General features: G+C 46.2%; 110 protein-coding genes and 28 pseudogenes. 75 read left to right on the plus strand and 63 right to left on the minus strand.

Annotation, left to right across the window (positions count from 1 at the left end; translation table 11 throughout):
• The 3 genes and pseudogenes from JCM16161_RS11210 to JCM16161_RS18440 all read left to right on the plus strand — a co-directional run.
• Nucleotides 1-191: pseudogene (locus JCM16161_RS11210) on the plus strand (hypothetical protein); the annotation flags it as partial.
• Nucleotides 192-261: 70 nt separating this feature from the next.
• A complete protein-coding gene (locus JCM16161_RS11215) occupies nt 262-576 on the plus strand; it encodes a hypothetical protein (protein WP_243671482.1) in 315 nt (104 codons plus the stop codon).
• Between the two features lie 85 nt (nt 577-661).
• Nucleotides 662-789 (plus strand): annotated as a pseudogene (locus tag JCM16161_RS18440) (molybdopterin molybdenumtransferase MoeA); the annotation flags it as partial.
• Nucleotides 790-889: 100 nt separating this feature from the next.
• Here JCM16161_RS18440 and JCM16161_RS18445 read toward each other — a convergent pair.
• From JCM16161_RS18445 to JCM16161_RS18475, 13 genes and pseudogenes are all read right to left on the minus strand, one after another.
• Entirely contained in the window at nt 890-1,114 is a 225-nt protein-coding gene (locus tag JCM16161_RS18445) for a hypothetical protein (RefSeq protein ID WP_243671483.1), read from the minus strand.
• Nucleotides 1,057-1,260, minus strand: coding sequence for a hypothetical protein (locus JCM16161_RS18450; RefSeq protein WP_243671484.1), 204 nt, complete (start codon nt 1,258-1,260; stop codon nt 1,057-1,059). Before JCM16161_RS18450 ends, JCM16161_RS18445 begins: the two co-directional genes overlap by 58 nt.
• A gap of 29 nt (nt 1,261-1,289) precedes the next feature.
• Entirely contained in the window at nt 1,290-1,736 is a 447-nt protein-coding gene (locus tag JCM16161_RS18455) for a hypothetical protein (RefSeq protein WP_243671485.1), read from the minus strand.
• Nucleotides 1,737-1,800: 64 nt separating this feature from the next.
• Nucleotides 1,801-2,517 carry a fibrillarin-like rRNA/tRNA 2'-O-methyltransferase gene (locus JCM16161_RS11225; protein ID WP_054855894.1) on the minus strand — a complete coding sequence of 239 codons (717 nt, stop codon included), beginning with the start codon at nt 2,515-2,517 and terminating at the stop codon, nt 1,801-1,803.
• A 15-nt stretch (nt 2,518-2,532) separates the two neighbouring features.
• Nucleotides 2,533-3,825: a C/D box methylation guide ribonucleoprotein complex aNOP56 subunit gene (locus tag JCM16161_RS11230; RefSeq protein WP_054855895.1), complete on the minus strand. Its 1,293-nt coding sequence runs from the start codon at nt 3,823-3,825 to the stop codon at nt 2,533-2,535.
• A 46-nt stretch (nt 3,826-3,871) separates the two neighbouring features.
• Nucleotides 3,872-4,393 carry a hypothetical protein gene (locus JCM16161_RS11235; protein WP_054855946.1) on the minus strand — a complete coding sequence of 174 codons (522 nt, stop codon included), beginning with the start codon at nt 4,391-4,393 and terminating at the stop codon, nt 3,872-3,874.
• Nucleotides 4,394-4,454: 61 nt separating this feature from the next.
• Nucleotides 4,455-4,724 carry a hypothetical protein gene (locus JCM16161_RS11240; protein ID WP_243671486.1) on the minus strand — a complete coding sequence of 90 codons (270 nt, stop codon included), beginning with the start codon at nt 4,722-4,724 and terminating at the stop codon, nt 4,455-4,457.
• Between the two features lie 92 nt (nt 4,725-4,816).
• A pseudogene (locus tag JCM16161_RS11245) lies at nt 4,817-5,634 on the minus strand (sulfite exporter TauE/SafE family protein).
• Nucleotides 5,635-5,848: 214 nt separating this feature from the next.
• Nucleotides 5,849-8,527: pseudogene (gene ppdK / locus JCM16161_RS11250) on the minus strand (pyruvate, phosphate dikinase).
• 220 nt (nt 8,528-8,747) lie between these two features.
• A complete protein-coding gene (locus JCM16161_RS18460; RefSeq protein WP_243671487.1) occupies nt 8,748-9,137 on the minus strand; it encodes a sodium/proton-translocating pyrophosphatase in 390 nt (129 codons plus the stop codon).
• Nucleotides 9,134-9,912, minus strand: a pseudogene (locus JCM16161_RS18465) (sodium/proton-translocating pyrophosphatase). Before JCM16161_RS18465 ends, JCM16161_RS18460 begins: the two are co-directional and overlap by 4 nt.
• A gap of 2 nt (nt 9,913-9,914) precedes the next feature.
• The gene (locus tag JCM16161_RS18470; protein WP_243671544.1) at nt 9,915-10,304 is read right to left on the minus strand and encodes a sodium/proton-translocating pyrophosphatase; all 390 of its coding nucleotides are present in this window, start codon (nt 10,302-10,304) and stop codon (nt 9,915-9,917) included.
• A gap of 20 nt (nt 10,305-10,324) precedes the next feature.
• Nucleotides 10,325-10,927, minus strand: coding sequence for a sodium/proton-translocating pyrophosphatase (locus JCM16161_RS18475; RefSeq protein ID WP_243671488.1), 603 nt, complete (start codon nt 10,925-10,927; stop codon nt 10,325-10,327).
• A gap of 159 nt (nt 10,928-11,086) precedes the next feature.
• Between JCM16161_RS18475 and JCM16161_RS11260 the strand changes: the two genes are divergently transcribed.
• From JCM16161_RS11260 to JCM16161_RS18485, 5 genes and pseudogenes are all read left to right on the plus strand, one after another.
• Entirely contained in the window at nt 11,087-11,761 is a 675-nt protein-coding gene (locus JCM16161_RS11260) for a hypothetical protein (protein WP_054855897.1), read from the plus strand.
• Nucleotides 11,762-11,908: 147 nt separating this feature from the next.
• Nucleotides 11,909-13,002 (plus strand): annotated as a pseudogene (locus JCM16161_RS11265) (Xaa-Pro peptidase family protein).
• Between the two features lie 37 nt (nt 13,003-13,039).
• Nucleotides 13,040-13,666, plus strand: a complete 627-nt coding sequence (locus JCM16161_RS11270) for a histidine phosphatase family protein (protein ID WP_054855898.1) — start codon at nt 13,040-13,042, stop codon at nt 13,664-13,666.
• Nucleotides 13,667-13,670: 4 nt separating this feature from the next.
• Nucleotides 13,671-13,934 carry a hypothetical protein gene (locus JCM16161_RS18480; protein ID WP_243671489.1) on the plus strand — a complete coding sequence of 88 codons (264 nt, stop codon included), beginning with the start codon at nt 13,671-13,673 and terminating at the stop codon, nt 13,932-13,934.
• Nucleotides 13,935-13,941: 7 nt separating this feature from the next.
• Complete coding sequence (locus JCM16161_RS18485; RefSeq protein WP_243671490.1) at nt 13,942-14,106, plus strand: hypothetical protein; 165 nt, start codon at nt 13,942-13,944, stop codon at nt 14,104-14,106.
• On the opposite strand, the pseudogene JCM16161_RS11280 reads toward JCM16161_RS18485, so the two are convergent.
• Nucleotides 14,093-15,206: pseudogene (locus JCM16161_RS11280) on the minus strand (TIGR04053 family radical SAM/SPASM domain-containing protein). The gene JCM16161_RS18485 and the pseudogene JCM16161_RS11280 overlap by 14 nt on opposite strands.
• A 114-nt stretch (nt 15,207-15,320) precedes the next feature.
• Here JCM16161_RS11280 and JCM16161_RS18490 point away from each other — a divergent pair.
• From JCM16161_RS18490 to JCM16161_RS11320, 9 genes and pseudogenes are all read left to right on the plus strand, one after another.
• A complete protein-coding gene (locus JCM16161_RS18490) occupies nt 15,321-15,953 on the plus strand; it encodes a radical SAM protein (protein WP_243671545.1) in 633 nt (210 codons plus the stop codon).
• Entirely contained in the window at nt 15,953-16,561 is a 609-nt protein-coding gene (locus tag JCM16161_RS18495) for an SPASM domain-containing protein (RefSeq protein WP_243671491.1), read from the plus strand. Before JCM16161_RS18490 ends, JCM16161_RS18495 begins: the two co-directional genes overlap by 1 nt.
• 94 nt (nt 16,562-16,655) lie before the next feature.
• Nucleotides 16,656-17,933: an MBL fold metallo-hydrolase gene (locus JCM16161_RS11290; protein ID WP_243671492.1), complete on the plus strand. Its 1,278-nt coding sequence runs from the start codon at nt 16,656-16,658 to the stop codon at nt 17,931-17,933.
• A gap of 80 nt (nt 17,934-18,013) precedes the next feature.
• A pseudogene (locus JCM16161_RS11295) lies at nt 18,014-19,365 on the plus strand (RuvB-like helicase).
• A gap of 66 nt (nt 19,366-19,431) precedes the next feature.
• Entirely contained in the window at nt 19,432-19,572 is a 141-nt protein-coding gene (locus tag JCM16161_RS18500; RefSeq protein WP_243671493.1) for a hypothetical protein, read from the plus strand.
• 51 nt (nt 19,573-19,623) lie between these two features.
• The gene (locus JCM16161_RS18505; RefSeq protein ID WP_243671494.1) at nt 19,624-19,878 is read left to right on the plus strand and encodes a hypothetical protein; all 255 of its coding nucleotides are present in this window, start codon (nt 19,624-19,626) and stop codon (nt 19,876-19,878) included.
• A 112-nt stretch (nt 19,879-19,990) separates the two neighbouring features.
• Nucleotides 19,991-20,704 carry a DUF47 family protein gene (locus tag JCM16161_RS11305; protein WP_054855899.1) on the plus strand — a complete coding sequence of 238 codons (714 nt, stop codon included), beginning with the start codon at nt 19,991-19,993 and terminating at the stop codon, nt 20,702-20,704.
• The gene (locus JCM16161_RS11310; RefSeq protein ID WP_054855900.1) at nt 20,694-21,422 is read left to right on the plus strand and encodes an HAD-IA family hydrolase; all 729 of its coding nucleotides are present in this window, start codon (nt 20,694-20,696) and stop codon (nt 21,420-21,422) included. Before JCM16161_RS11305 ends, JCM16161_RS11310 begins: the two co-directional genes overlap by 11 nt.
• A 133-nt stretch (nt 21,423-21,555) precedes the next feature.
• A pseudogene (locus tag JCM16161_RS11320) lies at nt 21,556-22,820 on the plus strand (MFS transporter).
• Between the two features lie 91 nt (nt 22,821-22,911).
• On the opposite strand, the gene JCM16161_RS18510 reads toward JCM16161_RS11320, so the two are convergent.
• Nucleotides 22,912-23,061 carry a hypothetical protein gene (locus JCM16161_RS18510; RefSeq protein ID WP_243671495.1) on the minus strand — a complete coding sequence of 50 codons (150 nt, stop codon included), beginning with the start codon at nt 23,059-23,061 and terminating at the stop codon, nt 22,912-22,914.
• Nucleotides 23,062-23,066: 5 nt separating this feature from the next.
• Complete coding sequence (locus tag JCM16161_RS18515) at nt 23,067-23,291, minus strand: roadblock/LC7 domain-containing protein (RefSeq protein WP_243671496.1); 225 nt, start codon at nt 23,289-23,291, stop codon at nt 23,067-23,069.
• Between the two features lie 106 nt (nt 23,292-23,397).
• On the opposite strand from JCM16161_RS18515, the gene JCM16161_RS11330 reads away from it, so the two are divergent.
• The 3 genes from JCM16161_RS11330 to JCM16161_RS11350 all read left to right on the plus strand — a co-directional run bounded on the left by JCM16161_RS11330 (nt 23,398) and on the right by JCM16161_RS11350 (nt 26,553).
• Nucleotides 23,398-23,991, plus strand: a complete 594-nt coding sequence (locus JCM16161_RS11330) for a xanthine dehydrogenase family protein molybdopterin-binding subunit (protein ID WP_054855903.1) — start codon at nt 23,398-23,400, stop codon at nt 23,989-23,991.
• A gap of 482 nt (nt 23,992-24,473) precedes the next feature.
• Nucleotides 24,474-24,797, plus strand: a complete 324-nt coding sequence (locus tag JCM16161_RS11340) for a hypothetical protein (RefSeq protein ID WP_054855905.1) — start codon at nt 24,474-24,476, stop codon at nt 24,795-24,797.
• Nucleotides 24,798-25,605: 808 nt separating this feature from the next.
• Nucleotides 25,606-26,553, plus strand: a complete 948-nt coding sequence (locus JCM16161_RS11350; protein ID WP_243671546.1) for a molybdopterin-dependent oxidoreductase — start codon at nt 25,606-25,608, stop codon at nt 26,551-26,553.
• Between the two features lie 17 nt (nt 26,554-26,570).
• Here JCM16161_RS11350 and JCM16161_RS11355 read toward each other — a convergent pair whose 3' ends face one another.
• The 5 genes from JCM16161_RS11355 to JCM16161_RS11365 all read right to left on the minus strand — a co-directional run bounded on the left by JCM16161_RS11355 (nt 26,571) and on the right by JCM16161_RS11365 (nt 30,608).
• Entirely contained in the window at nt 26,571-27,092 is a 522-nt protein-coding gene (locus tag JCM16161_RS11355) for a hypothetical protein (protein ID WP_054855907.1), read from the minus strand.
• A gap of 124 nt (nt 27,093-27,216) precedes the next feature.
• Nucleotides 27,217-27,564 carry a hypothetical protein gene (locus JCM16161_RS18520; RefSeq protein ID WP_243671497.1) on the minus strand — a complete coding sequence of 116 codons (348 nt, stop codon included), beginning with the start codon at nt 27,562-27,564 and terminating at the stop codon, nt 27,217-27,219.
• The gene (locus JCM16161_RS18525) at nt 27,561-27,785 is read right to left on the minus strand and encodes a hypothetical protein (protein ID WP_243671498.1); all 225 of its coding nucleotides are present in this window, start codon (nt 27,783-27,785) and stop codon (nt 27,561-27,563) included. The genes JCM16161_RS18520 and JCM16161_RS18525 overlap by 4 nt, the downstream gene beginning before the upstream one ends.
• A 4-nt stretch (nt 27,786-27,789) precedes the next feature.
• A complete protein-coding gene (locus tag JCM16161_RS18530; RefSeq protein WP_243671499.1) occupies nt 27,790-28,209 on the minus strand; it encodes an MMPL family transporter in 420 nt (139 codons plus the stop codon).
• The gene (locus tag JCM16161_RS11365; RefSeq protein WP_243671500.1) at nt 28,200-30,608 is read right to left on the minus strand and encodes an MMPL family transporter; all 2,409 of its coding nucleotides are present in this window, start codon (nt 30,606-30,608) and stop codon (nt 28,200-28,202) included. The genes JCM16161_RS18530 and JCM16161_RS11365 overlap by 10 nt, the downstream gene beginning before the upstream one ends.
• A 41-nt stretch (nt 30,609-30,649) precedes the next feature.
• Between JCM16161_RS11365 and JCM16161_RS11370 the strand changes: the two genes are divergently transcribed.
• The 4 genes and pseudogenes from JCM16161_RS11370 to JCM16161_RS11385 all read left to right on the plus strand — a co-directional run bounded on the left by JCM16161_RS11370 (nt 30,650) and on the right by JCM16161_RS11385 (nt 34,474).
• Complete coding sequence (locus JCM16161_RS11370; protein ID WP_054855908.1) at nt 30,650-31,519, plus strand: ABC transporter ATP-binding protein; 870 nt, start codon at nt 30,650-30,652, stop codon at nt 31,517-31,519.
• 39 nt (nt 31,520-31,558) lie between these two features.
• Nucleotides 31,559-33,337 carry a hypothetical protein gene (locus JCM16161_RS11375; RefSeq protein ID WP_054855909.1) on the plus strand — a complete coding sequence of 593 codons (1,779 nt, stop codon included), beginning with the start codon at nt 31,559-31,561 and terminating at the stop codon, nt 33,335-33,337.
• Between the two features lie 155 nt (nt 33,338-33,492).
• Nucleotides 33,493-34,007: pseudogene (locus JCM16161_RS11380) on the plus strand (GTP cyclohydrolase I).
• A gap of 23 nt (nt 34,008-34,030) precedes the next feature.
• Nucleotides 34,031-34,474, plus strand: coding sequence for a hypothetical protein (locus JCM16161_RS11385; protein ID WP_054855910.1), 444 nt, complete (start codon nt 34,031-34,033; stop codon nt 34,472-34,474).
• On the opposite strand, the pseudogene ilvD reads toward JCM16161_RS11385, so the two are convergent.
• Nucleotides 34,452-36,152 (minus strand): annotated as a pseudogene (ilvD, locus tag JCM16161_RS11390) (dihydroxy-acid dehydratase). The gene JCM16161_RS11385 and the pseudogene ilvD sit on opposite strands and share 23 nt — an antisense overlap.
• Nucleotides 36,153-36,259: 107 nt before the next feature.
• Here ilvD and JCM16161_RS11395 point away from each other — a divergent pair.
• Nucleotides 36,260-36,723, plus strand: a pseudogene (locus JCM16161_RS11395) (YbhB/YbcL family Raf kinase inhibitor-like protein).
• A gap of 37 nt (nt 36,724-36,760) precedes the next feature.
• On the opposite strand, the gene JCM16161_RS11400 reads toward JCM16161_RS11395, so the two are convergent.
• From JCM16161_RS11400 to JCM16161_RS11415, 6 genes are all read right to left on the minus strand, one after another.
• On the minus strand, nt 36,761-37,624 hold the full coding sequence (locus JCM16161_RS11400; protein ID WP_243671501.1) for an ABC transporter permease: 864 nt from the start codon (nt 37,622-37,624) through the stop codon (nt 36,761-36,763).
• Nucleotides 37,625-37,629: 5 nt separating this feature from the next.
• A complete protein-coding gene (locus JCM16161_RS18535) occupies nt 37,630-37,857 on the minus strand; it encodes a DUF4162 domain-containing protein (RefSeq protein WP_243671502.1) in 228 nt (75 codons plus the stop codon).
• A complete protein-coding gene (locus JCM16161_RS18540) occupies nt 37,854-38,096 on the minus strand; it encodes a hypothetical protein (RefSeq protein WP_243671503.1) in 243 nt (80 codons plus the stop codon). Before JCM16161_RS18540 ends, JCM16161_RS18535 begins: the two co-directional genes overlap by 4 nt.
• Nucleotides 38,066-38,635: an ATP-binding cassette domain-containing protein gene (locus JCM16161_RS18545; protein ID WP_243671504.1), complete on the minus strand. Its 570-nt coding sequence runs from the start codon at nt 38,633-38,635 to the stop codon at nt 38,066-38,068. Before JCM16161_RS18545 ends, JCM16161_RS18540 begins: the two co-directional genes overlap by 31 nt.
• Before the next feature lie 58 nt (nt 38,636-38,693).
• Entirely contained in the window at nt 38,694-39,362 is a 669-nt protein-coding gene (locus tag JCM16161_RS11410) for a YkgJ family cysteine cluster protein (RefSeq protein ID WP_054855949.1), read from the minus strand.
• 67 nt (nt 39,363-39,429) lie between these two features.
• Nucleotides 39,430-40,200, minus strand: a complete 771-nt coding sequence (locus JCM16161_RS11415; protein WP_054855911.1) for an HAD family hydrolase — start codon at nt 40,198-40,200, stop codon at nt 39,430-39,432.
• A 53-nt stretch (nt 40,201-40,253) separates the two neighbouring features.
• Here JCM16161_RS11415 and JCM16161_RS18550 point away from each other — a divergent pair.
• Nucleotides 40,254-41,003, plus strand: a pseudogene (locus JCM16161_RS18550) (GTP cyclohydrolase IIa).
• Here the strand turns inward: JCM16161_RS18550 and JCM16161_RS11430 are convergent.
• From JCM16161_RS11430 to JCM16161_RS11435, 3 genes are all read right to left on the minus strand, one after another.
• Nucleotides 41,000-41,890, minus strand: a complete 891-nt coding sequence (locus JCM16161_RS11430) for a winged helix-turn-helix transcriptional regulator (RefSeq protein ID WP_054855914.1) — start codon at nt 41,888-41,890, stop codon at nt 41,000-41,002. The pseudogene JCM16161_RS18550 and the gene JCM16161_RS11430 overlap by 4 nt on opposite strands.
• Before the next feature lie 142 nt (nt 41,891-42,032).
• Nucleotides 42,033-42,215 (minus strand): hypothetical protein, encoded by a 183-nt coding sequence (locus JCM16161_RS18555; RefSeq protein WP_243671505.1) that lies wholly within the window; start codon nt 42,213-42,215, stop codon nt 42,033-42,035.
• Between the two features lie 38 nt (nt 42,216-42,253).
• Nucleotides 42,254-43,228: a hypothetical protein gene (locus JCM16161_RS11435; protein WP_243671506.1), complete on the minus strand. Its 975-nt coding sequence runs from the start codon at nt 43,226-43,228 to the stop codon at nt 42,254-42,256.
• 120 nt (nt 43,229-43,348) lie between these two features.
• On the opposite strand from JCM16161_RS11435, the gene JCM16161_RS11440 reads away from it, so the two are divergent.
• A complete protein-coding gene (locus tag JCM16161_RS11440) occupies nt 43,349-44,026 on the plus strand; it encodes an HAD family hydrolase (protein WP_054855915.1) in 678 nt (225 codons plus the stop codon).
• On the opposite strand, the gene JCM16161_RS11445 is transcribed toward JCM16161_RS11440, so the two are convergent.
• Nucleotides 44,020-44,502 (minus strand): vitamin K epoxide reductase family protein, encoded by a 483-nt coding sequence (locus tag JCM16161_RS11445; RefSeq protein ID WP_243671547.1) that lies wholly within the window; start codon nt 44,500-44,502, stop codon nt 44,020-44,022. The two genes, JCM16161_RS11440 and JCM16161_RS11445, sit on opposite strands and share 7 nt — an antisense overlap.
• A 113-nt stretch (nt 44,503-44,615) precedes the next feature.
• On the opposite strand from JCM16161_RS11445, the gene JCM16161_RS18560 reads away from it, so the two are divergent.
• Together JCM16161_RS18560 and JCM16161_RS18565 are read left to right on the plus strand one after the other, a co-directional pair.
• Nucleotides 44,616-45,671 carry a molybdopterin-binding protein gene (locus JCM16161_RS18560; protein ID WP_243671507.1) on the plus strand — a complete coding sequence of 352 codons (1,056 nt, stop codon included), beginning with the start codon at nt 44,616-44,618 and terminating at the stop codon, nt 45,669-45,671.
• A gap of 60 nt (nt 45,672-45,731) precedes the next feature.
• Nucleotides 45,732-46,447 (plus strand): annotated as a pseudogene (locus JCM16161_RS18565) (molybdopterin biosynthesis protein); the annotation flags it as partial.
• Between the two features lie 185 nt (nt 46,448-46,632).
• On the opposite strand, the gene JCM16161_RS11455 reads toward JCM16161_RS18565, so the two are convergent.
• The 4 genes from JCM16161_RS11455 to JCM16161_RS18575 all read right to left on the minus strand — a co-directional run bounded on the left by JCM16161_RS11455 (nt 46,633) and on the right by JCM16161_RS18575 (nt 50,866).
• Nucleotides 46,633-48,126, minus strand: coding sequence for an acyl--CoA ligase (locus tag JCM16161_RS11455; protein WP_243671508.1), 1,494 nt, complete (start codon nt 48,124-48,126; stop codon nt 46,633-46,635).
• Nucleotides 48,127-48,229: 103 nt separating this feature from the next.
• Complete coding sequence (locus JCM16161_RS11460) at nt 48,230-49,978, minus strand: AMP-binding protein (RefSeq protein WP_243671509.1); 1,749 nt, start codon at nt 49,976-49,978, stop codon at nt 48,230-48,232.
• Between the two features lie 133 nt (nt 49,979-50,111).
• Nucleotides 50,112-50,429 carry a hypothetical protein gene (locus tag JCM16161_RS18570; protein WP_243671510.1) on the minus strand — a complete coding sequence of 106 codons (318 nt, stop codon included), beginning with the start codon at nt 50,427-50,429 and terminating at the stop codon, nt 50,112-50,114.
• Between the two features lie 17 nt (nt 50,430-50,446).
• Complete coding sequence (locus tag JCM16161_RS18575) at nt 50,447-50,866, minus strand: DUF169 domain-containing protein (protein WP_243671511.1); 420 nt, start codon at nt 50,864-50,866, stop codon at nt 50,447-50,449.
• Between the two features lie 245 nt (nt 50,867-51,111).
• Between JCM16161_RS18575 and JCM16161_RS11470 the strand changes: the two are divergent.
• Nucleotides 51,112-52,491: pseudogene (locus JCM16161_RS11470) on the plus strand (glutamate synthase-related protein).
• Nucleotides 52,492-52,529: 38 nt separating this feature from the next.
• A complete protein-coding gene (locus tag JCM16161_RS11475; RefSeq protein ID WP_054855916.1) occupies nt 52,530-53,405 on the plus strand; it encodes a geranylgeranylglycerol-phosphate geranylgeranyltransferase in 876 nt (291 codons plus the stop codon).
• Here JCM16161_RS11475 and JCM16161_RS11480 read toward each other — a convergent pair.
• From JCM16161_RS11480 to JCM16161_RS11490, 3 genes and pseudogenes are all read right to left on the minus strand, one after another.
• Complete coding sequence (locus JCM16161_RS11480) at nt 53,402-53,701, minus strand: V-type ATP synthase subunit F (RefSeq protein ID WP_243671512.1); 300 nt, start codon at nt 53,699-53,701, stop codon at nt 53,402-53,404. The genes JCM16161_RS11475 and JCM16161_RS11480 overlap by 4 nt on opposite strands.
• Nucleotides 53,702-53,744: 43 nt before the next feature.
• Nucleotides 53,745-54,283: pseudogene (locus JCM16161_RS11485) on the minus strand (CDP-2,3-bis-(O-geranylgeranyl)-sn-glycerol synthase).
• A 6-nt stretch (nt 54,284-54,289) separates the two neighbouring features.
• Nucleotides 54,290-54,682 carry a hypothetical protein gene (locus JCM16161_RS11490; RefSeq protein ID WP_054855917.1) on the minus strand — a complete coding sequence of 131 codons (393 nt, stop codon included), beginning with the start codon at nt 54,680-54,682 and terminating at the stop codon, nt 54,290-54,292.
• 55 nt (nt 54,683-54,737) lie between these two features.
• Here JCM16161_RS11490 and JCM16161_RS11495 point away from each other — a divergent pair, with 55 nt between their 5' ends.
• The 9 genes and pseudogenes from JCM16161_RS11495 (at nt 54,738) to JCM16161_RS11530 (ending at nt 60,065) form a co-directional block, all read left to right on the plus strand.
• Entirely contained in the window at nt 54,738-55,283 is a 546-nt protein-coding gene (locus JCM16161_RS11495; protein ID WP_054855918.1) for a hypothetical protein, read from the plus strand.
• A gap of 136 nt (nt 55,284-55,419) precedes the next feature.
• Entirely contained in the window at nt 55,420-55,932 is a 513-nt protein-coding gene (locus JCM16161_RS11500) for a Zn-ribbon domain-containing OB-fold protein (protein WP_054855919.1), read from the plus strand.
• Nucleotides 55,932-56,153, plus strand: a complete 222-nt coding sequence (locus tag JCM16161_RS18580) for a zinc ribbon domain-containing protein (RefSeq protein ID WP_243671513.1) — start codon at nt 55,932-55,934, stop codon at nt 56,151-56,153. Before JCM16161_RS11500 ends, JCM16161_RS18580 begins: the two co-directional genes overlap by 1 nt.
• Nucleotides 56,120-56,404 carry an OB-fold domain-containing protein gene (locus JCM16161_RS18585; protein WP_243671514.1) on the plus strand — a complete coding sequence of 95 codons (285 nt, stop codon included), beginning with the start codon at nt 56,120-56,122 and terminating at the stop codon, nt 56,402-56,404. Before JCM16161_RS18580 ends, JCM16161_RS18585 begins: the two co-directional genes overlap by 34 nt.
• 52 nt (nt 56,405-56,456) lie before the next feature.
• Nucleotides 56,457-57,141: pseudogene (locus tag JCM16161_RS11510) on the plus strand (30S ribosomal protein S3).
• 18 nt (nt 57,142-57,159) lie between these two features.
• Complete coding sequence (rpmC, locus tag JCM16161_RS11515) at nt 57,160-57,309, plus strand: 50S ribosomal protein L29 (protein ID WP_243671515.1); 150 nt, start codon at nt 57,160-57,162, stop codon at nt 57,307-57,309.
• Nucleotides 57,310-57,339: 30 nt separating this feature from the next.
• Entirely contained in the window at nt 57,340-57,594 is a 255-nt protein-coding gene (locus tag JCM16161_RS11520; protein ID WP_054855921.1) for a ribonuclease P protein subunit, read from the plus strand.
• A 9-nt stretch (nt 57,595-57,603) separates the two neighbouring features.
• The gene (locus tag JCM16161_RS11525) at nt 57,604-58,200 is read left to right on the plus strand and encodes a V-type ATP synthase subunit E (protein WP_054855922.1); all 597 of its coding nucleotides are present in this window, start codon (nt 57,604-57,606) and stop codon (nt 58,198-58,200) included.
• A gap of 56 nt (nt 58,201-58,256) precedes the next feature.
• Nucleotides 58,257-60,065, plus strand: a pseudogene (locus tag JCM16161_RS11530) (V-type ATP synthase subunit A).
• A 7-nt stretch (nt 60,066-60,072) separates the two neighbouring features.
• On the opposite strand, the gene JCM16161_RS11535 reads toward JCM16161_RS11530, so the two are convergent.
• A complete protein-coding gene (locus JCM16161_RS11535) occupies nt 60,073-60,639 on the minus strand; it encodes a hypothetical protein (protein ID WP_054855923.1) in 567 nt (188 codons plus the stop codon).
• 137 nt (nt 60,640-60,776) lie between these two features.
• Here JCM16161_RS11535 and cysS point away from each other — a divergent pair.
• From cysS to JCM16161_RS18595, 3 genes and pseudogenes are all read left to right on the plus strand, one after another.
• Nucleotides 60,777-62,224 (plus strand): annotated as a pseudogene (cysS, locus tag JCM16161_RS11540) (cysteine--tRNA ligase).
• A 157-nt stretch (nt 62,225-62,381) separates the two neighbouring features.
• Nucleotides 62,382-63,395, plus strand: coding sequence for a hypothetical protein (locus tag JCM16161_RS18590; protein WP_243671516.1), 1,014 nt, complete (start codon nt 62,382-62,384; stop codon nt 63,393-63,395).
• Between the two features lie 36 nt (nt 63,396-63,431).
• Nucleotides 63,432-64,223 carry a glycoside hydrolase family 15 protein gene (locus JCM16161_RS18595; protein ID WP_243671517.1) on the plus strand — a complete coding sequence of 264 codons (792 nt, stop codon included), beginning with the start codon at nt 63,432-63,434 and terminating at the stop codon, nt 64,221-64,223.
• Here JCM16161_RS18595 and JCM16161_RS18600 read toward each other — a convergent pair.
• The 7 genes and pseudogenes from JCM16161_RS18600 to JCM16161_RS11570 form a co-directional block, all read right to left on the minus strand.
• Nucleotides 64,220-64,675 carry a 6-phosphofructokinase gene (locus JCM16161_RS18600; RefSeq protein ID WP_243671518.1) on the minus strand — a complete coding sequence of 152 codons (456 nt, stop codon included), beginning with the start codon at nt 64,673-64,675 and terminating at the stop codon, nt 64,220-64,222. The two genes, JCM16161_RS18595 and JCM16161_RS18600, sit on opposite strands and share 4 nt — an antisense overlap.
• 23 nt (nt 64,676-64,698) lie before the next feature.
• A pseudogene (locus JCM16161_RS18605) lies at nt 64,699-65,147 on the minus strand (6-phosphofructokinase).
• A gap of 70 nt (nt 65,148-65,217) precedes the next feature.
• On the minus strand, nt 65,218-65,691 hold the full coding sequence (locus JCM16161_RS18610; RefSeq protein ID WP_243671519.1) for a hypothetical protein: 474 nt from the start codon (nt 65,689-65,691) through the stop codon (nt 65,218-65,220).
• A 401-nt stretch (nt 65,692-66,092) separates the two neighbouring features.
• Entirely contained in the window at nt 66,093-66,338 is a 246-nt protein-coding gene (locus JCM16161_RS11560) for a hypothetical protein (RefSeq protein WP_054855924.1), read from the minus strand.
• Complete coding sequence (locus JCM16161_RS11565) at nt 66,335-66,514, minus strand: creatininase family protein (RefSeq protein WP_243671520.1); 180 nt, start codon at nt 66,512-66,514, stop codon at nt 66,335-66,337. Before JCM16161_RS11565 ends, JCM16161_RS11560 begins: the two co-directional genes overlap by 4 nt.
• Nucleotides 66,504-66,764 carry a creatininase family protein gene (locus tag JCM16161_RS18615; RefSeq protein WP_243671521.1) on the minus strand — a complete coding sequence of 87 codons (261 nt, stop codon included), beginning with the start codon at nt 66,762-66,764 and terminating at the stop codon, nt 66,504-66,506. The genes JCM16161_RS11565 and JCM16161_RS18615 overlap by 11 nt, the downstream gene beginning before the upstream one ends.
• Before the next feature lie 77 nt (nt 66,765-66,841).
• Nucleotides 66,842-68,035: an adenine nucleotide alpha hydrolase family protein gene (locus JCM16161_RS11570; protein WP_054855926.1), complete on the minus strand. Its 1,194-nt coding sequence runs from the start codon at nt 68,033-68,035 to the stop codon at nt 66,842-66,844.
• 46 nt (nt 68,036-68,081) lie between these two features.
• Between JCM16161_RS11570 and JCM16161_RS11575 the strand changes: the two genes are divergently transcribed.
• Nucleotides 68,082-68,270: a hypothetical protein gene (locus tag JCM16161_RS11575; RefSeq protein ID WP_054855927.1), complete on the plus strand. Its 189-nt coding sequence runs from the start codon at nt 68,082-68,084 to the stop codon at nt 68,268-68,270.
• Between the two features lie 32 nt (nt 68,271-68,302).
• On the opposite strand, the gene JCM16161_RS18620 is transcribed toward JCM16161_RS11575, so the two are convergent.
• From JCM16161_RS18620 to JCM16161_RS18635, 4 genes are all read right to left on the minus strand, one after another.
• The gene (locus JCM16161_RS18620; protein ID WP_243671522.1) at nt 68,303-68,824 is read right to left on the minus strand and encodes an FtsX-like permease family protein; all 522 of its coding nucleotides are present in this window, start codon (nt 68,822-68,824) and stop codon (nt 68,303-68,305) included.
• A gap of 271 nt (nt 68,825-69,095) precedes the next feature.
• On the minus strand, nt 69,096-69,287 hold the full coding sequence (locus JCM16161_RS18625) for a hypothetical protein (protein ID WP_243671523.1): 192 nt from the start codon (nt 69,285-69,287) through the stop codon (nt 69,096-69,098).
• A 235-nt stretch (nt 69,288-69,522) separates the two neighbouring features.
• Nucleotides 69,523-70,149, minus strand: coding sequence for a hypothetical protein (locus JCM16161_RS18630; protein WP_243671524.1), 627 nt, complete (start codon nt 70,147-70,149; stop codon nt 69,523-69,525).
• Nucleotides 70,128-71,144: a hypothetical protein gene (locus JCM16161_RS18635; RefSeq protein WP_243671525.1), complete on the minus strand. Its 1,017-nt coding sequence runs from the start codon at nt 71,142-71,144 to the stop codon at nt 70,128-70,130. Before JCM16161_RS18635 ends, JCM16161_RS18630 begins: the two co-directional genes overlap by 22 nt.
• 123 nt (nt 71,145-71,267) lie before the next feature.
• On the opposite strand from JCM16161_RS18635, the gene JCM16161_RS11590 reads away from it, so the two are divergent.
• Both JCM16161_RS11590 and JCM16161_RS11595 read left to right on the plus strand, forming a co-directional pair.
• Nucleotides 71,268-71,990 carry an ABC transporter ATP-binding protein gene (locus tag JCM16161_RS11590; protein WP_054855928.1) on the plus strand — a complete coding sequence of 241 codons (723 nt, stop codon included), beginning with the start codon at nt 71,268-71,270 and terminating at the stop codon, nt 71,988-71,990.
• Nucleotides 71,991-72,034: 44 nt separating this feature from the next.
• Nucleotides 72,035-72,589, plus strand: coding sequence for a hypothetical protein (locus JCM16161_RS11595; RefSeq protein ID WP_243671526.1), 555 nt, complete (start codon nt 72,035-72,037; stop codon nt 72,587-72,589).
• A 130-nt stretch (nt 72,590-72,719) separates the two neighbouring features.
• Here JCM16161_RS11595 and JCM16161_RS11600 read toward each other — a convergent pair.
• Nucleotides 72,720-73,351 (minus strand): annotated as a pseudogene (locus JCM16161_RS11600) (DUF3782 domain-containing protein).
• Between the two features lie 161 nt (nt 73,352-73,512).
• Here JCM16161_RS11600 and JCM16161_RS11605 point away from each other — a divergent pair.
• Nucleotides 73,513-74,064: a hypothetical protein gene (locus JCM16161_RS11605; protein ID WP_243671527.1), complete on the plus strand. Its 552-nt coding sequence runs from the start codon at nt 73,513-73,515 to the stop codon at nt 74,062-74,064.
• Here JCM16161_RS11605 and JCM16161_RS11610 read toward each other — a convergent pair.
• The 5 genes and pseudogenes from JCM16161_RS11610 to JCM16161_RS11630 all read right to left on the minus strand — a co-directional run bounded on the left by JCM16161_RS11610 (nt 74,045) and on the right by JCM16161_RS11630 (nt 77,183).
• On the minus strand, nt 74,045-74,659 hold the full coding sequence (locus JCM16161_RS11610) for a thymidylate kinase (RefSeq protein WP_243671528.1): 615 nt from the start codon (nt 74,657-74,659) through the stop codon (nt 74,045-74,047). The two genes, JCM16161_RS11605 and JCM16161_RS11610, sit on opposite strands and share 20 nt — an antisense overlap.
• 300 nt (nt 74,660-74,959) lie before the next feature.
• Entirely contained in the window at nt 74,960-75,196 is a 237-nt protein-coding gene (locus JCM16161_RS11615; RefSeq protein WP_054855929.1) for a hypothetical protein, read from the minus strand.
• Nucleotides 75,183-75,707 (minus strand): hypothetical protein, encoded by a 525-nt coding sequence (locus JCM16161_RS11620; RefSeq protein WP_054855930.1) that lies wholly within the window; start codon nt 75,705-75,707, stop codon nt 75,183-75,185. Before JCM16161_RS11620 ends, JCM16161_RS11615 begins: the two co-directional genes overlap by 14 nt.
• A 234-nt stretch (nt 75,708-75,941) precedes the next feature.
• A pseudogene (locus JCM16161_RS11625) lies at nt 75,942-76,231 on the minus strand (transcriptional regulator).
• Nucleotides 76,232-76,448: 217 nt separating this feature from the next.
• Nucleotides 76,449-77,183: a DUF3782 domain-containing protein gene (locus JCM16161_RS11630; RefSeq protein WP_054855931.1), complete on the minus strand. Its 735-nt coding sequence runs from the start codon at nt 77,181-77,183 to the stop codon at nt 76,449-76,451.
• 147 nt (nt 77,184-77,330) lie between these two features.
• On the opposite strand from JCM16161_RS11630, the gene thiM reads away from it, so the two are divergent.
• The 7 genes and pseudogenes from thiM to JCM16161_RS11650 all read left to right on the plus strand — a co-directional run bounded on the left by thiM (nt 77,331) and on the right by JCM16161_RS11650 (nt 82,353).
• Nucleotides 77,331-78,119, plus strand: coding sequence for a hydroxyethylthiazole kinase (thiM, locus tag JCM16161_RS11635; RefSeq protein ID WP_054855932.1), 789 nt, complete (start codon nt 77,331-77,333; stop codon nt 78,117-78,119).
• A gap of 56 nt (nt 78,120-78,175) precedes the next feature.
• Entirely contained in the window at nt 78,176-78,586 is a 411-nt protein-coding gene (locus JCM16161_RS18640; RefSeq protein ID WP_243671529.1) for an alcohol dehydrogenase catalytic domain-containing protein, read from the plus strand.
• Nucleotides 78,559-79,176: a zinc-binding dehydrogenase gene (locus JCM16161_RS18645; protein WP_243671530.1), complete on the plus strand. Its 618-nt coding sequence runs from the start codon at nt 78,559-78,561 to the stop codon at nt 79,174-79,176. The genes JCM16161_RS18640 and JCM16161_RS18645 overlap by 28 nt, the downstream gene beginning before the upstream one ends.
• Before the next feature lie 126 nt (nt 79,177-79,302).
• A complete protein-coding gene (locus JCM16161_RS18650; protein WP_243671531.1) occupies nt 79,303-80,199 on the plus strand; it encodes a 2-oxoacid:acceptor oxidoreductase family protein in 897 nt (298 codons plus the stop codon).
• A 38-nt stretch (nt 80,200-80,237) separates the two neighbouring features.
• A pseudogene (locus JCM16161_RS18655) lies at nt 80,238-80,746 on the plus strand (2-oxoacid:acceptor oxidoreductase subunit alpha); the annotation flags it as partial.
• A gap of 195 nt (nt 80,747-80,941) precedes the next feature.
• Nucleotides 80,942-81,190, plus strand: coding sequence for a hypothetical protein (locus tag JCM16161_RS18660; protein WP_243671548.1), 249 nt, complete (start codon nt 80,942-80,944; stop codon nt 81,188-81,190).
• Between the two features lie 116 nt (nt 81,191-81,306).
• On the plus strand, nt 81,307-82,353 hold the full coding sequence (locus tag JCM16161_RS11650) for a glucose 1-dehydrogenase (RefSeq protein WP_054855933.1): 1,047 nt from the start codon (nt 81,307-81,309) through the stop codon (nt 82,351-82,353).
• 4 nt (nt 82,354-82,357) lie between these two features.
• On the opposite strand, the gene JCM16161_RS18665 is transcribed toward JCM16161_RS11650, so the two are convergent.
• Both JCM16161_RS18665 and JCM16161_RS18670 read right to left on the minus strand, forming a co-directional pair.
• The gene (locus tag JCM16161_RS18665; RefSeq protein ID WP_243671532.1) at nt 82,358-82,531 is read right to left on the minus strand and encodes a hypothetical protein; all 174 of its coding nucleotides are present in this window, start codon (nt 82,529-82,531) and stop codon (nt 82,358-82,360) included.
• Nucleotides 82,513-83,075, minus strand: a pseudogene (locus JCM16161_RS18670) (HEPN domain-containing protein). The gene JCM16161_RS18665 and the pseudogene JCM16161_RS18670 overlap by 19 nt, the downstream one beginning before the upstream one ends.
• Nucleotides 83,076-83,198: 123 nt before the next feature.
• On the opposite strand from JCM16161_RS18670, the gene JCM16161_RS11660 reads away from it, so the two are divergent.
• The 8 genes and pseudogenes from JCM16161_RS11660 to JCM16161_RS18685 all read left to right on the plus strand — a co-directional run bounded on the left by JCM16161_RS11660 (nt 83,199) and on the right by JCM16161_RS18685 (nt 88,628).
• Nucleotides 83,199-84,347 (plus strand): mandelate racemase/muconate lactonizing enzyme family protein, encoded by a 1,149-nt coding sequence (locus JCM16161_RS11660; protein ID WP_054855935.1) that lies wholly within the window; start codon nt 83,199-83,201, stop codon nt 84,345-84,347.
• A gap of 483 nt (nt 84,348-84,830) precedes the next feature.
• Nucleotides 84,831-85,217: a chorismate mutase gene (locus JCM16161_RS11665; protein ID WP_243671533.1), complete on the plus strand. Its 387-nt coding sequence runs from the start codon at nt 84,831-84,833 to the stop codon at nt 85,215-85,217.
• On the plus strand, nt 85,169-85,594 hold the full coding sequence (locus tag JCM16161_RS11670; protein ID WP_243671534.1) for a prephenate dehydrogenase/arogenate dehydrogenase family protein: 426 nt from the start codon (nt 85,169-85,171) through the stop codon (nt 85,592-85,594). The genes JCM16161_RS11665 and JCM16161_RS11670 overlap by 49 nt, the downstream gene beginning before the upstream one ends.
• Nucleotides 85,585-86,730, plus strand: a complete 1,146-nt coding sequence (aroF, locus tag JCM16161_RS11675) for a 3-deoxy-7-phosphoheptulonate synthase (protein ID WP_243671535.1) — start codon at nt 85,585-85,587, stop codon at nt 86,728-86,730. The genes JCM16161_RS11670 and aroF overlap by 10 nt, the downstream gene beginning before the upstream one ends.
• Nucleotides 86,731-86,797: 67 nt before the next feature.
• Nucleotides 86,798-87,816 (plus strand): annotated as a pseudogene (locus JCM16161_RS11680) (3-dehydroquinate synthase).
• Between the two features lie 7 nt (nt 87,817-87,823).
• Nucleotides 87,824-88,023: pseudogene (locus JCM16161_RS18675) on the plus strand (shikimate dehydrogenase); the annotation flags it as partial.
• Between the two features lie 186 nt (nt 88,024-88,209).
• Entirely contained in the window at nt 88,210-88,479 is a 270-nt protein-coding gene (locus tag JCM16161_RS18680) for a hypothetical protein (RefSeq protein WP_243671549.1), read from the plus strand.
• Nucleotides 88,476-88,628, plus strand: coding sequence for a hypothetical protein (locus JCM16161_RS18685; protein ID WP_243671536.1), 153 nt, complete (start codon nt 88,476-88,478; stop codon nt 88,626-88,628). Before JCM16161_RS18680 ends, JCM16161_RS18685 begins: the two co-directional genes overlap by 4 nt.
• A gap of 65 nt (nt 88,629-88,693) precedes the next feature.
• Here JCM16161_RS18685 and JCM16161_RS11690 read toward each other — a convergent pair whose 3' ends face one another.
• Complete coding sequence (locus JCM16161_RS11690; RefSeq protein WP_243671537.1) at nt 88,694-89,320, minus strand: type I 3-dehydroquinate dehydratase; 627 nt, start codon at nt 89,318-89,320, stop codon at nt 88,694-88,696.
• Between the two features lie 78 nt (nt 89,321-89,398).
• Here JCM16161_RS11690 and JCM16161_RS18690 point away from each other — a divergent pair, with 78 nt between their 5' ends.
• The 6 genes and pseudogenes from JCM16161_RS18690 (at nt 89,399) to JCM16161_RS11720 (ending at nt 93,890) form a co-directional block, all read left to right on the plus strand.
• The gene (locus tag JCM16161_RS18690; RefSeq protein ID WP_243671538.1) at nt 89,399-89,725 is read left to right on the plus strand and encodes a hypothetical protein; all 327 of its coding nucleotides are present in this window, start codon (nt 89,399-89,401) and stop codon (nt 89,723-89,725) included.
• Nucleotides 89,726-89,792: 67 nt separating this feature from the next.
• Nucleotides 89,793-90,206, plus strand: a complete 414-nt coding sequence (locus tag JCM16161_RS18695) for a hypothetical protein (RefSeq protein ID WP_243671539.1) — start codon at nt 89,793-89,795, stop codon at nt 90,204-90,206.
• A gap of 104 nt (nt 90,207-90,310) precedes the next feature.
• Nucleotides 90,311-90,550 (plus strand): hypothetical protein, encoded by a 240-nt coding sequence (locus tag JCM16161_RS11700; protein WP_243671540.1) that lies wholly within the window; start codon nt 90,311-90,313, stop codon nt 90,548-90,550.
• Between the two features lie 31 nt (nt 90,551-90,581).
• Complete coding sequence (locus tag JCM16161_RS18700) at nt 90,582-92,015, plus strand: thiamine pyrophosphate-dependent enzyme (protein WP_243671541.1); 1,434 nt, start codon at nt 90,582-90,584, stop codon at nt 92,013-92,015.
• A gap of 42 nt (nt 92,016-92,057) precedes the next feature.
• Nucleotides 92,058-93,345 (plus strand): annotated as a pseudogene (locus tag JCM16161_RS11710) (3-phosphoshikimate 1-carboxyvinyltransferase).
• Nucleotides 93,346-93,455: 110 nt separating this feature from the next.
• Nucleotides 93,456-93,890 carry a 2-oxoacid:acceptor oxidoreductase family protein gene (locus JCM16161_RS11720; RefSeq protein WP_054855941.1) on the plus strand — a complete coding sequence of 145 codons (435 nt, stop codon included), beginning with the start codon at nt 93,456-93,458 and terminating at the stop codon, nt 93,888-93,890.
• Here JCM16161_RS11720 and JCM16161_RS11725 read toward each other — a convergent pair.
• On the minus strand, nt 93,887-94,456 hold the full coding sequence (locus JCM16161_RS11725) for an indole-3-glycerol-phosphate synthase (protein ID WP_243671550.1): 570 nt from the start codon (nt 94,454-94,456) through the stop codon (nt 93,887-93,889). The two genes, JCM16161_RS11720 and JCM16161_RS11725, sit on opposite strands and share 4 nt — an antisense overlap.
• 320 nt (nt 94,457-94,776) lie before the next feature.
• Between JCM16161_RS11725 and trpA the strand changes: the two genes are divergently transcribed.
• From trpA to ppsA, 7 genes and pseudogenes are all read left to right on the plus strand, one after another.
• Nucleotides 94,777-95,499, plus strand: coding sequence for a tryptophan synthase subunit alpha (gene trpA / locus JCM16161_RS11730; RefSeq protein WP_054855942.1), 723 nt, complete (start codon nt 94,777-94,779; stop codon nt 95,497-95,499).
• On the plus strand, nt 95,499-96,734 hold the full coding sequence (locus JCM16161_RS11735; protein WP_243671551.1) for a TrpB-like pyridoxal phosphate-dependent enzyme: 1,236 nt from the start codon (nt 95,499-95,501) through the stop codon (nt 96,732-96,734). Before trpA ends, JCM16161_RS11735 begins: the two co-directional genes overlap by 1 nt.
• 121 nt (nt 96,735-96,855) lie before the next feature.
• Entirely contained in the window at nt 96,856-97,743 is an 888-nt protein-coding gene (trpD, locus tag JCM16161_RS11740; RefSeq protein ID WP_243671542.1) for an anthranilate phosphoribosyltransferase, read from the plus strand.
• Nucleotides 97,740-98,384, plus strand: a complete 645-nt coding sequence (locus JCM16161_RS11745; protein WP_054855944.1) for an N-(5'-phosphoribosyl)anthranilate isomerase — start codon at nt 97,740-97,742, stop codon at nt 98,382-98,384. Before trpD ends, JCM16161_RS11745 begins: the two co-directional genes overlap by 4 nt.
• Nucleotides 98,374-99,636 carry a chorismate-binding protein gene (locus JCM16161_RS11750; protein ID WP_054855954.1) on the plus strand — a complete coding sequence of 421 codons (1,263 nt, stop codon included), beginning with the start codon at nt 98,374-98,376 and terminating at the stop codon, nt 99,634-99,636. Before JCM16161_RS11745 ends, JCM16161_RS11750 begins: the two co-directional genes overlap by 11 nt.
• On the plus strand, nt 99,636-100,217 hold the full coding sequence (locus tag JCM16161_RS11755) for an aminodeoxychorismate/anthranilate synthase component II (protein ID WP_054855955.1): 582 nt from the start codon (nt 99,636-99,638) through the stop codon (nt 100,215-100,217). The genes JCM16161_RS11750 and JCM16161_RS11755 overlap by 1 nt, the downstream gene beginning before the upstream one ends.
• A gap of 109 nt (nt 100,218-100,326) precedes the next feature.
• A pseudogene (ppsA, locus tag JCM16161_RS11760) lies at nt 100,327-102,757 on the plus strand (phosphoenolpyruvate synthase).
• A 339-nt stretch (nt 102,758-103,096) separates the two neighbouring features.
• Here ppsA and JCM16161_RS18705 read toward each other — a convergent pair.
• Nucleotides 103,097-103,240, minus strand: coding sequence for a hypothetical protein (locus JCM16161_RS18705; protein WP_243671543.1), 144 nt, complete (start codon nt 103,238-103,240; stop codon nt 103,097-103,099).
• Nucleotides 103,241-103,303: 63 nt separating this feature from the next.
• Nucleotides 103,304-103,930 (minus strand): LysE family transporter, encoded by a 627-nt coding sequence (locus tag JCM16161_RS11765; protein WP_054855945.1) that lies wholly within the window; start codon nt 103,928-103,930, stop codon nt 103,304-103,306.
• Nucleotides 103,931-104,051 lie beyond the last annotated feature (121 nt).

The following is a 104,051-nucleotide window of genomic DNA, read 5'->3' on the forward strand; positions in this document are numbered from 1 at the left end:
TAGAGCTATGGAGCGACATAATCGATAGGCTGGAGGGCATGGGGTTTAGGTTGAGCAGTGATTATGAGCATGCCATAACCTACGCGGTTAAATCCTCAAAGGCCGTTGAGTTGGCTAGGAGGATGCTCGGCGACCCAATGATCAAGGCTTTAATTGAGGACTTGAGCCCATTGCCGGATGCGAGAAGTTAAGGCGATTAATTGAGTTGGCGAGCATGGAGGTCAAGCCCCTGGCAGGTCTTTAGTTGAGGTCATTGATGGCGTGAAGATGAGCGTATTCGTGAATAATAACGGCATTGTCGAGCTTAGGACGCAGCGTAGGGACTATAACGACGCCTTGAGGGTTTTGGAGAGACTTAAGGATAACGCCAAGTTGAGGAACCACGGAAAGAGCTTCGAGGTCTACATGGGCATGAGTGAGGTTAAGAAAGACCAAGAACTCACGAAGAAGGTCTGCGAGGTCCTAAAGAGAATGCATGAAGAGGCAGTTAGCGAAGGCAAGGAAGGGAGGGCAAGGTCAATAGCCAAGGCAATGACAAAACTAAACTGCCCCACCCAAAGCCCACGGACCCAATAAAAACAAAACAAAGCACAATCATTAACCCACGTGGTGTGTCGGGTTATAGGGTCACTTTAGAGTGATACTGAGGTCTAGGATTACGCGGACTGTGTCGAGATTAAACCCTGAGTATTTAAATCATGGTCTTTCAATCAGGCCTGGAAGGCTAATAGCATTGCTGTGGTTAGCGGTAAGCCGGTATTCATGCTTAGCGGCTTTCCCGTGGCCGCGGCCAGGGTAATGACATGTACTCAGCCTATATTCACGTGAATGGCATTAAAAAAACTTCCTCAAAATAATTGGGTACTCGCCCATATTACTACCTCACTCATTAATTTCTGGACTCCAGAAACTCAACATCACGCTTATCAGACTCTATTAAGGCTAGCCCAACGCCAAGGACCTTAGCGACACTAATTACCTCATTACTCACCCTCCTCTTATCCTCAACAAGGTATGACTCATCTGGTGAATGCGCAGCAACCTTGGTATGAGCCTTTAGTAATGAGTACAGCTTAAATGATGACAATAACTCCTTGATATCCTCATCAACCATCTCCTCCCTCTCCCTAACCTCATCAATGACCTCATCATCCTAGGCCTTAAATCAACATCACTTAGTACATCCTCATTAAATACATTAATGAGTATCCTGGCGGTTCTCTCCGAAGCCTCCATGGACCCCCTCTCGTACTCATACACCGTCCTCCTAGTGACGCCTAGAATCTTCGCTAAATCGCCAAGCTCATGCCCCTATCCTCCCTCAACCTCCTGAGTAGTTGACCCCTCACACCAGCCCTCACAATGCCCTTATCCTTCACAAACTTAACCCCCTCGTTGTCCAAAATCCTCTTAAACGTCCTAATACCCACCGCGTAGATTCCGTGTACCTTGTACGCCACTCCGTCGGCCATCTCCTCATCACCATAGTTAACACCCACGATTATTGGTGTTGAGTTCGAAACCCTCGACAGCACGATAAGGTCCACTATAGCCTCCCTGCTCACTCTATCCGCGTCCTCCTTAACCTTAACAATGAACTTACCCTCCTCATCATCCCTATAATTCGGTATCCTAATTATTGCGTCATATGATAGTGACGAATCCCCAACAAGCAGCACCTTAGCTCTCCTACTTGCTGCTAGGCTCAGCACATGTGCTATGAGTTCATTGCTCATTACCTATTATAACCATACATACTATTTTATTTAAATCTCTTTTGCAGAGCTATTGAGTAAATAATTATGATGATTTTCTGCCAATAACCATGGCATGGGCCGTGTCGTAGGGCTCCAGGTGAACCATATCAAGTATTTCATATCCCCTATCCTTAAGCACGTCGATCTCCCTCTTAAAGGTCTCGCTTGGTTCCTTGGTAACGTCAATACTCATCGCCTTTATAACAAGCATTACATAGCCGTGGCTCTTCACATAGACATCCGCATTATCGGCAAGTATCTTTGCCTGAAATGGCTGTGCAATGTCTATGTAGGCAACGTCAACGGCCTTAACAATGTGCACGTACTGCTCAGGATACCTCGCATCCGCCAGTATCGGTATTACGTTCTTCCTACCCTGATCCACGAGCTTCTCCATAAACTCCCTAAAAACCCTCGGTGAGAACTCCACAGAGTAGATAATGCCCTTATTGCCAACTATATCGCTTACATGACTCACAGTAGTGCCACTGGCAGCGCCCAGGTAGAGAACCCGCGTCCCCTCCGCTATTGGCATTACCTTGAGTCCATTCATAATAGCAGCCGCCAGCTTCGACCTATATGGATTCCAAATCCTATACTCCCTACCCTCCCACTGCACCAATTGCTCACCATAAACCCTCTTACCAGGCGTCAGGTTAATAGTGGCGAGTCTCTCGGTCCCATCCTCAAAGGACACCCAGTAAACACCCTTGAATTTCTCATGCTCCTTAACACCAACAACCTGTATTAATGAGGACATTGAGAATGCGTATTTTTAAGGGATTATAAATCTTAATATTCCCTTATCTACGGCCACCCCTCTTCTCACGAGCCCTCTTCTCCTCAGCCTTCTTCTCAGCGCCCTTCCTCTCCGCGGCTTTCCTGGCGGCCTTAGCTCGGGCTTCCTTGGTGGTGGCTTGGCGTATAACGTCTTAACCTCCTGTATCCTCTTCATCAGGTCCTCCTTAAGCCTTGGGGCAATGAAGTTTCCCGTGAATGCATCTGCCTTAGCTGCTATCGCCAGCTTCGCAGCCAATGCCCTGGCTATCTTACCGCGCTGCCACCTCGGGGCCCTAAATATCTCCGGGAACTGGAATATGATGCCGTGCTTCGGCGGTTTACCGCCAGTCCTCAGCGCCCTAAACAATGCCTTCTCCGCGCCAAGTACCTGTATCGTTGATGCCGGTAATAATGCCAACCTCATTAGACCTCCCGCAAGCATTATTAGCCTAGCGCCAAGCAGTGGGCCGACCAACTCCCTAATGTTTGGTGCAACCTCCACCATGGCCTCATCAATATACTGAGACAACTTACTCCTTAGGTCTGATAGCTGTATGTATAGCTTTGCGTAGGTCTTTATGGGCTCTAGGTCCCAATCAGCCATTTCAGCACCAACGCTCTTACTCGCCGCCTCCGCAATTCTCCTGGCCCTATCCTGTGAAAGACCGAGCTTCATTAAATTATCAGGGGTGAAATTACTCCTGTGCCCCAACTCTGTGACTAACGTCATGTACTCCCTATGGTCCTTAACCAGGTCCTCAAGCTCTGGGAAGTGGAGCCCATACCACTCCCTAACCCTTGAACTTATTAAGTTGAGTATCTTATCAATATCGTCGACCGAACTTATCGCCTGCGCTATGAATAGGTCCCTCTTCTCTGCGACCTGCCTTAACTTATGCCTCGTCTGTATCGTGGTTATTTCATAAACCTTAGCCAGGTACTCATCCTCAGTGAGTCCAAAGACCTCCTTAACATACTTGCTAATGTTGTTCCTATATATCATACCCGCCTTGCTCGGTAATTCAGACCTAATCTCAACCCCTGTGATTATGTTGGTGAGGTTCCTAGCCAGTTCCCTGTTTTCAACGATTATCTTCGTGAACCCCCTACTCTTAAGCTCGTTTATTATACTCACAACTTCATCAATTGGCTCCCCCGTCTCAAGTCTGTTCATCTTATTGGCAATCTCGTCTGTACTACCTCCGTAGAGGACCTTGGCTATTACATCACCATTCTCATTCAGAGCCACTACACCGAGGACATCCAATACGAGGTATGCCACGCTCATCAGTGCTCACACTAATCACGTGATGATTCACTATCTTTTAAGCTTTTTACCTCGTCTTAAGTAGTCTATACCTAGCGATAAATAATACATTAATTACAACGAGTAATGCCCCAATGATGAATATTATGACTCCCAAGTCCATTATTGTACTTATCATCAGTGCACTACCCACCATGTATTGGGAAACCACGGTTATTAAGACCGAAACATTAAGCGGTTTCGGATTATCATTAAATAGTACCAGTGAGTAATTACCGTTATTAAGTAATTGAAAAGTTATTAAATACGCATTATGCACCTGCTTATAGCTTAGTGGAGCCAGCGCATGGCCGAACTGATCAAATATATACACGGACAGTGGGTATGAATTATTAAGCAGGACCACTATGTATGCAGGATTGTTTATGTAAATTGGTATTAAGTACTTTGAGTAAACGTCAATGCTTATCGTCATATTACTTAACGTGTGAGTCATTACGTTGTATACCTTAGGCAGGAATGAATTGGTTACCAGCAGTATTACGGCTCCAATAATCATCAACACAATGCCAATCCTTAATAAATTCACAATCATAAAAAGGAATTGAGCCACTTAAAAACCTAATTTTAAACCCTAAAGGAGGTAAATTTCAGGAGTACATATCAACAAACTCAAGCCATGTATCAAGCTCATCAATACTCATCCTATGCATTGCACCACCCCTCTCGACCCACGCCTCCCTTGGTATTAATTCATCACCAACCCTGGTAAACACAATCCTCATCACAGGCCTAGGCTCATCACCAGTAATAAGCTCCGCCCCAGCCGCCTCCTCCTCACTCGGCGCATGGAACAATAACTCGACAGTGTTGGAGCTCTCCCTAACCTCATAGAGCGGATTGCCTCTGACGAAATTCATAAGTTTATTATAATTAATCGTCCTCATTAATTTAAGGAGAATAATATGGATTATTAATGCTTTGCGTTTTTAAATAGGCGGCAATTTGAGGGTTACGGTAATACATGGTATATCCTCATTAGCATGTATATGCCTACGAGCACTATTATTATTCCATAGGCAATCCTGAGCGTCCTCTTTGGGGCCTTAACGGCGATGCTCGTGCCAGCATAACCACCCGCGACTCCTCCGGCCACGTATAGTAGGGCTATGAGTATGAGGACGTCGCCATAGAACCAATACTCAGCACCGCTTGCCACGCCGAACGTGCCAACGCTTATTAGGCTGGTTCCAATGGCCCTCGTTATGCATAGCCCAGCTGAGAACATTAGGCTAGGCACTATTAGGAATCCGCCTCCAATACCGAAGTAACCACTGACTAGGCCAACTATGAAGCCGAAGGCCGCGACCTTGAGTATTGTCGATGTTGTTAGGTTTGGGCACTTCTTGAAGGCGTTAAGTACGTGATTAACCTCATCGGCAGTGCCGGCCTGTGCAGACTCCTCCTAATGGCCATGTATATGCCGAGCACTATCATGGCGATTGCGAAGTAGGTAAGTAGGTCTGTACCCGGCGTTATGTGGCCTAGGTAAGCCCCTATTAATGAACCCACCAGGCCAACTCCGGCGAATATACCCCCGACCCTTGGAGCCACGTTCTTCTTCCTAAGGTGCATGTAGGAGTTTATGTACGCATTTAAGCCAACGGCCAATGCCGTAGTCCCAATGGCTATGTGCGCGGCATCGGGTATTGTGTCAAGACCAACGAAGTATAGGAACAATGGAACAGCCAAAATGCTACCACCACCTCCAATAAGGCCAAGTGAGAAGCCAACTAGTATCCCTGATATCACCGATAGTGCGTATTGCATTGGTGTTATGACCGCTGTCATACATCCTCGTTAAGAGATTATTCCTTTTTTTAAGCTTTTTAATTCAAAAAATTTGACTTATTAATTAAATTTAGTGACAATTAGTGAGAATTAATAAATGAATATAGCATTAATGTCCTTATTTATCTCTCGTTAGAATTATGTAAAATGAAGATCCTTTTTAAGTGCCTTGATAAGATAATTTATTATGGCATTAGTATATATGTATCTTTGGAGCCCTGCCCAAGATCTTTAGAGACTCCTGGGCAGCAACCAGTCTGGCCACGGGTACCCTGTAGGGCGACGCACTGAAGTAGTTGAGTCCTCTACCAACTACCTTGGCCAGTATCTTTATTGAGTCTGGGTCGCCACCATGCTCACCGCATATGCCAATCTCTATGTCAGGCTTCACAGACCTAGCCGCGTCTATGGCTATTTTCATGAGTTTGGCGACGCCATCCTCATCAATTGTCACGAATGGGTCATAGGGCAGTATGCCGAGCTCTAGGTACTTACTCATGAACTTGTTCTCCACGTCATCCCTACTAAAGCTGAAGACTGCCTGTGTTAGGTCGTTTGTTCCAAAGCTCATGAAGTCCACCACCTTGGCGATCTTATCGGCTGTTAGGCATGATCTGACGGTCTCCATCATGGTGCCAATCTTAAAGTCAATCCTATCGCCATAAGCCTTAAACACCTCCTCCGCCGTGGGCTTAACGACGTTGTTTATTATTATCTCGAGTTCCCTAACCTCCGCGACCTGCGGTATCATTATCTGGAGCTCGATGTGCTTGCCCTTCCTCTTAAGCTCGAGGGCTGCTGATAATATCGCCTTGACCTGTGCCGCGTAGATCTCTGGGTATGTAATGCCGACCCTAACGCCCCTGTGCCCCATCATTGGGTTAGCCTCCATCAATGCCTTAACCCTGGCGAGCAGCTTCTCCTTCTCGGGGTCTGGCTTGCCCAGGGTCCTGGCCCTGGTCACCTCGGTGACTAATTCCTCGAAGTTTGGTAGGAACTCATGCAGTGGTGGGTCGAACAACCTAACAGTTATTGGGTAGCCCTCCATGATCTCGAATATTTCGATGAAGTCCTTCTTCATCATCTCAGCCAATTGATCAAGTAATTCCTTCCTCTCGCTTGGGTTGTCCGAGAGTATTACCTTCCTAAATAGTTCCAACCTACCTGGTGCCCTAAACATCCTCTCCGTCCTCAATAGGCCGATGCCCTTGGCGCCGAACCTCCTGGCTATCGTGGCGTCATCCGGGGTATCGGCGTTAGCCCTAACCTCAAAGACGGACACCGAGTCAGCCATGTCTAGGAACTCGAAGAACTCAGGCGGTAGCTTGGGCTCTATTGTTGGTACCTTACCAACATAGACATTGCCCGTGAACCCATCAATTGTTATCCAATCACCCTCCTTAATAACGACATCGCCAACCCTCGCAGTCCTAGTGCCATAATCAATCTGTAAAGCCTCTGCACCAACGACGGCGGGCCTACCAATTGCCCTAGCCACAACGGCTGCGTGGCTAGTCGCACCACCCTGCTGGTTAGCACACCCACCGATGCGTAGAAGCCATGCACATCATCTGGCTTGGTCTCCTCCCTAACCAGTATAACCTGCTTACCAGCCTTAGACCACTCCACAGCCCTGTCAGGGTCAAAGACTGCCTGCCCACTAACCGCGCCAGGCGATGCGGGTATACCCTTGGTCAATGGCTTACCCGCCTTGGACTCGTCAATCCTTGGGTAGAGCATCTGCAGTATGTACTCGGCTTAACGCCCATTATCGCCTCCTCCTTCGTTATGAGGCCCTCCTTGTACATGTCAACTCTCGTCTTCAAAACGGCCAGTGGATTCATCTTGGCATTCCTCGTCTGTAGGAACCAGAGCTTACCCTTCTCGATCGTGAACTCCACGTCCTGAACCTCCTTCTTAGTCCTCTCAATGAGCTTAACACCATTGTACAACTGCTCATAGACCTCGGGCATCTCCTCCTTAAGCTTCTCAACAGGCTTTGGAGTCCTTATGCCGCTACTACGTCCTCGCCCTGGGCATAGGGTAGGTACTCGCCATAAAGCTTATTCTCACCGGTGGCTGGGTCCCTAGAGAAAACAACGCCTGTGGCTGACCTCCAATCGGCATTCCCGAAGACCATAGTCACTATCGCCGCGGCCGTACAGTCGGCGATGTCCGGTGTTATCTTATTGGCCTCCCTATAGAACCTAGCCCTTGGTGAGTTCCAGGACTTAAACACGGCCTCTATCGAGAGCCTTAACTGCTCCCATGGATCATCAAACACCTTACCAAACCTCTTAATGTATATTTGCTTATAAATCTCAACGAGCTCCTTAAGCCCCTCAAGCGGTATCTCGGGATCCTCCTTAACACCGTACTTCCGCTTAATCTCCTCAAGTGGCTTGTTGAACTCCTCCTCAGGTATTCCAAGGACTATCCTACCAAACATTGCCAGAAACCTCCTGTATGCGTCGTATGCCCCATGCTCATTGTTAATCCTCTTGGCTAGTCCATGTACAGTCCTATCATTAAGGCCTACATTAAGGACTGTATCCATCATGCCGGGCATCGACACGGCTGCCCCGGACCTTACACTAACGAGTAATGGGTTATCAGGGTCACCAAGCTTATACCCAGTCTTCTCCTCAAGGTACTTAATACCCCTGGCAACCTCATCCATTAATCCCTCAGGAAGCTTCTCACCCTTATCATAGTACTCCCTACAGGCCTTAGTCGTTATTATAATGCCCGGAGGAACAGGTAGGCCAAGCCTAGTCATTAGAACGAGGCTTGATGCCTTACCACCTATTAGCTTAACATCATCAGGATCCGCCTCCTCAAAGGTCAGCACGTACTTACCGAGAGAACCCATTGTAATTTTATGGGTCTCTAGTTTTTATAAATTTTATTATATCGATCATTATTAATACTTTTTCTATTGATTAATCATTGACAATAATTATAAATACTGAACAAACAAAACCGGGTAATTCCATAAACAATCCTAGCTATGAAAATAATTTATATGTAAAAATTAATGATTAGATAGGATTGTGATTTTAATAATGAAGTTAAAAGCTTAACAATGCTTGCTATGCCATTAATATTGAAATTAGGTGCATTATTAATGGACCAGCCGCTGGGTTGATTAGGCTTACTAGCGCTATGACGGGTGCGAAGACTATTGAGACCGTATTAACGACCTTAATGAGCGGGTTTAGTGATGGCCCTGTGGTGTCCTTAAATGGGTCGCCAACCACGTCGCCAACCACGGCATTCTTATGAGGCTCGCTCTTCTTGCCGAATCTCTGTCCATTGACCTCGATGCCCTCGATCTCGATGTATTTCTTGGCATTGTCCCAGGCACCGCCGGCATTGGCCATTAGTAATGCCCTTGGGAACCCGGCGAGTATTACGCCGAATATCGTGCCAACGAGGCCTATCCAGCCCAGCGCAAGCCCAACGACTATTGGGACTATCACGCTGATAAACCGGGCACCAGGAAATTCCTGAGCGCGTGCCTCGTCACTATGTCAATGGCCCTATTGTAGTCAGGCTTCTCCTGAGGCCAAAGCTCAAGTATCCTCTTAGTCCTGAACTGCCTCCTGATCTCCTCAACAAGCTCACCAGCCGCCCTACCCACGGATGCCAGGGTCTGGCTTGAGAAGAAGTATACGAGGGCCACGCCGATTAAGGCACCAATTATTATCCTTGGGTCAATAACCATCAACTCACTAAAGGCCTGTACCAGCGGTATTCCCATCCTCTCCACAACCTCGTAGATAAAGCCTATGAATAGTATAAGGGCTGCTAAACCAGCACTCGCTATTGCATAGCCCTTCGTCGTCGCCTTGAAGGTGTTGCCGATTGCGTCAAGTGGGTCTGTTACGTCCCTCACCTCGTCCATGCCTGTCATCTCGACAAGCCCATTGGCATTGTCACTGACAGGCCCGTAGGAGTCGAGGGATATTACTATGCCTGCAAGGCTTAGTAGGCCTACGGAGCCACCGCGGTCCCGAATATCCCACCCTCAACCCCATATGGTGGTATGAACATTGAGCCTAATACGTAGGACACACCCAGCGCCGCCACTACCATGAATATCGTGGGTATTGCACTCAGTAATCCGTACGAGTAACCAGCCACAATGACGTTCGACGCCGACAACACGGCTTGACGAGCTATATTTCTCACAGGCGGGAACGTGTAATGCGTGAAGTACTCAGTGGCGAATAGGACTACTATAGCTGTTACCATGCCTAGTAGATCTGCCACGAAGATTGCCGTGGCTCCATGAGCGGGAATGTTAGGAATGAATATACCGCAACCAGTATCGCGGCGACGATTATCGTGGTGTAGAGCGCCAGGTTTAGCTTACCCATAGCGGCGGCGGCTAGGTCCTTACCCTTAACCTCACCCCTGACAACCTGGATACCAACCAGTGTACCAACTAGGGTTAGTGTGGCAAGCACTATTGACAGCCTTATTAGGCTCGTTGCCAAGTTGAACACGGCCGCTAGCAATAATGTACCCGCAAGTACTACGACGAAGCTCTCATAGACGTCACTCGCCATGCCCGCGCAATCACCCACATTATCGCCCACATTATCGGCAATAACCCCTGGATTCCTCGGGTCATCCTCCGGTATCCCAGCCTCGACCTTACCAACTATGTCGGCACCCCAATCAGCAGCTTCGTATATATCCCACCCGCAACCCTTATGAATAATGAAATCAAACTGGCACCAAACGCAACCGGCGCTAGCGCCTCAGCCCATAGCGGTGAGGGTAGTACTGATGAGTAGGCCATGTATAATATCGTGACTATTAGTAGGGCTATGCTTGCGAGTGAAAGCCCCATGACAGTTCCTGCCTTGAATGACGTGCTAAGGGCCGGTCCCATGCCGTACTTGCCCATCCAAGCCGTCTTCGCCGCGCTCCTGGTCGTTACGTACATTCCGAGATAACCAGCCACCGCACTGCCTATGGCGCCTAGGGCGAAGGATAGGGCGGCTAGCCCCGCCATTAGCCCGCTGTGGAATATTACGTAATACGCGGCCCATATCAGGATTGTTAGCACCACGCCTGTTGGTAGTATTGTTTTATACTCCCTCATTAGGAATGTCTTGCCTCCCTCCGCAATGAGCATGTTTATTTCCGTCAATTCCTTCTTACCTGGCTGTATTCTCAGTACCGATGATGCGTTATACCCAGCAAGGGCTAGGCCTATAATTGGAACTACTATTGCCAGTAGTAGTTCCAGGGCCAGCATCGTAGAGAGACATGCTTATGGATTAATAAACATTATTACTCATTTACTCAGGCCTACCCATTTTAGTAATTAAACCCTACTCACCATTATGTACCAATTTCGGACATATAATGCATTTTTAAGTAAAAAAATATTAATTCTTTTTCAGAGCTAGTAATTGTGTCCCGGAGCTTAAGTATTCAGCAGGCCGTTAGGATAATTGTTGAGGAGAATCCCCTCTACGTGACCCTACTGTCGAGTGGTCTCGTTAATTTATCAGCACTTGCAAGGAGTATTAAGCCGCTGGTTGATTCAATGGTCGGTAAGGATACTAAGGTATTCACGATAGTCAAGGCATTGGAGAGGATTTCCATGAATTATAAGTTGGTTAATGAGTATCCCGACATTGTTAAGGCGTTAAGCATGGCTGAGATAATTACGTATAGTGGTATGGGTGAGGTTGAAATAATGTTGACGGAGGAGAACGTGGAGAAGGTTGCGAAACTTAGGGACTTATTAACTGCGGCTAAGGTTCAATTCATAATACTTAATGACGGCAATAAAATGCATGTGATTGCGCCATTAATGTACATAGCCAGTGTTTGCACGCAGGCAAAGATTGAGGAGTATGGCATGGTGAGAATCATGTTCGCTGAAAAGGCGCCAGTCGGTATTGTGACATTCCTAGTGCAGGTCATGAAATCTAATCAAATAACAGCCAAGCATGTACTTAGGTATGACAATGACATTTACGTAGTTGTTGAGAGGGAGAAGACCCCACTCTTACTGAATATAATAGAGAGATTGAGGACAATGGCTATGCTCCAATCAACGCAACAGGTGGGTAAGGGTTAGGTTGGTTTTTAAGCTCGTGTTAATTAAATCTATTAAATTTATTGTGATGATTCTACGGGACCTGATTAATGATGTGAGCGGCCTCTACTGACATTATTTTTAACAAACAGGGAATAATTTAATTATGTCTTTATGGTTTAATGAGCCATGCCTAACACCAATAGGATTAGTGGCTTAATCAATGAGTTGCGCAGGAAATCAATAGAATTGGCGATTATTGTCCCTGGACCTAACTTTAGGTACCTAGTTGGTTCCTATATTGAAACCTTCGAGAGGTTTGGCGCGTTAATGGTCTGCCCAGGTAATGGTGCGCATGCCATGATATTACCGAAACTTGATGAGGGTAAGGCTAAGGCCGTTGGTTTGCCGTACATTGTTTATGGTGATGAGGAGGGCCCGTTAAATGCCGTTAGAGTATTTATTAATAATAACTGCGGTACTGTGAGGAAGATTGGCCTTGAAGGTAGGGCAACGCTTAATTATTTATGGATTTTACGTAGGGCAATTGGTGAATTTAGCGATTACTCAATTGATGATTTATTGGCATCAATGAGGATGAGTAAGGATGAGGATGAACTGAGGAATATCGAACGTGCGGTTAGGGCTATTGAGGGTGGTATTAAGGCAGCCCGTGAAGCCATTAGGCCGGGAATGACTGAGCTTGATGTTGCTAGTGTGGTTAGTGATGCCATTAGCAGTGCAGGTGCTGAGCCTAGGGATGTGCTTGTTCAGTCGGGTCCTAACTCAGCGATACCTCATTGGATGCCCTCCAGGAGGAGGATTGAGGTTGGCGATGTTGTCGTAATTGACGTCACCGCAACTTATAATGATTACTATGGTGATTTAACGAGAACTCTCGTGATTGGCGAGCCGCCTGGCGATTTTTGGCGTGTTTATGAATTGGTTAGGAGGCTCATGACGAGGCAATAGCCGGGGTTAGGGAGGGCGTTACTGGTGCTTATGTTGATTCAATAGCCAGGAGGGTCATAACCGAGGGTGGTTATGGTGAGTATTTCATTCACAGAACTGGTCATGGGATTGGGCTTGAGGTTCATGAGGAGCCATTCATTAGCCAATCTTACGAGAAGGCATTGCCAAGGGGTAGCGCATTCACCATCGAGCCTGGCATATACCTGCCCGGCAGGTTTGGTGTTAGGCTTGAGAGCAATGTCGTGATTCGACTCGACGGTAGGGTTGAGGTCCTCGATAGGTATTGGCCCGAGGTTATTGTCAGTGTTTAGTAATGCTTTATTACCTATTACCTCCGTAATCACTAACGTGATACTATACCTTATTAGGCATGGTGAGGCGCAGTTGAATGCGCTTGGAATTCTTCACTCAAGGAATTATAACGATAATCCATTAACGGATAAGGGAAGACTTGAGGCTGCCGCCACCGCAATGCTCCTACGTAAACTGGGCGTGCATGGCCCAGTATTCACATCGCCATTATTACGTGCACGCCAAACCGCCAGCTGCATCGACCTAATTATAGTTGATGAGAGGTTAAGAGAAATTGATATGGGTGAATGGGAACTTAAAAAGATAAGTGAGATTCCCTTTAATGACTACGTCAGAGACCCCATTAAGTATCATCCACCCGGTGGTGAGACCATGGAGTCCGTGGTTAATAGGGTAATGGATTTTCTAAATTTTATTAAAGGTATTAATGAGAAGCACGTGATTGCAGTGAGCCATTGGCACCCAATTGCTACGATAGTTGCCCTAATTACGGGGTTACCGTTAAATAACATCTATAGGTTACACCTTGATACTGGGTCTGTAACTGCTATAAACCTTGATCATAATTATGTAGTATTCATCAATCTAAGCCCCTTAAGGATATTAAGAAGCCTTGGTTTTAGTGACAGCGAAGTAATAAAGGAGTGCGATGGTTGGGGCTAAATTTATGAGTATCGCATGCGATGAGGTTCATTGGAGACTTGTTGAATTGAATATAGACCACGCATGTGGATTGGCGAGCCTATTAAAGGTTATTGGTGAAAGACTTGGAATTTTCGATGTTCCGGATGTTATTGATGTAATGGTTTATGGTGATCATGAGTCCGTTAGGCAGGCCTTAGGTAGTTCCGTGATTGTTGAGAGGTCCCTGGTTCCAGGGCTTTTTTTCACGTGCAGTGCTCATAAGGAGTATACCCTATGCATCCATTGAGGACCTCGTGGTATCCGTTGTAATTAACGGTGATATTCCGTGGTATGCAGCCCTTATTAAGGAATTGATTAGAAATGCTAATGTGAGGAATAGCTTAAGGTGGGAGTGGATTAATGAGGTACTTAATAGATTCAATGCCGTGGAAATCTTTAACAGGATCATTTCGCAGTAGGTTCATAAACACAGGCTGGGTCCGACCCTAAAGGATCACCCAACTCAGTATAAGCTTGCCCTTGACCCACCACATATATTCCTAAACTCACACATGCCGCATTTGCCATTAAACCGGGCCTCCCTTATCGTCCTTAGTATTGGGTGCTCCCTATACACCTTCACTATGTTATCCTTCCTAACATTTCCGAGTATGAGTGGTAGGAAGCCACTTGGGTATATCGATCCATCACTGGCTATGAATATTATTCCATAACCATCCCTAGTCGGTGTAAAACTCGGTGGTTTTGCATTACCTGGAGGCTCGCCCATTAATTCCCTGAGCTGCCTCGTTAATTCCTGATACAACTTACCACCCTCATACTTAACACCGGCGTTCCTTTGCATAATAACCCTCCTAAAGAAGGGTGCTTCAACAGTCCTTATTGGTAGTCCGTATAGTGATGCTTCATATAGGAATTGAACAACATCCTCACTCTCCCAGGGGTCCAACGGCTCGAGCTCCATGCCTCTACCCACGCGTATTAAGAAGAATACCTCCCATGCATTGGCCCCGCTATCCCTAACGATCTTAAATACCTGGGGAAGCTCGTGGACATTAAGCTTCATGACGGCGGTATTTACCTGGAACTCAATCCCATAGCTCCTAAGCTTATTAAATACCTCCAGTGTCGTTTTAAAAACATCAATATTCTCCAGGGCTGTCCTCCTAATATAATTATGAGTCTCGGGCCTAGCCCCGTCTAAACTTATTGACACAGAGCTTACGCGCCCCCTCAATTCCCTGAGTAATTCGTCATTAAGTAGCTTTGTTGATACGGCGGGAGACAAAGCCACAGGAATTCCCAATGACCTTGCATGGTCTATTAATTCCAGTATATCCTCCCTCATCAATGGGTCACCGCCCGTGAGAATCAGCACTGGGTATGGCTTGCCAAACCCAGTTAGGTCTTCAATGAATTTCTTAGCCTCCTCAGTGCTTAACTCAGTGGGTAATGGCTTGAGCAACGCATTAGCCCTGCAGTGCCTGCATGCCAGTGGGCATGCCTTTGTGGTTTCGTAAAAAAACCAGTAAGGGCTTCTCCTCAAGTGGCCATCTATGCATTACGTGAAGCCAAGGCATGCCTATTTAATAACTTACTTCCAAATGTTATTTTGGCAGTACCTGTGTAGGTAAGGTTTTATACCGGTTAGGTACATGCTTAGTTGAATTGGATGATTAACATAACGAACTTAGTGGTGGGAAGCGGCACGGTAAGCCTTTCCATTAAGGGTCATGACTACGTGAGGAGTGACAGGGAATTCACGGACATTAGTAGGCCATTAATATTCTGGAACATAACGTATAGGTGCAACCTAAAGTGCATACACTGCTACATAAACGCTATTCAGGGTCTCTCTAGGGATGAGTTAACGACTGAGGAGGCCCTTAGGGTTGTTGATGATGCACATGAGTTGAGAACGCCGTTACTCATTATTAGTGGTGGCGAACCCCTGATTAGGGAGGATATTACGGAGATTATGAGGAGAGCAGGTGATTATGGTATAAGGATATCCCTTAGTACCAATGGCACGTTAATAACTAGGGATTGGGCTCTCAGGCTTAAGGAGTTGAATGTTCAATACGTTGGGATAAGCATTGATTCACCAATACCTGAGGTTCATGACAAAATAAGGGGTGTCCTTGGCGCCTGGGATTTGGCGATTAAAGGTATTAAGAATGTGATGGAGGTTGGGATACCAGTTGGTATTAGGACGACCGTTACTAAGTTAAACATTGATCATGCACCTGAGGTTGTAGAACTAGCCATAAACTGGGTATTTCAAGGGTTGCATTTTACCATCTAGTGCCTAGTGGTAGGGGTAAGGGTATCATCAACTTACTACCGAGCCCTGACCAAATGCTTAGGTTCTTAATGAGGTTGATCGATATCGCCAGGAAGTACCCAGATATTGAGATATTGACGGTGGATAACCCGGCCGATGGGGTCGTTGCATCGTTATTAGCGAGTAATGATGAGGGCGAGTTCATGAGTAAGTTGAGACTTGTGAGTAGGATGGGCGCATGCAGTGCTGGTAGGAAGGTGATGTCGATATACCCAAATGGTGATGTTTATCCATGCCAATTCTTCAATGATAAACCAATGGGTAATGTCAGGAGGGAGAGGCTAACGGAGATTTGGTTAAGGCCCAGGTTAAATACAGAGCTTGTAATTAGGCTTAGGGAGAGGGGTTACGGCAATTCACCATGCATGAGGTGTCCATACCTAAGGTACTGCGGTGGTTGTAGGGTTAGGGCTGAGGTAATTAATGGTGATGTCTGGTCCATGGATCCACTGTGCACCATGAATTCGTTACTGCGTTTATGGAGACTCGGCGAGGTTGATCTAAAGCCCTGGCAGGTGAGGGTCATGAGGGAGTTTGAGGAATCCCTGGGTATTAATGGCGGTAATTGATTATTCTTCAATCTAATTTAACGAAGTGACAAAGTACATAAACCAGTTATTTTAACGATTACATTGAGTAAATGACTGATTTAATGATCAAGGTTTGGGTGGTGGAGGCGAGGTTGGTAGGATGGCTATTTTTGTTAAGGATGCCAATTCCGACAAGGGATTCCTCTTTGATTATGGCGTTAACTTTGATGAGAGTGATAGACCTGTAATGCCCGGCCATGTTAGGCCCAGGGACATAACCGCCGTATTCCTAAGCCATGCCCACCTAGATCACTGCGGCGCGTTGCCGAGCCTATACGTTAGTTCGCCACCACCTGTATACGCCACGCCATTGACGCTTGAGCTTGCGGATATAATGTTTAAGGATGCCATTAAATTAAGCGGTTATTACCTGCCCTATGAGGATGAGGAGATTAAGGCTGTGCTTGATCACGCAATACCTGTGACCTACGGCGAGGATGTTGACATATCCAGGGATGTTAGGGCCACCATAATAAATGCAGGCCATGTACCCGGCAGTATGCTGACATTGCTCGAAATAAATGGTGCCAGGGTATTGTTCACTGGCGACTTTAATTTATCGTCATCAAACCTACTCCGCGGCGCCGACATAAATAATGTTCCTAAGGATGTCGATGTAGTCATCATGGAGGGTACGTACGTAACCAACACACACCCACCTAGGGAGGAGGTTGAGAGGGAGTTCATTAGGGTTATTAAGGAGACCATTGAGAATGGCGGTTCAGTGTTAATACCGGTATTGACGATCGGTAGGGCTCAGGAGATACTAATAACGCTTTATAAGAATGGCATTGACTACCCAGTAATAATTGATGGGTTAGCCAGGGTCGCCAATCAAATAGTGGCTAAGTACCCACATTACCTGGCTAATCCCGAGCTTTACCTTAAGGCCGTGGAGAATAGCCTTGAGGTCACTACAGATTACCAGAGGAGGTCGTTAACTAAGGAACCCGTGATAATAGTCTCACCAGCGGGTATGCTGAAGGGTGGCGCCGCCGTTTATTACTTAAAGAAGCTGGGTAGGGATAGGAAGAATGCCGTGATACTTCCAAGCTATCAGGCACCTGATACCCCGGGCTTTGAACTACTAACGAGGGGAAGGACATTCATTGATAAGACCGAGATAGTGCTTGAGGCTAAACTATACTGGTTCGACTTTAGTTCGCATAGTGGCAGGGCTGAGTTGGAGGCATTCATTAATCACTTCAGTCCAGACACTAAGGTTCTCCTTGTTCATACGGAGGCGATAAAGGCGCTGCAATTCCTTGAAAGGTTGAAGGCTAAGTATGGAATCGATAACGTTCATGTCCCAACCAACGATGAAGCATTACTAATACGTATAAATAGGTAAACCTGGTTTATTAAGACATCATTGTAGGTATCGCATCGAAAAGGTTTAAAGGCTGTATTAGCTTAGCTTCGTTAACTACTATGTCTCAGATAAAGATTGAGGAGGTAAAACCAACCTTCGAGAGAATTGGATTACATAGTCACATTAAGGGTTTAGGCGTTAGGGATGGAAAGGTGCAGTTCTCGGCAGACGGTTTCGTCGGGCAGGTCGAGGCTAGGGAGGCCGCTACTACGTTGTTAAGATGATTAGAGCTGGTAAGTTCGGCGGCAAGGGCGTGTTAATCGTTGGTCCACCCGGCACTGGCAAAACGGCACTTGCCATAGGCATAGCCAGGGAGCTCGGTCCCGACACGCCATTTGTACAGATAAGCGCGGCTGAGGTTTATAGTATGGAGGTTAAGAAGACGGAGTTCCTGACAAGGGCCCTTAGGAGCGCGATTGGCGTTAGGATTAGGGAGTGGCGTAGGGTCTATGAGGGTGTTGTTAAGAGCCTAGATATTCAGTACGGTAGGCATCCATACAACCCATATGCCAGATCCCCAGGAGTGCAACCATAACATTGGCCACTAAGGATGAGGAGAAGAGACTCAGGGTTCCCGCGGAGATTGCTGAGCAGTTAATAGAGCTTGGCGTTGAGGAGGGCGACGTCATATGGATTGATGAGGAGACCGGTAGGGTGTTTGTCCAGGGTAAGGGTGAGGGTGGTGAGACGTACGATATATATGTAAAGAAGAAGATAGAGGTTCCAAAGGGGCCCGTATATAAGGAGAAGGAGATCACGAGGTTCTTCACACTTAACGATCTCGACATATACCAGGCTAGGCAGCAGGGATTGCTGAGTGCCATGATATTTGGCTTTGCGGCTGAGGAGCGTGAAATCCCGAATGAGGTTAGGAAGGCCGTTGATGAGTTCGTGATGAAGTTAATAAATGATGGGAAGGGCGAGCTTGTGCCGGGTGTGTTATTTATTGATGATGTTCACATGCTCGATATTGAGACCTGGGCCTACTTAAGCAGGGCTATGGAGAGTGAGTTAAGTCCAATACTCATCCTAGCCACTAACAGGGGTATAACAAAGATTAGGGGTACGGATGTTGAGTCGCCCCATGGCGTCCCGCTGGATATGCTTGATAGGCTCATTATCATTAGGACAAAGCTACACCGCTGATGAGGTTAGGGAGATAATAAAAATTAGGGCTAAGGAGGAGAGGGTTTCGTTGGCTAATGACGCACTTGAGGAATTAACTAAGATAGGTACTGAGGAGAGCCTTAGGTACGCAATACAGTTACTGGCGCCTGCCCAGTTGAGGGCCCAGGAAGTTGGTCATAAAGAGATTACTAAGGATGACGTTGAGTATGTTAAGAAGCTATTCCTAAGTGTTAAGGAGAGTGTTCAATACGTTAAGGAGTACGAGAACTACTTCCTGCGTTAAGCTTCTACACCTAAAGAAAAGTTAAGGTTAAAAAGGCAATAGGCAAAGCCGATTATGGGGTTACCCATGCTTAGCCTTAACGATGTTGTTCAGGCAATATACACGGTTACCAGAGTCGTCACAGTACCCGTCAATATACACGCAATAATGTACCTGGCCGGTAGGGATTGGGCAATGTTTGAGAGATGGTGCATACGTCATTTATAAAACAACGGATACTCAGGGAAATCCCGTAACGATTAGGTTAAGGTCAGGGAGATGGGTTCGTCCGTAAGTCATTACTATGAGGTTTACGGTATGGAGATGCAGTTTAAGTACATGGGCCATGACTTCCTCGCCGTGTATCCGGTGAGTGGTGGTTTTAGTAAGGCTAAGGTTGATGACAAGTACTTACTTGACATAAGCACTAAGATTGGCGGTGGTGAACCATGCATTGTTGCGCTTCGAATTGGTCAAGTACCGGCGATATGCAGGCAGGTTGGTAAATTCTACCTCGTGATTGCTAGGGCTTGATCAGTAGCGGCGTACCGGCATCACCAATCTGCTGGGTTCATCCTCATCATACCTAGTCTGTTGAGGAATTGGTTTATATATAACTCTTTAGTCATATTTTAGCCCTTGGGAAATGTCCCGATTCATAAGGGACTTTTGGGGAAGGATATTGTCGCCACTGTATGTAGGGGAGAGGGAGTTTCTAAGTAGGTTGGTGACGCATATTGAGCTCAGTCAAAAAGCAATGTCAATACTTGAGGAGATGGTGTTAAGTGCCGTTGAGGACAATAGTATTAGTAAGACCAAGGTTTCTGAGGGCATGAGGGAGATAGCCGCACTCGAGCGTGAGGGTGATGAAATTGTTAGGCAGGTGAATGATTCGGTACTTAAGGGTGCGGTACCAATAACCACGGCATTAATCATGGACACAATACTCAATAAATCAGATGACATACTTGATGGGATTCACGTATTGTCCAGGGAGTTAAGGCGTACATACTACCTATGCAATACCGAACCTGTCAGGAGGTTCCTTAGTGAGGAGTTCCTGGAGATGCTCAGGATTGGTAAGGAGGCCCTTAAAATGCTCCTTGAAGTAATGAATAACCTAGATAAGAAGAGCTTTAGTGATATTAGGGTCATGGTCATGGGCATACAGAAGCTTGAGGAGGAGGTTGATGACATAAAGGATTCAGCTCTAGATAAACTATACGCCAGTGCTAAGGAGTTGACCTACGTAGAGTTCATGAGTAATATGAGCCTAATATTCGGCATCGATGACGTACTCGACTCAATAAAGGATATAGCCTATATGCTATTAACACTAATTAGCACGTATGGCGCTTAATGAAAAGGTTAACGTAAAGGCATTGCTATTTGACTATGATGATACAATAATGGACGTTAGTGAGGCAAGAAGTTATGCGAGGCAGGTCATTGCCCATGAATTATCACTAATTACTAACTTTAGCGTGGAGCACATACTCGGGATAATCAGGAATATCGAGATTAGGATGGAATCCATTGGCCAATTTGATAGAAGGATTTGGTTTAGGGAGGTGGTCAAGACATTGGGCGTTGAATTTGGTAGTGATGAAATTAATAGGCTTGTTAAGATTTATTGGGATTCATGGCGTTCAAAAAGTAGGTTGTTCCCTGATGTCATGCCTACCCTAGGCGAATTAAGGAGGTGCGGCCTTAGGCTTGGTATCGTGACGAATACGGATGGGGAACCGGGGCTTAAGAGGGATAGAATACGTAAGGACGGTGTTTATGAATTATTTGATGTAATAGTGGTTGCGGGGGATGATACGAGCCATGTCAAACCCCATCCTGAGCCATTCATTAGGGCTTTGCAAATTCTTAATATGCGGGGTAATGAGGCTATTTACGTTGGTGATAGAATCAGTACTGATGTGCCTGGGGCGAAGGCGGTAGGTATGTATACGGGGATTATTGATAGGTATAATAACATAGTTCCTGGGTTTAATGAATATGGTAATTCGGGTCCTGATTTCGTGATTCATTCATTGCTTGAGTTATTGCAGATGCTTAAGTGTACATAGGTAATGCATATTAATAGGTATTAATAGTAAAGTGGTAATGAGTGGTGGAATTGAAGGAAATAGTATTAACTTCGATGACATGCCATTAAGGAGGCTTGGGAGGTATTTCTGGCTCGCGTGGTTCACAGCCTCCATGGGGCAGTTCGTGGATGCCTACGACACGTTAATCATAGGCGCAGCCCTAATTTACTTAATGCCACTATGGAAATTAACGCCTGTTGAGACGGGGTTATTGGCGGCGTCAGCATTCATAGGTGTTGCTCTGGGTGCCATAATTTTTGGACCAATCGCGGATAGAATGGGTAGACGACTGCTCTACATATATGACCTGGTATTCTTCGTGATTTTCGGCGCCTATCAGCCTTTGTAACGAACTTCTGGGAGCTATTCATTGTAAGACTACTGCTCGGTATAGGCATTGGCGGTGATTACTCCCTATCCCCAACAATGGTTGCTGAGTACGCGCCAGCTAAACGCAGGGGCTTCGCACTTGCATCAATGAATAGTTTCTGGGGCATTGGCTCTGTCGTTGGTTTCCTGTCCGCATACGGCATGGCGGTTGCATGGGGAAGTATAAACCCAGACCTTACCTGGAGGTTCATGCTCGGTAGTGAGGCCATTTGGGGCCTAGTCATTATCCTACTTAGGATGGGTATTCTCGAATCACCAAGATGGGCCGCACTGCAGGAACAACTAGGTAGGAAGGTTAAGGAGAGGTCAACCGATGTCATTAAGAAGATGACAGGTGGTAAGGAAGCAAGTTTTGACTCCGGTATTGCTAAGAAGCCATCAATTAAGGATTTATTTGCAGGTAAGATGTGGATAACAACGATATTCCTATGGGTTTGGTGGCCCGTGGCTGACATAGCCTTTTACGGCTCGAACATGTACACACCATACATAACCAAGGGGCTTGGGGTAACAACGCCTCAAATGTCATTCTTAGCCTCAGCGCTTTATTGGGCGATTGCATTACTTGGTTATTACACTACGGCGGTTACCTATGATATGCTTGGTAGGAGGTTCGTGACAATACTTGGATCGACGATAATGGGTATTGATATGTTCGTTGGACTAGCCCTGTATAAGCTGGGCCTATTTTCCACATCCCTAGCCTTCCCACTAGTCATGACACTGTTCACAATTTACTACTACTTTATGAACTTCGGCCCAGGTCCCTGGACTGTCGCCATGGCCGAGATCTGGCCGACTAGGGTTAGAGCCACTGGGCAGGGTCTTGCTGCAATGTTTTCAAGGTTTGGCGCTGCCTTTGCCTCTTTCTACATGCCCATATTAATACATCAGATTGGTTATGACGGCGCATTTATACTACTTGGTGGTGCAATATTATTTGTGGCTCTTTGGTCATATTTATTCATGCCTGAAACGAAGGCTTAACGCCATCGCAGATAGAGCAGATGGTCCTTGAGGGTAGGGTGGGTATATTCTCACGGTAATAAGCACGATTTAAAGGATTTTATTGCATTCTCTATTCAACAAGTATCTTCATTAATTTGTCCCTTAGCTTTTCTATCTCAAGTAGTATTAACCCAAGGTTTGGCTCGGGCTTTGCTATTGCGGTTAAGATTAAGTCCTTACTTAATGGTGCAATTAATAATGTATCCTTTGTATACTGCACAATACTTATTGATGGTTCACCAAGCTTAACTCAGCACCAAGTCTATCTATTGTGCTTCTTGCAATCGCAACCATGGCACTCACAACCTTGGCATTAAATTCACTACTAACCTTAAAGGCTACGGGTAATCCATCACGCCTAACCACAAGGGCACCAATAACATCAGGGAAAACCCTACTCATGAATTCCTCCAGGGTGTTCACGACCTCCTTACCCACGCTAGACTCCATCGCCAAATTTACAGTGTTTTTGATTAAAAATCTTTCTATTCTTTATGAATTAAAGAAAAGAAAAGCACATGGCAAATCTTAAAAGTGATCGTTATAATGCAACGCCGTGCCAATTAGGGAGCACTTGGATATCGTGCTCGGCAATTCCACATATCTAGATGATATAAAACTAAACAATATGGCTTACCTCCACGTAATTAGATCGCCATACGCGAGGGCCAGAATATTAAAAATAGAGGAACCAGGTACCAAGGCCCTGCTATTTCTCACGGCAAAGACCACAGGCAATTTACTAATGCCGGCGATGACCGTGCCTAACGCAAGGATTGTTAGGATGCCCGTGTTGCCTGCCAATGCCGTAAACTTCGTAGGCCAACCAGTGGCTGCCGTAGTAACTGAATCTAGATATTCACTTGAGGATATTGCTGATGAGGTATCAATTGAGTATGAACCATTAAAGCCCGTAATTACCATAGATGAGGCATTGAAAAACGAGGAAATAATACACCCTGAAATAGGCACGAACATATCCCTAGACACCACATTGGAGGGTGGCGATCTTAATGCATTTAAGGAAGCAGACGTAGTCATTGAAAGGAAGATCGAACAGACTAGGTTAATCGCCAACCCAATGGAACCCAAGGGCTGCATTGCTTATTACAATGGCGACAAACTCTTTATAATGTTTAAGGTAAATTAGTATGATGTTCGTGACTATTAACGATATGCTTTAGTGTGTTATAAATTTTTATGGGAAATATTTTTGATGACTAAGAAAATATGGTATGAAGGCTTATCAGAAGAAGACGTAATTAAGTATGCCATTAATACGTTAATAAAGCGAATTGATGCAGTACTTAATAACTCGCAATATATTAATTTACCGAATGTAAATCCGTACGAACAATTAATGATGCTTGCGCCAAATAAAGTGCTTACAATTAATGGTCTTCTTGATTATTATGATTTTCTTGTTAAAATTAAGAACATAATTATAGGATATACATATAATACATGGTTACCGGAAATTAAGAAGGCGTTAATAAATAACAACTATGAGACAGATCCGCAAAATTTTATTAGATTAGGAAGAAAATCGTTCTATATAAGGTTCGTGGAAAACAAAAAAAATTAAAGGATCTGAAAGTATTAATAAGGTTAGAGAAAACAAAGAATGCATCAGTGTCTATAGCACTTGAATTATCGAGAATATCAATTAATGTAGAAATCAAGGATCAAATACGCCTTGATTATAACATTGCTAAGGATACATTACTTGGTTTACTTTCAAGTGATGGGGGTAGATATGATAGTAACTTTGTGATCACGAACAATGAGATCGAGATACATGTATTAACTGCTGCATTAATTAAAGCTATTGTGCAGAGCAAGAACATCAGTAGAGTTTTATTACGTCTTTCATTAAATAGATTATCTGTTACTAATGATGGCGAGTTAGGTATTTCTATTGAGACTTACTTTAACAATTCATTAATTAGGTTTTAATTTTAAAAATAAACTTGATGCGCTCAAGACCTGGCTTAACGGTAAATTAGATGCAAACTTAATGGCAATCTTGACCGGATTTTACCTCGGAGATGGATTCATAGATAGTAATAAACGTTGCGCTGGTTTTACAATAAGTATTATTATTGATGGACAACCCGGTACTAAATTACTTGCGGATATACTTAAACGTATAGGATATACATTAATGGATTCTAATTTTAAAAGTAATGCTAATGCTATATGGTTTACTAAAGATAGTACTTATAAGTTTGCATGGAATTTACTTAACCTTGTTTCTCAACTTGAGGATCCAAGAGTAAGATTTACCATACTTAACCATTATAGGATACGTAAAATAATACACATAGCATTTAATAACTATAATTCACATGAAATATGGATAATATATAATAAGTATAACTTTAAATTAGTGCACCTAAATCAGGATATTACTGTTTAGAAGCGACTACGCATGATAAAGCTCACATGCTTAACTTATTTCTAAAGGAAATGATCGAAATAAGCAATAAATTTAAAATTTATTTAAAAACGCATATTATTGGCGAGAAGTTACAGGAACTTATAATAAGCAGAGAGTCATTGCCTACTTTTATAGCTTTGGCTAATTTACTTTGCCAAATAAAAGTCAAATAAAAATTAAGAATTGATTTTAGGTAGTCTTAGCAGTTAAGGCTGCATTAATTCATGAGACGTTAATGGATGACTTAGCTGATGAGCTTGGTATGGACCCGTTGAGGTTAGGAGGAGGAATATAATTAAGGATGGAGAAACCTATAGGACACCGCTGGGCCTTGTTATTGACTCAGCTAATTATCAATCGGTGCTTGAGGATGCGGCAAAGCATTACTACGAGTTCAGGAGTAGGTACCCGGATAAGGGCGTATCCATTGCTGTTTTTGCGCTATACGTGAGCGCACTCGGTGGTGAGGGTGTTAGGGCCGTGATAGGTAACGGCAAGATGAGGTTAATTATTGGTTCTAGACCGCAGGGCCATGCCCACGTATCAGCCTTCACAAAATATGCGTCGGAGGTTTTCGGAATACCTGAGGAGCTCATTGAGGTTGTGCCTGGTGACACGGAGACCCTTAGCTATGGTGTTGGTACATTCGGTAGTAGGAGCGCCACCGTGGTTGCGGCAGCTATTACGGAACTTGCCGAGAGAGTTACCTCAAGACTTTCATCAATGGGTTTATCATTAATTGATGCAATAAGATGTAAGGATGTGGTTATTGAGGAGGAGGTCGATTATAAGCCTAGCATGGCAATATTTGCGCCGGGCGCTCATGTTGCGGTTGTTGACCTTGACCCAGAGACCTTGGTTGCAAAGGTAGTTGATTACTTCACTGTACATGATGTGGGTAAGCCACTTCTTGAAGAAGAGGTTGAGGCTCAAATTCACGGTGGCGTACTTCAAGGCCTTGCCCAAGTCCTTTGGGAGGGAGCATTTTATGGCGAGGATGGTACACTGTTATATGCCTCACTTGCAGATTATGGTTTACCAAATGCGGAAGATGTTGCTTATAAGGTCACGACAAACGAAATAAATATGCCATCGACATTACCTGGTGGCATCAGGGGCATTGGGGAGTCAGGAACTACCGGCGCCTTGGCATCGGTATTCCTCGCATTAGAGAAGGCCATAAGAAGTAAAACTGGTGTTAAGGTGAAGCTTGGTAGGACGCCTGCAACTCCATCCTATCTATATCAATTAATAGGTGGTTTTAAGTCATGAATATGAACTCCAATACATCATATCGTTTCGAGCAGGGCCTTTAATAGGTTTATTGGGAATTTATGATCCATACTTAGGTAATCGAGTAATACCCTGTATAAATTGAATGGTAATGAACCAGCCAATAATGTCCTTACCAGGAAGAACTTTGCGTCATTCTCGCCACAAGTTTTTGCAGCCTCCATCGCCTGTAAGGCGGCAAATACTGCATAAATCCCCGGATCGACATTGTACGTTGTAAAAATAGTCAATACATTATCGGCATACTCACTAACATCCTTAACCCCAACAAGTCTCTTGCTTGCCTCCTGTATTTCCGTGAACTTACTTGCAAGTGCATTTAATTCCTTCGTCAATTCTGGGAATAATTTAATCACGGTGTTCACGGCATTCATCGTAATATTACTGTAATTATTCAGCAGACACTCGCTTGGCTTCACGTCAAGTGCCGATGTTATTATGTGGGAGATGTATCTAATGATGTCCTTAACGTCGGCATTACCCGCCACACCAACTATCGTGTTACCCTCTGTCCCCACTTAATTTAACTCATAAGCAGGTGATATAAATGTTGAGGAATAGAAATAATGATAATCAGGCTCTTTCAATCAATAAATACATACATAAAAACATATGAAGCTCACAACAAACTGGTAAATTAATTCACTGTAATAAGTGAAATACAGAGGACTTACTTACCTTACCTATTACCGGTGTTAACGCCATTAATGACACCACGGCAATTAGCGGCTTCCAAGGCATCAACGCCCTAGGCGCCCTTAACTCAATCCCAATATTCTCAATAACATCATTAATACAGCGGCCCAACGGCTTAATGCATATCCTCCTATAATCAGTTATATCCTTTAACAAATCATAGATCTCATAAACCACGTTAAACCTCGGTCCAACGAGGTGCTGTAAATAATCCCTACTAATCTCAACCTCAGACTCAACAATACCATCAGGGAAGACCCTAGTATGTATTTCCCAGGGCGACTCAACCTTCATGGCCAGGCTATACCTCTCGCTTTATTCACGGCAAGTATCGTTGGTTTAAACCCCCTCCTAATGAGCTCTTCGGCTACGTAATCAACCTCGTCCTGCGGTACCCTAATCACAAATACATTATTCCTCAGACCTCTCATTATCACGTTAAGTGGTATCCTATACCTACTCCCATCATTGAGCTTTACGTACCAGGGAAGGTAAACCCTGTAAATTCCATCCATGCAATTAAGTAGTAATTGGGTGCTTAATTACCTTATTGCTAAATGGCCACCAATTCCACTTTCCAAGGAGCACAATTATGGCGGGCACAAGCAGTGGTCTCACAATAAATGAGTCTATAATGACCGAGGAGGCCACGGCAAGCGCCACCTGCTTTAGTATGTATATACTTGATAGCGCCAGTGATGCGAAGGCCATGGCGAGCACTAACGCTGCACCAGTGACTACAGGTCCTGTGAACTCCACAGCCCTGACAATAGCCTCCCTATCACTAAACCCATTAATGACCTCCTCCCTAAACCTACTGATTATGAACAAGTCATAGTCAGTACCAACACTTAGCAGGAGTGATATCAATATCACCGGCAATAACCAATAGGTCTTTATCCCCATTAAGCCCTGAAACACGAATATTGTCAATGCCAATGACAGGTGATGCTCATTAGTACCGTTGCGACGAGTCTCAATGGTATCATTACGGACCTCATGTATATCGTGAGGATCACAATGTTAATGGTAATCATTAGGTATATTATAAAGCCGTAATACTCACGCTCAAAACCAAGCACGAAGTAGTACTTATATGATGGTGAACCACCAATAAGTACGTTAACGCCGTACTCCCTAGACACCTCATTAGCAACCTCCTTAAGGCTTAGGTATATTGGTATTAATTTATCTGATAATGATTGTTGATTCACAGTGGCCGTTATTATGTATAAGTTTGAACCATTATATGTGAGGACAGCATTGATTACGTAATTCTGCTTCTTAACGGCATTAAGCAATGCGATTGCTGCGGTCTTATTACCGTAAACCACCAGGTATGCCGTTGAGTAATCATAATTCCTGAAGTAATTTATCAACAATGTCAGCCCAACCTTGGCTGGCGTATTTGGCATTACTTGCACGGGATCCGTGGTTATTTTTATGCTCAGTACTAAATACGTAAGTGCTAAGGCCGTTATTGCTAAGAATATTGCGACTATCGTTTTTGGCCTATTAACTGCGAACTTAGCCATCCTTGAGAGGAATGCCGTCCTCAACTCAACGGACTTAGCCCTTAATCCCATGGGCCATAACACACCATCACCAAGTACCCTCATTATTTCGGGCAGTATTATTGCCGTTGCCACGATTGTGAGGGACACGGCGATTATAAAGCCAATACCGATGTCCTGTATATAGCCATACCTCGAAATGGCGAAGCTACCCAACCCAAGCCCAACAACAGACGCGCTTGTTAGTATTGTTGGCCTAACGCGTGTTAATACGACCTTTAATGCCTCGTCCTTACTAAGTCCCCTGATCCTCTCCTCAAGGTACCTACTGAGCATGAGCATGCTGTAATCAACGCCTATTCCGAAGATTATTGGGGCAATCATGTACACGGTGAGGTAATAAAGCTTGAAGTGTATTGCCCAGTCGTAAAGGAGCCCAAGTGATGATGCATATGTTAAGCCAAGTATTGCCAATGAGATGACTGGGCCTATCAATGTACCCAACATTGCTATCATTGTCACGAATACAAGAATCGCCGTGGTCTTATCAATTATGTTCACATCGCTTGTAACCATCTTCTCGAGTTCGTATAGAATAACACCCGTGCTCACTGGGTATACCCAATCCTTACGTATTAACAGGTCGTACACCTCATCCTCATAATTACCTGGTAATGTAATGAAGGCTACCGTATACGTGCCATTCAGGAACCTCTGGGTTAGGTTGTCAGGTAAATCAAGGATACTTGGCGGTGGATATTCCTGCGTTAGAGCCTTTGTGACGCTACTCCTTAGGTCATTCAATACCGCGTATACGATGGATTCATTATCATTACATGCCAATTGATAGATGTATGGTGCTAATACCTGCGGTGTATTGTTTATGTACTCCCGCATTAATAGGAGTCTCAGCAAATTTATATTCGCGTTTGGTCCGGGCAAGATGGCGATTTCCAAGTTGGTCTGGTTAACTTTGTCATTGATTAATTGATCGTATACATAACCAGTTATGTTATATAGATCTATCCCCGGATATTCCCGCTGAATTATGTTCTCAAAATTCGTAAATAAAATCCCCGATATGTTTTCCGAAATTAATGTGTATGGTGATGGATTATCACCAATCCTATTAATTAATTGTATGAGTGATTCATTGGCTAATTCATTAATGTATGAATCATATTGACCATACCTAAGCTCGTAATTCCTAGTTGTTAGTTTAAATAATGTACTTAATGATGCATTTGGGTAGTTTCTTAGGTAGTAATTCTCAATTTCATAATAAAGTAACTGTGCATAATTTATGGTTGCATTAAATTCACCACTAACCTCTCCACTTATGTTATAGACCATGGAGTAATACTCCCTATTTAATCGCATTATTAATGAGCACTCATTATTCAACGACCAATAGAGGCTCCATACGGTACTGGATTCATTATTAATTATGCCTTCCGCGACGTTGTTTATCGTCTCATTGTAGATTTTATAGACGCTGTTATATGCCGTTAATAGATCGGTAATTGTTATACCAGGCTCATCCACGTAATTAACAACGTTATTTACGTAGTTCAATCTATCCTCAATGTTAGACGTCTCATTATTACTTAGTTTAATTACAACCACGAGTGTCGTCTCGTTGGAAGTGCCTATGTACTTATTAACCAGGTTGTTGACGATGACTGGCTCTATATTGCTTGGCATTAATTGCGTCTCGTCATACGTTAATACGTTAAATACACTTAGTGAATACCGGGCTAGGTAGATCATGATTATTAGCCAAATCACGATTACCGCAATGGACACCGCCTTCCTCAATGTCATTCGCAATAAGGGATTTTAACCCATATTAAATACCATTTCCCGTGGAGGATAATGAGGAGGTTGTTAGGCTCGTAAATGTTAGTAAGAGGTATTACCTGAGTAGTAGTGTTTATGTTGATGCATTAATTGATATAAACCTAACAATCAGGAGAGGGGAAATCACAATCGTCATGGGACCCAGCGGTTCCGGTAAGACCACGTTAATGAATATAATGGGTACGTTGGATAAGCCAACAAGCGGTCACGTAGTCATTGATGGGGTTGACGTAACGAATGCCGATGAGAAGTACCTATCAAAGTTCAGGCTTGAGAGGCTTGGTTTTGTTTTTCAACAGTATAACCTAGTTTCGCAATTAACTGCTCTTGAGAATGTAATGCTACCAATGCTATTAACCGGGAGGTACACTAAGGATGAGGCTAGGGAGAAGGCCAGGCTACTTCTAGACCTTGTTGGTGTTGGTGAGTTTGCAAGTAATAGACCAAACCAACTGAGCGGTGGTCAGCAGCAGAGGGTGGCGATCGCCAGGGCATTGGCTAATGACCCATCCTTCATAATAATGGATGAACCCACCGGCTCCATAGACCTGGCCAGTTCATACTTAATACTCGACCTAATTAAGCTGTTGAATAGGGCCATAGGCGTCACCTTTGTTATAGCCACGCACAACATGGAGGTTGCGGCAATAGGTAATAGAATAATTTACCTTAGGGGCGGTAGGATAATGAGCGAGAGCGACCTTGCAAGGATTAAGGAGGAATTCAGCAGGTTGAGGGTTGATCAATTAACCGTTATTAAATCATACCTCAGGATACTCGACCTTGAGGAGAGGAGGTTGAGGAGGTTGGGCCAGGATTTAAGCGAGATAGAGAGGAGGAGGGATTTGATAAATGGTTTTATTGGTTCTACGTAGGAAATTAGGTTTAATTAGTAAGGGTTGTCTGCGCTATTGATGAGTATTAGGTATGCGTTATTAATGGTTACTGCGATTATGGCAATATTACTTATGGGAACCACGGCATACGCAGGTGAGGCGTTGAATGCGTATTTCACGGTTAATTACGTCACGTACCTGAACCCTAACAACCAGGCTACGAATTACTACATTGAGTATTCACTAATACTTTATAATAATGAGCCCTACCCAATCTCCCTAAATGTTTCTATGACAGTATTGCCATACTCAAGCATATTGTATGTATCGCCATCAACGGCCTCAATAAGTGGTAATAGGGTGACCTGGGTCGTCACACTACAGCCATACTCACAGGAGACCCTTAATGTTAGGTTTCAACCGGTTTACACATTACTACCGATTGCGTCATTGAATTATCAAGTCCTTGTTAATAAATCCAGCATTAACTCAACAATTGTTAATGGCGGTGTTGGCACTAATGTGGATTTTTCAGTGAATGTAACTAATTTATTGCCATTCCCAATAATGACCACCATAACCTTGACCAGGCAGTCCGGTTTATTTTATGAATACAACGTCACACCAACGTTAACGCAGAACATACTTGGTTATGAGATTGATTATTGGATATTCGATACGGAGAATGCATCCTCATTATCGCTCGGCATGGTGGTTGAGAATATGGGTCCATGGCATAGCGTTAGGATAAACCCAATAACTGTTGAGGCAAGCATTGACTTAAATGAATCAATAAATTCCCTAAATGAGGCAATTAATAGCTTAAACAATACCCTTAACCAATTAAGGAACCTTTCAACCTCCTTAACAAGCGCCTCTGGGTCCGCGAGTAATTATATGACGCAATTCCTGCAATTGATAAACCTACTTAATGAGACGGCCCAGGTGCTCGGCGCATCAGCGTACATAATAAACTCAACATTAATGGTTGAAAGCCTACTCCAGGCCCAGTTAATTGAACTCAAGATTGCACTCACCGCTGGTGGTCAGGTACTCGGCACTGAGGCTAATGTAATATCTCAATTAAGAACCTCACTTAGTCCTATCGTGAGTAATGAGCAGGAGTACATGAACTCCCTAAATACGTTGAAGCAGGACTTGCTTCAAATAGAAAGTTCAACGAGTAATAGCACCTTAATAAATGAAATAAATAACGCAATAACAATAATAAATCAAATCGAGAATGCATTAACAACCCTCTCCCAGGTATATGATAGCCTTGGCACGATACAGGGCGAGCTCTCATCAACACAAAGTCAAGTTAATCAAGCCACCGAGGGACTTAACTACGCAATAACTGCGGCAAATGAGAGTGAGTTATTGATAATAAATATATCAAGGAGTCTCTACATACTTCATAACGAATTACTCAACTTAACGAACCAATTATTGATTACCTACATAAACATCTCATCATATCAAGCAAGGGCGTTATCATTCACGAACCAGGTAAGTGTGTATGAGAGTAGGATTGAGGGCGAGATCATGAGCGATGAGGTTAAGAAAGCCGTATTGACCGCCTTAGCCAAGCAATACCTTACGTACTTAAGTATTAATAATACGAATGTCAGCATAGACGTTACTGTGGAGGAGACATTCGTGATAAACATGCCATCTATAGTAAATACTCAGTACTTAATACAGCTCATAAATGAAACCGCAACCTCTAATAATGAGACAGTAACCCCAAAGGCTATTGGCGCCATAATCACCAATTATGATGTTTATTACCTGCTAATTATTGGCATTGGAATATCAGTAATAATAGTGTTAATGTTGGTGAGGAAAATTCATTAGGGATTTATTTTTAGTAGGCATAGGTGCTTTCCTTAAATAGAGGTATTAATCGCCTTGCTTCTGTGCAGAGTAATCGTAATGATGAGGAGGTAGAGGTTGAGGACTACATAGGTAGAATAATAGAATTTCTGGGTGACGACCCTAATAGACCTGGATTGAGAGAGACGCCTAGGAGGTATTTGAATGCGTTACTTGAATTGACACGTGGCCTGAGGGAACCTCCACCTAGGGTTAAGTTTTTTTTCCCATGGAGGGTAATGAATATGTTGGTCGTATTTCAATTAATGACATTAAATTCGTATCATTATGCGAGCATCACCTATTACCAGTTATTGGTACGGTTACCGTGGTTTACGAACCACTTAATAGCGAGGTACCTGGCCTGAGTAAGGTGGCTAGGTATGTTAAGTGGCTTGCCGCTAGACCCATGCTTCAGGAGAGGTTTACTGTAAGGCTGGCCAATGAGCTTAAGGAGATACTACATGCTAGGTATGTCTACGTCAAGGTCTGCGCACTGCACATGTGCGCTATGATTAGGGGTGTTAAGGATGAGGATATGTACATGGTCACGGAAGCCTGGTCGGACGGTATAAGTACTGAGGAGTTGAGGGAATTAAGGAATTCGACGCGCTGCAGTGTGCCTAAAATAGTCCTGACTAAGGAATATTAAGGGGATTATCTTCAGTAATCATTGTGATAAACCCAATAGAACATATTGAGATTAGTACTCACGTACATGCAACGGAGAGTGAGCTTAAGGTTGTGAGGGCATTACTTAATTTATTGCCTCCGCAGTATAGGGATGGCATTAACATAGCGAGGAGCAGTGGTCAGGGGCACTTCGGTAATGATATAAATACTATAAAGGTACAGTTCAGGGGGCAGGACGCACTAGAGATTGCCCGATACATACTTAGAATAATTGATCAATTGGATAGGGAGATAATCCTTGTTACAATTAACAGTAGATTTGATGATGGTAAGTTATACCTTAGGTTCAATAAGCAGTTGGCGTATAATGGCGTGGTGAGGCTTGATGATGGTGATGACGTTATTAAGGTAATAATGAGGTTTAACCATTGGGTAATTAAGAATGAGGGCATTGAAAATGTGATTAGGCAATTAATGGCTCATTAAGGCTTGGTAATGTCACGGCACCCATCGATGCTGACGTAACTAACGATGCGTACTTAGCCAGCAACCCCCTCGTGTATCTAGGCGGTGGTGGTTGCCAATTCTTCAACCTTCTCCTAATCTCCTCCTCAGCACTAGCAAATCTAGGCGTCCATTCTCCACATCAATGAGGACCCTATCACCATCCTCAACAACCGCTATTGGCCCTCCAACGGCGGCCTCAGGGGCCACATGACCAACCATGAAACCGCGGGTAGCACCGCTAAACCTACCATCAGTAACCAATGCCACATCCCTACCTAAGCCAGCCCCTACGATTGCTGCCGTGACCCTAAGCATCTCGGGCATTCCAGGACCACCCTTTGGCCCCTCATACCTAATGACAACCACGTCACCTGGCTTAATCTCGCCCCTCCTAATTGCCTGGAATGCCTCCTCCTCGCTATTGAATGGTCTTGCCTTACCCTCAAACCTCATTAATTCCGTGGCTGCGACCTTAATCACGGCACCCTCGGGCGCAGTGAGCCCTTGAGTATTCTAATGCCGCCCCAAGGCTTTATCGGGTTACTTACATCCTTAACTATGTGGTCATGAGGTACGTTAGGGAATTTGTAATTCCTCAGATTTTCCTCCAATGTCTTACCTGTTATTGTGAGCACCTTACCGTTGAGCAAACCAGCCTTTAATAACTTCAGCATAACCAGTGGAACGCCACCAACGGCGTCAAGGTCAGCCATTACATAATCACCACCAGGCCTTAAACTCGCTATGTACGGCGTCCTCCTAGATATTCTGTCAAAGTCATCGAGTGTTAACTTAACCCCAGCCTCATAGGCAATGGCGAGTAGGTGTAATATAGCGTTTGTTGAGCTCCCATCGCCATTAGCACGGTTATTGCATTCTCAAACGCTTCGTATGTCATGACATCCCTAGGCTTAATACCGAGTTCCAGGGCATTCATCAGCGCAACACCACTCTCAACTGCATACATAATCCTCCTTGCGGATGTTGCCGGTGGTGATGCACTACCAGGTAATGCCATACCCAGCGCCTCGGCTATCGCAGCCATTGTGTTTGCTGTGAACATGCCAGCGCAGGTTCCATAGGTTGGGTGCGCCCTCTTTTCTATTTCATAAAGCTCATCCTCCGTAATCTTACCCGCTAGGTAAGCACCAATTGCCTCATGTACATCCTCAATCGTGAGTTTAAGATTACCGTAGAAGCCGGGTTCCGCTGTTCCGCCATATAGGTAGACGGCGGGTATGTTCAACCTAGCCATCGCCATTAAAATGCCGGGAGTTGTTTTATCACAACCACCAATACCGACAAACCCATCAAACGCATGTGCATTGACCTGGGCCTCTATGGTGTCGGCAATAACCTCCCTACTCACTAGGCTATACCTCATGCCCTCCGTGCCCATGCCAATATTGTCATTAACAACTATCGTAGGTACCGTAAGTGGTGAGCCCCCGCCTCTACGCACACCCTCCTTAACGTGAACCGCCAATTGAAGTGTGTGGATATTGCATGGGCCAGCCTCACTCCATGCAGCAACGACAGCGATTAATGGCTTACCAATGTCCTCATCTGAAAAACCTATTGACCTCAGGAAGGCCCTATGTGGAGCATTTAGGACCCCACCATACCTCTCCTGACTGCGTAGGTTTACCCTCACCATCAATAATCTATATACCAAACCCTATTAAATTAATTCACTACTTAACACATTAGAATTAGGATCAACATAATACTTATAATTCACTTATAGATTGATAATGATTTTGTATGTCATTTACACTAACAAGCCCCGCCTTTAAATATGGCGAGAGAATTCCCAGAAAATACACATGCGATGATGTTGATGTGAGTCCACCATTACAATGGACAAACACCCCAAGTGGTACTAAATCTCTCGTCCTAATAATGGAGGACCAGATGCACCAATAGGCGTGTTCACCCACTGGGTTCTTTACAACATACCGCCCGATAGGGTCGAGCTCCCTGAGAACGTACCAAAGACCCCAGTCGTTGAGGGCATTGGCATTCAGGGCATTAATGATTTCGGTAGAATTGGTTATGGCGGTCCATGCCCACCAAGAGGTCATAAACCCCATAGGTACTTCTTCAGGTTGTACGCGTTAAATACCGTGCCCAACATTAAGCAGAGAGCCTCTAAGGATGAGGTGCTGAGGATAATAAAGAACAACATAATTGGCACGGCCGAGTACATGGGGACCTACTCAAGGTAAAGGCGGTAAGTCATTACTTTCCTCACTTCGTTTAAAATCATGCCTCGGAGAGGTATCTCCAGGAAAGCACTACTCCCATTATTGAGAATATTGCCGCGAAGGCTATTAGGTACATGTAATCAAGCAGTAGGCTCTGCCCTGCTATGCCAAGTAGTAGTTGCCTGTTGATATCGTTTACATACGTTAATGGGTTCACGAGGGCAACGGGCTTCAGCCACCAGGGCATCGACTTAACGGGATAGAAGGAGTTGCTTGCGAACATTAACGGCATATTTAGTAGGTTCATTATTGCCATTTGCGATTCCCAGGAGGTTGACCTGAGGGCTAGCGTCACGAAGAGGGATGCAAATCCCATGGACATTAGGGCGAGGGCCGCGTAGGCACCCAGTATGTCTAGTGGGTTTAGGCTCGGGTTTAATTTCATGCCAAGTAGTATCGCTATTATAAGTACTATTGTTGATTGAACCAGTGACCTAATCATGGAATTTAGGACCTTAGCCATTATGATGTTGCCCCTGGGCACTGGCGTGGTCAATAACTTACTTAAAACACCGAGTCTCCTATCCCACACGATGCTCATACCGCTCTGTAATGACGTGAATAGTGTTATGAATGACAACATACCCACCGCCAGGAAGGAGAAGTAGTCGGTAGTTCCGAAGTTAGCCTTTAGGACCTCAGACGCGATTTCGTCAATTACCTGCTTAGGTATGTTCAGCCCAGGTATGTTTAGTCCACTCGTGAACATGACCGCGAAGTTCATTGACTTACCGAAGAATGCTAACCAAACAATTGGTTGTATTAGCGATATTATTAGTATGACAGGTACCTTATACCACTTGGCCAACTCCCTATTGGTCAATGCCCAGAGCCCATGAAGTACGTGTAACCTCATTGCCATAGCCATCACCTCCTTGCCCTAGCCACAGTCCTCCTAAACCTCATAAACTCCTCGGAACTACCCTCCTCATCCCTAAGCCTCCTACCCGTGAATTCAAGGAACACCTCATCCATGGTTGGCTCCTTAATCGTTATACTCGTAGCCCTAATACTAAGCTTGTTGAGGGCCTCGAGTATTATTGGGGCCGCCGTATTACCATTCTTAACCTTAAAGGTTATCGCGTTGCCATTCACGATAACCCCACTAACGCCATCAATACTCTCAATAACCTTCCTGCAATGTTGATATCGCCATTAACCTCGATAGTTATTATATCACCACCAACCTTCTCCTTAAGCTCCTTAGGAGTACCAATGGCGAGTATCTTGCCGTGGTCAATAATCGCAATCCTCTCAGCATACCTATCAGCCTCTTCCAAGTAATGCGTCGTCATGAATATAGTTATGCCATACTGCTTCCTAAGCCTATACACGTAATCCCAAATCGCGGCCCTGGTCTGAGCATCAAGGCCAAGGGTCGGCTCGTCAAGAAACAATATGGCAGGCCTATTAATAAGCCCCATGCAATCTCCAACCTCCTCCTCATACCCCCTGAGTAAGTCTCCACCTTCCTATCAGCGGCATACGAAAGTTCCACCAAGTCAAGCAACTCGGCAGCCCTCTCCCTAGCCTCCTTCTTAGGTATACCGTATAACGCGGCAACAAGCATTAAGTTCTCCCAGCCCGTCAAATCCTCGTCAGCGGTATATTCCTGTAAAACAGTACCTATGCTTTCCCTGACCTTGGCTGGTTGTTTAACAATATCATAACCATTGACTATAGCGGTTCCCTCGGTTGGTCTTGTTACCGTGGTTAGCATCTTTATTGTTGTTGTTTTACCTGCGCCGTTCGGGCCAAGAAATCCGAAGATCTCTCCATAATATACCTCAAAGTTTATATGATCAACGGCCGTGAAGTTTCCATAACGCTTTGTTAAGTTTATTGCTTTAATTGCTGCTTCCATGATGGTCATGTAAGCCGCTCTATACCTTAAATATAAATCTTTCTCTAAATCGATATCGGATAATCGATTACGTATCAATCCTCCTCATTACCTGGGATATATTTGGTACAAACTTGTCTAGGGTCATGTGAGGTATGAATTGCCTAATGTATTCGAAGGCGTTGAGTATGGGCCAATTGGTGTTGTTTCCCTCGCTTCCCCTTAACTCGATGTATCCCGCCCTCCATAATGCCGTTAATGCATCTGCATAGAGCTTCCTAACCCTTATGGCCTCCTCCGCCGCGGCTACCTCCTTGGGCATTACCTTAACGGCTATCTTAACATTACTTATCATCGCCTCTAAGTCGTCCTGCGTGTAATTATTCCTAATGACTGGGCATAGTGTGGATACTACGAATTCCACGGTGAAGTCTACGAGTTTTAGCTCTGGGTCTATCACGTATCTAATTACCCTGGGTAGGTATGGGAAGGACCTGCAGGTGAGTGGTTTATACAGTGAGTGGACCTTGCAGGTCTTATCGTCAGTGTTTAAGAATGGGCATACACCATCGCTATTCAGTTGCATCAGGTATGAAAGTGCCACCCTAACGCCATTCTTAATATCCGTTACCACATAGCCCGGCTTAAATGATAGGTCCTTCACGTCTAGCTCCTCGGCTAACCTACTCAGTATTATTACTTCGTGTGGGAATACCGTCACCGGGGATATTGTACAACAATAGCCGCAATTCGGCATACACCTAAATGGCACTACCACGTCTTCCACCCGACTTTTACTAATTAAATTATTTTCTTCGTGATCCTCATGAGCAGGTAGAGACGATATGAGGCACTAGTAAGACCTCCTTCAACTTCCTAACGGCATAGGCCCTACACCTAATTAACTCGGCAGGGCTACCACTACTAATTAGCGTCCCGGCCCTATCGACGTAAACACCAATTATATCATCGAGCATCGCACCCAGCAAATCCTCCTTGAACCCATCACCAACGTGTATCGCAACGTCAGGTTCAACACCATGCGTTAACAATGAGTATGCGCGCTCGAAAATCGCTGGATGAGGCTTAGCCCTACCAACCTCGTCAGCGTATACCTGCACGTCAATGAATTTACTAAGGCCGAATTTGTCAAGGAGTCTCCTGGACACTGCACTGCTCCAAAATATTACATTAGATATAACGCCAATCATGAAACCATCACTCTTCATCTCCATAAGCACGTATTGCGCGTCCTCACTGGGCTTTACATTAACTGACTCGAGTAGTGTGTTTGCTATTATGTTGGCCACGTCCATAACCATCCTCTCATTGAGTTCAATCCCGTATTTACGGGTCAACCTCTCAAGGAATGTCCTAACATTATCCATTGGCGGTACATACGCCATCTCAACAACTCTCCTAAGCCTGATCTCCCTATCGAGGCCCATGTAGATCTCATAGACATGGTCAAAGTGCACCTCAATATCCAGTGACTTGAGGTACTTTGTTATGTTCATGGCTATCTCCTCAATTAATTCCTTACCGTAATTTATCAGCGTATTATACACATCAAATGTTATGACTCTTAAGCTCATTAATTCACTATTCAATCACATTATTTTAAGTATTCCCACCCATTTGAGGGGTTATGTTTTTAAACCAAAGGTTTAAGCTCGGTCTCGGTGTTAAACCTTTGGTTCAGGTAACAATAATTAGGTTAATTGGGTATAGAGAATGGACGGAGACCCTCGGTCCCGATAGAGAGCACATAATTCAACGCATCCAGGCCCAATTACATGGAGAATTGGTTAATGCCTTCTCCAGATTCAATGCCTGGGCCCACCCACTCAGGTATGATTACTTACTCGCAATAACAAATGGATTAGGCAATGATGAATTAATGAAGGTAATTAAGGAACTTGGTGAATACAGCCCGGTGCCTCTGTCGAGTGGCACGTACGCGGATATGAATCCCAGGGTTGCCGAGAGGGAGGCCTTCAGACTTGCAATGAGGCTGCTCCAGGTGAGTCATTGATGGGAGGGAGGATGATGGTTATGTGGCTATTGCCACATAGACCTTATTGACTCGACAACCAGTACTGAATGGACATCAAGCTACCAATTATATGAGCATGTTTGGGGTGTGGTTAATCAGGTAAGGCTTTACCTGGCGCCCTATGGCGGCATAACACTTTACCTAGGTGGCGATAACATAGTATCAATAGTACAACCAACCATTAATGATGATAGCCTTAAACCGCTGGCTAACCTAATAAATGCGAGGATAGGCGTTGGTATTGCACATAGCGGTAGGATAGCCATGAAACTCGCGACAGAGGCGTTGGACATTCTTAGATCTAGAAATAGCCATGGGGTGATGATGCTCAGAGAGGATTAATCGAGTTTAGGCCTCTTAATGAGCCTAATCCTGTTGACCCTACCCTCCTTAATGACCTGGATATAACCCGCGCTCTCCAATCTCCTGATCGCCCTCCAAAGTGTTGCCTTGGGCATGTTCAACTTCCTCTGAAGATCAGCCTGATAAGCCTCACCACCCATGTCCATTAATGCCTTAAGAACCTCCCTATCGGTTGGGTTCAACCCCTCAACAATTACCGGGTTCACCTCAGGACCCCTACGCCTAATTACAAATAGGTAAGTTAATAGCGCTGCCACAGCAACAATTATAACAATCATGACGTAGTAAAGCATTGATCCAAAAATAGAAGATGACCCTACGACCTTTGCAGTGACCGGTACTGATGAATTTGTAATCGTAGTCACGGCATTCGTATTACCTACACTAGTTGTGGTGGTCTTTGTTGTGATGCTTGTCTTATTAGCTATTGGTAATTCAGGTACGAAGCCTATTGAGTAGTTACCCGACGCGAGTTGGAGCATTATTCCATTACTCACCCTGGTGAAGTTGGTTATCAAGTCTATTGGTAATTGGGTTATTAGTACGTTATTACTTACAAATAGGTTTATTGAGTATTGTGATGAAACATTAATGATTAAGTAACTGCTGGGTGATTGGGTCACGTAGGGCGCGTATTGAATTGTAAACGAACCATTCCCAAACACGGGTATTATTAAGTGATTACCTATTAATATCGCCGGTATTATTGAACCACTTGAATTCTGAACAATTATTGGCCCCAGGGGCTTTACAGGTAATGTAACGTTTAGCAAAGCCGTACTCTGCACAGTGGTTACGTTTATGCTCACCAATGAACCGTTACTCAATAGATAGATGAACACGGAAATCAATGCTACCAGCATCATTGATTCGATTATGGCTTATTGACTTAAAAACTTTATTAATTCACTTAGTAATAAAAAGAGAAATAGAATGAAAAATAGGAGGATATACATGAAGATTAAATTAAATAATTTTTAATAAAATATGACCTAATAATAAACCTTATTAACCACCACCCTTACCCTGTCCTCCCCGTCCATGACTCTGCTGTCCTCCTTGTTTGCCCATGCCCTGACCGTGCTGCCCCTTACCATGTCCCTGTCCATGTAATTGCCAGCCCTTGGCCTCTTGGCCGAACTGCTGTGTAATGTTGAGCCAATCGCTGAATCCCTTACCGTGCCTGAGCATTTGCAGTAATTGCGCCTGCGCTGTTTCATTACCCTGTATTAATGGTATATCATCTTAAGCTCCTTAAATAGTTCATGCAATTCCTTAACACTTGTTATATTGAGTCCAGTGATGTTGGTTAGCATGCCTAACTCATGATCCAGCATTGCTAACTGAGTTAGTGTTTCATTTAGGGTTATTGACCCCCTTATTATCTGCATTACGTAGTGTTCAAGCTCATGGTCAACCCTATTTGCAAACCCTATTTTCTGCTCCTCATAGTACTGACTAGTTATATTACTCAGTAATGACTTATACTCACTTAGCAATGCCATGGCCTCTGAGTAATTACCGCTGACCAGGGCCTTATTCAACTGGCTTAGTAGGCTGTATATTTCGCTCGCCTCGGTGCTGTTCAGTAGTCCCTGTTGCTCGAGCCTCATTAGCGTCTCATTGAGTAGCATTAGTCTGTAGGTTAGTGTTCTATTCCAAATCTCGGCATGCTTCTCAAGCGCATAGACATGAACCAGGTAGTGCCTAAGGTGTACAAGGAATTGAAGTGCTAATAGGCACTCACCCTTACTGACATAATAATTAGTAATGTTCTGTAGCACCGCGGGTGTTAAGGTGAGACTGGTTATGTTGTATGCCGTCATGTTGAACTTCGTTATGTTGAATCCCGTGAATGTGCCGTTTATGGCAGTCTCATTAAAGCCCGTGGCGTTGACGGTGATTAATGACGTGGCATTAAAACCACTCATGTTTGCGCCTACCCTCATTAACCACATATCATCGATGTATAGGTTAGCTTGAATCGCGGTGAGTAGGCCGGGTGGGCATGTGGTTACGTTAGTCATGGTTACGTTGCTTATGGACGTCGCGTTAACGCTAATTGTTGAGTTGGTGGTATTAGTTGTTTGGGAGGCTAGTAGTGGGTTTGCGGTCATGGCCACGGTTAGTACTAGCGTTAGTGCCAGTGCGGTGACCAGCGCTATTACTCCTATATCTATTACTTTTCTGTTTCCCATGCTCATCACCAAATCCTAAATTAATTATTTAATAAAGGAATCCTCCTGAAAACAACGCTTAATTACTGTGAAACAAAGTGAAACCAGAGGGTATGACTCTTAAAGACCGGTGATTTCCAAGGACCTGTGCTTATTCTAATTGATTTAGACGGCACATTATTACCCCTCGAGGCGTGGGACCCCGTGTTTCAGGATATAAGCATGCTAATAGCTAGCAGGGCTAATGTTGATTGGAGAATTGTGTACAGGGCTGCAAAGGACCTGAATAGGGAATTATTGAGGAGCTTTACGATTAAGGCCTTTGATTGGGATTACATATTTACTGAGGTGGCTCATAGATTTGGCGTGCCCATGAGCATTGATGTTAATGATGCATTAATGAAGTACGTGCATGGTTTCAAACTATTTGATGGCGCGCTTGAACTTCTCAAGCTGATTAGGGACTTGGGGCATAGGTTAGTCATTGCAACCAATGGATTGTACAAGTATCAATCCGTGGTCATTAAGGAGTTAGGCCTTTCCAGGTTTATCGATGGTATTAGGACACCTGACATGGTTGGTTGCCCTAAGAATTGCCGTGAATTCTTCGATGGTGCCCAGGCAATGATTGGCGATAACCCGCTTTTCGACGTTTACTACCCGACTAGGTTTGGTTTAATGACGATATTCATTGGTGATTGGGAAAGGAGGTTAAAATACGTATTGGATGTGTGGGGCATTGACTTATCGGGCATCAGGCCAACCTATTCCTTCAAAAGCATTAGGGATTTATTAACGGTGATAACCACCATACTTGCTCAATGAACGTGGTGTCTTCGCACTTTAATAAGGAACACCGTTATCACGATGAAGTCTATTATTATCATCACATGCATTATCGTGCAGTACATACACAGTGCGTGGAGTAGGTAGGTCTCAACAAATATTAGGTATGGAACCACCAATATCCCAATGAATCTCCAGTAAAATAGGACATTCAATGCAAGCGCGGCCAAATTTCCTGGGCCTAAGTCATATGTTAGTACGAGGATTATATTCACTATAAACCAGACTGCCGCCAATAAGTCGAGTGGAACACCACCTATGTCTGAGTACCTACTTGAGAGTACCCTTTCGCAATCAATGGTTATTCCTGGGAATGGGGATTTAAACGATGTGCACAGCGGTGGTAGCTCGTGTAGATAGTAATACGTGTATATTACGATGGATGATGCGAATAGACCTATCGCCGAGAATATGAGCATGAGTATTAACCACGTTCTTGATAGTCTCCTCATCATCACGTAGATAAAGCCCTGAACTTAAATATTAATCTCACAGTGTAATTACTGCATTATTAATTAACTTTAACGAGCTAATTAATTTATTAAAGCACTGCACTTGATTGTGCACGATGTCTGAGGTGGGTAAGAGGATAATATTTCACGAATTGCTCACGCCCGAGGAGGCATTAAGTAAGGTGTTTAGTACCGTTAAGGTTGAGCCATTGGGAACGGAGGTCGTTAGAATTGAGGAAAGCTATGGGAGGGTTTTGGCGAGAGATGTGTATTCACGAATTGACGTGCCACCCTTCGATAGGGCAACAATGGATGGATTTGCCGTGAGGGCTGAGGATACCTTTGGAGCTGATGAACTTAATCCAATTAAGTTAAGGGTTATTGGTAATGTTGAGACGGGGGCCGAGGAATTGCCCCAGGTCAATTCTGGCGAGGCCGTTGAAATAGCCACCGGCGCTCCAATGCCTCCTGGAGCAAATGCTGTGGTTATGGTTGAGTATACAAAGCGCAGTGGTGATGAGTTAGTGATATACCGCTCGGTAACACCTGGTGAGAATGTGATGTCCGCGGGCTCTGACGTGATGATGGGTGAGCTAATACTTAGGCGGTGCACGGTGATTAGGGAGAGGGAGGTTGGGTTGCTCGCGGCTGTTGGTATTGATAGGGTTGAGGTGTTCAGGAGACCTAAAGTTGCCATAATCTCGACCGGAAATGAGTTGGTTAGTCCAGGTAAGGAGTTAGGTCGTGGTAAGATATACGATATAAATACGTACACGATAGCCCATGCCGTTGCGTCAATGGGCGCTGAGCCAATAATCATGGGTATTGTTAGGGATAACATTAATGAGATGAGGGAGACCGTGAATAAGGCATTGAATATTAGTGACTTGGTGCTTTTATCAGGAGGGACTTCCGCGGGACTTGCGGACTTAACATATAGGGTGCTTGACGAGATTGGACCCCCCGGCATAATAATCCATGGGCTTAAGGTGAAGCCTGGTAAGCCGACGGTCGTTGCCGTGTCCAGAGATAATAAGTTAGTCATTGGCTTACCCGGGTACCCAAGCTCGGCGCTAATGATATTCAACATAATAGTTAAGCCAATACTGGCCAGGATGCTTTGCACGGGGTTGATGAGGTTAAGATTAGGGCTAAACTCGCCATTAGGCTGATGGCGCAAGGGTAGGAGGGCCCTTTACCCCGTTAGTCTCGTCGATACAGGGCACGGGATAGTGGCATACCCATTACCCGCTGAGTCAGGTGCCATAAGCACGCTGGCCTTCGCTGATGGTTATATAGCCATTCCAGAAACCGTGGAGTACCTGGACAGTGGTGATGAGGTTGAGGTTACATTATTTACACATCAGTATATGCCGGCTAACCTATACATAATCGGTAGTCATGACCTTGGACTAGACGTATTAATACCAATGCTCCCAGGCTTTGTTAGGGCTAGGGTGATTAATGTTGGTTCCATGGGTGGGCTCTACGCGGTTAAGCGTGGTGAGGCTGACGTGGCTGGTCTACACCTTGTTGATGAGGAGACTGGGCAGTACAACGTGCCGTACATGATCAAGTACGATGTTAAAAATGCAGTTCTCATTAGGGGCTACCTCAGGGAACAGGGATTGATAGTGCCCAGGGGCAATCCCAAGAACATAAGAAGCATTGAGGACTTATTGAGGGGCGATGTGAGGATTGTTAATAGGAATAAGGGTGCAGGCACGAGATTCCTACTCGACCTGAAGTTAAAGGAGATAGCATCTAAAATGGGTATTAAATTTGAGGAATTAGTGAGGAAGGTGAATGGTTATTACTATGAGGTTAAGACCCACACAGCCGTCGCAGCCGCCGTGGCCCAGGGAAAGGCTGATGCCGGCGTTGGTATTAGGCTGCGGCTGCGATGTATGGTCTCGACTTCATACCACTTGGTTGGGAGAGTTATGACTTCGCAATACCCATTGATAGGCTTGAGAAGGATAGCGTTAAGGCATTCCTAAACATGCTGAGGAGTAACGAATTTAGGGATGCCCTCAGTAAATTACCTGGCTATAAGGTTCCCAATGATATCGGCGAGGTTATTTGGAAGGGTCAATAATTCTAAATTTAATTTATTTAATTTTAAAATTCGAATTATTTAGTGGGTAGCTTGTCTACGAAGTAAACCTTCCTAAGCTTCTTGTAAAACGCTACCCTGGAGTTTACGAAATCGATCAATTCCTTATCAGATACCTTACCTTTATATTCATCGCGTAGTACTACGTAGGCCACGGGTAGTTGGCCTATGTTTGGATCCTCAGCTTGTTCTCCAGTTACGTAGGCCTCCTTAACGGCTGGGTGCCTCATTAATATTATTTCCAGGTCTCGCGGGAATATTGGATAGCCCTTATACTTAATCATCCTCTTCTTAACACCCCTGAAGTACAGCAGGCCCTTATCATCCATGACCATTAGGTCACCGGTTAATAGCCATCCATTGTAGATAGCCTTCCTCGTATCCTCAGGGTCGGAATAACCCTTCATTATCCAGGGGGCCTTAGCCGCCAACTCACCAACACTACCCACACCCAACTCCTTCGACGGATCATTTGGGTCAACAATCTTCAACTCAGCACCAGGTATTGCCGAGCCAACGGTACCAGTTATGTCCTTGTACTTAATTGGCTGCACCGTGAGTACATACGCCTCGGTTAAGCCGTAGAACTGCACAAGTGGCACGCCAAATCTTTGGTAGAACCCCAACTGCGTTGTTGGGGGTAATGGCGCGGCTGCAGAGAGGGCTAGCCTTAATGACGATAATGCATTAGGACTTAAGTCCTTATTATTGAGTATTTGGTCGAACATCAGAGGTACCCCGGCGAATACCGTTATCCCATACCTACGTATTAACTCAGGCGTGTCCTTAGCGTCGAAGTGCCTGGCTATAACGGCCTTGGAACCCCTTACGAAGGCCGACATCAACTCCGTAAGCCCAAGTATGTGGGATAACTGGGCAACCACGAGTACCGAGTCTCTGGGGCCAAGCCCTATCGCCTCACCAAACGCGTATGGACCTGAGTATAGGCTGAAGTACGTGTGCCAAACCTGCATTGTCCTACCTGCAATGCCTGCATAGTAATAGATCAGGCCGACATCATCATCCCTAACCTCAATTGGCCTAAGGCCCGTTGGTGAACCACTATTTAATAATTCCTGAAAACTTAACACCCCCTGTCCAGAGATGTCAACACCAATCACCCTATACTTAGATAGAACCGCCCTCTCCCTCTCAATGACTGACTTATCCGCAATCACAGCCTTTGGCGCGGAATCACTTAATTGGTAGTCGAGATCCTCAGATATGGTTAACGGATCTATAAGGACTGCCGATGCGCCTAGAATCCACGTTGCGAATAATGAAATAACGGCCTCCACACTATTACTCATAACTATGGCTATCTTATCCCCATGGCCAATGTCAAATTTACTGAGAGAGTTTGCAAGTCGGGAGGCCGTGTTATAAAGATCGCTATATGTCAATGCCACGCCACGTTCATCAATTAAGAAGGTATCGTTTGGGCGGCTCCTTAAATAATCAAGCAATGCATCAATGGGATTTTGATGAGGATAGCTTGATTTTGTTGCCATGGTTATCACGACTTTATATAGCCGCGTTCGATTAGGGCTGCCTTTATCTCATCCAGCGTTCTAACGTCGTCCAGCGTTGATATGTCTCCATATGGCTCATTCTTCACCAAAGCCTTAATAACCTCCTCATTATCTTACCCGACTTCGTCTTTGGTAGTCTCCTTACTATTATTACGTCATCAACCCTGGTACCTGATGCTCTGGCGAACTCCTTAATATCGTTGATCAACGCCTCAGAAGGTGTTTCCCCTGACTTAAGCACAACGAAGGCAAGCACCTTTTCACCACCGCCGGGTGCCGGCGCACCGACTACGGCAGCCTCAGCAACCGCCTTATGCCTTGCGAGGACCCCCTCTATGTCCATCGTACCAAGCCTCTCGCCAGCAACACTTAGTATGTCATCGGCCCTACCCAATACGTATAGGTAACCGTCCGAGTCATAGAAACCATAATCGCCTGTGTAGAAGTATCCTGGGAATCTAGTCCAGTAGGTCTTCATTAGCCTCTCATAATTGGGGTCATTCCACATCTTAGCCATTGCTGGGTTCGGGATTGCGATGACTATGTAACCCCTCTGCCCAGGTGGGAGTGGGTTGCCATCATCGTCGACCACGAGCCATTTACTACCTGGGAATTGAATACCCGCTGAACCGGGCTTAAATGGTATTTCACCAAGCCCATAGGGTGTCGCTGCGATTGGTATTAGGTGCTCGGTCATCCAGTAGGCATCCGCAATTACCGTATTCGGTAACTGCTGTATATACCACTCGGCAACGCCTGGGTTGAGTGTCTCGCCCGTATTGAGTATTATCCTTAAGCTTGATAGGTCTCCCTTAAGTGCTTCCTCACCAATGCTCCTAATTGTATATAATGTTGTCGTACTACTCCAGATTAGTGAGACGTGGTACTTCTCAATTATCCTAGCAAATAAGTCCCTCTTATAGCCCACGAATCCCTCGAACAGGAGGCCGGTCATGCCCATTACGGGTATTGTATATAGGTTAGCCATGGGCCACACAGGCCAGCCCAGCTCACTTATTGTCCACCAAACATCCGTATCCTGTGGGTTAAACAATGCCCTAAACGTCCAGTTAAGGCCTATTGGGTAACCACCATTACTCTGCCATAGTCCCTTAGGCCTACCCGTCGTACCCGACGTGTAGTATATGGTGGCAGGCTCATTAGCCTCCACGGGAACGGGCTCGACGTAGACCTTGCCCTTGGGGGCTACGTCCTCATAAACCAGGTCTCTACCCTGCTTAAGGTTGAAGTCGGAGAATCCCCTGGACACCACCAGCACCTTCTCAACCGGTGTTTGATACTTCTCGAGAGTCCTGTCGACCAGATCCTTCATCCTAATCTCATCACCAGCCCTAAATCCCTTCGATGCGACTATAAATACCTTTGACCCACAGTCCTGGAGCCTATATGCAAGGGTTTCCTCGCTTAAGCCGGCATAGTGAATCACTAGGATGGCACCGAGTCTGTGGACCGCGAGGCCGAAGTAAACGGCCTCTGGTATATTTGGCATCATCATCGAAACGGTGTCGCCCTTCTTAACACCAAGCTCTTTAAGTACGTACGCAGCCCTATTCACCTCCCTATAAAGGTCCCAATAGCTAATGACCTTGCTATCGCCCCTCTCATTCTCGTAGTAAAAGGCGACCCTATTGGCCCGAGTCGGTATGTGCCTGTCAACCGCATTATAACTAATGTTCAGGTAGCCACCCCTAAACCAGTAAACATCGGGTGCCCTACCCTCGAGCACTGACTTAGGCCTTTCAAACCAGGTAAGGTATTCAGCCTTATCAGCCCAGAACTTAGCCGGGTTCTCCGCAGCCTCAATAGCCATTCGCCTTATTCTATCTAAGGAATAGAACTTTTGATTTACCGCCATAAATAAAATATTTATGAACTCTTTTTAAGTATTACCTCATGAAAATAGGATGTGAAGTTTTATTGAATTATTTATGTAGGTAAAATGATTATCCAACAACGCTTTTATAATAATCGAAGGTTAATTCCTCATACCACTTAGGCACCTTGGGCTCGTAGAGTGAGAACTTAGCCAGTGGGTATGGGTGTATCCTCTTCACCGCATTTATGCCAGGTATTACCAGGTTTAGATACTTGGCAGGTATTACTATGCTGATCTCATGATTCTCGGTTCTCCCAAGTATTAACTCGCCAGTCCCTGGTATGTTTATCTGAACCCTACCATATTTATGCGAATACGGTATTAATGTGCATGATGCCAGCCCAATATAGGTAATTTCGCTGGGCATTACACCATTCCAAATCAATGCCTTGGCAATGGTAGCTATTTGGCAGGTAAGCCGTAAATAACCACGACGTGTGGTTCAAAGTCTATTCTATCAAGTGGCGATATTAACACCAGCTCTGTCGAGCCTGGTTCGAGGAATCTCAAGTGAAGCGTATTAACTATTTTACTCATTGTCTCCTTATCGGACGTATGCCATTGCGGTATGTCCCTATCGATGTATTCCAGGGTTACCTTCGTTAAGCCAAGCGCCTCAGCGCCTATCATGCAGAAGGAGTCCTCAAGCCCAATCGCTAACTTCCATCCGTAGGTCCTCGCCATGTTTATGGCTTGGCAAAAGGCAACTCTAATGCCGAGATCCTTATATGGTCTCTTAAAATCACCTATATCGCATTGCTCACCCCTACCGCAAAATTTGATGCCTATCGGCCATGTCATTAAGCCGAGAACTTCCCTCAACTTAGTACCCTGCTGCCTAATCTCGTCAATTGACCCATGAACCTTTATGCAAAAACAGCCTTATAAATAATTATACCGTGCCGTTAAGTTAATGCGTAAATTTTTACCAATAAAATATGGCAATAATATGCCATTTATTATATGATTTACCTAATGGATTTCATAATATTTAACTTCTTATTCAGGAAGATACTTGTTATATTGACGAGCAAGTATTTAAACTTATTATAAGTATTGCGTGGTTGATGATTCTCGACATCGCAAAATTACTCATTAGACTTAGGGCGTATTGGGCATCAATCAGGGGTCTCCGGGAATTCATTGATGATTACCCATTTGATGAAATAGCGCTTAAGGCGCTTAAGGGTCGTGATGCGATTTACCCATTTGGCGAGATGGCGACCTACGGCTCCGCAGTGCTTGGCTCCGGAATTCATGATAAGAGGGGATTCCCAAGTTTAAGACCCTGGATAACTCAATAATACTGCTACCGCCGGCCTTCACGCTAGGAGACTTGAGAAGATGGCTGAGCTTCTTCGGGAGCCCACGTTCATGGACGTGAACCTAGAGAGCTCATTAGGTGGTTTTAAGGTTTCCATGCCCATAGTGGTCGGTTCAATGGGCTCCACGGCAATAGCCAGTAAGTTTAGCCTTGACATAGCCAGGGCAGCGGCTAAGGCAGGCATCGTCATGGGTATTGGCGAGAACGTAGCTACGGTAAGGGGTTACTCAAGGAGGTACACGAGGGGTCACCCAAGCTTTAAGGAGAGGTTGATGGCATACCTAACCAATGTTGATAAGTACGGTGGCGTAATTATTCAACAGAATGTGGAGGATGCATATGACGAACTTTGGAATAAGGTGTATAGTGATAAGGATGTTGAGCCGTACATTGAGGAGGGCCTTGTAGGTTTTGAGATTAAGATGGGGCAGGGGGCAAAGCCTGGACTTGGCGGTGTAATTAAGATCCCGAGGGAGGAGGCAATTAGGCTTAAGGCTAAGTACCACTTTGAGATTGACCCTGAGAGGGTTAGGGACAAGTTCATAACTAGGTATTCGGTGCCTGGCACGTACACAGAGGACATACTTAGGGGCATGATTAGGTTCATGAAGACAGCATACCCAAGGGCAAGGATATGGATTAAGCTTGGCCCATACAGGGACGTGGATAGGGTGATTAGTATAGCCCATGAGGAGGGCGCCCACGCCGTGGTGATTGATGGTAAGGAGGGTGGCACTGGAATGGCGCCTTCAGTCGCCATGAAGGACCTTGGTTACCCAACAATAGTCGCCCTCAAGAAGATTCATGATGCCAGGAAATTAGGCATAGTGGACACATCCCTACTACTCGCGGGTAGGCTCTATAATGCTCCCACGTGGTTAAGGCCATGGCCCTAGGAGCCAGCGGCGCCTACATGGCTAGGCCATTCCTAATAGCGGCGATGGTTAAGGGCGAGAGGGGCGTCCTGAACTACATAGAGGCTGTCAAGGAGGAAATGCAAATGCTTGTGTCCGCCTTGGGTAAGTATGACATTAGGGAGGTCAATACGGAGGACGTCGCCGCCATCGATAGAGATACAGCCGAGATGTTTGGGATACCATACGTCTACTCACCAACGTTTTAAATAGTCTAATTTAATAACTGGTTCTTTCTAACGTTATCGTGAACCTGAGGGCATTTATCAAGCTTTCTAGGATTGAGCACGGAATACTAACCAGCCTAATAGTCATTGCATCCTACGTCATATCTGGCGGTAGGAGCATCACCGCCATGGCGCTCCTCTTCCTATCATCATTACTTACGGAAATATTCCTCTTCGCCACTAACGATATTTACAATATTGAGGAGGACAGGATTAATAGGCCGGATGCGCCCCTCGTGCGTGGTGAGGTCTCGACTAGTGAGGCTTGGGCATTATCATTATTATCCGTGGTTATTGCCGTGTTGCTGAACGTGCTTGGTATTGTCATGGGATATTTAATGGCTTGGAGCATTGTGATACTAATAATGGCTATAGCACTTGGTTTCTCCTATAATTATAGGTTGAAAAGGACTGTAATTGTGAATAACGTCCTTGTGGCGGTGACATCATCATTAACATTCCTATACGGACTATACGCCATCTCATCCACAACGCCAACCCTCAACTTGCCCTATCTATTATTTACCGTTTCCTTCCTATCCACGATGGGTAGGGAGTTGGTTAAGGGCGCGATTGACGTCGCGGGTGATGTGAAGGCAGGTGTTAAAACTGTTGCTAATACCTACGGTATTAAAACTGCGATAAAACTTGCCGTAATGTTTACATTGATTGCAGTTCTCATATCGCCATTGATAATAGTTTATGCGCTTCAGAACCTTTATGGATTAGTTCTATCGGTGGGCGTTTTAATAACCGATGTGGTGCTCACGTATATATCAATAGTGCTTCTTAGGAATATTGATTACATGGGGAGGTTCAGGGTATTGTCCCTTATCGCCATGTCCATTACGATAATTGCCTATTTATTGCTTGCATTATTAATAATGGTTCATTAAATACCAAGGACGCTTCGGAGAATTGCTAGGTAATTAACCTCCTTAAACTTCATTTCCTTAAGTGATGGTATTTCAATGAGCATGGGCTTCCTCATCTTCATCCTCATCTTCTCAAAGTCCTCCCTAACCCTATCCACTAAATTGCTCGTTATTAGTATGGCGCCAACGCCCTCCTCAATACTTAACTCCTTAATTATTGATAATACATTCTCACTCTCACTAACTACCCTACCCTCAAACCCAAGCAACTTAAACGTGTAAACCGTATGCTCATCCCCAAGCACTATTGCACGCACGTTCCCTAATCACTATAATAAATTTATAAAGTTAATTACATAATCACCACGGCTCCCTCTTAAGCCCGAGTAGGTAGGCTATGGTGTTCGTGGCCAGGTGTATCGGTGGCGTTATTATTACTGCAATCACCACGTAAATCGCCCTTAAGACACTCGGTTGAATGAGCCACAACGCCAGCAATGCCGCTAGTAAGAAGTCGAGCTGGTCAAGTAATGGCGCCGGCGCTCCACGGGGCAAACCAAGCCTCCTCTTGATGAACGCCCCGAGCAGGTCACCCAACAACGCCGCAACGCACATCGCAAACACGGCCAATGGATTTGGTAGCTCTGAGGCTATGTTTACGGCCTTAGACACGATAATGTATGTTAGCTCACCAATCACGAAACCAACCAGGAGACCCGTAATGAAGCCTCATACGTCTTACCATCACCAAATAGTCGCTTCCCATCAATGAAATTCCTACCAAAATCAATGGGCGTTCTACGCCTAAACACCTTACTGGCCACAACGGGTGTTGCGTTGGTGACGTATGGGGGCCAAATAATTAGTAACGTGATTATAAAATCCCAAAGCAAACCCACGCGTAATCACTCGAGGCTATGCCTCTTAATTAAATGCGTAATTGCTGAATTCCTCGTTATGAATTCCTGACCGCACACTAGGCAGTAATAAACATCCATCCCATTACGCCTAACAGAAACTATTAAGTGCTCCTTCATGTGCCTGAGGAATGCCCCCTCTCCATTCAATTTCGCGCCACATATATCGCACGTTATTGTCTTACCGCCAACCCTGCCATGCTTGCGCATGTGGGTGACGAAGGAGTTAGCGTCAACCTCGGCACCGCACTTTGGGCACCTCAGCTTTGGCCTCGGTACGGCCTTGGTTATTGCGTCAACTACCTTATTAACATCCTCACCCATGTAATCACATAGTGGGCAGACAACCACCTTAGTCAATGCCTTGGCTACAGCGCCCATAGTCGTGAGAACCCTAACCCTCTTACTTTTTAAGTTCTAACACCCAACTCAGGTAGTGAGTAGGGTCGTAGGCCTGGCAATGCCAAGGTGGGACTTGGGCATGGTGGGTTATGTGGCGGGCTCATCGAGTGAAATTGACCATGCATACTCCGAGTTATTCCTACGTTGCTACCCAACCACGGTGGACATGACCAGGGAAATGGAGGGTAAGGTCTCCTGCATAATCAATGTAATTAAGAGGGGGTTGTCGATAAGTAGTGCCGTGTTTCTACTTGATCCCTACGGTATTGCCAATGACGTGGGTACTAGGTATGGTATTAAGAGGGAGCTCATACTTGATGGTGTGTATTCATGGTTCATTAATTACCTAAGGAGTAATGGCTTTATCGGCGATGTCGATGCTATAGAGCTTGATCAGGAATTATCAATACTAATGCCTAGGATTAAAGCCAGGGTGGGCGGTAAAGCCAGCATGGTTGCCGGCGTCATGGCGACGATAATGGCTGTTAGGGGGATTAGGGTTAGTGAGTTGCCCATTAGGGTTGTTGATGTTCGTAAAGACGCCATTAACTACATAATGAGGGCAATCTCAAGCCATTAATCAGCATTTCCGGCGATCAATCATTCATCAGGCAAATGCCTCCTCATCACTGTAGTACTGATGCCATTAAGTGATTTATAAGGTCTTTGTGGTATTAGGGTGATCCTTAAATACAGCCTTATTAATTACCTAAGCTATGGTAGGGGGTACACCGATTAAAGAGAGCGATATTAAGAACTACCCGCATGAGGAGTGGACTAGGTCATTTCAATACAACGTAACCGCCGGTACTGCCTATTCAAGGTTTCTTGAGGGTTTAAGGAATGGTAAGATTTACGGCACATACTGCGGCAAGTGCGGTCACGTGTTCGTACCACCAAAGATGTACTGCCCATACTGCTTCAAACCCGTGGATGGCTGGGTTGAGGTTAAGGATGAGGGAACCGTAATCACCGCCGTGGTAAGCTACATAAGCAGTACGAGGGAGCCGCTTAAGGAGCCCAGGGTTGTTGGTGTGATTAAGCTTGACGTACCAGGTAGGGAATTCAGCGAGCATAGATTCCCTGGAATAATGCACTACCTATGTGTTGATCCCGAGGATGTTAAGTCAATGAAGGTATTTGGGATGAGGGTTAGAGCTCGGTGGAAGCCTGCCGATCAAAGGACTGGCTCTGTCCTCGATATTGAGTGCTTCGAGCCTGTGAGGTGATGGGCATGTCCTTCGAGAAGATAAACGTGAATAGGGATGTTAGGCATTGGCTCCACACAATTGAGCAGGGATATAGGTATACGGCTGGTCCGGTAGGTACGAAGTTCCTGGAGGGCCTTAGGGCCGGTAAATTACTGGCCGGTAAATGCCCGGTTTGTGGTAGGTTATTAATGCCTCCAAAGGCCTTTTGCAATATGACTTTGCGGAGATTAAGGAGTTAGTGGAGATTGCGCCAGTGGGTGTTGTTAGGACTTATACCGTGGTTTATGAGGATTCATATGGCAATAAATTGCCTAAGCCCGTGATCATAGGCTTCATAGAGTTTCCAGGGGTTACGGGTGGTCTCGTTCACTACATAATTAATGTCGAACCGAACAACGTTAGGGTAGGGCTTAAGGTAAGGCCCGTGTTTAAGCCTGAGAATGAGAGGAGGGGTTCCATAACGGACATCGTTGGTTTTGAACCTGTTTAAGTGTGTAAATGACAAAAATCTTAAATAGGTATAGGGTTGTTGGTTTACCTGAATGAGTCAAGCGCAGAGGAGGATTCCCGTATATAAGAAGATACTTCAGGATAAGATTAAGGAGTGGATGATTAAGGAATTCCTAAACTATAGACTGGCTAAGCAGGGCTACGTTGACTCGGACGTTCTCAAGACACCACTTGGCACTAGGATAATCATCTACGCCGAGAGGCCAAATAGGATAATTGGTAGGAAGGGCGTCATTGTTAAGGAATTAACCGACCTACTTAGTAAGAAGCTTGAGGTTGAGAACCCAATAATTGACGTGACGCCAATACAGAACCCAGAGCTTAATCCAAGATCATTGCCAATAGGATTGCCTGGGCAATGACTAAGGGCGTTAAATTTAGGAGGCTGGTATGATAGCCATTAGGCAGATAATGGATGGTGGCGCAAAGGGCGCTGAGGTTACCATTAGCGGTAAGTTGACGAGTGAGAGGTCGAGGTTTGAGAAGTATGTTTATGGTGTTATTTATAAGAATGGTTATGACTCAAGGACTAAGGTCCAGAGGTTTGTGGGTCAGGTACTACTGAAGCCTGGCCTCTATGGTATTGAGGTTAGGATAACACCGCCGATTAGGTTCAGTGATGAGTTCCAGATAAAACCACCAAGCAGGGAGGTCACTGCTGAGGCCCAGGCACAGCAGGTACAGGGTGGTGAGGGTGGCGAGCAGGCAGAGGCTTAATGCGAAGACATTAGGAACATGAAACCTGAGGATAGGGCAAAGCTACTCAATGACTTAAGGAATGAACTACTTAAGTTACAGACACAGAGGGAGCGTGGTACGCTGGATAACCCTGGCAGGTTAGGGCGATTAGGAGGGCCATTGCAGGATATTAACGATAATGAATGAGGAGGCTAGGAAGACCGTTAAGGCAGGTAGATGAGCAAGCCATTATTATTTAAGTTCATAGAGACTGTTAATTGTAGGAATGATTCCTTAAATGGCATTAGTGGCATAGTCATTGATGAGACGGCGAAGACCATTAAGGTGTTGACATTAACGGGTTCCATTAAGGTGGTTATTAAGGAGGATTGCTGGTTTTATGTAGACATTAATAATTGCACGTACTTGGTTAATGGGCGTAGGCTTATTCTTAAGGGAGGGAAAGGAAAATTTTTTAAATTCGTAAAATAACCTTGCCACGTGTCTGAGCAGGAACTCACTGAGCGATTAATTAACGGTATCATAGCACGACTTCAGAATGAAATTAATGAGTGGAGTAACAACGTTAGGTTAAGGGCTGAGGCTGAGCTTCTTGATAGCGTTAAGGCAGTCCTTGATAAGTACTCAAGTACTCTTGAGAATATTGATAAGGAATTGAATATGGAGAGGGAGTACAGGCTTTATGATGAGATGATGAAGGAGAAGAGGGAAAAACTAAGCATACTTGAGGAGGCGTATGCAGAGGTTGTTAATAGGATTAGGGATAGGATTAAGTCCATGAGGGGTACCGATGATTATAAGAAGTACCTTAAGAATTCGATGCTGTGGGCATTATCAATAATAGGTTCCCAGGATGTGGTAATAACGACAAGCGAGTCCGACGTAGGTATCATTAGGGAATTGGTATCGGAGCTCGGACTTAGTGCAACTATAAATACGACAAGTGAGGAATTACTTGGCGTCATAGTTTCTTCCCAGGACGGCTCAGTTAGGGTCGACGCAACATTGGATTCGAGACTTAAGCTTATGGAACATCAAATAAAGACATTACTGGCACACCTCGCCTTATCCGGGTGAGGTTATTGCTAACATGTAGAATTAATTTTTTTAAATATGTAGAGTTTTAATGCATCGTGTCATCGGGTAAGGGCAGGATTGTATACATAAGCGGGCCTGTCGTTAAGGCTGAATTACCTGGAGCATTACTTTATGAGCTAGTCTTCGTCGGTGAGCTTGGACTCTTTGGCGAGGTTGTTAGAATTCAGGGTGATATGGCCTTTATACAGGTTTATGAGGAGACAACAGGGCTTAAACCCGGTGAACCAGTTATTAGGACGGGCGAGCCACTTAGTGCGTGGTTAGGCCCTGGTATACTCAATAAGGTTTATGATGGTGTTCAAAGGCCATTATCGCTAATATTCGACTTAACAAAAAGGCCATTCGTTGCCAGGGGCATTAATTATGAGAAGGCGCCGCCTCTAGACTTCAATAAGAAGTGGAAGTGGATACCAAAGGTTAAGGTTGGTGATGAGGTTGAGGTTGGCGATATTCTCGCGTAGTCCAGAGACACCACTCGTTGAGCATAGGATCCTCTACCCACCGATCTATAGAACTGGCGGTGTCGTTAAGTACGTGGCGCCTGAGGGTGAGTACACAATTGACGATGTTATTGCTGAGGTCGAGACAAAGGAGGGAACCGTGAAGGTTAAGATGTGGCATAAATGGCCAGTGAGAAGGCCGAGACCGTTCAAGGAGAAGTTACCACCTGTTGAGCCACTAATAACGGGGATTAGGACCATAGACACCTTATTCCCAATAGCCATTGGCGGTGCAGCTGCAATACCTGGACCCTTTGGCAGTGGTAAGACGGTGACGATAAGGACGCTGGCAATGTACAGCGAGGCCAGGTTAGTATTCCCAGTGCTTTGTGGTGAGCGTGGTAATGAGGCTGCGGATGCGCTGCAGGGGTTGCTAAAGCTCGTTGATCCAAACACGGGTAGGCCGTTGATGGAGAGGACTACCATTATTGTGAATACATCCAACATGCCTGTGGCCGCTAGGGAGGCGAGCATATACATGGGTGTCACAATTGCTGAGTACTTCAGGGATCAGGGCTATGACTCGTTCTTAATGGCTGACTCAACGAGTAGGTGGGCTGAGGCGATGAGGGAGGTCGCTCTAAGGATCGGTGAGATGCCCAGTGAGGAGGGATTCCCGGCATACCTACCGACTAGGTTGGCGGAGTTCTATGAGAGGGCTGGTAGGGTCGTGACCCTCGGTAAGGGTAATAGGCTTGGCTCAGTCACGATAGCCGCGTCGGTGTCGCCGCCCGGTGGTGACTTCACGGAGCCGGTCACAAGCCATACGCTTAGGTTCATAGGCGCCTTCTGGCCGTTGGACGCGAAGCTTGCCTATTCGAGGCATTACCCAGCCATTAATTGGTTAATGGGCTTCAGTAGGTATGTCGACACGGTGGCTGAGTGGTATCAGAAGAATGTGGCGCCTGATTGGAGGGATCTTAGGGATGAGGCCGTCAGGATACTAACGAGGGAGGCCGAGCTTCAGGAGGTTGTGAGGATACTCGGCACTGAGGCACTCAGTGAGCAGGAGAAGCACCTGTTAAATGCGGCATTCCTGATCAGGGAGGGATTCCTTAAGCAGGATGCCTATCACCCAGTTGATGTTAGGTCATTACCGCCAAAGCAGTACTGGCTTCTTAGGCTCATCATAACGTTCTATAGGAAGGGCCTTGAGGCGATTAACACGGTGTACCCGCCTCAGCACTTAGGGAGTTAGACGTTGTTAAGAGGTTGGCCAGGCTTAGGATGGAGGTTAGGAATGAGGAGTATAAGAAATTGGTCGATTATGAGCAGGAGTTAATAAGCGCCATTGACAACCTAATTAAGCAGTATGAGTCGCAGAGGGCGGCATCTACTGCTTAGGTTTACCTTAAATATTAATAACCGTGCTTACTAATGACTTTATTAATTGATAATTCTCATTTCCGCATAGAACAATAACGTATTTATCACACCCAATACCACTTAACTTATTTAGCTCATCCGCAGCCTCACTTGACAACTCATCGAGGTAATTATTGAGCTTGAGTATTAGGAATTTATTTTGTGGACATACGAATTTAAGGAATAGTACTGCATCAGAACCATTCTTTATTGCAATATCCCTAAGCCTTATGATGAATTCCTCATTAATACTACGGTTGATTACTGATGCGTAACACCTCCTACACTCGCACTTAAATACCTGGGAGAACTTCGTAACCTCCCTTATCTCATCAATGCCCAAATCACGCAATAATTTATTGAATAATTCCTCACCCTTACTTGTTAGTTCAGCCCCACCTCTCATAACCCTGATAGCCCCCTGGCTCTTGAGCTCATTAAGTACGCGCCTTACAACGCCCTCGCCCATGCCGGAAACGGCACTTAGTGAGTACCTGCCCATTCTTCCATACCTCTTAAGCATTAGGAGCACCGTTAATTCCTCAGCACTCATTTGCATTAGTTACTACTTAACCTAGGTAAAAATAATTTTCCTTTACCAAGTTATATTTATTAATCCTTACAGCAATTGTGCCTGGTGATCATCATTTGCCCAGTAAGGGCATGTACACGAACTCCAGGGAATTACCAATAATGGCCTACAACACCGCATCAAAAAGCCTTGAGAAGATAACCCTCCTACGCCCTGGCCTCGCCAGGATCTACGTATGTGGATTAACACCGTACGACTCAATGCATGTTGGGCATGCGAGGACGTTCGTATTCTATGACATATTCAGGAGGTACCTGGAGTACTTGGGTGCTGAGGTTCGGTTTGTGACTAACTTCACGGATATTGATGATAAGATAATAAACAGGGCTAGACAGGAATTCGGGAGTGACTTAATTAATAGGTGGTATGACATACCGAGTAGGTACATTAAGGAGTTCTTTGAGGCTATGGATAGGTTATACGTAAAGAAGGCATATGCATATCCAAAGGTCACTGAGAACGTTAATGACATGCTTAAGTGGATACAGGAGCTCGTTAATAGAGGTCTAGCCTATGTTAGTCCTGATGGTTCGGTTTATTTTGATATAACGAAGGTGCCCAGGTATGGTGAGTTCTCGGGCCAGAAGATTGAGGACCTAATCGCGGGTGCCAGGGTTGAGCCGGAGCCAGGTAAGAGGAATCCACTGGACTTCGCACTCTGGAAGTCCTGGAGTGAGGGCGAGCCCTGGTGGAATAGCCCATGGAGCCCGGGCAGGCCAGGCTGGCACCTGGAGTGCGTGGTAATGTCCAGCAAGTACCTCGGCGTACCCTTTGACATACACGGTGGTGGGCAGGACTTAATATTCCCTCATCACGAGAACGAGATCGCAATAGCCAGGGTTTACTTCGGGATAGATTACTTCGCGAGGTATTGGATACACGTTGGCCTAGTAACCATTAAGGGTCAGAAGATGAGTAAGTCGCTTGGTAACATAATACCGATAATGGACGTATTAAGGAAATACGATGGTGAGGTGCTGAGGCTTTATTACGCAATGACCCAGTACAGGAAGCCCATGGACTTCGACCCAGACGCGCTGGATCAGGTCAGGAACTCGCTAATGAGTGTATACGCGGCGTATGACATGCTCATCGAGGCCATAAACGAGGCCTCTGACACGGGCGATAAGGATGCCGAATTATTAGGTAAGGTTAATGGTTTTGTTAATTCCTTCGAGGAGTCAATGAATAATGACATAAACACGAGCGGCGCAGTTGCAGCGCTCATGGACTTCGCCAGGTACGTAACATCCACAGTCATCTACAACACACAGCACTTCTCAAGGAATGCATTAACCAATGCACTAACGGCCTTTAGCGACCTAGCGAATATACTCGGAATACTAAACAGGACAAGACTACCACCATCACTCGTCTCACTAATAGACACCCTAATAAAGGTCAGGGCCAATTAAGGGCTAGAAAGATGTTCGACCTCGCGGATGAGATTAGGAATGAACTTGGGAGGCTTGGTGTTGTAATAAGCGACGTCGGCAGTAAGACGTATTGGTACATTGATAGGGATAAGCTATCCCAATTTAGTTAGGTCTTTACCTTGGGTGTGTAGAGTCGCCGTAATTATATAATTACGGCGACTCTCCAGGTCCAATGCACGAAGCACGATTTATCCATGCCCCCTACATGGCTTATTATTGAATCCCTGAATAAATGCTTATTACCTCCTTTAATTCGGTACTAGGTAAATGAGGACCGTATTCCTTAGTAATGGTTCATTAGCTTTATTGTATGATGAGAATTACTACATAAGGGACATTTACTACCCATTACTTGGTCAGCATCACCACCACTCCTTCGGTGGCAGGTTTAAGATTGGTATTTGGCATGATGGTAGGTTCACGTGGCTTGAAAACATAGGTAATAAGGAGATTAAGTTAAGTGGTTCGAGGGCGGAACTCAACGCTTACTGGGATGGGCTTAACATCCACATGGAAGATACGGTGTTAATACCGCAACCCGTGCTCGTCAAACACGTATCTATTAAGGGACCAGGTTTCGTAAGAGTTATCTTTTATCATGATTTTAAATTGAATGATTACGAGGCTGGCGATACCGCATTCTACGATCCATCATTGGACGCGGTATTTCACTATAAAGGGAATACATGGTTTGGAATAGCATCTACGAACCCAATCTATGAATATACAACAGGTAGGAGAGACCTCAACGTCGTGTTACCCGACTGTGAGGATGGCACATTAAGTAAGAACCCGATAGCCCAGGGCTCTGTGGCCTCGGCAGTATCCATAGCGAGCCCCGAGTTTTACTACTTCATGGTGGCTGGTGATAATTATGAGAGGGTTATGAGATTAATAATTGAGCTTAGGAATAGGAGTAATGTAGAGACATACTTCCGAAGGTCAGTTAATTACTGGAATAACGTGGCCTCTGAGTACGGCGATGATGAGTTGGCTTCGCAAAGCATCGTGGTCCTGCTCGGTCATGTCGGTATTAATGGTTCGATACCGGCCTCCCTGGACACTTCAATAATAAAGTTTAACCTGGACACGTATGGTTACCTATGGCCTAGAGATGCCGCATTCGCGGCCATGGCCCTAGACATGGCTGGCTATTACACCTTCACGAAGCGCTTCTACACCCTAATCTTTAAGTTATTTGGTGGTGAGGGCTTCCTATTCCAAAAGTATAACCAAGCGGTACCTGGGCTCTACATGGCATCCGTGGACTGCCAGGAGTAGGAAGTCACTGAATATTCAGGAGGACGAGACTGCACGGTGATTTACGCCTTCTGGCACTACTTCCAGAGGACTAGGGATTATGACCTGCTTAGGGAGGTTTATGACGTAATAACGAGGGCCGCAAACTTCATGGTTAATTTCAGGGATGAGAAACTGAAACTACCCCTCGAATCCTACGACCTATGGGAGGAGAGGCTCGGTGTGCATACGTACACCGCCGCGTCCGTTTACGCAGGCCTACTTGCGGCGAGTAACCTGGCTAAGATGCTTGGTGAGTATGAGAGCGCCAGTAAGTGGGAGGAGGCAGCCATGGAGATTCGCGAAGCCATTAGGAACTACTTATTTGATAAGGAGAGGGGTGTTTTCTATAGGTCGGTTAGGGTTGATGATGGTAAAATAACGGAGGTTGACAGGACCGTTGACGCAAGTATAATGGGTATATTCCTATTCAATGTATTTGACGTTTATGAGCCACTGCTCGAGAGCAGCGTCAAGGTTATTATGGATAGGCTTTGGGTTAAGCCCATTGGTGGTATTGCTCGTTATGAGGGTGATTACTACCAAAGGGTTCCCGGCGACTACAGCGGTATTCCCGGTAATCCATGGGTAATAACCACGCTTTGGGTTGCCCAGTACTACATGGCTAAGGGTGATTGTTATAGGGCTAGGGACCTGATATCGTGGGTTAATAGGGTGAAGACCCCCACGAACCTACTGCCTGAGCAGGTTGACCCATTTAGGGGATTACCAGTTTCAGTAACTCCCCTCGTTTGGAGTCATGCGGAGTATTTAAGGACCTACATAATGAGGAAGAGGCAGTGCGCCTAGGTTCCCCAGTACGTTTCATAAAGCCTCATCCAATAACCACTGACCAACCTATTTTTGCCTAAGACCTCGGTTATCGGCACCCTAACTATGTCGCCACCTCTATAGGCAATCATCTTACCGAAGTCGCCACCCTCAATGGCATTAAAGGCCTCCGTGGCAAATCTAACGGCTAATACCCTATCGAATGCCGTTGGTGGTGCGCCCCTAATGACGTGCCCTGGAATCACGGCCCTAGTCTCAAGACCCGTGACCTTCTCTATGTATTGAGCCAATTCATTACCAACACCACCAAGTCTGGAATGGCCGAACTCATCCCTAGGGCCACCGTACTCCTTAATACCCTCGGAAACGACGACCAAGGCCCACCCCCTACCCCTATACACCTCCTTAACCCTGTTAGCAACGACATCCCAGTTAACAGGCCTCTCGGGTATGAGGACGAAGTCGGCCATTGTAGCCAACCCAGTGAATAGGGCTATCCAACCAGCCTCCCTACCATGACCTCAACGACACCAACCCTCTCATGGGAAATTAATGTCGTCTTAAAGTTCTCAGTAACCTTAATAGCCTCGTTGACGGCCGTATCGAAGCCTATCGTGTAATCCGTACCGTAAACATCATTATCGATTGTCTTTGGAACACCAACCACGTTAGCCAAACCCCGCGCCTGCGTCTGTGCAGCGGCGCTTAACGTATCATCACCACCAATCGCCACAATCACGTCTAAGCCAAGCTCCTTAAGATTCCTGGCAAAGACTCAGCCCTAGCCTCATCCTTGAAGGGATTCGTTCTCGAAGTCCTAATGAATGTACCACCCGTAAATGCAAAGTCTATTAGGTCCTTAGACGTAACCCTCCTAACCTCCTTATCCAGTATTCCCCTCCAGCCATGGTATATCGCGTAAACCTCATGTTTCTTTTCCAATAATTTAGTCAGTGTGTATACGGCTATGTTAAGCCTGGCGCATCACCACCCCCAGTGAGGATACCCACCTTCATTTAACCTCACCCAGCACCTCAACAACCTTCTTACCTCCATAGACGATTTCCGAAAGGACCTTGGCGAATTTTAATGCATCCCTCCTCTGCCATACATTCCTACCAACCGCAATACCGATGGCTCCAGCCTCTATAACGCCCTCCACCTGCCTCAGAAACTCTTCCTCTGTCTTCGTCTTAGGGCCGCCCGACATTAATACCGGTACCTTACCCGCGACCTTAACGGCCCAGGAGAATGTCTTTGGATCGCCAGTGTACTTAATCTTCATGGCATCCGCACCAAGCTCAAGGGCAACCCTGGCTGCGTAGGCCACTATTTCCGGCGCTGTCTCGTTCGTTACCTTACCACCCCTTGGGTACGACCAGACGATCAGCGGCATATCGAACTTAACGGCCTCCCTCTTTATCCTAGCCAACTCCTCAAACATCTTCCACTCATAACCACTGCCTGGGTATATGGTGTAACCCACGGCGGAGGCGCCTAGCTTACGGCCTCCTCAACAGTGCAGTTGGCAACTGATATTGGCTCACCGTTGTATAGGCTTGTCTTACCATTCAACTTCACAATAAGCGGCACACTACCGTCATAGTACTTCTCAGCAATACCCCTCTGGAAAACAACACCGTCGAAGCCTGCCTCACGGGCTAATTTAAGTATGTACTCGGGATCCGCTGAGTCGGGGTTATCTAGGAAGTCTGTGGTCCATGCTCAATGCCGTGGTCATAGGCAAGTATTATTGACTTACCCCTCCTCGCGAATGTCCTCAGGAATTTCTCAATTAATCCTGCCATCAACTACCTCATTGATTAAACCCATATTTAATATGTGGATGTTAGAAATGTATTGTTGGGTATAATGATTACACCACTTCTATGCATTATTACCCTCGATGTTTATTGTGATACCGTAGATATCCCTAATTTGTTTAAGTAGGTCGTTAACCATGAACCTAAGTATTTCAACACCAACCTCAGGCCTTATGAGGTCTCTACGTAACAAACCAACAACACCCGTATCACTAACATCAATAGTCCTAACAAGGTTTATATTGCCATTAACCTCAGCATCAATGATCCTATCCCATCTAATGAGGTCCCTATTTATCGCAGCAATCAACGATGTCTCGACGGAATCCGCATGGCCAAAGATGGGAAGTATTTCGTAATGTAATCAACGACTCTCTTATTATATACGTAATAATGATAGACCCTGGGCCTAACCCTTGAGTAGTTCCACTCCTTAACAACTATATTCAGGGCGTCGACATTACCACCATGACCATTAACAAACACAACGCCAATGGGGCCATGCGGATACACTCTCGACAAAGTCAAGGAGATAATGAACCAGGCTTTCAAAGCGAACCCACGTAGTACCTGTGAAGCCTACGTGCTCCATCGATGAACCAACGGCAATTAATGGGTAGAGCAAAGCCCTATCCTGCATTTTTCGCTCGGCCTCAGTAGCCACGTAATTCGCGATTATGGAATCCGTACCCAGGGGTAGGTGGGGCCCATGCTGCTCGATTGACCCAATTGGCACAATGATTAGTGGTCCTTAGGTACTTCACCACGTGTTATCTCCAGTATCCTCATATGATAACGTTAAATGTATTATTATTAAAAGCCTGCGTTTAATCCCCGTATCTTCACCTTAACGACCTCCCTAGTATACGGACCAAGCGCGTTGCCGAGTATTCTCTGCGTGAATCTATCGAAGGCACATACCTCACTACTTGTCGGTAATCCGCATATCCTACATAGGCGAGTTTCATTACTCACTTGACCATCTGCCCTACTTATTACCATGTATGAATCAATGTTCCTAACAATGCCCCTTAGGAAACTCAGCTTAATGCCTGGGTGCGTTCTCTCGAGTTCATTAAACATAGTCTTCAACTGGTCCTCCAACACGTTCCTTGGCTTGTACGGACAGGGCTGCGCAACAAAGGGTAGCTGCGCAGCTATTGAGTATAGCAGGGTCTCCCTCTCGTAGGTCTCGTATAATGGCCGTATGTGGGCCACGCCGCCCTTCATGGTCTCCGTTCTCGGTATGAGCTTTACCAATGATCTATAGTCATGAATTAATAACGCCTTTAACGCATATGCTGCAATGTCATCCGCGTGGTGGCCTGTGGCCACTGAGGATGCGTTAAGCTCCACAGCCGCAGCATTATAGATGTATCTCCGGGTTAAACCACATATGGAGCAGGGAGGTCTCCCAGACCTATCTCTGTGAATTACGTCAGGGAAGTCCATGTTAAATAATTCTCTGTATGTAATCAATACTAGTGGCGCGCCCGTCATCCTAGTCAATTCCTCAACGGCGGACCTAGCCTTCTCTGAGTAATTGGGTATTCCCTGATCAATGTGTAGTGCGACCAGGTCAAACTTGAGGTCCTTTCTAAGCTCAGAGAGTACTTGAAGCATTGTAGAGCTATCCTTGCCGCCTGATATCGACGCCATTACCGTATCGCCACCCTTAATCAATTTGTACTCCTCAATAACCTTACCGACCCTCTTCCTAATAAACTCGATAAAGTGCTCCTTACACAGCGTTAGCCTTGCATACGGTATTCTCACAAAGGCCCTCCTACCACAGATACTACACCTACCAGGTATTGACTCCCTAACAACCCCAACAACATCACCAGCACGGAGACCCCTACCCAAATCATCAATAAGGGTGCCATTGACAAAAACATGGGTGGCATCATCAGCCCCAACGGCACTTAACAATTCCTTAACACTCATAGAACCAGGACTAACCAATGCATACTTACCCTCCTGAACAAACTCAACCCTAACAGACATGGTGAGAATCAATAACTAAAATGCAATCGCCTTAAAAATAATTGAGGTGTTTAGGAGGACTGGGTCTCTTGTTGTGTTGAAGGTGGTTCCTGAGGTCGTGGAGGGTGGATTGATTGGTGATAAGTCGCTTTATGTATTTCTCCGAGAATTGGTGTATCACGACATTGCGGAGAAGGTCGATGGTGAGAACGTGATCGCAGACCCAATACCCAGGAAAGCCATACTTAAATTATGACACTACCTTTAGACTGATTAAGCATCCCGGTCTCATTCATAGCGCAGTGTCTGAGCTGGCGGTATTCTCATGGCCCTTATCGCGGGCACCAATGCAGCTATTACATTTATTGCTATGGGCAGTACGAATATTGATACTATATCAAGCGGTGTCAGTGCTATGGGCAGCATTATCGATGATGGCGCGGCGCCAGCAGCCCTTCCCGGACCGAAGGCCGGCCTCATGAGTAATGATGGGCTTGGGAAGGCGCTGATTATGACCATGAGGAGTGCAGTGCCTATGACAGACCCAATTATCGCTATTATTGCAGCCTCAATAATGAGGAGTAGTGGTATTGACCTTCCGCTGAAGCCCACAGCCCTCATTATTCCGAACTCCCTGGTCCTTTGTATTACGTTTATCATCATTGTGTCGAACATCCAAATGCCAATTATTATGAAGCTTATCCCGGCTATGAAGGCCAGGAAGAGCTCGAGCACGGTGAAGAACTGGTTAATGCTTGATAGTAGCGTCGATAGGTTTAGCACCTGGTCCATCGGGAATAGGGCCTTCAACTCATTGGTGACGTAGTTAATGTTTTTTGGTGAGTCAACATAGACTATTATACCATTAACGATGCCCGATGGATCGAATTGCGATAAGAACGTGTTTTCATCAATGAATATGGCATTGTTTGGGTTTAGCCTATGATGCCAATACCGCTTTGTTGCATTATGGCGCCTATCGTGTAAGTTAGTTGGGAGCCGCTTGGTGTTGTTATCACCATTACCTGCCCGGGATAGGCAATTTGCTGGCCGGTGCTTGTGAAGGCGATGTCGTAACCAACTAGGGCCAGGCCAGGTGATAGTACCGGGGCGCCAGCAATATGGCATTTCTCAGTGAGGTCACTCCGTATAGTTGCATGACCTCCTGCTCCGTGGCCCCTATTATTGTTGCCGTGACATCATGGCCATTAATATCAACCCTGGCCACGGTCGAGAGTATCGGTATTGCATTTGTTACGTGTGGTATGTCCATGACCTCGTAAACATCGGTAAGCGTTAACTGGGAGTTCTGCCCTGGAAATAGGAATACGGTGTTCGTCCCAAAGACCCTCTCGAAGAAGCTCGTTGTTAATGCCTTATAGCCCTGCCCAAGGCCTATGGCTAGGCCAAGGCTACTATGGCTATTATTATCCCAATAATGGCGCCTATAGTCCTACCCCTACGCTCCCACGCCGCGCTCCAGGCCAGTCTAAAGTAATCGCTAACCCTCATGAGGAATCACCATGCTTTCTACGCAGGAGTAGGACTACTACGGTTATTATGATTACAGCAACTACGGCTAATGTAATTATTACGTAGGTGAAATAATTAATCCTGTGGAACCTATAGTAATTAGTGCCTTGTTGACCGTATTGGGAAGCGTACTGCGTGATTAATGTGGCGTTCCTAATCACGGTTATTGGCACCGTGTAATACTGCACGTGTTGCTGCCCGAATTGGTCTATGTACTGTATTTGGAAGGTTATTGTTGTGTTCATGGCACTAACGACGCTAAAGCTGAAGGCCACGGCGCTCAATTGCTGGGGGTTCAGCGTGCCCATGTAGGTGCTTGACTGACTAATCATCTTAATGCCGGGGCCCGGTATTGCGGTTATGTTTAGGTTGTATGCCGGCACTGGGCCTGTGTTGACGAAGTTCAGCGACACGGAGCCCGCCTCACCAATCGTTAATGGGGTTGGCGCCACCTGGTAGCCTGTGATTAGTATTGATGGTTCGTTAAGCACGGAGAGGGTTATGGAGCCCTGGGCACTGCCAGGATACCCACCGGTGTATTGGTAGGTCAGTGAGTATGTTATGGACGCCGAGGATGAGGTTATTGGCACGGCAATGGGCACATATACATAGTCTGTGGATCCGGAGGGTATCTCGCAATATCATACGTAGTATTGCCCGTTAGGCTTAATCCCTGGGTTGATGCTATGACTAATGTCACGTTATAGATGGGTACGGGATTAACGTTCTTAATACCAACAATTAACTTACCCGAGCCGATCCTCAATGATGAATTGACTGGATAAACAATGACCTGGCTTGAGGATACCGTAGTAACGCTCATGCTTATTGAAATACCTCCACTGACGGTATTACCGCTTTGATCAAGCCCTGAGTAGCTTATGGTCATCGTTACGGGGCCACCACTAATTGGTAATATGTACAGAGTCACGGTGTAGTTACTCCCTGGATTTAATGTGCCGATTACCAAGGTGCTGGGACCCACGGTTAATGTGGCGCCATCAATTCCCACGTTGGCCTGTAGGTCGTAAATTGGCCCACTACCATTATTACTTATCACGAGCTCCACCGGATTAACCAGGTTACTAACCAGGTACTGCATATTAGTGCGCACCGTGATCATTGGAGAGCCGTAGATGACCAGTGGGAAGTTTATGTTCATTGAGCCTGAGCCCGCCACCTGTATGTACGTGGTTACCTGGGCCCTCGGTGATGTCTCGTACTCGGCACCCCAGCTTATGGTTAATGTTGATTGGCAATTAATGGGTAATGTCGAGTTTATTAGGTATGTGACCGTGACTTCCTGCCCAGGGTTTAACCAACCAATGAATACAGGGTTTTGTGAAACCACGGTGCCGCTGCAGGGCGTTAGGGAGAACTCGGTGTTGTACAGGTAGTAGCCACCTATGTATATTAGTGTTATTGAGACCTTGGAGATGCCGGTAATCGTTGGTGATGGTGTTGATGAAATGCTGACTATTGAGAAGGGTGGTGCCGTGTTTGAGTACTGCTGTGCATGTGCCAGGGGTATTAAGACCAGTAATGCGAGTAGTGCCGTGATTATTAATGCGTATTTATTAGTTATCATTTTCGACATCGGGATTGAACCACGAACGCCCTTTATAAACCATACTCTCTTTACAGCGGGTATCGTTGTTACAGTTTCAATATATGGGTGCTTGGTGAGTATGTATTTTAAAGAGGTGCCGTAGTAACTGCTGTGTCGTTTATTGAGGCCAGGGATGTGTGGAAGTACTACGGTGATTACCCAGCGCTCCGTGGTGTGAATCTGGAGGTTAATGAGGGTGAGTTTAGGTGTGTGGTTGGGCCTAGCGGTAGTGGTAAGACGACTCTTCTAAGCCTAATAGGTGGTTTGGACAGGGTTAGTAGGGGTTACCTGAGGGTCGGCCCCTATGAACTGCATAAGCTCAGCAATGCGGAGCTTGATAGGTATAGGAATGAGCTTGTGGGCTTCGTGTTTCAATTATACTACTTAATACCTAGGATGACTGTTCTCGAGAACGTCGAGCTACCACTAATAGCCAGGGGTGTCGATCCAGGCCGGAGGAGGAAACTGGCCCTGGAGGCCCTTGAAATGGTCGGCCTTAGGGATAAAGCCAGGAGAAGACCCAACGAGCTTAGCGGTGGTGAGCAGCAGAGGGTTGCGATTGCGAGGGCCATTGTGGCCAGGCCAAGGCTTTTACTGGCGGATGAACCCACGGGCAATCTAGACAGTAGGACAGCTATGGTTATCATGGAAATATTCAGGAGGCTAAACAAGGAACTCGGCATAACCATAGTGATGGTTACGCACAACCTCGAGTTAATAGGTAATTGCCACAGGGTTTCGAGAATAAGTGATGGGGTGATAACGAGGACATACGAGGTGCCGCAGATTCGTGAGGGTCTTGAGCAATTAATTAGGGAGTTAACCGCCGTTTAACGTAACCGCAATGCATTAATAAATTAATTGCGGGTGCGCCATTAATGAATGTTAAGTCATTATTGAGGATTACGGGTATTATCGGCTTTATCATGGCGGCCATAACCACCTACATATACATAGCCCACATACTCCTACCGGCAATAACGCCAATACTCATCCACCAAATCGAGTCGCGGTTGAGCGGTGAGGGCGTTGCAATAAGCCAGGGCGATATCTCCGGCTTTATCTCGTTCATGGGCATTGTAATGCCTATAACCACCCTCGTGGGCATGGTTATTGGTTGGTTAATAGAGGCCGCGGTCCTAATGGCACTACTCAGGGCATTCAAAATCAACGCAGGCTTCACAGACACCTGGCTACTCAGCGGGAATTACTTCTACGTGAGTGTGGTTCAGACAGCGGTTGTAATAACTACACCACTATTTGAATATTCAATAAATGCTGTGGCGGCACGACGAGGCATTCTGGGGGAGCCCATACTACTTGCCGTGGGTTTGGTATTCACGGTAGTTGGTTCATTACTCCTAGCCTACATATTCGCCAGGGCATATGGGACGAGCATCACCAAGGCATTAATACCAACATTAATAGCTTAGTAATCTTCTGGGCGCTATCAACAGTGATTTAGAGCCAGGCCTAAGGTAAACGTAGATGAAGGCCATCATTCCACGAACTTGCGTATCAAACCATAAGGACATACGGCGTTATTGGGCTACGATGGTTCAATCACTCTATCACCGCTCCATATATGGCGTCAATGCCCAGTTGCCTAGCCCTCTCTAGGGCTTCCTTATCGATGTTCACAGCCACCATTAACACCTTCTCGGCCCTCCTGTTGAGGATTTTTTTTCAATAATCCTCGCCTTATCAAAAAGCCACTCAACATCCTCCAACTCCGCATGCGACTTGACCTCAATTAGATAAGTCTTATCAACATGTATGTAGACATCTATCTCAAGCCTAGCCCCAGGCCTGTAGTACCTACCATCAACGTCAGTATACACAAACCTCTCAACCTTACCAGGCTCAATACCCCTCTCCTCCAGGGCATGCCTATAAAGCTCAAGGACAACCCTCTCCAGGTCACGACCCCACCTCCTACCCAGCGAACCCATGGCAACCTTAAGCTCACCAACAGACTTAACGAGTTCCTCGAGAATCCTCTCATGATCCTCAAGTCTCCTATTTACCTCATCAAACCTCCTGTTGAATTCCTGAAAGCCGTACTTAACGTAATCCGCTAAGGCCTTAATGGCGTCGGCAATCACCCTCATATCCTCACTACGGGACTCCTCAATAGCCCTCCTCACGGCCCTCTCCACAACCTCCTCAAGCTGCCTAAGGTCTATTGAACTCACACATTAAGTTTGGCACAGTGCATTAAATAGTTTTCATTAATAATCACCATGAGAAACACGAATCTTCAATTGAAAACAGCTCTTGTGGTGTTGCGGTAAATTTATATTTTTATTAATTAAATTACTAAATTACTTAGTGTTATGAGGCTATCAGGACAGACGTGAATAAACTATGGGAGGAGAATAATAAGCTGTGGCAGGAGGTTAGGAGGATTAATGAGAACATAGAGAGGCTATGGCAGGAGAACAGGAGAATCAACGAAAACATAGAAAAACTATGGCAAGAAAACAACAAAATATGGCAGGAAATAAGGGGTATTAGGAGGACTTTAGAGCATGTGACGTTATCAATAGAGGAGGAGGCTAATGATGTTGTTCAGTACTTCCTTAGACAGAAGGGTGTTGCTGTGGAGACTAGGCCTACACATTTTAATACTAAGTACGAGTTTGATATTTATGGGACTAATGGGCAGTTGACCGTGGTCGGCGAGGCCAAGACTAGGGCTGGTCCTAGCACCGTTAGGAGGGTTGTTGAGAAGATAAATGATGCTGTTAGGGCAATGCCCGACAAATTCCCTGGAAAGGTCATTAAGGTCATCTACTGCCTAAGGCAATGCCGGGCGCGGTCGAGGAGGCTAATAGGCTTGGTGTTTGGTTCCTTGAGTCTGGTAGGGAGAGGAATTCACCGAGCATTTAATGATTTGGCTTGGTAATATTCAATTCCTTTATTAGCTTAATTAGGGATTGGACTGGGGTACCACTGCTCGTGTCCACGCAAGCTAGGTTGAGGGACTTGGCCAATGCATTATATACTACCCACTGCCTCGGTAGTGCCTTTGCGGTTTGTTCACGGCCTTTACGCTTAATTAATGTCTTAAAATCGGCGATTATGAACACGTTCTTACAATGTCTGAGCGCCAACGCCAGCGTCGCCCTACCCCACAGCGTCTTGAGGAATCCAGGCTCGGTGGTTATGCAGACCCACACTAGGAAGTCCAGGAGACCCCTCTCGCCAATCACGGTTTCGTAAAAACTGGGCATTATGAACCTGAAGAACCAATTAGGTAGTACTGATGCGAATTCGAGGAACCACCAAAGGGGCCTCAGGTTCCTCGGTATTGAAATCCCATAATATGGATTATCAACACCCCTCATACTTGGGAATAGCGCCAGGAACCTAGCCAGTAGTGATGCCGCCATGTGCGAACCCCTAATCCAGGAAATCCTAACGTAGTCGTCCTTCATCACGTACTGGGCAAGTAATTGCGCCAGTGTGCTCTTCCCAGACCCATCAGCCCGAATAGGCATATCCTATCATGACCCATCGACAGCACCTAAATAAGTATATACTTAACATTTTTCGTTATTAATTAGTTCTTAAAACACTAAACAAACATTTATACTTTGTGATTGTTTTTACTAATCAACATAGTGGCTTTCAATCTTAATTCTCAATAAAAATCCTCAATGAATAAAAATAATCAATAATACCTTAAAAGCTCGTCATTTGGCCACCTAATACGTACGTTACATAGCTCTTCATGTCTCTTAAAACCTTAGTAAGTGCATGAATATGATCATTATTCTGTCAATATATGTCAATTAAATTTATTCAGAATCAGAAATTTTTATATACTTAAAATTACGTACATGAACCTTGCTGGCTTGGATCTGTTGTTCCTGCCCTGCCTTCTTCCTGTTTGGTCCTATTATTCCGGCTATTAGGTGTCCTTCGGCTATCCACGTGAAGAATAGCAGTTTATAGGCGTAGTCCAGGAGTTCCTCCCTACCCGTCTCTCGGAATTCCTTAATCATGTGGTCCGCGATCTCCCTAAGCGTCTTCACATCGTCCCATGTGTATTCCTCGTAGCTTAACCGTTATTAGGTACCTTAGCTTCTCCTCATCCTCCTTCGTGTAGTACTTCGTCCTGGCAACGGGCACCATTGATAGGTAGCCCCTCAATGCCGTGGCCTCGGACTGCGTAATAACGTTTTTAATGGCTAAAACATCAATTAATGTATTACTGAAGCTGAGCATCGATCGAGAGAGTTCATAAATATTGACCCTAATACCACCGAGTTCGCTCTCAATATTTGCAAGCCTCCTCTCTACATTCTCAAGCCTACCCTCAAAATTACTAAGTCTAACCTCAACATTGCTCAACCTCCTCTCAACATTATCAATCCTACTCCCAAGGCTCTCCCTAACCTCCTCAATCCTACTTCCAAGTCCTTCTTCAACCTTACTAATTCTATCCTCAAGCCTATTCAGCCTATCCCATAGTAATGCCGTTAGTGGTCCAACAACCGCCGCCACGCTGCCCAGCATGCTCAGTATTGTCAATACATCAACCATTAATTACCAATTAACTTAATACATCTTAATTAATAAACCCTTATCATACACCTGCCAGGTTCGGAGTTGATTCTTCATGAGACCGCCATGTAATTATTCCCTTTGGTACTTCGACCTGCCTAGGTACTGATTTCATGAGCACTTATTGATTGAGTTAGTACTTTAGGTGGTATATTGCGGTAATTGAATGAGGGCCACCGCTTTTTAGTGATGATTTTGATCTCTAGGCAGGGATTACTGCTGTTGCTGGGCTTTCTGTTGTTCCTGCTTTGTCTCCTCCTCAAGCTTCTTAAGCTCCGCCTCAATCTCCCTCTCAATCTCCTCAATGGGCTTTGGCGGCGGTGTTGTGGCTAGTGCGTAGCTACCCAGGCGAGTATTCCGAAGACCACGATTATTATTAGCGTATCGGTTATTTGAAGCACCAGAGTTGTGTATGGTGTGAAGAAAGTCAGGTATATGTAGGCAAGTATAATCACTATTGATGCCACAAGCAACCCAATACCAACCGCCTTATCCCTATTCATTAAATTCCACATGAAAAGGCAATTAATAAGCATTACTTTTTTTTCAACCCATCGAAACTTTTAACACATTAACAATGATTACCGCCATTAAATAAATAATTATCATAAAATATTGAGTAACTCATTTATTATCCTCCAATCACTCATCATAGTAATCAACGAAAATGATTAAGGGCATAGCCTAGTAATCATGTTCATCAATGGATTCGAGGCATTCTTACGTAACGTCAGTATAAACATCAACACCCAACTCCCTGGCTAGTTCCGCGGCCTTATCATCAACGTATGGAGAGATGATCACAAGCCTAGGCTTAACACCATTAACCCTCTCATAAAGCCTACCAACCCTCCAGAACTCCGCAACATCACCCCTGGAGATGCTTGACTTAACCTCAACGAGTATGTGCGTACCATCCCTAATTACCAGGTCAACATCAACAATAGCCGGATGCCCATAAACCTCACCGCTAGTGTCGTTATATGTCCATTTCTCAACCCTGGCCGTACCGAGTATCTTCTCGACAATGCCCTTCATACCCTCCCTAAAAGCCTCCTCAGAAATAACACTCCACCTGGCACCTAATGCATCCAACTTCCTATTAAAGGCCATTATTGACTTATTGAAGTCCTCCCTCAAATTCCTCAACTCGGTCTCAATAGCCTCAAACCTCTTATACGCCTCCTCCCACCTCCTATTATTCTCCTCCCAAAGCCTATTATTCTCCTGCCACAACCTGTTTTGATCCTCCCTCAAAGCCCTAACCTCTCCCCACAGTTTCTCCTGACCCTCCGCAAGCCTCTGAACGGTCTTCACCAACTCACTAACCGCACTAATTAATTGCTTGATTGAAGATTGAACATCCATAATCCCAAGTAAACCAACCACCGCCAATCTAAACACCTCATCCTCCCTCAACAAACGCAAAAACTCGCTCCTAAGGTCTTCCCTCATTCCTATTCTTACACTATGGTGCTGAATTAATAAATCTAGTGGAATCACCATAAATTGCATTGATTATGAGGAGCCTTTCATATCTTCGTTCTTGAATAATGAATAACACTATTAATATTTATTAATTACTATGTTATTGAGTCATTAATGATCAACTACTGGAATGACCTGCAGGTCATTAGGAGAAGGAGACCCTTGGTTCATCATCTGATGAATTACGTGGTTATGAATGATGCGGCAAATGTGACCTTGGCCGTTGGCGCATCACCAATAATGGCGCACGCCATTGAGGAGGTTGAGGAGTTGGCGGCTAAGGCTGATGTCGTGTACATAAATATTGGTACGCTTGATGATAGGTGGGTTGAGTCCTTCCTATTGGCTGGTAAGGCTGCCAGTAAGAATAATGTGCCCGTGCTCCTAGACCCGGTTGGTGCAGGCGCGACTAGGTTTAGGACAGAGACCGTGCTTAGGATCCTCAATGAGGTTGAGGTTAGTGTGCTTAAGGGTAATGGTGGCGAGATGATGGCCCTGGCAGGCGTGGCCGGCATGGTTAAGGGCGTGGATTCATTGGGCGAGGCTAACCTTGATATTGCGGAAAAACTGGCTAGGGAGTACGGTGTTACGGCAGTGATCACAGGCCCTAGGGACTATGTGTCAGATGGTAAGAGGGGTGCAGTTGTTAGTAATGGAACGCCAACGCTACAGTACATAACGGGTAGTGGCTGTATGGTTGGTTCAGTAATTGCAAGCTTCATGGCCGTGAACAGGGACTTCCTGGTGGCCTCGGTGGAGGGCCTAGTCACGTTTGAGGTAGCGGCTGAAAAGGCTGAGAAAAGATCCTCAGGACCGGCATCATTAAAGGTGAACTTAATTGATGAATTATACAATATGAGACCTAGTGATTATGAAATGGCTAAGGTCGAAATTAAAGAGTAATTGATATAATCGGTTCAGGTAATTCCTTAAAATATTGTATCCCCCTTCAATAATCAATGAAGGCAGTTGTTGTTTATGAGAAGGGTAAGTACGAAGTACGTGACGTACCAATACCGAGGCTTAATGAGGGTGACGTACTAATAAAGATAAACTACGCGGCACTGTGTTACCGCGACCTACTTCAACTCGCTGGTTATTACCCAAGAATGAGATATCCCGTTATCCTAGGTCATGAAGCCGTCGGCGTCGTGGTCGAATCCAGGGACCCAAGGTTTAAGCCAGGTGATAAGGTTGTGCCGCTGCTTCATGAGCCAGATGGCACCTGTGAGTTTTGCATGCGTGGGCTTGACTCATATTGCGTCAATGCGCTTAGCTATGGTGAGAATATTGATGGCTTCTTCGCGGAGTACGCAGGGTATCAGGTAATGCCCTGGTCAAGGTGCCCAATGGAGTTCCTGACGAGTTAGCCTCATTCACCCCCTGTGTTGTGGCCATGGTTTATAAGGGCCTTAAAAGGGCGGGACTAACATATGGCGAGACCGTTGTTGTGACCGGGGCAAGCGGAGGTGTTGGTATTCACGCGGTTCAATTGGCCAGGGCATTGGGTGCCAGGGTTATAGCTATTACGAGGTCTCCTGATAAGGCCAGGTTTATTAGTCAATTTGCTGATGAGGTTATTACCGAGCAGAGGTTTAGTAAGGTTGTTAAGGACTTAACGAATAATGTCGGTGCTGACGTTGTTATTGAGGCTGTGGGAACACCCACACTTGAGGAGTCCCTGAGGAGTTTGCGTTCTGGAGGTCGCGTGATAATCATAGGGAATGTAAATCCTGACGAGATTTATCAATTAAGGCTTGGCTACCTAATAATGAAGGATATAATAATGATTGGGAATGTTAGGTCGAATAGGTCTGACGTTGTCGAAACGTTTAAATTACTAAGTAGGGGATTGGTTAAGCCCATAATAGCTGCCACATACTCGCTAGACAGGTTTGGTGATGCTCTGGAGTTCATGAGAAATAATTCCAGGATTGGGAAGATACTCATTAAACCTTAATTCATTAATATATCCGAATACTTCTGAATCTTATTGAATTAAATATGTGAGCTTATTTTCACGTTATCAATACATATTCTACAATAGGAGAAGGCTTAATAAATAGGTCCTAAAGGGTTTAGTGTAATGCCTATGGACATAATGTGGGTTATTGGTGGACCGCAGGGTGGTGGCATTGATACTGGCGCTAATGTCTTCATGAGGGCTGTTGCCAGGGCCGGCTACTACGTAATTGGTGATAGAGAGTACTTCTCAAACATTAAGGGTAGGCATAGCTACTTCATGGTTAGGGTTAGCGATGGGCCAAGGGGAGGCCTACTAAGCACGATAGATGTCTTAGTGGCCCTCGATGCTGAGTCCATGTTCACGCACTTCCAGGATGTTAAACGTGGTGGCTACGTAATTGTTGATACGTCAACATTCAACACAAGGCTTGATCAATTACAGTACATGGAGGATGAACTCAAGGAAAGACTTAGGGAGTTCTTTAGCAAGGCAGGTATTGAACCCACGGTTAAGGGTGTCATTGATTACCTTAGGAATAATGGCGTTAATGTATTAACCATGCACTACGCGGACCTACTTCAGGAGGTTAAGAAGAGACTCCATGACATTGACCTTCCATCATTAATTGGCAGGTACTCAAACGTGGTCATGACCGCCTACTCAACCGCAATAATGGGCCTACCCATTGATTACGTGTTTAAGGGCCTTGAGGACGTGTTCACGGGCAGGAGGGGTAAACTACTTGAGTATAATAAGGCCATTGTTGAGGTTGTTTATGACTACGCAAAGCCCATTAAGTCGGGCATATCACTACAGCCAATAAAGAGGGATGTGAGGGCAATAATCGTTAATGGAAATGAGGCAGTGGCAATAGGAAAAATACTTGGTGGGCTAAGGTTCCAGACGTACTACCCAATAACGCCCGCAGCTGATGAGTCATTCTTCATAGAGTCCCACAACATAGTCAGCCTAGACCCAGTGACTGAGGAAGCCAAGGCCTGGAGAAGGCGGGTATAGTGGTTGTTCAGACCGAGGATGAGATATCGGCAATAAACATGGCGATTGGCGCTGGGATAGCCGGCGCCAGGGCGGCAACTGCAACCTCAGGGCCTGGACTGAGCCTAATGGTTGAGGGCGTGGGATTTGCGGGAATGAATGAGGTGCCTGTCGTGATAACGCACTACCAGAGGCTGGGCCGAGCACCGGCATGGCGACGAGGAACAGCCAGTCAGACCTGAGGTTCGTGATGCACATGGGGCATGGCGAATTCCCAAGGATAGTAATCTCATCGGGTGATCATAGGGAGGCCATTGAGGATGCGTACAAGGCTCTTAACTGGGCCGAGAGGTATCAAATGCCCGTTTTCCACCTGGTTGATAAGACCCTAGCCAATTCATACTCAACGATAGTCTGGGACATTGATAAGAAGACCCTTAAGATCGATAGAGGATTAATAGTAACTAAGGATGAGAATGACTATAGGAGGTTTAGGATAACGAAGGATGGGGTATCACCGAGGTCAATACCTGGCCTAGGGCCAATATTCTGGTTAACAGGTGATGAGCATGACGAGTTTGGCCACATAACGGAGGACCCAGTAACGAGGACGGAGATGTATGAGAAGAGGATGAGGAAGCTTGAACTTGCGGACAGGGAAATACCAATTACGGATAAGGCAAGGCTTTATGGGCCGGAGAGTGCGGACATAACCCTAGTTGGTTGGGGTTCAACGAAGGGGGTCCTGCTGGATGTCATGGATATGCTAAGCAGGGAGGGCTACAGGGTTAACTTCCTGCAGCTTAAGATGTTCATACCATTCCCAAGCGATTTCGTGAGGAATGTCCTGGGCAAGGGTCAGTTAATAATTGATGTTGAGTCGAATTATGAAGCACAGGCTGCCGGTATAATTAGGGAGAAGACGGGAATTGAGATCAAGCACAAGGTCGTTAAGGTCACTGGAAGGCCCATATTCGTTGATGAGGTCTACGACGCGTTAAGAAGATATTAAAGGATAGGGATGAGAAGATAATACTAATGAAGGGGCCCTGAAACCACTTAGATTTAAATAAATTGATTTTCCAATTTTTAAAATATTTATACCAGTATTCCCACATAAGTGGCCATATGAAGGCAGTCACGGTTGTCCCAGGCATACCGGAATCATTAAGGTTAATGGACGTACCCAAGCCAAACCCCGGCAAGGGGCAGGTCCTACTAAGGCCAATTAGAGTTGGTGTTTGCGGCACCGATAAGGAGATAATCGAGGGTAGGTATGGCAAGGCGCCCGAGGGTAGTCAATACCTAATCCTTGGTCATGAGGCGGTTGCTGAGGTTGTTGAGCTTGGTGATGGTGTGGATAATGTGGGTGTTGGTGACGTAGTCGTACCAACAGTGAGGAGACCACTAAATTGTGACTTGCCCGTGGACTTCTGCCCAGTTGGTCATTACCTTGAGCACGGTATATGGGGATTGCATGGTCATGCCGCCGAGTACTCAGTGACGGACGCAAAGTACCTAGTCAAGGTTCCCAAGGAGATAGTTGACATCGCCGTGCTCACCGAGCCTCTCTCCGTTGTTGAGAAGGGCATTGACATGGCCATGAGGATTGGACAGGCAAGGTTTGACTGGAGACCAAGGACTGCCCTAATACTTGGCGCCGGCCCCGTCGGGTTATTGGCCACCATGGTCCTTAGACTAATGGGCCTAAGCACTGTGACGACAGCCACAAGGCCGCCGGACAGTCTAAAGGCGAAGCTCGTTAAGGAACTTGGCGGTACGTACATAGACTCAATGACCGAGCAAATAAGCGGTGAATTCGACGTAGTTATCGAGGCCACTGGATCACCGCAGGTGATTAGTGAAGGGCTTAGGCACGTGGCACCCAATGGCGTGTATGTACTGCTTGGCGTATACCCAGGCGGTGGCTCCCTGAACAACCTTGGTGAGTTCATGACCAGTGTCGTGCTCAATAACAAGGTGATCATTGGCTCCGTGAACGCGGGGATTAAGCACTTCGAGATGGCCCTGGAACACCTGAGAAGGGCTAAGGATGAGTTCAATAATTGGCCGGCCAAGTTAATAACCAAGAGGGCAAATCTAAGTAATTACCAGGAGGCTTACACGTGGACTCATGACGATATAAAAACCGTGCTGGAAATAACTCCCTCATAAAACGTCAATTCTCACAATTAAGGCGTTTACCCATACCTAATCCATCATAAAGGAGTTTACATCCCCTAAGCATCTCCTTAATGACTGGGTCATCAACATCATCAGCACTAAGCACGAGTAAGTCCAGGAATAAACCCTCAGGCTTCAATGAACGAAGTCTCAATAACTCACTACGCACATCAGCCACATGCTTAAGTATAACCGCAATATCATAGTCACTACTGGGTAGATAATCACCGCGCGCCTGGAGCCAAATAGTACGATTGTGCTCTCGGGAACCTCTTGAACAAGTTTATTCACGTATTCCCCAAGGAGCTTATCACCCTCCTTAACGTACCTAGCCAGGTCCTTAGAAGCCGACCTAATGAATTCGATGATTCTTCTTGCATACTCCACACACCTAATTGCGGTATCCCCATTATAAACCCTGGGTTTCCTACCAGGATACCTAGACAGGGTATACTCACCACTCAGCGCGTCAGCATAAACATATAACTCCGCAGAAACATCAATGCCCAACGACTTAATAGTCTCAACAATTCAGCTAAGTCATGCGTGAATGGATACGTACCTGCCTTAGCTAATAAGAAACCCTTTAAATAAAGCTCAGCCGCTTGCTGGGCCTCGAAGCACGAGAGCCAATAAAGCCCATCCCTAATGTGGTTCTCCGCATCCCTTAGGAACGCATCGCCCTTCTCAACCCACTCACTGGGTAAATTCATAATAATTATAATTTTATATATGGAACACATCTATATTAAAGCATAACTTACGAGAAAGTGGAATAAAATGGGTAAGTATAATAGGTTATTAAGGGCTCTTGATAAAATGCATTCGGGATTTCCATGAGGATAACCGATGTGATTACGTACGTGGCTAAGGCATACGTTGGAAAGCCAGTCACAGGTTTCAGGGGCTTTTATGAGGATGTTGCCTCAAGGATTAGTCATGGCTTCACGGCAGTATACGTCAAGGTGGTGACTGATGAGGGGCTGGTTGGCTGGGGTGAGGCAATTGCCAGGGAGGCTCCTGAAGCCACTGCAGCGGTCATAAATAACCTATTCAAGCCCATGCTCATTGGTAAGGACCCGCTGGATAACGAGGTTCTTTGGGAGCAGTTATTCTCGGCAATGAGGATCCGCGGCCACTACGCGGGTTACTACGTTGAGGCCTTGTCCGGCATAGACCTGGCCCTTTGGGACATTAAGGGTAAGTACTTTGGGAAGCCCGTGTATAAGTTGCTCGGTGGTGCCTTTAGGGATAGGGTTAAGGCCTATGCATCATCAGTGCTCTTCATGAGTCCTGAGGACACCGTTAAGGAGGTTGAGAGGCTGGTCCAGGAGGGGTTTAAGTACGTTAAGGTTAAGATTGGTAGGGGTTATGACATGGATAGGGCGGTGATTAAGGCCGTAAGGGACTCATTGGGTAATGAGGTCGAGATAATGGTTGATGCTAACACGGCCTATAACGTATCTACGGCAATTAAGGTCGGTAGAATGCTTGAGAAATATGACGTGCTCTGGTTCGAGGAACCGGTACCACCTGACAATATCGAGGCCTACTCAAGGATTGCCAAGACCCTCGACATACCAATAGCCGCTGCCGAGACCCTATTCACCAAGTATCAATGGCTTGAGTTCATGGTCAGGGAGGCCGTTGATATCGTAATGCCCGACATAGCGAGGGTCGGTGGTATAACGGAGGCCATGAAAATAGCCGCCATGGCGGATGCCTTCGGCATACCCATGACATTCCATGTTGGGTTATCAGGGGTTGGATGCAGGGCTGCAACACTTCAATTCGTGGCATCACTACCAAGTCACATAACCTTCACCCCAACCTACGAATACTACTATGTCGAGAGAAACCCACTGGCTTATGAAATAACCAATGAATCGGTGGAGGTATTTAGGGGAGATGATGTGGAAATACCCAATAGGCCAGGGCTTGGCTTTGAATTAAATGAGGAGAGACTAAGGAAGTACATTGTCTAAATCCATGCCTATGGTAAACCCGTCCTTAATAACTTCGTTATGCATTCACTCAATTTCTTAATAAGCATGAGAGCCCTCTCCCTACGTAGGTCAAGCTCCCAACCCCTGATTCAGCAGGCTTAGTGACCTAGAATACCTACTCTTTAGTAAAGGCCTACATGAATATGCGCTTAAGCAATTTAGCAGGGAACATGCCATTAAATTTCTGAGACATGGATTTTGAGAAACATAAGGCGTTGTTGAATTACTCATTAAGGAGGATAATATCTTGATATTACTTGATAAGGTAAGTAAGTTAATAGGAGACGCTGTGGTGGGGCTTAGGTGCTTCGTAAACGCAGTAAATAGTGATAATGTTTAAAAATATAGTTTCTTAATAGCCAAGGGACCTCTATGGAATATCTGGATTCGTAAGGCGTAAGGTCAAACTTGATGGTTATCTTAACCTAGCCGTGAATAATCATCGCTTAATCGGTGGTTATTATGCTCTCTGAATTGAGGCGTAGCATTGATAATATTGATGAGGAGCTAATAAGGCTAATTGGAGAGAGGATTAGGCTCGCTACCGAGATTGGTAGGGTTAAGAGGAGCCTTGGGTTGTCTATTATTGATAGGGATAGGGAGGGCGAGGTCATTACCAGGTGGGTTGAGGGACTGGGTAGGTTTGGTGTTGATGTTGAGACCGCCATTGGGATTGCCCAATCAATAATTAGGGCTTCAACAAGGGCTCAGTTAGTTAATAGGCTTAATATTGGCGTGACAATAATCGGTAGTGGCAGGGTTGGTAGGACATTGGCCAAGGCACTTAGTGCGGTGCTGATGTGGTTCTTCAGAGGCATGATGAGGAGCCCGTGCCTAACGATATCGTAATACTAGCCACTAAACCCACCGAGAACTCACTAAACATATTAGTCAAGTACTCGGTTAGGCTCAGGGACTCCATCGTTATGGACACGTTCTCCGTCAAGACACCCATGTTTAGGCTCATTGAGGATGAGTCGTTGAGACATGGCTTCCACTACGTAAGTGCCCACCCACTCTTTGGCGAGTTGGACAATCCAATTGGTGAGACTGTTGTCCTAATACCATCAAAAACCAGTGGTGATGGGCTTGGCATGGTTAAGAACCTATTCGCAGGCGCTGGCTTCAATGTCGTGGTTCTGGGCAGTCCTGAGGAGCATGATAGGCTTATGGCGTATATACAGGTGGCGCACCACGTGTTACTACTGACCTATACATGGCATTAAGGAGGGTCGGCCTTAGCCTAGACACACCACTCGCAACTCACAGCCTTAGGTACACACTTAAGGCAATGGAGAGGGTTTTGGAGCAGGTTGAGGTGAGCAGTGAGTTGTTCAGATTTAATCCATACTCGAGGAGTGTGGCTGAGGAGTTGGGTGATTTATTAAAGGAGGTTATTGAGGGGCTTGGTAAGGGCGATATAATGGGGGTGTTGAGCATGATAATCAGGGTATCCAGAGATAAGGTTGATAACGTAGCAAGCCTACTGGATAAGGCTGGGGTTAGGTTCAGTGTCGTTAGGATTTATGGGGATGACCTAGTAGTTACTTGGCCCGACTTCAAGGTTGATACTAATGCTGTTAAGTCCGTGGATCCGAATGCCATTATTATCGAGGTTAAGACCAAGTACCAATTAGCGAGTAATGTCTGGAGGAATAGAACAATCGTTGACGTTAGCGGTGTTAGGATTGGTGGTGATGATATTATTGTGGCCGCGGGGCCATGTGCCGTGGAGAGTTATGAGCAGGTTAGGGATACGGCAATTGCCGTTAAGGATGCTGGGGCTAAGTTACTTAGGGGTGGTGCGTTTAAGCCTAGGACGAGCCCGTATAGCTTTCAGGGGCTTGGTATTGATGGATTAAAAATACTTAGGAGGGTTGGTGACGAGGTTGGCCTACCCATTGTTTCTGAGGTCATGGACACTAGGATGGTGAAGACAGTGGCCGAGTACGTGGACATGCTACAGATAGGCGCGAGAAACGCCCAGAACTTCGACTTACTTAAGGAGGTTGGAAGGGTTGGTAAGCCCGTCCTCCTAAAGCGTGGCCTTGGTAACACGGTTGAGGAGTGGTTGCAGGCGGCCGAGTACATACTCCTTGAGGGTAACGGCAACGTGGTACTTTGTGAAAGGGGTATAAGGACATTCGAGCATGCCACCAGGTTCACCCTGGACCTGGGCGCCGTTGTTGCGGTTAAGAAATTGACACACCTACCAGTCTGTGTCGACCCATCACATCCGGCGGGTAGGAGGGACTTGGTAATACCACTTGCCCTTGCCGCAATAGCCGCGGGTGCGACATGCTCCTTGTGGAGGTTCACCCAAGGCCCTGGGAGGCGCTGTCGGATGCGGAGCAGCAGCTGACCTTTGAGATGTTCAGGGAGTTGATGGTTAAGGGTAGGGAGGTGGCTAGGGCGATTGGTAGGTCGTTATGAGGGAGTTCACGTATAGGTCGCGGGATGGCGACGTTAAGGTACTAATCAATATTAATCATGGCGAGGCCCTGGAAAGGATCACTAAGGACTACACGGGGTGCGCAGCGTATGTCTCGAGGAATATCGTTAATAGGGTTAAGATTGCTTGCCCAGTGATTCCGATAGTAGATGGTGAGGAGGGTAAGAGTATCGAGACGGCATTAAGCATTGTGAGGAGCGCCCATGAAATGGGTATTGATAGGGACGGTTTATTCATAGGCATTGGGGGTGGGAGCGTTCTTGATGTTGTTGGCTTTTCCGCGTCGATATACCTGAGGGGTGTTGACTACGTTAATGTACCAACAACAATGCTCTCCATGGTCGACGCATCTATCGGCGGTAAGACCGGGGTCAATGCCTTGGGCCTCAAGAACGTGATTGGGGTCATTAGGCAACCGAGGTACGTAATAATCGACCTATCATTCCTAGACTCATTACCAATGCCTAATTACATTGATGCTTTGCCGAGGTTATTAAGTACGGCGTAACCATGGACAGGGAATTACTAGACCTGGTAATGGGTAGTGCTGATAGGTTATTGAATAGGGATTACGCAATCCTCGAGGAGGTCATACACAGGTCACTGAGGGATAAGGCCAATGTTGTGGAGGTTGATGAGTTGGATAGGGGTGGTTCCAGGGCTGTGCTTAACTATGGGCATACGGTGGGTCACGCCATCGAGGCTGTGACAAGCTTTTCAATTAGCCATGGCAAGGCTGTGGCGCTCGGCATGGTCTGTGAGGCGCGCGTCGGTGTTAGGCTGGGCTATACGCCTAAGGACGTGCCCGACCTATTGATTAGGGCCTTATCCATGTTCAACCTAACCAGTAGGGTAAGCGTTGATGTGGATAGGCTCGTAAACGCCATGCTGAGGGATAAGAAGAGGAGTGGTGATTTCATAAGGCTACCCGTGGTCACTGATGTGGTAGGTGGGACCTGGTTAGGGTTAGGGTTAAGGACCTGGCTGACCTGGTGATCAGTGAATGCAGGTCTATGCTGTGATTGGGTACCCGCTCAATTACACGCTGTCACCAAACATCCATAATTACGTATTTAGGCAGTTGAGGCTAGATGCCGTTTACGTACGCTCAGGGTGTCACCAGGTAGGTTGAGTAGCTTCGTCGAGATCGCTAGGGACTCCCTAAGCGGGTTTAACGTAACGGCACCGCATAAGGTGGCCATTGTGGGGTTGATAGATGGTGTCCAGGGGCCCGCCAGGGAGCTCGGTAGTGTTAATACCGTGGTTAATAGGGGTGGTGAGTTGACGGGCTACAACACTGATTACCTAGCCATTAAGCAGGCGTTGAGTGAGAGGGGTTACTCAGGCGGTGATGCCGTAATAATTGGCGCAGGCGGTGTTGCTAGGGCGGTGGCGCTGGCCCTTAGGGACCTTGGGTGTTCCAGGGTTTATGTAATGAATAGGACTGTGGAGAGGGGCCGTGAACTATGCTCGTTAGTTAATTCCTGGGGCATTGACTGTGTTGCAACAGGTCTTCAGCAGGGTGTTGCTAAGGCCCAATTACTAATTAATGCCACGCCATTGGGCGTTGACGGTGAGTTCCCAATAGATCCAGGGAGTGTAGGTGCTGGGCTTGTGCTTGACCTGGCCTATAAGCCGGTGGCGTTACGGGCCTCGTGAGGCTTGCTACGGAGAGGTCGATACCAGTCATTGATGGTCTCGAGATACTGGTTAGGCAGGCAATTGAGGCTGACAGGATTTGGCTTGGCCCGTTTGAGGCGCCTAATTGGCGTGATGTACTTGAGAAGTTACGTAGCGGCCTAATTTAATCACTCCTTATTGAACATGGATAGGGAACTCTTGAGTAACTTAACCTTATTACATAAACCAATGCTTAACTGGCCGGGGCCTGTCTTGCCGCGTACCGAGCAGTACATGAGGCTGAGCCCATGATTATTGAGACGGCCCTATACGTCGGATTCCTCGGAATCACAGCTACATTAATATCACCGACATTAAGCAACCTTAGTAGGTTTAGGAAGTCGTCATCATTGATTGAGAAGACCTTATACATCAATGCCTTAAACCTCCTTGCGATATCGAGGTCCTTAAGCGCCAATTCATAGGCGTTCACATCCCTACTAAATACATGCCTTGAGAGTATTGAGCCTTCGGCAATATCGCCATACATGTCAGGGCGTTTAACCAATAACTCAACCTCTATGTCAGGCACCGCGCCAACGCCCTTACCAAACTCAAGAATACCGTACTTAACCTCAGGATTAATAACGCGGCTACCACCCTCCCCATGCTCTCTCACGGTAATTATTGTTGGGTAGTGCGATACGTAATCCTCAATTACCCTCCTAACCTCCTGGGTTAGGCTTAGGTTATCCATGTAATCAAGCCTGAGCTCCACGGCTTCGCAGGATGTGGGTAAGTAGTAGAAGGATGGTTTCTTCAGTGGTATGGCGCACACGAGCACGGGCTTACTCATTAGTAATTTGTCCCATGTAGACATTACTAGGTATTAATGCTTAGAAATTTAAAAGTATTGTTACTAAATGCCGGTAATAAATAGATCATGGGATCTACGGACATGGAATACATAACCTATGGAGGTATATCCATAATAAACGCGGTACCTGCGTGGCTCGGCGGTGCCGCGGCCATAGACCTTAAGGTTAGGGTTAAGGTTAGGGGAGGCTCATGCGGGGTGAGTGATTTTGTTAAATTCATTATTGATTATTTAAGTGGTAAGTTCGGTATTAGGCATGATATATGCGTTGAGGTCCATAGTGAGGTTCCACCGGGTAGTGGTCTCAAGAGTAATAGTGCGGTTGCCGTAGGCGTGATATATAGCTTACTAAGTTCACTTAGGGGGAGTGCGGACCCCGTGGAGCTGCCAGGTTGGCTGCCGAGGTGACTAGGGCTCATGGCTCATCAATAACGGGTGCCTTTGACGATGCATCAGCGCGATACTTGGGGGTGTTGTGCTGACTGATAATAGGTCCCTGAAGGTAATTAAGCAGGTAAGCCAGGACCCACTTACCGTGGTCATCACAGGCTATAGGACTAGAAAGAAGCTGCAAAACCTTGGCAGGTTAGGGGCCCTCTCGGGAATTTATCAGGCGCTATTTAACATGGCGCTAGGTGGTGATTTATGGAGGGCGGCAACAATAAATGGAATACTCGTTGCGGAATCCCTGGGCTACTACAATGCCTTAGAAACCATAGGCACTGCATTAAGGCTTGGTGCAGTGGCCTCTGGCGTGAGTGGCAATGGCCCATCAATCTACGCCGTATTCAAGCCAGGTGAGGAGGGGCCATTTATAGACTATATAAGAAGTACCTGGGGCTATTACCTAGTCACTAGGTTGGTTGAAACTCGGTATTTAGTCCCGTGAGGACTCACGGAATGCATTATTGGGAATATAGAGAATATAGGTTAGGATAATCCTTAAATATTTGTTAAATGTTCCGTAGTCCGTATGGAATATCAGGAATTCCAATGGTGATCGATGGATCGAAGGTGTTGATTGACGTGAATAGGCTTATGGAGGTTAGAGATAGGGCTAGGGATTTACTGATTAGGTTAGATAAGGAGTTTCCATACATACACCTGGGCTCTTCATTGGCGGCTTTGGACATAGTGAACGTCCTCATTAGGGTTTTAAGGAGGGGCGGTGATTGTAGGGATTGGTTCATACTGAGTATTGGTCATGTGGCGCCAGCCTATACGCCATATTAGCCGTTGAGGCTTAATACCTGTTGAGAGGCTTATGGAGATTAATCAATTATCCTCGAGCATATCGACGCATGCCGATAACATGGACCTACCGTATATAGATGCCACAACGGGCTCGCTTGGTCAGGGGCTGAGCATGGGCGTGGGTTTGGCGTTGGCGAATAGGGTTAGGGGTTGTGATGATGGTGTTGTGTACGTGTTAATGGGTGATGGGGAGCTGAATGAGGGCCAGCCATGGGAGGCGGCAATGACGGCCGTTAAGTACGGCTTAGACAACTTGGTGGCTATCGTCAGCCTAAACGGCTATCAACTGGATGGACCTGTGGGTACGATAAAGCCCATTAATTATGCCAGGGTCTTCGAGGCCATTGGTTGGAACGTGCTTTATGGTAATGGCCATGATTACGAAGACATCGTTAGGCTAATCATTAAGGCACGCGAGACCAGGGGTAGGCCAACGGTAATATTCCTAAGCACCGTTAGGGGCAGGGGAGTTAGGAATCTCGAGAACACGGGTAAGCAGACGCTCAATCCACCACCGAGGCCTCAATTCTCAATGAGGGAGGCCCTGGGAACTACATTGGCTAGGCTTGGTGAGGATAATGATAGGTTGGTCGTTGTGACGGCAGACGTGGGCGAGTCGACAAGAGCTAGGTACTTTGGCGAGAGGTTCCCAAATAGGTATTTCAACGTTGGTATTTCGGAGCAGGATTTAATAGGCGTATCCGTTGGGCTTGCCCTGGGTGGGTACACGCCCGTGGCCATGGCCTACGCCATGTTCATGATGAGGGGCTGGGAACAAATAAGGAATTCCCTGGGTAGGATGAACCTGAATGTCAAGCTCATAGCAACACACGCAGGCCTAAGCGACTTTGCCGATGGACCAAGCCACCAGGCGCTCGAGGATGTGGCCCTAATGAGGACGTTAAGCAACATGGTCGTCGTGGCGCCAGCCGATGCGTGGGACGTAGAGAGGATAATACCTAAGGTCATTGAGTATAGGGGGCCTGTCTATGTCAGGATTGGTCGTGACTACTCACCGCCAATAACCATGGACCTGGAATACGAGTTCAGGATTGGCGAGATCTACGAGTTAATCGATGGCGATGACGTGGTCATCATGGGATACGGGCCACCGCTTTACAATGCCGTGAAGGCCTCCCTGGAATTGAGAAAGATGGGTATTAGGGTGGGCGTCTATAACGTACCAACGATTAAACCACTCAATAAGGATGCCATAGTTAGGGTTGCCCGTAGGGTTGGGAACATAATCGTTGTAGAGGAGCACTCACCAAGGGGTGGCCTGGGCTCGGCAATCGCTGAGTTGGTGAGCGATTTCGCAAGGGTTAGGATATTGGGTGTTGATGGTTATGGTCATTGGGGCAGGTCCGAGGAAGAGTTACTGAGGTTTTATGGGCTTGATGAGGAGTCGATAATGGATGCAGCGCTGAAACTCCTCAATTCATGAAGATACACAAAGCTTTTTACCTCAGGGTAGTAATGTTGATGAATGGGTAGGTTAATCATTAATGGCTTTAAGGCTCGGGAGGTGGTTGTTGAGGCCCCACCATCTAAGGCGCTGACGCTTAGGTACATCCTCGCCTCCGCCCTCTCGAGGACCTGGGTATCGCTTAGGAAGTTGAATTGGGGCGACGACACCTGGTCAATAATTAGGGGTGTTAAGCCGATCTCAGAGATTGAGGTTAAGGGTGACCATGTGAGGGTTAGGCGTGGAATCATGATAGAGAGGTTTAGGGTCATTGACGTTGGTGAGAGTGGGTTCACGCTTAGGGTATTGACGGGGGTTTACTCCGGAATTGATGGAACAACATTACTAATGCCGAGGGGCTCATTAATTGGTAGGCCAATGGATGAATTATTGAACGCGCTCAAGAACCTGAACGCCAAGGTTGATAGGTTGGGTAGTGTGGTTAGGGTTATTGGTAGTAGGTTGGTTGGTGGTTACGTAATGATAAGTGGCTCGGTGAGCTCACAGTACGTATCGGCCCTACTATACCTTGCACCACTCACGGAGGGAGGCATTGAGATAGGTATTAAGCCTCCGGTGAAGTCACGCCCATACATAGACGCAACAATAAACGTGCTTAGGGACTTCGGCGTGAACGTGGAGAGGAGTAACGATACAATATACGTAAGTGGGTCCCAGGAGTTTAGGGCCGTTAATGAGGAGTTCGTGATACCTGGCGATTACTCATTGGCTGCGTACTACGTGGTCCTCTCGGTATTGACAGGCACTGACTTGAGGATAACGAACCTATACAGGGATAAGGCTATTGAGAGTGAGTACTCATTCATTAAGTACGCTAGGGAGGTTGGCGTGGATATTGAGGAATATGAGGACTCGGTGATTGTTAAGGGTTCCTCCATTAGAGAATTAAGGCCATTAAATGCGACTTAAGCGACTCGCCAGACATCGTAATGCCCCTGGCGCTCTTGCTCGTAAGGCTCGGGGAAGGTCAAGGATATCGGGTGTTGGGCACCTGGTATATAAGGAGAGTAATAGGCTTAGGGGGATCGCCGCAGTACTTAAATGCCTTGGTGCCGGTGTGAGTGTTGATGAGACTAATGGCGTTATTGAGATAGAGGGTACTCATGAAATTAGGGGTGGCTGTGAGATCGATGCTTTAAATGACCATAGGATAGTGATGATGGGGGTGATCGGCGCCTTACCTGCTAGGGAGCCTATGATTATAATTAATTGGGAGGGTGTTAGTAAGTCCTGGCCAACATTCATTTGGGATCTAGAGAGACTGGGTGCTAATGTTAGGCTCACGTAATTCATGGCGCCAGTTAATTAGGTCTTCTGCTATTGACGAAATTCCTAATTATAATTCCTTAAGAATTCATACAAATCTTTTTATTAAAATTAGAATATCAAGAGAAATGTATGGCCGAAGTACGTGAAATAATATTTTACGGTAAAAGCGGGGATGGAGTACACGCATTGGTTGATCAAGTAGCTCAAAGGTTGATTAAGCGGGGATTTTACGTAATCGCATACCCCGAGTACGACCCGGAGCGTAGGGAGACCCTGGCCAAGGTTCACGTAAGGGTTTCCAAGGAGCCAATACACGTAAGGGGTCCCGTAATGAACCCGGAAATCGCCGTGCTCCTTGACGTTAGGTTACTTAGGGATAACCAGGAGGCATTGGGCGCCAGGAAGATCATAGTTAATGCTCCGAGTAGGGAGATCGTGACTAAGTACGCGGGTAATGTTAATGGTGAGGTGATAAACGTAAACCTAAGCGAGTTAAGGAGGACCGGCACCGATTACTCGATGGGTATTGTCGACTTAATAATCAATACATTACTTAATGGTTAAGCCTGATAATTCCCTGGCAAGTTCATATCCCTCATTAACGCGGTGCCCACAAGCACGGCATTAGCACCCTCCCTGGCAAGCCTTAAGGCATCACTTGAGTTCCTAACACCACTCTCGGCAATTATCACGTCAACCCTACCCCTAACAGCCCTAATTATTGAGACCGCCCTATCCAGAGACACCGATAGATCACCGAGGTCCCTGGAGTTAACACCAAGCATCACATTTGGATTAGTGCCAACAACGTCCAGCGCATCCTCCTCATTATCGACCTCAATAAGCGGTTCTAAACCGAGGCCCACAGCGTAGTCCACTAAATCCCAAAGCGCATCGCCTAGTAATCTCTTAATGAGCAATACCGAGCTCACACCCAACCTACTGGCTTCGTCAATCTGTTCCTTACTTATTACGAAGTCCTTATACAATATGGGCTTGCCGTAGGTTAGGGCTATTTTAACGAATTCAGGGGAGCCTAGGAAGTATATTGGCTCCACCAGAACGCTAAGGCCCGTGGCGTATTGGCTGACGAAGTTGAAGTAGGTCCAGGGATCAAGGTCAAGCCTAATGACACCGCTGGGGCTAGCCCTCTTATACTCGGCTATTAGGGCTAGGTAGCCTCGGAGTTACGATCCTCAATAGCCTTAACCATACTGGGAGCCTTAACATTAATCCTAAGGGCTTCCACACGCCTTCTGGTTAATTCGCCAATGGTTTTTAGGAAGTCCACGGTGGTGGAGTCCACGGGATTAAATATAAGCATTTCCAAATCTATATACCATATGTATGAATATGTATTTCTTGAACGATAATAATTACTAATGGACAAGATATACATAAAGCTTTTAAATACCTGAACAAACAGGCTATTGGTGAATTCCATGCCCCAATGGTCATAAGGAAACCGGGCTTGGGCGCATACATAACCGCCACGTACCCAAATAAAGAATCCTTCCTAAATGCCGTGAAGTGCCTGTCAAGGGTCTCTGACTTCCTTGAAATAGGCATACCAACGCAAAACCCGAAGTACGATGGACCCATCATTAGGAGGACGCACTTCGCCTCTGAGCTCAAGGGCTTGGAGGCCGTTAAGGTGGCCAGGTATGGTGATGTGTCAACAATACTCATGGGTTATGTGGAGGACTATGTCAATAATATGGAACTCGTCGCTGAAACCGCCAGTGAGGTTGGCGCATCCTCCGTGTTATTCCCAGACCTATTATTCGAGCATATAGACCTTCTTGAGAGTTACGTGAGTACAATGAGGGATTACTCATTAAGACCCACCTTCTTCGTCTCGAGCAACACTCCGCATAGGTTAGTAAGCGCCCTTGTTAGGTATGAACCATTATTCATATACCTAGGGCTATACGCAGCCACAGGAATAAAACTGCCCCTCTACATCGAGAGGAATGTTAGGGAGGTTAGGAAGCTCGTTGATGACGTGACGCTTGTCGCAGGCTTCGCCATAAACACCCCAGAGATGGTTAAACTGGTGATTAACGCCGGCGCCGACGCGGTGGTTGTTGGGACGGCACTCGTGGATAAGTTAAACGATTCGAGGGCCTGTACCGAATTCATGACCATACTCAGGGGTGGTTTACCACGATGATTCCGCACTATTGGTATAACATAAACGTGGACCTGCCGAAGCCATTACCGCCACCCATCGATCCATACGAGGTGGACTCGAGGATTGCACTGCTCATGAGGATACTACCCAGTGAGTTGATTGATCAGGAGTTTACGCCACTTAGGTATGTGCCAATACCCGATGAGGTTAGGGAACTCTACGAGAGGATGGGTAGGCCAACACCATTTAGGAGGGCCTATGGGCTTGAGAAGGCGTTGGGTAATGGCGTTAGGATTTACTATAAGTTTGAGGGTGCGTTACCAACCGGTTCCCATAAATTAAACACTGCAATACCACAGGTTTACTACGCACTTAAGGATGGTGCTAGGGAGGTCGTTACCGAGACAGGCGCTGGGCAATGGGGATTGGCAGTATCGCTAGCCGCGGCCCTACTGGGCGTTAAGGCGACGATTTTCATGACTAGGAACTCCTACTTCAATAAGACGCAGAGGGTGCTCTTCATGAGGACTTACGGCGCAGATGTTTACCCAAGCCCAAGTGAGTTAACGAAGTATGGCAGGGAGGCACTGAGGGTCAGGCCTGACCACCCAGGTAGTTTAGGCCTTGCTATTACTGAGGCTATTGAGTTCACGTTAATGGGTGAGGGTAGGAAGTACATACCGGGTAGTGTGCTTGGTTTCGTAATACTGCATCAAACCGTGATTGGTCAGGAGGTGCTGCAGCAAATGCCCGAGGAGCCAGACCTAGTCATTGGGTGCGTCGGCGGTGGTAGTAACTTTAGTGGCTTTTCGTTCCCGATGATTGGGGCTAGGCTTAGGGGTGAGGGGTTTGAGAGGACTAGGTTTCTTGCCGTTGAGTCGAGGGCAGCGCCCAAGCTAACCAGTGGTAGGTACATGTATGACTTCCCCGACACAGGCGGGTTACTACCGATGGTTAAGATGCTCACCCTAGGCCACGACTACGTACCACCACCAACACACGCGGCGGGGCTTAGGTACCACGGTGCAGCACCATCACTTTCACTGTTGGTTAGGGAGGGCATTGTCGAGGCTAGGGCATATGGGCAGGAGGAGGTTATGGAGGCCGCAAGGCTCTTTGCGAGGACCGAGGGAATAATACCAGCCCCAGAGTCTGCGCATGCGATAAGGGCCGTGATTGATGAGGCTAAGAGGATGCCCAAGGGCTCGGTCATATTCTTCAATTTATCGGGCCATGGCCTCCTCGATGTTGATGCCTACAGTAATGTTGGGTGATGGGCATGAAGGAGATACTCGAGAAGATAGCCAGGGGGCTAACGTTGAGTGTTGATGAGGCTTATGAGGTTGCCAGGGGCATGCTAACAAACGTTGATGAGCCTTATCGGCGGCAATACTAATGGGTTTAAGGGTGAGGGGTGAGGCGTCGAGCGAGATAGCGGGCTTCGCGAAGGCGCTTAGGGATTTCTGCGTTAAGATACCCATAGATGATAGGGGTAGGTACGTGGATACGGCGGGCACGGGGGGTGACGGGTTTGGAACGCTTAATGTATCCACGGCGGCCGCGTTGGTGGCGGCTTACCTGGGGGCCCGCGTCATTAAGCATGGAAACAGGGGCGTATCATCAACCTCAGGTAGTGCGGACTTCCTCGAGGCGCTAGGCTTCAACATAAACATACCGCCTAGTAAGGCGGCTGAGATGGCGATTAAGTACCGCTTCACCTTTGCCTTCGCCCCTGCCTACCACCCGGCAATGAGGAACGTGATGCCTGTGAGGAAGAAGTTGGGCATTAGGACGATATTCAATTTAATAGGTCCACTGGCAAACCCAGCCCTATTAACTAGGCAGTTGATTGGTGTGGCGGATAGCTCGCTAATGGATAGGATGGCTGAGGCAGCGTCAATGCTCGGTTATGAACATGCGGTGCTGGTGCACGGCGAGCCCGGGATTGACGAAATTTCCGTGTTTGGAAGGACAATGATTATGGAGGTCAGAGGAAATAACGTGGATAAGTACTTTATCGAACCCAGGGACCTTGGACTGAGCACCCACAGGATTGAGGAGGTTAGGGTTTCAAGCCCACTTAATAGTATTGAGAAGGTTAGGCGGGCCGTGTCGGGCGAGGACGCGGCAGCGAGGGACTTCATAATAGCAAACACGGCATTTACGCTATATGTAGCTGGCGTGGTTAGGGACCCCAGGGATGGCGTTGATTACGTAAAGTCAAACCTGGACGATGGCTTTTGGAATTACGTGAACGAGCTCGCCAGGGTGAGTAGGTCATGACATTGCTCAAGATTTGCGGGGTTACTAACGTTAAGGATGCAGTGATGGTGAGTAGGTATGCCGACTACGTCGGTGTCATCGTGCACTCAGGAATACCTACACCGAGGATTGTTGGTAATGACGTCGCCAGGGAGATTGTTAGGTCAGTCAGTGGGGCTAGGGTTGTCGGTGTTGTGGAGGGTCTTAGATTGATTGATGCCATTAAATTAGTCGGTGGCCTTGGGTTTGAGGTTCTTCAGTATCACGGTGACTTTGAACCCAGCGGTGAGGTCATTGACCTAGTTAATGAGTTTGGGATTAGGCTGGCGCCTGTGTTGACGTACATGGGTGATAAATCAATAATTAATAGGGCTGTGAAGCTCTCGTTAATTGATTACGTGGAGTACGTGCTCATCGACGCGCCAAAAACGAACTTCACTAAGTACGAGTACGGCCTCAAGCTACCCCTTGACCTAATTAGGGAGGTTAGTGCCATACCTAGGGTTGGCATTGCCGGTGGTATAAACCCGAGTAATGCGGTCATTGTGATGGGTTATAAGCCGTTCCTAATTGATGTGAGTTCAGGTGTTGAGAAGAGCCCTGGAATTAAGGATGAGGAATTGGTGAGGAGGATTGCGGAGGTGGTTAGGAATGCCCACTAGGAAGGTACCCATTCAGTACTTACCAAGGCCCAGGGAACTCACCAACTACCTGCTTAAGTCAGGTGAGGACTTTGTAATGCTTCTCGAGAGCGGCCCAGGATTTCCAGAGAGGTCTAGGTACACCATAGTTGCGTGGGGCGCCGCCGAGCACCTGGTGGTTGATTGGGACGACGACTTATACGGTGAATTAAAGGGATTAGCCAAGAGACTTGGCAGGTTTGAGAGTGGTGAGGTGGCCCTTGGCTACCTGTCCTACGAGGCCGTGGTCCACATGGAGCCGTATTTAAGGAATTACCTAAGGAAGCCGCAGTGGCCCATTGCCGAGTTCGTGGTGCCGAGCAACGTGGTCATTTACGACAACCTATTGGGTAGGGGTTACGTTAAGGGCGAACTGCCCAGTGGCGTCTCGGTGGATTTGGGCGATTTTGAGGTGGTTAGTAAGGTTGGTGGTACCAGGAAGGAGGATTTCATTAAGTGGGTTGAGGCGTCCCTTGAGGATATTAGGAATGGGGAGATATTCCAAATAGTCCTGTCTAGGTATGAGGATTACTCAGTGAGGGGTGACGTGATGAGCCTATACATGAGGCTTGCCGATTTGAACCCATCACCGTACATGTACATAACCAAGTTCGGGGACAGGTACATAGTTGGTACAAGCCCTGAATTGCTGGTTAAGGTTGATGGTGATAGGGTGGAGACGCACCCAATAGCCGGGACTAGGCCGAGGGGTAGGGACCCAATCGATGATTTGAGGCTTGAGGAGGAGTTGATCAATAGTATTAAGGATAGGGCTGAGCATGTGATGCTCGTGGACCTCGCAAGAAATGACATTGGTAGGGTGTGCAGGTTCGGCACTGTTAGGGTTAAGGAACTGTACGCCATTGAGAAGTACCAAAGTGTGCAGCACCTGGTTTCTAGGGTTGAGGGTGTCCTGGAGCGTGGTAATGACATTGTCGATGCCCTATTCGCAACGTTCCCAGCAGGTACCGTTAGCGGAGCCCCTAAGCCGAGGGCCATGGAGTTGATTGCGAAGTATGAGGGCACCGCCAGGGGGCCCTACGCAGGTGCGATAGGGCTTATGCATGGTGGTGGCGGTGAGTTCGCGATAATAATAAGGACCCTATTCCTAATGAGCGGTATGGCCAGAATACAGGCTGGGGCCGGCATAGTGTATGACTCAGTCCCCGAGCTTGAGTTCCAGGAGACTGAGCATAAGTTGGGTAGTTTGAAGATTGCCATGGGGGTGATGTGATGGACCTGGTGGTCATCATAGATAATTACGACTCCTTCACCTACAACATAGCCCAGTACGTAGGAGAGCTTGGGGCTAGGCCGCTGGTTTTCAGGAATGATGAGGTCACAGTTAAGGTCATTGAGAGACTTAGGCCGGGTGGCATCATCATATCGCCAGGTCCAGGCAACCCACTTAACCCTAGAGATATTGGGATTTCAGGGGATGTCATACGGCATTTTAAGGGTAGGGTGCCAATACTCGGCATATGCCTTGGCCACCAGGTAATTGGCGTCACCTTTGGGGCTAGGGTCAGGAGGGCTAGGACGATAAAGCATGGAAAGACCAGCATGATTAGGTTAATCAAGCCATCACCAATATTCCAGGGACTTCCCGAGAGGATTGAGGGCATGAGGTATCACAGCCTGGTAATTGATGACATACCCAATGAGTTAATTATTACGGCTATTTCGGAGGATGATAATGAGGTCATGGCAATACAGCATAGGGATTACCCAATATTTGGTGTTCAATTCCACCCAGAGAGCGTCGGCACACCGATGGGCAAGGAAATACTGAAGAACTTCCTATCCCTCGGTTAATTGGGATTCGTTAACTGTATAAAGCATTATTAGCAATAGTTAATTTCTGAAATTATAGTAATTATTTATTTTTACCAAATTATTTAAGCCAATAGGGTATTGCTCTGACGTGGCGGATTATAAATTCATAGTTTGGCTTAATGAAGAGGTTAAGGACCATCAATACTGGGTGGTAAGGGCGCTAACCTGAATAGATTAATGCTCATGGGCGTACCTGTACCCCCTGGCTTCGTAATAACGACCGAGGCATTCAACTACTTCATGACTGAGAATAGGCTTAGGGATATGGTGTTGAACATAATTGAGGAGGTAATTAAGGAGGGCAAGCCTGAGGAGTATGAGGAGGCTGAGAGGAGGATTAAGGAGTTGATATTGAATACTGACATACCCAAGGACCTTTATGAGGAGATAGCGAGGGCATACACGGAGTTAAGCAGGTCCTTTAATGCTGATGCCGTTGCGGTGGCCGTTAGGTCCAGCGCCAGCGCCGAGGACTTGAGGACGGCGAGCTTCGCGGGCCAGCAAGACACTTACCTAAATGTGAAGGGTATTGAGGATTTAATTAAGTATGTCAAGCGCGTGTGGGCCAGTACGTATAATGCCAGGGCATTGGCGTATAGGGATGAGAAGGACATCCCGCATGACGTGGCCTACATGGCCGTCATCGTTCAGAAACTGGTTAATAGTAGGGCTGCCGGCGTCATGTTCACGATAAACCCAGTGACTGGTGATAATAACGAGGTCGTCATTGAGTCCTCCTGGGGCCTTGGGGAGGCTGTGGTTGGCGGCATGGTCACTCCCGATAGGTGGGTCGTGGATAAGGACAGGCTCATCATTAAGGATAGGGTTGTGGCTAGGAAGAACGTGATGATGATCAAGGATGAGTCAGGGTTAACAAAGGTTGTGGAGGTGCCTGTGGACCTCGTTGAAAGGCCGTCGTTGAGTGATGAGGAGGTCATGTCGCTGGCTAGGATTGGCATTGAACTTGAGAGGCGCCTTGGGTACCACTGGACATTGAGTGGGTTGTTGATGCGGACTCGGGCAGCATATACGTCGTTCAAATGAGGCCTGAAACTGTGCATAGCAGTGGTAAGGCCAAGGTAATTACCGAGTCTAAGGCGGCAGTGGGCAAGGCGGTGGTTAAGGGTATAGCGGCTAGCCCAGGGGTGGCGGTGGGTAGGGTTAGGATTTGCCTAACGCCTGAGGAGGCAAAGGCCAAGATGGTAAGGGCGACATACTGGTTACGAGGATGACGAACCCCGACTGGGTGCCTACATGAAGATTGCCTCAGCCATAGTGACTGATGAGGGCGGCATGACAAGCCACGCAGCCATAGTGTCCAGGGAATTGGGTATACCGGCGATAGTGGGGACTGGGAACGCAACCAGGGTGCTTAAGGATGGCGAGGTCTACACCGTGGATGCAATCCACGGCGTGGTTTACGAGGGCGAGGTCGAGGAGTTGGTGAGTAAGGCTAAGGTGAGTAAGGAGGTTCAGGCCGCAGTGGCGCCCAGCACTAACGAGATAATACTCCATATCTATAGGTCGATAAGGACCGCGACGGGTGTGTACATGAACCTTGGCGTCCCCGAGAAGATTGATGAGTATAAGGACCTACCCTTCGATGGCATTGGCTCATGAGGATTGAGTTCGTCTTATCCAGCTACATTGGTGACCACCCACTCTACCTAATAAGCATTGGTAATGAGGAGAAGTTCATCAATAGGCTGGCCGAGGGCGTGGCCTACGTGGCCAAGGCGATATACCCAAGGCCCGTGATCGTCAGGTTCAGCGACTTCAAGAGCAATGAGTATAGGCAGTTAACCGGTGGCGAGAAGTTCGAGCCTGAGGAGAGAAATCCAATGCTTGGTTGGAGGGGTGTTTCGAGGTACATAAGTAGGGATTACGAGAAGGCCTTCAGGCTTGAGGTTAGGGCTATCAAGAAGGTTAGGGAGGAGATGAACCTGAACAACGTGCATGTAATGGCGCCATTCGTAAGGGCTCCCTGGGAGCTCGAGAAATTCATGGAAATACTCAATGAGGAGGGGCTCGAAAGGGATAGGGACTTCAAGGTGTATGCAATGGCCGAGATACCCAGCATAGCCCTCCTGGTCGAGGACTTCGCAAAGTATGTCGATGGCTTCTCAATAGGTAGTAACGACCTAACGCAGCTCGTAATGGGCGTGGACAGAGACAATGACATACTGGTTAGGCAAAACCCAAGGTACTTCGACGAGAGGGAACCAGCCGTACTAAGGGCCATGTATGAGATAATAAGGAGGGCCCACGCAATGAATAAGAGCGTGGGCATATGCGGCCAAGCACCATCGGTCTACCCAGAAATCACGGAATTCCTAGTCAGGGCAGGCATTGACTACGTATCAGTAAACCCAGACGCCGTAATAACAACTAGGCTACTCATAGACTCAATAGAGAGGAAAATACTACTCGAAGAACTAAGGGAACTAAAAACAAAAATAATAAACAAAGACCCAGACACAGAATTCAAGGAATTAATAAACAAAGTATTCAAAGGATAAACAAGCACCAAAACAATATCAAAAATAAAACCAAACAAAAGGCTAGGAAGGATACCATGGAACAAATTACGAATTATTTGCCGTCCTACCGAGCATGGCAAAATTTTGCCACGGCCTGTAAAGTAAAGAATTATTCTATTACATGTCTCGTTTGTTTTTATGTTTTTCTTCGAATTCGTGGTGCCCGTGGTGTTTTTATTACCTTTATATTTCATCGATCCTCTTCACCTTCTGTCACAGCTTCTCGAGATCCTCATTGATTCTCTTGATCTCTTGCCAAAGCTTATTATTTTCCTCAAGGAGCTTGTTTTGCACTTCTCTCAGTGCCTTGGTTTTCTCTCATGCTCTTTCCTGCCTCTTTGCAGGCTTATCCACGGTCCTCACTAACCTGTCTATGGGGTCTGTCAGCGCCTTTAGCATGGTGTTTTGTGTCGAGAGGTTCCAATAACTTAGGTTAAGCCTAAACTCGCTGTCCTTACTCAATAGGCGTAGTAATTGTCCTTAACGCTCATTACCTGGGTAAAAACGATGCCTCAGCTTAAATGCTTATCGTGGTATGCTCGATACCGTGCTCCATATCATTGAGGCGCCGAAGTACGTTATTGCCAGTGCCAATGCCAGTAGTAACGCCCTGTAGATGCTGGTCCTGACCCTACTAAGTGAGCCTAGGGATGCCACCAGCGTTAGCCATGCATAGTCGAGCCACACGTGTGACACGTAAAGTATGGCTAGCCCCACCAGGTACATGGACTGAAACGCGGTCATTATCAGCGGCGTACCAACACCGATCCACCAGGCTATGAAGTATGGGTTGAATAGGGACAAAGCAGCGCCCGTGGCTATTGCTGAACCATACCTAGGCGCATCATTGATGGCGAAGCCACCCCTGAGTGCATCCTTAAATGTTAGGTATGCGAAGAATAGTAGGAATGCACCACCGATGAGTCCGAAGGATGTGTTAACAATGGGTATTTGAAACACGTAGTGGAGTCCATAGGCTATGGCCACGACAAGCGGGAGCTCGACGGTCATGTGGCCAACGGCCTCGTTAAACCCAGCCCTCCAGCCAGCCCTGGCGCCCAGGCTAGCCGCTGAGGCCGTCAATGGGCCTGGCGCCAATGCCCCGGATGCGCTTATGACGATGACCTTAATAATGAAGTCAGGGCTAAGCATAAATAAACTAAATATGCCCTATTTTAAAGTATTTAGGTGGTGGGCGTTAATTAATCAGCGGTGTTTGCCGTCATTAACTCATTAATCTCTCTAATAGCCCTAACAGCACCCCTTATGTACT

This window comes from Vulcanisaeta sp. JCM 16161, assembly GCF_001316285.1.

What these genes read in the sequence shown, in the direction of transcription:
- JCM16161_RS18445 (WP_243671483.1), bottom strand. Translation starts at nt 1,114, where the DNA reads ATGGTTGATGAGGATATCAAGGAGTTATTGTCATCATTTAAGCTGTAC.
- JCM16161_RS18455 (WP_243671485.1), bottom strand. Translation starts at nt 1,736, where the DNA reads ATGAGCAATGAACTCATAGCACATGTGCTGAGCCTAGCAGCAAGTAGG.
- JCM16161_RS11225 (WP_054855894.1), bottom strand. Translation starts at nt 2,517, where the DNA reads ATGTCCTCATTAATACAGGTTGTTGGTGTTAAGGAGCATGAGAAATTC.
- JCM16161_RS11230 (WP_054855895.1), bottom strand. Translation starts at nt 3,825, where the DNA reads ATGAGCGTGGCATACCTCGTATTGGATGTCCTCGGTGTAGTGGCTCTG.
- JCM16161_RS11240 (WP_243671486.1), bottom strand. Translation starts at nt 4,724, where the DNA reads ATGAATTTCGTCAGAGGCAATCCGCTCTATGAGGTTAGGGAGAGCTCC.
- JCM16161_RS18475 (WP_243671488.1), bottom strand. Translation starts at nt 10,927, where the DNA reads ATGCTGGCCCTGGAACTACTACTGGCAATAGTAGTTCCAATTATAGGC.
- JCM16161_RS18480 (WP_243671489.1), top strand. Translation starts at nt 13,671, where the DNA reads ATGAGTATCGCATGCGATGAGGTTCATTGGAGACTTGTTGAATTGAAT.
- JCM16161_RS18490 (WP_243671545.1), top strand. Translation starts at nt 15,321, where the DNA reads ATGATTAACATAACGAACTTAGTGGTGGGAAGCGGCACGGTAAGCCTT.
- JCM16161_RS18500 (WP_243671493.1), top strand. Translation starts at nt 19,432, where the DNA reads ATGCTTAGCCTTAACGATGTTGTTCAGGCAATATACACGGTTACCAGA.
- JCM16161_RS18505 (WP_243671494.1), top strand. Translation starts at nt 19,624, where the DNA reads ATGGGTTCGTCCGTAAGTCATTACTATGAGGTTTACGGTATGGAGATG.
- JCM16161_RS11305 (WP_054855899.1), top strand. Translation starts at nt 19,991, where the DNA reads ATGTCCCGATTCATAAGGGACTTTTGGGGAAGGATATTGTCGCCACTG.
- JCM16161_RS11310 (WP_054855900.1), top strand. Translation starts at nt 20,694, where the DNA reads ATGGCGCTTAATGAAAAGGTTAACGTAAAGGCATTGCTATTTGACTAT.
- JCM16161_RS18515 (WP_243671496.1), bottom strand. Translation starts at nt 23,291, where the DNA reads ATGGAGTCTAGCGTGGGTAAGGAGGTCGTGAACACCCTGGAGGAATTC.
- JCM16161_RS18520 (WP_243671497.1), bottom strand. Translation starts at nt 27,564, where the DNA reads ATGAAGGTTGAGTCGCCCTGGGAAATACATACTAGGGTCTTCCCTGAT.
- JCM16161_RS18525 (WP_243671498.1), bottom strand. Translation starts at nt 27,785, where the DNA reads ATGGATGGAATTTACAGGGTTTACCTTCCCTGGTACGTAAAGCTCAAT.
- JCM16161_RS11365 (WP_243671500.1), bottom strand. Translation starts at nt 30,608, where the DNA reads ATGACATTGAGGAAGGCGGTGTCCATTGCGGTAATCGTGATTTGGCTA.
- JCM16161_RS11375 (WP_054855909.1), top strand. Translation starts at nt 31,559, where the DNA reads ATGAGTATTAGGTATGCGTTATTAATGGTTACTGCGATTATGGCAATA.
- JCM16161_RS11400 (WP_243671501.1), bottom strand. Translation starts at nt 37,624, where the DNA reads ATGGCAATGAGGTTACACGTACTTCATGGGCTCTGGGCATTGACCAAT.
- JCM16161_RS18545 (WP_243671504.1), bottom strand. Translation starts at nt 38,635, where the DNA reads ATGACCATCATGGAAGCAGCAATTAAAGCAATAAACTTAACAAAGCGT.
- JCM16161_RS11410 (WP_054855949.1), bottom strand. Translation starts at nt 39,362, where the DNA reads ATGCCGAATTGCGGCTATTGTTGTACAATATCCCCGGTGACGGTATTC.
- JCM16161_RS11415 (WP_054855911.1), bottom strand. Translation starts at nt 40,200, where the DNA reads ATGAGCTTAAGAGTCATAACATTTGATGTGTATAATACGCTGATAAAT.
- JCM16161_RS11430 (WP_054855914.1), bottom strand. Translation starts at nt 41,890, where the DNA reads ATGATGCTGGTAGCATTGATTTCCGTGTTCATCTATCTATTGAGTAAC.
- JCM16161_RS18555 (WP_243671505.1), bottom strand. Translation starts at nt 42,215, where the DNA reads ATGCTCAGGCACGGTAAGGGATTCAGCGATTGGCTCAACATTACACAG.
- JCM16161_RS11435 (WP_243671506.1), bottom strand. Translation starts at nt 43,228, where the DNA reads ATGAGCATGGGAAACAGAAAAGTAATAGATATAGGAGTAATAGCGCTG.
- JCM16161_RS11445 (WP_243671547.1), bottom strand. Translation starts at nt 44,502, where the DNA reads ATGATGAGGAGACTATCAAGAACGTGGTTAATACTCATGCTCATATTC.
- JCM16161_RS18560 (WP_243671507.1), top strand. Translation starts at nt 44,616, where the DNA reads ATGTCTGAGGTGGGTAAGAGGATAATATTTCACGAATTGCTCACGCCC.
- JCM16161_RS11455 (WP_243671508.1), bottom strand. Translation starts at nt 48,126, where the DNA reads ATGGCAACAAAATCAAGCTATCCTCATCAAAATCCCATTGATGCATTG.
- JCM16161_RS11460 (WP_243671509.1), bottom strand. Translation starts at nt 49,978, where the DNA reads ATGGCTATTGAGGCTGCGGAGAACCCGGCTAAGTTCTGGGCTGATAAG.
- JCM16161_RS11490 (WP_054855917.1), bottom strand. Translation starts at nt 54,682, where the DNA reads ATGGGCGCTGTAGCCAAGGCATTGACTAAGGTGGTTGTCTGCCCACTA.
- JCM16161_RS11500 (WP_054855919.1), top strand. Translation starts at nt 55,420, where the DNA reads ATGGTAGGGGGTACACCGATTAAAGAGAGCGATATTAAGAACTACCCG.
- JCM16161_RS18580 (WP_243671513.1), top strand. Translation starts at nt 55,932, where the DNA reads ATGGGCATGTCCTTCGAGAAGATAAACGTGAATAGGGATGTTAGGCAT.
- rpmC (WP_243671515.1), top strand. Translation starts at nt 57,160, where the DNA reads ATGAAACCTGAGGATAGGGCAAAGCTACTCAATGACTTAAGGAATGAA.
- JCM16161_RS11520 (WP_054855921.1), top strand. Translation starts at nt 57,340, where the DNA reads ATGAGCAAGCCATTATTATTTAAGTTCATAGAGACTGTTAATTGTAGG.
- JCM16161_RS11535 (WP_054855923.1), bottom strand. Translation starts at nt 60,639, where the DNA reads ATGAGTGCTGAGGAATTAACGGTGCTCCTAATGCTTAAGAGGTATGGA.
- JCM16161_RS18590 (WP_243671516.1), top strand. Translation starts at nt 62,382, where the DNA reads ATGAGGACCGTATTCCTTAGTAATGGTTCATTAGCTTTATTGTATGAT.
- JCM16161_RS18600 (WP_243671518.1), bottom strand. Translation starts at nt 64,675, where the DNA reads ATGGCCGACTTCGTCCTCATACCCGAGAGGCCTGTTAACTGGGATGTC.
- JCM16161_RS11570 (WP_054855926.1), bottom strand. Translation starts at nt 68,035, where the DNA reads ATGTCTGTTAGGGTTGAGTTTGTTCAGGAGGGTAAGTATGCATTGGTT.
- JCM16161_RS18625 (WP_243671523.1), bottom strand. Translation starts at nt 69,287, where the DNA reads ATGGACATACCACACGTAACAAATGCAATACCGATACTCTCGACCGTG.
- JCM16161_RS18635 (WP_243671525.1), bottom strand. Translation starts at nt 71,144, where the DNA reads ATGTCGAAAATGATAACTAATAAATACGCATTAATAATCACGGCACTA.
- JCM16161_RS11595 (WP_243671526.1), top strand. Translation starts at nt 72,035, where the DNA reads ATGAATGTTAAGTCATTATTGAGGATTACGGGTATTATCGGCTTTATC.
- JCM16161_RS11610 (WP_243671528.1), bottom strand. Translation starts at nt 74,659, where the DNA reads ATGCCTATTCGGGCTGATGGGTCTGGGAAGAGCACACTGGCGCAATTA.
- JCM16161_RS11620 (WP_054855930.1), bottom strand. Translation starts at nt 75,707, where the DNA reads ATGGTTGATGTATTGACAATACTGAGCATGCTGGGCAGCGTGGCGGCG.
- JCM16161_RS11630 (WP_054855931.1), bottom strand. Translation starts at nt 77,183, where the DNA reads ATGAGGGAAGACCTTAGGAGCGAGTTTTTGCGTTTGTTGAGGGAGGAT.
- thiM (WP_054855932.1), top strand. Translation starts at nt 77,331, where the DNA reads ATGATCAACTACTGGAATGACCTGCAGGTCATTAGGAGAAGGAGACCC.
- JCM16161_RS18640 (WP_243671529.1), top strand. Translation starts at nt 78,176, where the DNA reads ATGAAGGCAGTTGTTGTTTATGAGAAGGGTAAGTACGAAGTACGTGAC.
- JCM16161_RS18650 (WP_243671531.1), top strand. Translation starts at nt 79,303, where the DNA reads ATGCCTATGGACATAATGTGGGTTATTGGTGGACCGCAGGGTGGTGGC.
- JCM16161_RS18660 (WP_243671548.1), top strand. Translation starts at nt 80,942, where the DNA reads ATGCTAAGCAGGGAGGGCTACAGGGTTAACTTCCTGCAGCTTAAGATG.
- JCM16161_RS11650 (WP_054855933.1), top strand. Translation starts at nt 81,307, where the DNA reads ATGAAGGCAGTCACGGTTGTCCCAGGCATACCGGAATCATTAAGGTTA.
- JCM16161_RS11660 (WP_054855935.1), top strand. Translation starts at nt 83,199, where the DNA reads ATGAGGATAACCGATGTGATTACGTACGTGGCTAAGGCATACGTTGGA.
- JCM16161_RS11665 (WP_243671533.1), top strand. Translation starts at nt 84,831, where the DNA reads ATGCTCTCTGAATTGAGGCGTAGCATTGATAATATTGATGAGGAGCTA.
- aroF (WP_243671535.1), top strand. Translation starts at nt 85,585, where the DNA reads ATGGCATTAAGGAGGGTCGGCCTTAGCCTAGACACACCACTCGCAACT.
- JCM16161_RS11690 (WP_243671537.1), bottom strand. Translation starts at nt 89,320, where the DNA reads ATGTCTACATGGGACAAATTACTAATGAGTAAGCCCGTGCTCGTGTGC.
- JCM16161_RS18690 (WP_243671538.1), top strand. Translation starts at nt 89,399, where the DNA reads ATGGAATACATAACCTATGGAGGTATATCCATAATAAACGCGGTACCT.
- JCM16161_RS11700 (WP_243671540.1), top strand. Translation starts at nt 90,311, where the DNA reads ATGGTGATCGATGGATCGAAGGTGTTGATTGACGTGAATAGGCTTATG.
- JCM16161_RS18700 (WP_243671541.1), top strand. Translation starts at nt 90,582, where the DNA reads ATGGAGATTAATCAATTATCCTCGAGCATATCGACGCATGCCGATAAC.
- JCM16161_RS11720 (WP_054855941.1), top strand. Translation starts at nt 93,456, where the DNA reads ATGGCCGAAGTACGTGAAATAATATTTTACGGTAAAAGCGGGGATGGA.
- trpA (WP_054855942.1), top strand. Translation starts at nt 94,777, where the DNA reads ATGGTCATAAGGAAACCGGGCTTGGGCGCATACATAACCGCCACGTAC.
- trpD (WP_243671542.1), top strand. Translation starts at nt 96,856, where the DNA reads ATGGGTTTAAGGGTGAGGGGTGAGGCGTCGAGCGAGATAGCGGGCTTC.
- JCM16161_RS11745 (WP_054855944.1), top strand. Translation starts at nt 97,740, where the DNA reads ATGACATTGCTCAAGATTTGCGGGGTTACTAACGTTAAGGATGCAGTG.
- JCM16161_RS11750 (WP_054855954.1), top strand. Translation starts at nt 98,374, where the DNA reads ATGCCCACTAGGAAGGTACCCATTCAGTACTTACCAAGGCCCAGGGAA.
- JCM16161_RS11755 (WP_054855955.1), top strand. Translation starts at nt 99,636, where the DNA reads ATGGACCTGGTGGTCATCATAGATAATTACGACTCCTTCACCTACAAC.
- JCM16161_RS11765 (WP_054855945.1), bottom strand. Translation starts at nt 103,930, where the DNA reads ATGCTTAGCCCTGACTTCATTATTAAGGTCATCGTCATAAGCGCATCC.